This window comes from Paenibacillus sp. 01T443 (assembly GCF_056398325.1).
Genome location: NZ_JBFTPE010000009.1, coordinates 115,344 through 230,686 on the forward strand (window position 1 = coordinate 115,344; position 115,343 = coordinate 230,686).

Sequence of the window (115,343 nt, forward strand, 5' to 3'; positions counted from 1 at the left end):
ATGAGCCAAGCCCGGGTACACCTCGCCCAGGGAGAAGCCGCGAGAGCACTGGCTGCGCTGGGGCGATTGCTCTGTCAGGCGGAGGAAAGGGGCTGGGAGGATGAGCGGCTCAAGGTTATGGTTCTACAAGCGATTGCTCTGCATATGCTGGACGACAAAGACAAGGCTCTGCAAAAGCTGAGTGACGCGTTATCGCTGGCAGAGAAGGGCGGCTTCATCCGAATTTTTATCGACGAAGGTACTCCGATGGCCGGGCTGTTATCCGAAGCAATTGCTCGCGGGATAAAGCCGGATTATGCAAGCAAGCTGCAAGCTGTAATTAAAGCGGAGGAGCAGAAGGACGTAGACTATCCCCATCTTTATTTACCACTTGCACTGGATTCGCAGTCTCTAATCGAACCGCTCAGCCAACGCGAGTTGGAGGTGCTTCGGCTCATTGCCCAGGGACTTTCGAATCTCGAGATTAGTGAGCGGCTTTTCCTCGCCTTAAGTACGGTTAAAGGTCACAATCGGAACATTTTTGACAAACTATTGGTCCAAAGGCGTACCGAAGCCGTTGCTCGCGCACGCGAGTTGAATCTGTTGTAGCTCCTTAAACCATACTTTAGTATCTACATATCAATACTGTATTGCGTCTATATTAAAATGACAAAGCGTAATGCTGATCCTAAAGATCTTAATTTTAATAATGGGCTGGATCAATCGGAGGTATGGTAATGAAAGCAATCTTATGCCCGGAATATGGTTCACCTGATGTGCTTCAGTTCAAAGAAGCTGAAAAACCTGCTCCTAAGGACAATGAAGTTCGGATTAGAGTTTATGCGGCAATCGTAACGCAAGCGGACTGCTCCTTTCGTAAGGCCGATCCCTTTATGATAAGAATAGTGTTTGGCCTTACGAGACCTAAATTTCCTATATTAGGGGTTGAGCTGGCCGGGGAAATTGAAGCAGTCGGCAAGGATATTAAAATATTCAAAGAAGGTGACCAAGTTTTTGGGATGAGCAATGCTAACTTTGGGGCTTATGCCGAATTCAAATGTCTGTCTGAAAGCGCCCCGTTGGCCATAAAATCAGCTGCTATGACTTATGTGGAAGCCGCCGCTATCTGTGATGGGGCGACAACCGCGTTGACGTTCCTTCGGGATACAGCGAATGTTCAGCGCGGGCAGAAAGTACTTATTAATGGCGCTTCTGGAGCGGTAGGTGCGTATGCGGTGCAGCTTGCCAAGTACTATGGGGCAGAAGTTACCGGAGTATGCAGTGCCGTAAATTCAGAATGGGTGAAGACTCTGGGAGCAAGCAAAACAATTGACTATACCAAAGAGGATTTCACCCAAAACGGTGAACGCTATGACGTGATTTTCGATACGGTAGGCAAACGTTCATTTTCACAGTGTAAAGGTTCGTTAACGCAAAAAGGAGTCTATCTTACAACGGTCCCATCGCTGGCCGTTATGGCTCAAATGGCGTGGACTGCTAAAATCGGCAGCAAAAAAGCAGTGTTTGTGGCGGCGGGATTAAAGCAGAATAAAGAGAATCTAATTTTCCTTAGGGAGCTTTTTGAGGCGGGGAAAATAAAGGCGGTTATCGATAGATGTTACCCGTTGGAGCAGACTGCCGAGGCTCACAGGTATGTTGAAATAGGACATAAAAAAGGAAACGTAGTCATCACGATATGATGGAGAGGAGACCTAAGTGAAAGTGATTGTTTATCACGAAAAAGGCCTCCGATATTTTGGCTTCAACTTTTATCGTATTAGGTTTCCGTTGCCAAACCATTATTGTACAAACGAATAGAGCGGGCAATACGGAAGCCAAGGTCATCGATACAAAATGTAGGGTGGCTGCGGCGACGGCACGATGCCCCGCAGCCTCTGGCTTCTTCAGCCCAGCTCCCGCCGCGAAAAATGCGGTAGGAGCCATATACTTTTTCATCATACAGATCAAAGCACCACTCCCACACATTTCCGAGCATGTCATACAACCCCCATGCATTCGGCTCCTTTCTCCCTACCTCATGGATTTTGCCTCCTGAATTTTCATTATACCAAGCAATCCTGTCTATCTCTCCGTACCTATAGCCCGTAGTTCCTGCTTTACATGCATACTGCCATTCGGCTTCTGAAGGAAGGCGATAACCGTCTGCTTCCCAATCGCAAAGGATACTTTCACCATCCATACCTACGGAATAACAAGCTTTCAGTCCAGCCTTTTGTGAAAGCAGATTACAAAAAGAAATGGCATCATTCCAAGAAATATTCACAACCGGCGATTGATCTCCGTCAATAGAAATAGGTGTTTTATTGGTAGTAGCGAAGTATAGATCGTTAGTCACTGGATGCGGGGCGAGAAGGAATGGACTTATATTAGTCTTCCATTTGCTTTTTGTCCTATCGTCTCTTAATTCTATTTCTCCGCCTGGAATTTTTACCATGGGATAAGGTGGTGCGTTGATGGGAGGTTCCCGCCTTTCATGCGAGTTTATTGAGCGCAATGGTACTTGTGCCGGTTTCTTGCTCCCAATATACCCTCAATTTTTTTACAAGTCCAGAAAAATGTGGTAATTATTTGAACGAGCCTTTACAAAAACTACTTTCCTATTTAACAGATAAACGATACTTTTCCTATACCATTAGAGAGGAAGTGACCAATTTGTATTAGCCGGGAGGAAAGTAATGATGAAATTAGTTCTGATGGGAGATTTGCATTATCACGAAATCGATCATTCGATTCCGGGATTGCTGGAGGCACGCACAACATTCTATCACACCTTGCTGGAACGTTTTCTGGATATCAACGCAGATTTGCATATATCGCTTGGAGATCTTACGAATTTGGGATCGTCTTTGGAGCTTCAGGAGGTATACGAGATATTAAGGCATAAGGACAGAACGTTTATTCACGTGCTGGGCAATCATGATCTCTATACGCAGACGAGAAGGGAAGTACTGGAAATTACGGGCCAGCAGCGTTATCACGCCATTGATACTGATACCGCTATGCTGGTCTTCCTGGATACGGCGAAGGAGATGGATTTCGAAGACTGGGGCGGCTGGATCGATGATGAACAACTGAAATGGTTGGAAAGGTTGATTGATGCTTCGGGTTCGAAGCCGCTGCTTGTATTTGGCCATCATCCCGTATATAACACTACGGCAAGATCAGAGACGGAGAAAGGCTCGATTCATCCGAGCATCGATATATGGAGCATTTTGAATCGAAAAAATGGGGTTGGCATCTATTTCAACGGTCACACGCATGTAGATTCCATCGTAACGCAGAATAACTGGACATTCGTACAGCTATCTGCCTGTCTGGATCAGCATGGATTCCGAATTCTTGAATTTCTGGAAGGGGAGATTCGGATCTCGGCCATCGATATCGCAGACAAAGACGTTCAAAAACATGCTTCTATGCTGCATCAGCATATGAAGCACTTCAAACCTAATCCTGACGCCCGGGGAATGGACTTGGATCGGGAAATTATGGTTTCCTTAATGAAGACGGAGCAGCCGCAAAAATAGAAGCGAGGTTATAGAGATGAAGAACGCAGGCAATCATGACGCTTTCTTGAAGGGGCTCGCTACGCATAAAATGATCGCTTCGATTAAAGATCCGAGGCATATCGAAATTGCGCTGGCGTGTCGAAGCCAATTAAGCGGTATTTTTCTACTGACAGGGCATATCGGCACTGTGAAAAGCTACGTCGACTTGTTCAAGGAGCATCAGCTGCCGATTTTCCTGCATCTCGAGAAGATAGGCGGACTTAGCACGGACAACTACGGTCTCGAATACTTGGCGAAGGTCATTAAGCCGTCAGGCATCATTTCGACGAAAACCAATGTGATCAAAACGGCGAAAAGATTGGGCTTAATAACCATTCAACGCTTCTTCCTCGTCGATACGGAGGGTCTGGAGAATATAGCCAAAAGCTTGTGCCAAATCGAGCCGGACATCATCGAGGTCATGCCTGCCCGGATTCCCGACATGATCGGCAAGGTGAAAGCATTTACCTCCCTCCCTATTATTACTGGGGGCTTATTGTACGAGCAAAGCCATGCGGAAGAATGCCTAAAGCACGGGGCAACCGCGATCTCTTCTTCAAAGCCCGAGCTTTGGAGCGGCGCGGAGCCTTTTCCAAGCAAGAAGAAGGTTAAACAAATCATTTAGTCTATCGACAAGAGGACGAATTCATATAATCTTTGCAACTAGATAACATAGTTTTAATAAACATCGTTTATTATTCATTATGAAAAGTAAATAGCAATCGGTTGGAGCAATGGAGAAACCTTATCCGCTGTGGACGCTTATGTCCCCGGCAGGATTAAGGTTTCTTTTTTTGATGCTTTTGCCAGAGAGGCCGGCATCAGCCATTTACGCTTGCAGCCGACCTATTAAAAAAATGGAAAAGGTGGAGTTGGACAATGGTTAAGAGGTTAACAGCACTTTCGCTAGCAATTTTCATGGTAGTCGTACTCGCGGCATGCGGGACAAACGGGACGAATGGGAGCAACGGCAATACAAGCAGCGTTGGAAATGCGGAGAGCACGGATGCCGCAGCAGCCGAAAAAATCGTCATTAAGTACTGGTACGCATTCGGCGACAAAATTGAAGAGGCGAAGCTGCATATGGTCAAAGAGTTCAATGAGTCACAGGATAAAATTGAAGTCATTGCCGAGCATCAAGGCGATTACGAAGATCTTCATGCCAAAGTACAGGCGGCATTCGCAGCGGGTGATGCCCCTGCCGTAACGGACCTCGAAATCGCGTCTACCGGCGTATTCGCTCGCTCCGGCATGCTGGAAGAGCTGACGACTTACGCGGAGAGGGATAAGGATCAGCTTCAGCTTGAAGACTTTAATCCCGGTCTAATGGGCAATGCCTATGTGGACGAGAAGCTGTACGGACTTCCTTTTATGCGCAGCACCCCGATTTTGTACAAAAATGTCACGATGCTGAAAGACGCTGGCCTTGATCCGGCTGGTCCTAAAACATGGGATGAGCTTGAACAGTATTCCCGCGTGTTGAAGGAGAAGGGAAAGGTCGGCATGACGGTGGCGGTCGACATTTGGTTCTATGAAGGCCTAGTTGCCCAAAGCGGCGGACAAATGCTGAGTGAGGACGGCAAATCAGCAGCGTTCAACTCGCCTGAAGGCGTTGCGCCGGTAGAGTTCTGGAAGAAGCTAACCAGTGAAGGGCTTATCAAAATGCCTGTAGGTGATGAAGCGGGAGCGACAGCGGATAAAGATTGGTCAAATCAAGTGTCCGCCTTTAAGTTCGGCTCCACTGCCGGCGTAACCGGAAGCCTCGAAATTGCGAAGGGCAACGGCTTTGAATTGGAAACGGCGTTTATGCCCGCTAACGTCAGCTACGGCGTTCCGACTGGCGGCTGTCAGCTCGTGATGACGTCGAAGAGCAGCGATGAAGAGAAGGAAGCGGCTTGGGAATTTATCAAATGGATGACTTCCAAGGAAAATACGATCTACCAGCATAAGCATGTCGGTTACTTGCCGACCCGTCTGTCCGCTGTGGAGAGCGATGAGCTGAAGGCGCATTTTGAAGAGTATCCGCAGTTTAAGGTAGCCGTTGACCAATTGGAATATGCAAGACCGCGCCCGATGGAGAACGCGTATCCGGAAATAGCAAAAATAATTAAGGAATCGATTCAAAAGGCCATTATTGATCCAAAAACGACTCCGCAGGATGCGTTAAACCAAGCTGCGGAGAAGGCCAACAAGCTGCTAAGTAAGTAAAGCTTTGCAATGCTAGCTAGGGCATAGGGAGAGGGTGTTCATGCCCTCTTCCGCTAATTTTAAATACAGAGAGGTAACATCCTATGTTCAACGAAAAATGGTTGTCTGACATAAAAATCATTATTTTTGATATGGACGGAACGCTCTATCAGGAAGACAAATTTTTGGAACGTTATATCCGTTATTTGCTTGCGGGAACGGAGCACGAAGGAGAAACAGAGGCTGCCATCAGCGCGGGAAGGGACATTTTGACGGGAAAACATCCCTTTCAATTCGGGCATTTCTATCATAAGCAGGATGATTTGGTGCTCGTTCGGAATGAGGATGGCTTCGTTCAAGGCTATACATGGGAAGGGGCTGCGATCGATGAACGCGCACTCTCGTATGGAGCGCTGTCCTCGCAAGCTCATGATCTGATTCCAATTGGTGATCCATGGGGAATTGCGGCAGTTGTCAGTCACAAATACAAGCTTCCCGAAGGGAAACTGCAAACGGCTTTCAAACGGGTTCGCAGCGAGATGATCCTCGCACCTTATCATTTCGAGGTGCACAATGATTTGTTTGAGGCCATGGAGGAGCTTACTGCTACCCATCAAAAAATTCTCATGACGAATACGTATCTGGAATCCGGGATCGAGTTCCTGAATTACATGAAAATCCGTCATTTGTTCGAAGAAGTGCATTGCGGCGCCGAGAAGCCACTGGGCATGGATGACTGTATCACATCTCTGCTTGCTCAGGGGTATCAGGCGCATGAAATTTTGTCGATTGGCGATAACCCTTGGAATGATCTGCACCCGGTCAAGCGGAAGGGCGGCAGAACCTGCTTTATATCCCCTTACCCGAGCAGTGATCCGGAAATCTGGGATTTGCGGCTAACGACGCTCGATGAACTGGCGCAGCTCATGCGTGTGATTCAGCAATCCATTACAAGGAGGTCAATATCGAATGGCGAAGATCGAGCTGAAGCATATCAGTAAGACATTCAAAGATGAAACCGTCATTGAGGATTTGAATTTAACGATCAAAGACGGCTCATTTACAGTTCTCGTTGGACCGTCAGGCTGCGGCAAATCAACGACACTACGCATGGTAGCCGGTCTGGAGAAGCAGTCTGGCGGAGAAATATGGATTGACGACAAATGCGTAAACGATACGCCGCCAGGACTGCGGGACGTGGCGATGGTTTTTCAAAACTATGCCTTGTATCCAACGATGACCGTTCGCGGCAATATTGAATTCGGCCTCAAAAATAGAGGTGTTGCGAGAAGCGAGCGCGAGAAGCTGATACAGGACATTTCGGAGATTGTCGGGTTAACGCCGCATCTGAACAAGAAGCCGCAGCACTTGTCCGGCGGACAGCGTCAGAGGGTTGCCCTCGCCCGGGCGATGGTGAAAAAACCGAAGGTGTTCATTCTCGATGAGCCTCTGTCCAATCTGGACGCCAAGCTGCGCAACCAGATGAGAACGGAACTAATCCAGCTTCATAAACGGCTTGGAACCACTTTTGTCTATGTGACGCATGATCAAGTGGAAGCCATGTCGATGGGGGATGAGATAGTCGTGATGAACAAGGGAGTCATTCAGCAGGCCGACTCCCCGATGAAGCTCTATCATGATCCGGCCAATCGATTTACCGCGGAGTTCATCGGCACCCCAGCCATGAACATGATGAAAAGACCAGATGTACATGGGCTTGATATTCTGACGAATGCCAGCATCGGTTATGTAGGGTTCCGTCCGGAGCAGGCGCTCCTCGGCGAGAACGCGGGTATCGAGGGTTATGTCATAGAAGGTGAAATAATAACTCGCGAGAGTCTGGGCGCCGAGCATATTTACCAGATTCAAGCGCAGGCCGGCATCTTTTTTGTCAAAACGTTCCTTGCTCCCATTGAAACTGCCGAGCATGTGAAGGTTACGGTTCCGCATGAGCATCTCTATTATTTTGGGCCGAGCGGGGAACGGCTTCGCGGCATTCAGGTGAGCACGAGAAGCCTGATTGCTGCTGGAGGGATCTGATATGACCGTATGGGGAAAGCTGCGTCCTTACGGAATGGTTGCGCCGGCTATTATCATTTTTTCGTTATTTTTCATATATCCAATCTTTTACATGATCTATTTAAGTCTATTCGACTGGAATTTTGTCAGCCCGACCAAGACGTTTGTAGGCTTCCAGAACTTTAAGGATCTGCTTGCGGAGCCGGATTTCCGGCAGGTGCTCACCAACACGACAATTTATACGGTATTGACCGTGACGCTGACAACTGGCTTTGCGTTGCTGCTCGCGCTGTGGCTGAACGGAAAAAGCTTATTCCACGGATTCGTACAGGGAGCCATTTTTAGCCCGCATATTATTTCGCTTGTGTCCATCTCGCTGCTGTGGAGCTGGCTAATGGATCCCGAATACGGTCTGCTGAACTGGGTGATCGGCCTCTTTGGCTTTGGCAAGCTGGACTGGTTGTCCCATCCGAGCACGTCATTGATCTCGCTCGTCATGGTGGCCGTATGGAAAGGGCTCGGATACAACGCCCTTGTGTTTATCGCAGGCTTGCAGAGCATTCCCGCCGATATTTACGAAGCTGCGTCCTTGGACCGTTCAAAACCTTGGACGACTTTCACGAAGCTGATTCTGCCGATGCTGTCGCCAACGATCTTTTTCCTCGTGATCATCAACATGATCGGATCGTTTCAAGTTTTCGAGACCATCGCGATCATGACGCAAGGAGGCCCGGTCAACTCGACCAACACGCTGGTGTATTACATCTATGAATACGGCTTCCGGTTTTTCAAGATTGGATATGCTTCCGCTGCCGGCGTCATTCTGCTGGTCATCGTTGGGATATTAACATTGATTTATTTCAAGCTGCTGTCGAATCGCGTTCATTACCGTTAGAGAGGAGTGGAGGTCTTGAAAGCCGTAAACCGTTTAATCGGCAGCAAGCCTGCTTTGGTTGCAGCCGAAGACAAGTTGACTTTCATACGCAGTAAACGAGTGATTTTGTCTAAAGCATTACGGGCCGCGCTGCGTGTATTTAATGTCGTAGGGCTGCTGGCGTTAGTGCTGATCTTCGCCTTGCCTTTTGTTTGGATGCTCTCCACCTCGCTGAAGACGCTGCCGGAGACGATGATTTTTCCGCCTGAATGGATTCCGAATAACCTTGTTTGGCAAAATTACGCCGATGCCTGGAACACAGGGCCATTCCTAAGTTATTTCGTGAACAGCGTTATTATTGCCGTTGGCATACTCATTTTGCAGATGCTGACGATTATTCCGGCTTCTTATGCTTTTGCAAGGTATAAGTTCAAAGGCTCGAGCTTTCTATTTGGCATCGTCATGGTAACGTTGATGATTCCAGCGCAGTTAATTTTTCTACCTGTTTACTTGGAGCTCAGCGCATTCAAGCTGCTTAATACACATCTCGGTCTAATTCTTCCATTTGCTTCGAGCGCGTTTGGCATCTTTCTGCTGAGGCAGGCATTCATGCAAATTTCGGATGAGTTACTTGAAGCGGCAAGACTGGATCAAGCAGCCGAGTGGAAAATCATTGTGCAAATTATGGTGCCGATGGTAAAACCGGTGCTCATCACCTTTGCTTTATTCAGCTTCATTGCCCATTGGAATGACTACTTCTGGCCACTCGTCATGACAACGAACGAAACAGCGAGAACGCTGCCTCTTGGGATCGCAAAGATTAGGGAAGTAGAGGGCGTGACGACATGGAACATTTTGATGGCCGGCAACATGATACTGGTCGCTCCGATTCTGGTCGTGTTTTTCCTATCCCAGCGTCAGATCATTAAGGCATTTGTTTATAACGGCGTTAAATAAAAGATCGGAAGGACTGAGTTGATATGATAACAATTGTTGCTCACCGCGGATGGTCGGGAGAAGCGCCCGAGAATACGATCGCAGCTTTCAAGCTGGCTATGACGGACCCTGATATCCCTATCATTGAGCTCGACGTGCATTTGTCAAAGGACGGAATCCCCGTCGTTATTCATGATCATGTTCTGAATCGGACGACTAGCGGCACCGGTCCCGTCAAAGCGTTTACCTTAGAAGAACTACGTCAATTGGATGCGGGCAGCTGGTTTGCTCAATCGTTCGAAGGAGAGCGGATTCCGACACTGGAGGAGGTGCTTCTGCTTACAAAAGGACGCTGCAAGCTTCATGTGGAGCTGAAGTCGATGGGCGATGAATATGAAGGCATCGAGGAGAAAGTGATTGCGATCATTCAGCGCCATAACATGCAGGAGGAGGTCTCTCTCTCTTCCTTCGATCATGATTCCATGAAGCGGGCGAACGAGATCGATCCTACGATCCGGACGGGACTTATTTTCTTAGGCAAGCCTACGCTTCTGATCGAACAGCTTCGGTACACGGGCGCTGCGAGCGTGTCCATACATTATGCATTTATAACGCCCCTTTTCGTGGAAGAGATGATTCACAATGGCATCGATCTAGGCGTGTGGACGGTCGACGACCCGGACATTCTTACCCGTATCATCGAACAATACCCTGATATGCGCATTACGACCAATCATCCGGACCGCGTGCTTCGAATTGTCAGAGGAGATCGCGTCACTTCCTAAGTCGGCCGGTTCATGGTTAAGGTAAAAGGAGGCGGAGCAATGGCCAGTCGAAGAGCATCCGTGGTTTGGCGTAAGATCGGATTGGTATTGTTCATGTTATGCAGTGCGGCGTTGACGATGTCTGCCGCTGGTTTCCAATCAGCTGAGGGGACGCTCATCATCGCGCATCGCGGAGCTTCCGGTTACGCTCCCGAGAATACGATGGCCGCTTTCGAGCTGGCCGAGCGGCTAGGCGCCGATTTCATTGAATTCGATGTACAGATGAGCAAGGACGGAGAGCTTGTCGTCATTCACGACGTTACGGTGGATAGAACGACGGATTTCATTGGCAATGTGAACAACTATACGCTCAGCGAGCTGCAAGGCATGGATGCAGGGAGCTATTCCCATGCGAATTATGCGGACGAAACCATATTATCGTTTCAAGAAGTGATGAGCCGATTCGCTGGGAAAATTGGCATGTTAATTGAGATTAAAAATCCGACGCTCTATCCTGGCATTGAAGAAAAAGTGGCGGATGTCGTGCGGCGAAACGGGCCTCGGCTAAAAGTTGCTGGATTAACGGATACGGATCGTTTACAGCGTATGATCGAAAACAAAAACAGCTCAGCTATCATTATACAATCCTTCGACCGCGTATCGCTTCGTCGAATCCATTCCCTGCTGCCCGAAATTCCCGTTGCAGTACTGGTTCACAAGGATCAACATCCATTGTCTGGCGATACGTTGGATGAACTCGCTTCATACGCGTCATACATTAACTACAGGCATGATCTGCTTGATGGAGAACTCGTACGTGAAATCCATAAACGCAGCCGTAAGGTGATGGCATGGACCGTACGGAACGAACGGGATATGGAGCGTATGAAGAAGCTGGGCGTGGACGGAATTATTACGGATTTTCCTGGTTAATACCAATAAGAAACCCATAGCATGTGCAGCAGATAAACGCTGTTTAGCCGCTGCATGTTATGGGTTCTTTGGTTGTGACTGGAACATTTTCCAATTTATTAACAATAACTACATATCCCAATAATAATGTTCTGATTTTTCGCTCTTATAATTGGAAATGGAAAATAAACCCTGAAGGAGAGACGTGTAGGTTAGTCCGTGCATGAGGCAGTTATAATCTAAGGGAAAGAGTTGATTGAAGTTGAAATTGAAGGGCAAGGAAAGAAAAACGGCTCAAAAAATCATGTCGATCATGATTGCGGCAGCCGTTATTTTTGCGGGTACTTTTCCTACTCCGTCAACGTTTGCGGAGGATATCGGTTCATTGCAGGGCGACGCTGGACAAGATGCCATTGCAAGCGAGACAGAAAAGCCAGTCATTACCTTTGTACCGAATACAACACCGATCGAGCAGCAAGATTATACCGTTACGGCTTCCGTATACGAGAGCAATGGCGTTCCGAACGTGACCTTGAACTATGAAGGCGAAGACGGCGCATTCGTGCCGGTTTCCCTGACCAGCGGTCCGAATGTGGACGGTACTGCCGTTTATTCGGGTATCATTCCGAAGGCGGCCATGAATGGACGGACAAGCCTTTCCTATTATTTTGAAGCGAGTAATGGCACGTCGACTGTGCGCAGTCCAGAAGTGCCTGCGAGCTTTTACACGTTGAATATTGAACCTTTGGAAGGCAAAGGCCCTTATCTGCTAATTACGGAAATCGTATCGAATGCACGCGCTTCCGGCAAAGATTTGCCGGAAAGCTGGGAATATGTCGAGCTATACAATAACAGCAATCGGCCTATTCCGCTGAATGAGTATAAGATCCAATACGGCTATCCGAACCTGGCTACTGCGCCGGTTCAGCTTGATTTGAAAACAGAAAAGGTGCTGCAGCCAGGGGAAACCGTCGTGCTGTGGAATTGGATTGAAGGTTCTAGCGGAGACCTTGCGAGCTTTAACACCAATTATGGAACCAGCTTGACGGAAGATCAAATCATAAGATTCGGCAATTATAATTTCAAAAACGATTCCGGACGAAGCGTCTCGATTGCTACTGATGCCGGCGAGGTTATTGCTACTGCCCGTTACAATGACAGCGCAGACGGTTCCAGCTTTGTCGAAAGCGGAACTCATGACAATCTGGATCATTCGAGCATCATTTACAAAGCCCATGCGGAAGGCAATACGATGATGGTGAAGATCGGCTCCAAGGTAAAACCGCCAACACCAGGCACACTGCTGGCAGGGCAATTGCCGGAGGCGGGAATGACACTGCCCGAAGATTTCCTGAAGCCGACGGTTGAGCATGAAAGACCGTTCTCTTCCACCGTTGCGGAAGATCTCGTTCTAACAGCCAAGGTGAGGGATGACCAGAAGCTCGAGAGCGTTAAGCTCATGTACAAAAAAGTCGATGCTCCTGAATTTACGGCAATCCCTATGACGTTGTCTGACGTTCAGGATGTATATGAAGCCTTATTGACAAAGGATAAGCTGCTTGGAGCAGGTATGATTCTCTACTACTTCGAAGCAGCTGACGGTGCAAATACGGTTCGTTATCCGGCAAATAATACGTTGAAGTTCCAAGTGACGGATACGCTGCAGCCGGTTGCTTCACCGCTCCTTATAACGGAGGTTCTGCCTGATAATAAAGGCGGTGATGCTTATGAGTACGTGGAAGTGTACAACAATACGAACCGTTCCATACAGCTGAAAGACTATCATATTCGCTATACGAGCCGTTATGGAGATTATGTGGTATGGGATATCCAAACGGACACTGTTATTCCGGCCCAGCAAACCGGTTTGATCTGGGTGCAATCGGCTGCGAGCAAGGACAAGCCAATCACGGATTTCCTTTCCCATCATAAAATCAGCTTCGACAGCTCGCGCGTAGCGGTACTCTTCGCTGACGGCATGTCCAATAGCGAAGAAGGCAGAATTGTTTTGACGACCGACGCGGGGGATGTAGACTCGCAGGCATGGTTCAGCATAGCGGAGGATCAAGCCTTCGATGACGGCACATCGGTCGTATACGAATTTCCGCAGGACGGCGGCAATCGGATGGTCGAGCGCGGCTTTAAGCAAGTATCGACGCCGGGGCAGCTGCTCAGCGGACAAGTTCCTGCCGAAGCGATTCAGCTGGAGGCGGATACGGAACAGCCGGTTATTACGCATACGGCTGCAGAAGGCCCGCAAACCCGGGGCAATCTGTCGCTCGAAACGACGGTAACCGACAATGGGCAAGTGAAGAAAGTGACTCTGTTCTATAAGCGCAGCGATGAAACGGTTTATCGCAGCGTCAATATGTCACGGACGTCAGATCATGTTTACAAATCCGATAGCGTACTTGCGCAGCATTTTCTTAATGCCGAAGCGGTCGATTATTATTTCGAAGCTTCGGACGGATTACAAACCGCAAGCACATTGACAGGAAACGGTGGCCAGCCTTATCAGCTTCACTATGAAGCCTCCGAGGAAGCTCCTCTGCGCATCAATTTGAAAAACGGAGAGTTTGTCAGCGGGAAGAAACTAGTGTCAGGCGCAAGCCAGGATCCAGCGGCTGCGTTGACGTTAGAAATGGACGGCATGCCGTTAAGCACTTCCAAAACGATGCAAAGCGACGCTTATCTGCTCCTCGAAGTAAACGATATGCAAGCATCTTTCAAAAACGGGCTGTATATTAACGGCGAGTTTGCCGCTTTGCTGCCTAACAGCAGTAAATATATTCAAATCGCCGTGCCGCTTACGGCAAACTTATTGCGAACAGGCAGCAATACGATTACATTGACTGCCGGCAATGGAGTAAGCCCGACGGCCCAAGAAGGCAATAACGATGATTTTACGATACAAAGAGTACAGGTCGTCTTGTGGAACGGAGACAAGCGCGCGATTGAATCGGGGCGTATCTTAAATGCCAACGGCTCCTATACGAATGTCGATTTGAACGCACCGCGTACGGCAATCGGGGACGGCAGTGCTAATGATGCGGCTGCCAAGCAGCTGATTGAGTATACGGTAACGCTGCCGGCTGAAGCATTCAACGCCGTGTCCACCGAGCTCGATACCGCTGCTCTGCTTGACGGTGAGCATACGCTGTCGCTGACTTCGAACAGCGGAACGGCTCAATCGAAGATTGTTGTCGATAATACCGCACCTGCCATTGCCAGCCTTTCTCTTGAAGAAGGTAAAGTTTACCGCGATACGATATCGCTGGCGGTCGATGCAGCGGATGTAACGTCAGGCATAGCTTCGATTACCGGAATGCTTGATGGTCAGCAGGTCGCCGTTCCGTCTACGCTGAAAGCAGCGGGCTTGAAAGAAGGAGAGCACGCGTTTCAAGTAACGGTAACGGACAATGCGGGCAACATATCGGAGGCATCGGTTACTTTCTTGATTGAAACCGAAAACCCGGATAAACCAAGCGAACCCGCGCCTGCCGATAACACCTCTGATACAGGAACGAGCCCTAACCTAAGCGTGAAGGTAACAGATCCGAACGGCGACGCTTTAGACGTAACGTTCTACAAGGGCTACCGTTATGATTTCTCGGACACAAGCAATAAGGCTGCGTACTGGAACGCAACGGATCGCGAGCCACCGCTGGAATTGACGCCAGCCGGGGAAACGCCGATGACGTCGAACGAAATCGCGCAGCTCAGCAAGTTGGATGGGGATTATTTTACGAATAACGATCAGGAGAAGTTCCCGTACCAACGCTTTGATTTCACGGTTGCCGGTGAGCTTGCCGCTGACAGCGAGGTCGAAGTCGTATGGCAAGGTCATTCCATGCCGGGAAGGCAAGTCACGCTCTATACGTGGAATTACAATACGGAAGTATGGGAACGCGCCGCTTCAGGCGTTGGCGAGGTCGATTTCGAATTGCGGGCAAAAGTGAACGCCGGCAGCATGGTTAGAAATCAAGTCGTTCACGTACTCGTACAAGATCTGATCCCGTCGGCACAAGAAAAATTCACATTCGCTTGGATCAGCGATACGCAATATTATTCGGACTCTTATCCTTATATTTATAAATCAATGACGCAGTATATCGCGAATCAGAAAGATGTCCGCAATATCGCTTATTCCGTCCATACCGGAGATCTCGTCGATGATTGGGACCGGCCGGACGAATGGAAGACGGCGAGCGACAGCCAGAAAATACTTGAGGATGCCGGCGTACCTTACGGCGTCGTTGCGGGCAATCACGACGTTAACCACGCGGCAGCCGACTATAAGGAGTATTACAAATATTTTGGCAAGGACCGTTATGAGGACCAGCCCTATTATGGGGACAGCCCTAACAATAACCGCGATCATTATGATCTGATTTCCGCCAGCGGACAAGATTTTATTATCATGTATTTTGGCTGGGGGATCGAAGCGGATACGATTAAATGGGCCAATGAAGTATTGGCTAAATATCCTGACCGCCATGCGATCATCGCCACGCATGAATACATCTCTGCGAGCGGCGCGTACTCGGGTGACGGAGAGAAAATATGGACGGAAGTCGTCGCGAATAATCCAAACGTATTCATGGTGCTCTGCGGCCATATTCACGGTGCGGCCTACAATGTCAAGCATGCGCCTGACGGTCGCGTCGTCGTGGAAATGCTCGCCGACTACCAAAGCGGACAGGAAGGCGGCGGCGGATTTATCCGCTTCCTGGAATTTGATGCGGTGAACGAGAAGATCCATGTCTCTACTTATTCGCCATACAAGAATGACGAAAACTACTATGAAGATCCAGGACATGATAACTTTGAACTTCCCTTCGTTCCGATTGCTCCTGACAAGCAGGTAGCTACGGATTATATAGGCTTAAACGTCTATACAAAGGAGCTTATCGGCATACAAAAACAAGTGGGAAGCGGCTCGAGGGCTTCCGTCAACTGGCTTGGATTAGCCAGTGAGCAAACGTACGGCTGGTATGCTGCGGCTGCTGATCCGTTTGGCGGAACAGCTGTATCTGATATTTGGTCCCTTTCAACCGGTAAATTCATCGTAAGCGGTGGAGATGGCGGCGGTAGCGGAGACACGGGCAATAGCAGTTATGGTCCTGATACGCTCGTCGTGAAACCTGCGGCTATTGCCGATCCGGACGGTGACGGTAAAGTAACGGTGACGTTATCAGATAGACAACGTTCCGTATTATTTACCGCTGATGCGCTGCAGCAGCTGACCAAAATCAATATAACGATCAAGAACGGCGGGGACGATATCAGTCTTCCAGGTGCGTATTTTACAGCGTTACTGTCTAAGTCCTCCAAAGGAGACCAACTGCTCGTTTCCATTGAGGCAGCGAAAGCATCAATGGAACAGCAGGGACTACTCGGGAAAGCCGGCTCTGCAGTGGAAGTAACGATAGCGGTCGTGCAGCAAGACGGGAAAACAGCGGCCGTGGAACAGCTTGAAAATAAGGCCGTGCTATCGCTTGAAGCGAATGGCGTACGCAATTCCCGCTTGGCCGCGATTTACCTGATTGGACCGGATGGCTCGCAGCAGCGGATAGAAAGCCGCTTTGAGAATGGTCGTTATATTGCGGAAATTAGTAAACCGGGCAGCTATGCTGTTTTGGAGTTTAACAAGCCGTTCGTCGACCTGGCACAAACCCATTGGGCCTACGATTACATTCAGGAGCTTTCTTTCCATGAGGTTATCAACGGAGTAGATGCTAATCATTATAAACCTGGTTCTGCAACGACAAGGGCAGAATTCGTGAAGCTTATCGCAGGCGTGCTCGACCTGAAGCCAAGCGGAACAGCTGCATCCTTCTCCGACGTGAAGAAGGATATATGGTACGAGGATGTGATAATGGCTGCGGTCGAAGCCGGAATCATTCAAGGAGCAGGCGATGGGAAATTCGATCCAAACCGCCGCATTACCCGTGAAGAGATGGCTGTTATTCTTGTTAATGCGTATCAATATAAGAACGGCAGCAGCACGGTGCCGGGCAATGATGACGCAGCCTTCAAGGACGCCAGTCAAATTAGTGGATGGGCGAAGCAAGCGGTCACTCAAGCGGCTGCACTAGGCATTTTGGAAGGACAAGGCGGCGATTTGTTTGCGCCAGATAAACAAGCCACCCGTGCGGAATGCGCAAAAGTGATATATAAGCTTATGGAAGCAGTGAAATAAAAGAAGTTCAGCAACACCTGCAAGCAAGGAACACAGATCCGCAATGAACCTTCATTCTCTTTGATGGTCTCAGCAGCGGAACTGTGTTCCATTATATTATGAAGCATCCCTTTTCGAGATGGAGGACATGACGCGAATGGAAGTACTTTATGAGAGATTCATACGAAAGCCCGAAATTAAGCTTCCATCAGCATTACTCGCACTTCTTGTCGTTCTGCTATTTACGGGCAATAAGGCCGAAGCGCATGTAAATACGACTGGCTATTCGAACATAACGGTTGACGGAAGCTCCGTCGCATACGAGCTATATCTGGACCCTCAAGAAATTAATCAATGGGTGGACTACCAATCGGATGGCGTATTCATTATTGAACCTAACGCTAAACCCCGCAAAGAAGGGGAGGCCGGCTGGGCAAAGGCCGATATGGACAGGTTGATCGCCGATCATTTAGCTGTAAGCAGCGGAGAGCAGACCGTTCAAGGCAAGATCGGGGAAGTTTTGATCAGAGAGAAGGAAAACAAACCGTCGGCGCTCATTCGCATCGATTATAATTTTGCGCAGCCTGTGGAGAAGCTGGACATTGAATACGGTTTTTTCTTTGAAGATCTCGATCCGCAGCATCAGAATTTCTCGACTATTCATACCGCAAATGGCGATATCGAAACGGTATTTCACCAAAACCACCGTGCTGTCTCTTATGAGCTCGCAGAAGGAGCAGACGCGGGCACAGTAACAACGGAAGTGAAGCTGCCGCGATGGGTCGTGACGCTGTTCGACTACGTTTGGCTCGGCATGGAGCATATTTGGTCAGGGTATGATCATTTGTTGTTTGTGCTTGCGCTAATCCTGCTTAAGCAGCGGCTTCGTAATTATTTCATTATCTTAACGGCGTTCACAGTGGGGCATAGCATTACCATTGCCTTGTCAGCTTTGGAGCTAATCAATCTGCCTTCAAGCATCGTTGAGCCATTAATCGCTCTAAGCATCGCTTATGTGGCGGTGGAGAACATTTGGTTCAAGCGGTTAGAGTGGCGATGGGCGGTAGCTCTGGCCTTTGGGCTCATTCACGGCTTTGGCTTTGCCGAAGTGCTGCGGGGGGCGCTCGGGGACGGATATATTTTACCGTTATTCTCGTTTAATTTGGGCGTTGAGATTGGCCAAGTCGTAGTTCTTGCGGTCATTCTGCCGCTCCTCATCTATGCTGGCCGCTTGCATTGGTACCGCACGGCGGCTTACGGGTTGTCAGGAATAATTACGTTAATCGGCATGTACTGGTTCATCGAGAGAATATGGTTCTAAACTTGGAAACCCCTTCGAGTTTGCGTGCGTGGCGAGCAAGATCCACGACGCTTACCCAAAGGGGTTATTTGCTGCTCTATTATTTAAAATATAAGAAAGTATAAAATTCAATCTTATACGATGCTTATATTTCACCGCGAAACGAGCTTTTGCCGCCAAGGACGGCGTCAGCCGTTTACGCTTACATTGTTTTTTTATAGACGGCCGGCTTATGGACAACTTTAATTGATTTGCTATAGACAAGCAGGATGTACACGATGTCCAGCATAAAGATCATGATATACATAACCGTTAATAAAATGGATTGCGGGTATAACGAATAACAGAGGATGGAGGCAAGCAGGGTGCCTATCATTTTGAAGTAAGCGATAGTTAGGGATTGGCCTTGAAGATCTTTGGTCAGCAGCATTTTGATAAAGAGAATGGACATCAGCAGATTGATGCCGAAGGCTGAATAGATTCCCATTTTGTCATGGAATTCAATCGCCATCGCGTACTGCAGCAGAAAAGCAATGGCAAGTAAGGAAAAGACGGAAGTATAAATGGTCCATTTGGGGTATGAGCCTTTGGAATAATAGAGAAATTGGAGCAAAATGATGCAGTCTAGCAGAAACCATATCAAGGTTACGATTTGCTGAAGCGGATGAAAGGGCATGATAAAGGTGAACAGAAATTCCCAAGTAATGTTGGCGCAAATGGAGACGGCTGGCATTCCGCAGGCATGATCCCTGAACCCTTTATAAATGACGAGAATATAGACGATTGTCCAAAATAAAGCTATTCCAAAAAGCAAAAAATACTCTGATTTTAGCGGCAAGAGGTGCTCCATATGACGGTAATCGCATCCTTTCAAAAGATGTTAGTCCTGCGAGAACATGGGTTTAGCTCGTCTATGTATATGAGCCAAGCTTTCCATGTAGACCATCGGGGCAATGATAAAGCGTGCGTAACCTGAATGTGATGAGTACCGGTGTTTCCTTTGAATTTCCCTATATGATATACTGTTTATGTTATAAACAATTTTCAAAATCGATAGGGACATGCAAACAAACCGGTACAGGTTTAACCATCATGGGGGATTTGAAACGATGCAGAATGACGACCATTTGGATAACGAAGCCATTAATAATTTACCACACGGAGTGAAGCTGAGCTGGGGGATCGTAAAGCAGCAAAAAAGAGGACCAAAAGGCGAGCTGAGCATCAAACAAATTGTTGAGGCAGCCATCGCGATCGCCGACAAGGATGGGCTTTCAGCTGTCTCTATGAATCGAGTTGCCCAGTCTATGGGCTACTCTGCGATGTCCCTCTACAGGTACATTACGAGTAAGGAAGATCTTCTCATTCTCATGCAGGATGCGGTTTGCGATATCCCGATTCCGCCTGACGGGCCTGTTACAGATTGGCGCGAAAGCATGCGGGAATACGTAAGAGCCAGCATTCTTGTTTTTCGGGAACATCCTTGGTTCGGCGATATCCCGATCATGAGCATTCCGACTACCCCTTACAATCTCCAAATCGTCGATTGGGTACTTCGGTCCATGCGTGATCTCCCGTTAAATGATTATGAAAAAATGTCGAATATATTGCTGTTAAGCAGTTATGCAAGATCATCCGGTATGATACAACGGGATTTGGAACGCGCCGTTCAGGCGGGATCCAGTCCTGAAGCCGTAAGCGGATTTGAATATACGGCTGCACTAAAGCAATTAGTCAAGCCGGAACGTTTTCCGGATCTGGCCCCGATCGTCCTCTCTGGTGCGTATACCGGAGAGAATGATAGCGCTAATACGGTAGGTGACGACTTCGATTTCGGTTTGGAACGCATTCTTGACGGCATCGCGCATTACCTCGAGCACAAGAAGTTATTATGATCGAATAGGGTTGGAAGCCTTATACAACAAAAGAAAGAACAGCGGTTCGTTAGAGCCGCTGTTCTTTCTTTTGTTGATTTATGCGATTCCTCATCATGTTTTATCTGCGAGCGGCTTTCTTACGGAATATCAGAACGCACCATACGAGGGAAGCAAGGAGGATGGCGATACACCAGCATGCCGCTAACCATGCGCTATCCAGAATCGGGGCCCCTGTGAGCAGTCCACGAATCGTTTCGATGACCGGAGTGATAGGCTGATTGTTCGCAACGCCTCGCAACCAGACCGGCATAGTGTCTGTCGGGACGAAGGCGCTGGAGATGTAGGGGAGAAAAAGCAAGATGAATCCATATCCGCTCGCTGCAGAGGGATTGCCGCTGGCTAGGCCGATCGTTGCGAATAGCCAAGTGAAGGCAAGGATAAATAGGGTGATTACACCTAATGCTGCAATCCATTCCCATACGTTTGCGGATGGTCGAAATCCAACGAGATAAGCTACGCCAATAACTAATCCGGTTGCTAGGAGGTTGCGGGCAACGCTTGCGATAACATGCCCGGTGATGACGCTCATGCTGTGGATCGGCATGGTCCGGAAACGGTCAATGATGCCGTTCGTCATGTCTTCTGCCACATTCACGGCGGTAAAAGATGAACCGAATCCTGCACATAAAAGAATGATTCCCGGGACCACGTAATTTACATAGTTGCCGACAGGATCGATTGCGCCTCCAAAAACATAGGTAAACAATAACATCAGCATGATAGGAAGCATAATGGCCATGATTAAGGCTTCAGTATTGCGCAAGCTGAGACGAAGGCTTCGACCGATGAAAACCGCATTGGTCGTGACGAAGGATGCGGGCTTACTTGAAGATTGCGGGGTTATCATGACAATGTTCCCTCCACTCGCTCGGTTGTTAATGCCAGAAACACGTCATCCATACTTGTTTTGCGGAGGTATATGCGCGTTTGATCAGGAACCGATTGAGCTAACGCATTAAGTGTTTGCCTGATATCGTGAATGCTGCCTGTAGTAGATATGACTCGGATGACTTCGTCCTTCTCGTCACGCAGCTCCAGCACTTCCCCGCCAATGCGCGATTTCAATTCCTGCGGTGTACCGGTCGCGACGACATGACCTGCGGCGATAACAGATACCATATCAGCTAGCTGATCGGCTTCTTCCAAGTATTGCGTCGTAAGAAAAATGGTAATTCCGCGTTCTTTCAACTTCAGAATGATTTCCCACAACGCGCGACGGCTAGTTGTATCTAGACCTGTTGTTGGTTCATCCAGGAATAGCACTGGACGATCAATTACCAAGCTGATAGCGAGATCTAAACGGCGTCGCATACCGCCCGAATAGGTTTTTACACGCTTATTTGCAGCTGGAGTCAGATCAAAGTGGCGGAGCAGCTCAGCGGTCCGAACACGGGCTTCCGCTGAAGTAAGCCCGGAGAGCCTGCATATCATCCGTAGATTTTCCTCACCGGTGAGCATTTCATCGACAGCTGCGAATTGGCCGGTGAGACTGATGGACCGCTTGACTTCATGCTTGTCGGCAGCAACATCGTAACCGAACACTTTCGCGGTACCTTCATCGGCCTTCACTAGTGTAGTTAGAATGTTAATTAGCGTTGTTTTACCGGCACCATTGGGTCCTAGCAGAGCATAAATCGTGCCGGCAGGAACCGCAAGATCAACACCGTCAAGTACGACTTGATTTCCGAATTTTTTGCGCAAGCCTGTCACTTCAATGGCCAAGTTACTCATATCAACTCTCCTTTTGCTATTCGCAATAATTGCGGATGACATAAATAGTATATTACGTATACAGTATATTATGTATACAGTAATTGAGCAACGGCAAATCTACAAATGAACCCGGAAGGATGAAACAATGAGAATGAACGAAGTGGAGGGTGCAGGGCTGTTAATTGTTCGGTTACAGTTCTATCACTTGGACTTTAGATTCGAAAACATACGCTCCGTCTTTATTAAATATTGCTGGCGTTTCTCCAAACTGCGGTCTTCCATTCCAGTGTAGTTATGCCACTTGAGATTGTGTATTCCCATTTTACGAAAAGTACCGCGAAACAAAATTTTTGTAATCGGATTACCGAATATCCACTTATATACGAAATTAGGCGTACTCATGACGGTCAATAAAGAAACTCCTTTTATTTTTGGAAGCAAGCTGACAAATGGACGCCCAGGCTTGGGCTCATCAAATAAAATTCCTTTAACAAACACCTTATCTATAAAGCCTTTCGTGAGTGCGGGCATCGACTCCCACCATATCGGAAAAATAAAAATAATGTAATCCGCCGAAATGAGCCTCTGCTGATAGTTGGCTGCGAGAGGATCATTCGTCTGCTTCTGCCTCCATGAAGAGAGATCGGAAGCTGATGTAACGGGGTTGAATCCATCCGCGTGCAAATCGATGAGATCAATCGTGTGGCCATTCGCAGCCAGGCCTCGTATGACGGCGGCTAAAAGCGCTGCGGAGTAGCTTCTCCTGTGAGGGATATTTTCGGATGCAGCAGCCCCATAAGGATGATCAAAGACAATAACACAGTTCATAGGTATTCACTTCTCCTTATTTTGATTCTAAGAATCAATATTTATTCCATGAAACAATGCTATAATTTTGTTTCCTTGTTGTCAATATTGTTTCTGAGAATATTTATTTTGGCCCGTTTAGTTGTTATACTGAAATCAATTGCATAAAGGGGGAATTAGCATTGACCCATTCCTTGGAACCGCAGATTAACGTGTCAGATAGCATGGAGAAACAACTGTTAATGAATGAAATGATGTATCAGGTCGCAAATGTACAAAAAAGATTTCAATCCGAAGGTGAAGACGACGAGAGACGCTGGATGATAGCAAAAGCGAAGGATTCTAATCTCGTGAAATTCCTTAAGGAATCCACCGTCATCATGCTTCATGTCATAGATGCGATTGGCGAGCTAGAGCCGGTAAACGGGATTACGATTTCTAAACAATTCGGCATTCCAAGGGGCAGCGTTTCAAAAATCACGCGTAAGCTCGTAGCACAAAAAATGGTGCAAACCGAATATCTTCAAGGCAATAAAAAAGAGGTGTTGTTTCAATTGACACCGCAGGGCCATCAGATTTTTAAATTGCATAAGCAGCTGCATCATCATATCGAGCATAATGTACGGAACTTCCTACGGCGATATGATGTTGAACAGATGCAGTTTCTTGTTCAGTGCTTGAAAGATACGTCAGAAGCATCATGGGTTCAAGAGGAATCCTTCGAAACCGAGACGGCAAAGGCTGATATGAATTCAGGCGTTCCAACGGTTTCTGAGCGAATATCCGAGGAGGCACTAGCGATAAACGAGATCGTAGCGAAGCTTCAGCAATTAGATGCCCGGAATCTAAAGAAAGCGAAGGATTTGATTCAAGTCGCGTTTTTTGATTAAAGAGCTGCTTTGTAAATGCGTCCAAAGTGGAACATGAAAAGTCGGATAGATCGAAGTCTGTCATGTTACTCTAGTCGTGAAGGGAGGTGCGCATTGATCATGCTTGAGTCTATGAATCGTGCGTTAAACTACATTGAAGAGAATCTAGCGGATGAGATGGATTGGAATGAAATAGCGAAAATCGCGCTTTGCTCCGAGTATCATTTTAAAAAAATGTTTTCATTTCTTTCAGGCGTTTCACTTTCGGAATATATTAGGCGCAGACGGTTGACGCTTGCGGCTTTTGACCTTCAAAACAAAGAGGTCAAAATTATTGATATAGCGATCAAATACGGGTATCATTCGCCCGATTCTTTTACAAGAGCTTTCCAGCATTTGCATGGCATAACGCCATCAGAGGCTAGAAATAATGGTCAATCTCTAAAAGCGTATCCTAAAATGACCTTTCAATTAATCATTAAGGGAGGAAATGAAATGAACTTTCGAATTGAGAATAAAGAAGCATTTCGCATTTTAGGTATCAAGAAAAGAGTGCGGATTGTTTTCCATGGGGTCAATCCGGAAATCGCATCGATGTGGGCAAGCTTAGATGATGAAGCGATCCGTATGCTTAAGAGTCTTTCAAATGTTGAGCCCATTGGATTAATCAGCGCATCGACGAACTTCTCGGAGGAACGAATGGAAGAGAAAGGCGAGCTTGATCATTATATTGGGGTGGCAACGACGAAGGAATGTCCGGATGACCTGACGCAGCTTGAAGTGCCGACATTGACTTGGGCTGTATTTGAAGCCATCGGACACTTTCCGGGTACGCTGCAAGAGGTTTGGGGACGCATCTATTCCGAGTGGTTTCCCTCCTCTAATTATGAGCAGATAGATGGCCCTGAAATATTGTGGAACGAATCGAAGGATATCACATCACCAACGTTTAAAAGTGAAATATGGATACCGATTAAGAAAAAGCAGAAATCATTTGAAGATTGAATATAAACGTAAAGAAGCCGCTGCGATACAAGGGATCGAAGCGGCTGTTTCTTGTCCTTATATAGAAAGTTCTTTTCTAGGACTAAATATGTTGTTTCTTAGCAAAATACACACCGCACTTAATATCAACGAAACTAATCCCCCTACTACGATGTATTGTGTACCGATTGCGGATATAAATAATCCACCTACAGCTGTACCAATTGTCGTCTCCGTGTTCATATGCAAAGAATGTAGGATCAATTGCTTCTCTGTCCTGACTAACAATAAAACAATGCCTTGCCATTAGCAAATGGTCTGGAAGGATTTTTACATATCCATAAGCAACCTTCCATTCACCACTTTGAAACTTATCAGCATTTTGAATGAGTACATTAAATACGTTCGCATAGCAACTCTTCATATATCTATAAAGAGAGTTCGATCTTATAACAATTCATTTTGCACACAATTTGATGTTTTTAAACAGCAAAAAGTCGCACCATGACGATGCGACTTTCACTCTATTTATATATTATTTAAGCTGGTATTTGTGCATTATGTTGCCTACTCAATCTTACACTCTTACGATCAATCATTTTGTAAATTGGATTAGTGATTAATTTAATTACATATGAGGTTCCGATGCAAAGAGCAATCAGCCAGATAAAGATCAGTATTGGATGCTTTGGAGCGAATGTTAGTGACGGGAAGATTGTCAAGTAGAAGAACATATGCGTCAACCATATATTTGTAGAATGGTTGCTCACAAAATTCAAAACCTTTGTCACTCTACTACCCTTATTCATCAACAGAAATAGGCATATAAAAATTACTGCATTTATCGGTGCAATGATTGATGACTCAATAATTCCATGAAATACAATTAAAGACATGATACCAACACAGCATATCGTATTCTTAAATCTGATCATATGAAACTTGTTATGGATTTTCGTGTAAAACTTCTCTTTCGCAAATATTGCACCTATCATAAATGAAATTAATGTTGATCCTGATAGGACTGTCAAATTAACTAGATATAGAGCTACAGGATGGTCTCCAAAGTCTATTATCCCTTTATATCTTTGCACATGGCTCAAAAAGTATATTACACCTGTCAACGCTATTATTAGTAGATAATTATACTTTTGAACAATTTTCACTAGAATAGGTGAAACTATCACGAAAATTATGTAGACTTGCACAAACCACCATGCTCCATTGTAGGTGTTCTTTAAACCCAAGAAATCGAGAACTAAGTTTGAAATATCAAATTTAAAAAATTGATCCTTACCGATCAAAAATCCCATAGGTATAAAGATCAAGAAAACCGTCCAATAATTAACGTACAGTTTTAAAATGCGTTTGAGGTTTTTGCCGAATATTGATTCAGTTGATTTTGAGAACGTTACAAAAAATGCATATCCAGTAACAAACATATAAATTGGTCTACACGCATCTCCTAACAATGCGATGTAGTAAGACCAAGAAACACCATTGATTAATGGGGTTGTGTAAAAAAGCCCTCTCGCATCCTTGGTTGCAAATAAATGAAGCAGTACCATAAATAAAATCGCCATGCCTTTGAGAATCTTTGTGTCATTCTTTGAAATTTCCAAACAAGCACCTCGCCCTAGTATATTCTCTATTAAATACAGATTAGTTCGTTATAAAGAACTAGGTCGATTGTATCATATTTTTACTTAAAATAAAAGAAAATACGGCAAAAAGTCGCACCATATAATTCAAGGGGATGCGACTTATTGCTGAGCTGCGGACGTGATCCATTATTGAGTGATATTACCTCCAATACCAGCTAATATTCCCCAAACCAAAGTAATGATAGCCATAGGTACAGTGAATGTCCAAATGAGAATAATACGATGTAAACTGCTCCTAATGTGAAAGGAAAAGTCGCTACAGTTTTGATGGAATTTTTAGTAAGTAAATTCCCTGCCACAATGTTTCCAATAACATTTGCCCCACCGTATACTACTAACATTAAACTAATCGTTTTCCCAGAAATATTAGTTATGGTTTCAAGATACTCAGCAAGGTAGCTTTAAACCCCAAATATTGCTGAATTTATAAATATAACAGCGGCAATGGAAAGCCAAGTTATTGAATTTTTTAATACGCTTAATTGTGATCCGTAAGAAAGTCTTTCCTTAACAGGCATGGATGGTACAAATAGTAATGTAGCAATGAATGTTTAGAAGATGAAAATCCGATGTTGCATTAAAGTGCACTTTAAGGTCTATAATAAGCCCTTCGGATTTGATCACAGTAATCGTAATAAGAATAAGAACAAAATAATAAATAGATTTATGGAGGATACAATGGAAATTCATATAAAAGAAGCAGCAGAAAAGATAGGTTTGCCTACACATACACTCCGATATTATGAACAAGAGGGTCTTCTACCTTTTATAAAAAGAGATGGAAATGGAAATCGTATTTTTAACGAAGCAGATTTATTATGGTTAGAGCTTATTGTTTGTTTACGGAAAACTGATATACCTCTTTCAGAGTTACGTGCGATCGTGGAATTGACAAAAGAAGGAGACAGCACGGCCTCGCAACGCAAACAGATATTTGAAAAACATAAAGAGAAAATGATGGAGAAACAAAGAGACTTGGATAACGCTTTTATAAAAATTGAATCAAAAATAGAATTCTACGATGAATTAGAAAAGAAGTACCACAAAGAAAAGCTTAATTAAGAACTTACTTTTATAAGATTTTTTGTTGTGAAGAATTGTAAAAAGAAATGCGGCTCGCTCTTTCCTTAGTAATAATTTTCGAAAAAAACCTTGCCTTAAAGTCAACATTAAGGATTAAGCTGTTTTTGTAGCTTTTAAATACATTAAAAAATAAGTTGTGAAAGGATTGTGTTATCTTTTATGTGCAATAATCATAAAAACATGACCACGACACGTGTTCTAAGTGTCCCAAGTGCAAAAGCACCATTTGAAAAAACCACGATTGAGCGGAGAGAATTACGGCCACACGATATCTTAATAGATATAAAGTTTAGTGGCATTTGCCACTCTGATATTCACAGTGCATTCGGTGAATGGGGTGGTGGAATCTTCCCAATGGTTCCTGGTCATGAAATTGCCGGAGTCGTAGAAGCAGTAGGAACAGAAGTGACCAAATATGTCGTTGGTGATCGCGTTGGCGTTGGCTGCTTTGTTGACTCCTGCGGAGAATGCGAATATTGCCTCAGCGGTGAGGAGCAGTATTGTACGAGAGGTGTTATCAACACATATAACGGTCTAGACTACGATGGTAATCCAACATACGGTGGATATAGCCAAAAAATCGTTGTAACAGAAGGGTTCGTTGTCCGTATCCCAGACGGTCTGGATATGGATATGGCAAGCCCACTATTATGTGCAGGAATTACCACATTCTCTCCCTTGAAACACTGGAACGCTGGCCCAGGTAAGAAGGTGGCCATTGTGGGAATGGGGGGGCTTGGCCACGTAGCGATCCAATTTGCTCATGCTATGGGTGCTGAAGTAACAGTATTGAGTCGCTCTAATTATAAGAAAGAGGAAGCATTGGAATTTGGCGCAGATCATTATTATGCGACAAGTGATCCTTCTACATTTAAAGAATTAGCAGGTCGTTTTGATCTGATCTTAAACACAGTGTCTGCAAATCTGGATGTTGATGCGTATTTATCACTGCTTCGCATTGATGGGACACTTGTAAATGTTGGCGCACCAGCTGAACCAGATAAGTATCATGTATTTTCATTAATTATGGGTCGTCGCAGCATTGCAGGTTCACTCGTTGGTGGAATTCGTGAAACCCAGGAAATGCTCGATTTTGCAGCTGAACACGGCATTGCCCCTATGATTGAAGTGATCCGCGCAGACCAAGTCGACGAAGCGTATGAGCGTGTGCTTCGCAGTGATGTTCGTTATCGTTTCGTTATTGACATATCGACCTTGTAATCATATTTTCTATCATCTTCGAAGACGTTCTGATGGAAGATGGGTTAGCCAATTCAATTGGTTGACCCATCTTTTTGTTATTTGTATATTTGTCCGGAGAGTTTTCAATCTAGTTTGAATTAATTTATGTTAAGTCCGAATAGTTTTAACCTTTTCTCCTAGGCGAATAAGTTGAACAATAAATAGGATTGCTTTATAATTTGCTAAATGTAGAGGCTTAAAAATAAGTTTCGTTTCGAACAAGAATTCGATCGGAATTTCAATGAGGAGAGGAGTGTTCATATATGAGTACCGCAAATCGTGGAGTTAACATAGGGCCCCCTCGTTTCAAAATTGCCGTGCATTCCGTTGTGTGGTTAGCTAAAAGCGGAAGTATATTATCGAGCAGCATGATAGCCAGCCAAGTGAATTCGCACGCTACCTTCATGCGGAGAGTCATGCAGGCCTTAGCGGCCGAAGGGATCGTTGAGTCTAAGGGCGGCCGCGATGGTGGATATATTTTACGGAAATCTGCAGATCAGATCACCTTAGGCGATATTTACGCAGCAGTCGCCTCGGGAGCGGGAGAGCAAGAATTCGACGTGGACTGCGGAGAGGCCGGCGAACAATTGGATGTGGAGCTGGAAAAAATTCTCTATGAAGCGGAACAGCAAACGATTGATTACCTCCGTAAATATACCATTGCATGCGTAATGGATCGCGTGGATTTTTTCGTGAATTAATTTTTTTGAAAAGAGTCTAGGCAGAAGGTTAGAAACCGATTATAATGTGCTTAATGAAGTTGCAGTTATGCTGCGCTTTTATTTTTGGATTTAAATGTGCTTATCCGAGGCACATTTAATGAAGTGTATCATAGGAAGTCGAATGTCGTCTTAAAAGGGGAGAGGGTATGGCGATATGACTGTTCGTTGCATTTATTTTGTTTTTTTTTATTTTAAATGTGCTTCAGAAAGTTGCATATAAAAAACGAAAAAGGAGATTTTAAAATGAATATTCTTTCAATCGTATTACAAAGTATATTGGCACTTATGTTTCTGATGGCCGGGATCGGTAAAATTTCGGGAGCTAAAATTCAATAAATGGCGTTTACCGCAATGGTTCCGTGTTGTAACTGGTATTGTTGAATTTGTCGGAGCAGCTGCAATGGTTATCGGATTTTGGGAACTGAGCTGGGCAGCTGCCGGAGCGCTTTTGCTCGGTGTTACATCTATCGGCGGAATCATGACCCATGTTCGTGTCAAGGATTCATTTAAGGATACGTTTATGATTGTGCTGCTCGGTGTTTTATCTTTTGCCGTGTTTTTTATCCATTTATCCAAATTATCTGAATTTCCGGGATTTAACTAATAGATAGAGCCTATTAATACTTGGATATTACTTGGATATTCCATCTGAGAAAGGGGCATTCTTATGGACACCATACCATACGAAAATACAGAATTTGAATTCGGAATTTATTCTTTGGGAGAAATCATTCCTCATTCATCGGGGCAAACCATAAGTGCATTCAAACGAATAGAAGAGATAAAAGCCGCTGCTGTTCTTGCTGACGAAGCAGGCTTGGATTTATTCGGAATAGGCGAACATCATCGCCTGGACTTTGTAACTTCTTCTTATGCACTAATTTTGTCAGCAATTGCCGAGGCCACAAAAAAGATTCGTCTTACAAGCTCATTATCGGTAATCAGTACGGCTGATCCGGTGCGGGTATATGAAGATTTTGCAACGCTGGATCTCATTTCTGGAGGACGTGCGGAGCTTATTGCGGGACGAGGCGCTTTCTTGGAATCGTTTGAGCTGTTCGGGGCTGACTTGAGAAATTATGATGAGTTATTTGAGAATAAGCTCGATTTGTTATTGAAACTGAATCAATCCGATCGAATGACCTGGAACGGGAAATTCCGGTCAGAACTAAATGAAGCAGAAATTTCGCCACGTCCTTTTCAAAAATCTCTTCCGATTTGGATTGGCGTAGGGGGGACTCCCGAGAGTGCAGCCAGAGCCGGCAAATTAGGACTTAATATGGCACTTGGCATCCTTGGAGGAGATCCAGCAAGAGTTAAACCGCTGGTCGATATTTATCGGGCTGCCGGACGAGCTGCCGGGCATGATCTATCGAAGCTGAGAGTTTCTGTGACCGGCCATTCCTATATAGCTAAGACGTCTCAGCAAGCCATTGATGATTTCCATCCCCATTATAACCAATACTTTTCCTACTTTCTGAAAGAACGCGGACAACGGTTCAATATATCTCGTTCGGAGTTGGAACGGATGACAGTTCCAAATGACGTGCTGGCGATAGGCAGTCCACAACAGCTCATTGAAAAAATTTTATATCAGCATGAGCTGTTTGGGCACAGCCGCTTCATGGGCCAATTTGACATGGGAGGGCAGTCGTTGTCTAAGGTTGCTGCTGCCATCGAGCTCTTGGCAACAGAGGTTGCGCCTGTAGTGCGAAGAGAAATCAGAAAAAAACAAAACAGCATCCACAAATAACTATCTGAGTGAACGAAGGGCTGGGCTATCGATTATGAATATAACAATTTTTGGTGCCAGCGGCGCGGTTGGCCAGCTCGTAATGAAAGAGGCGCTTGAGAAAGGCGATTTCGTCACCGCTTACGTTCGCAGAGCAGGAAGCTTGAAACTTACAAGTGAAAACTTGAGAATTGTCGTAGGTGAACTGACTGATCAAGCTCTAGTGGAAAAAACATTGCAAACGCGGATGTCGTTATCAGCACTCTCGGACCCGCTCTTGATACATCTCGAAAGTTAAAAGGCACTCCGATAGCTGACGGTCATCAGACCATCATCAGGGCTATGGAAAAAATGCGAATTAATAGGTTTATCACACTAGCGACACCGACGGTACAATCAAAGGATGACCGTAAAAATTTCACGACCGTCGTCCCGGGAATCATGGCAAAAATACTTTTTCCGAATGCTTATCGAGAGATGAAAAAAATAGAACAGCTGATAAAAAATTCGGAATTGAATTGGACCGTTGTCCGGATTATTAATCCGAACGTTAAGCATAAGAATGATACGTATGATGTTTCTCTTGGCGACACAACAGCCAAAATGGCGGTATCACGAGAAAATATTGGTAAGTTTATGTATTTGGTGGCTATGCAAAATTCATATGTAGGTCAAATGCCAATCGTTTTTAATAAGTAAGAAGCATGCTTCATCCTAAACAGAATGAGTTCTGTGAGAAATGGCCCCTTATATAAGAAGCAATTGGAAAATCAGTTCAGGAGAGTGAGGCAGGTATAACCTGCCTCACTGTTTAACTCCATCGCTGTGAAATAGTGGAGCGATCAAGTCAATACGATTCGTCCAAATGCCGCCGGAATAGCCGTCTGGCAGACGTTTGATATCCTCAGGAGTATCAAATCCGCTTGAAAAATCGCTGCCGTCACCGCCCACGACAATGACGGGGGTACCTGCATTTTCCATTCGGTTCAAGAAACGGTCCGGCCATCCCCATAACCAAGGCGCTATTTTCTCAGGGATGTGCAGTTCCGTATTTTTGCACGCTGATGGCATATAACCCGTCCAGCCGGCTCCAATGTAAGGAAGCAAGCAGCTTTTCATCATCGATTTAGACATGGCGCGGATATCAGGCAGATGAACTCTTAATGCGGCAATAGGTTCATCTCCGCCATAAACGTTTAGTTGCTTTAAACGCTCCTTTGGCAATGTGGCAAGATATTCGGCCAGCAGATCGCCTTCCTTCGGGTCATTGCTTTTAATATGAATTAAAAAAGTTTCTTCCGGAAAATATTCAAGAACTTCTCTAATAGATGGCATTAATCCAATCCCAAGCCCGCGAAATGGGTAGGTTTCTCCATTGTCGGCTGTATAACCATAGCCGATATCGATTTTCTTAAGCTCAGCCATCGTGTATTCGATGGTAGATCCCGTCGCATTTGTCCGGCAATCTAGCGTCCAATCGTGAAAGACAGCGAATTGTCCGTCCTTTGTTGGTTTGATATCGAATTCAACGATGTCCGCTCCTGCTTGAAATGCTGCTTCCATTGATGGAATCGTATTTTCCAGGTAAGGATGCTCCGGTTCGTAGATTCGTTCAGCTGTACACGTATCATTTTTGATGCCTTCCATCGTAAAGGTCTGTGCTAGACCGCGATGTGCGAGTAGAAGCGGGGCATCATTGCGCTGTTTTGAAAACAGTGAAGTATTATTCGCATAAATGAAAACAATAAGCAGGGTAACAAAAATTACGAATTTATTTTTCAATATTTTTTTTAACCTAACCATTCTCGATGCCCTCCCATACCACATCAATCTGCTGCCGCAGCACGCCAAGCATTTCTTCTGCATTTAATCTGGATGAGAAGCTAATGAGCGTATTAAAAAACAATCCGACCAGCACGGCTGCGCAAGTGTTCGAATCCCAGCGGCATTTAAGATTACCGCTGATTATTGCTTCCTCGATCATTATGCGGAGCGATTCTTGAAAAAGCGATATGTTCGTTGCTGCATCCTTGGATTCGACGGCGGATCTTATCGTTTCTATTAAAGTTAGGCGCAGCAAGTCAGCATGCTGTAAATAAATATTTAACAGATCGCAAAGTATACGAAGCAGCCGTTCTTTCACCGGGCCTTCCTGATGTCTATCAATAATCTGGCTCAAAAGCTGCATGTATGTATCAGCCAAATAGAGCAGAACATGCTCCTTTTTTTGAAAATAGTTAAAAAACGTTCCTTTTGCAATCCCGCTTTTCATTGCAATTTCCTCGACCGTCACATTTTCATAGCCTTTTACCTTAAACAATCCAATTGCATTGCGGATAATTTCTTCCTTGGTTTTCTTCTTGCGATTTTCTCTTAGCATACGTTACTCCTTCCGAAAAAAATGACCGAAGTCATTTATGACTACGGTCATTTTATAAGAAAAATCCTTTTTTGGCAATTGGACGATTCAAAGAATATACGGTAAAGGGCGCGTATTAGGCCAGCTTTGAACCGAGTGCCTTCACTTTATTCAGCCATTTGGCGCGTAGCTCCGGTGATGAAGGCTTAACCGGGCCGATCTCAGTTACGCGTACAGGAGTGATCCCGCAAAACTGTAAAATGTTGCGTTTCATTACATTGTGGCCGGCACGTCTGTAAATCCATCGGTTATACCAGGACGGAGTATCCATTGTGACAATGAGATGCGCGGATTTTCCTTTTAACAGCTTATCCCACAGGCTGGAATTTTCACGGTATTTGAAGGCGAAACCGGGCAAAAAGACACGGTCAATAAAGCCCTTTAGAATAGCTGGCATCGCGCCCCACCACGTGGGATAGACGAATACAAGATGATCGGCCCAGCTGATTAGCTTTTGGGCTTCGATCAGATCTTTCTCGAGCTCGGTTCTTTGACGGTATCCGTACTTTAGGTTCAGCTCAAAATCGAGTTTGCTTAGATCAATCGTGCGAATTTCGACTCTATTGACGGAAGCGGAAGCCCCTTCCGCATAAGCCTCAGACAAGGCTGTGCAGAAGCTTTGGGAATCGGGATGTCCGTTAATAACGACTATTTTTGATTTCATATCATTGTTCCTCCTCAAATTAAAACGGGCTTATTCTGATGAACGCTGTCCATCATGCTTGTTTTCGATATATGATAGTGGTGCAGGACTACAATTAGCTTAGTATGAAATGAGCGATAAATGAATGATCAACGACGCAGAAATGCTGCTAATTCACGCAAAGGAGGAATAAAGCTTGAAAAGCGACGGGGTCGCGATCTCGATGGTTTATCCGATTATGAAATCCATCGTTCAAAAAGGATATGATACGGAGCAATATTGCCGTTATGCTTCATTTGACGCTAGTATGATGCAGGATGTGGAAGCCCGTATTGCAGGCGAGGAATTGGAGCGGTTAATGATTGCAGCCGCGGAATACACGCAGGATGATTATTTCGGCCTCTATCAAGGGCAAATAACGGAGTTCGTCGATTTGGGCATTCTCGGTTACGTTATGATGCATTCACTTACGATTGGCGAAGCATTAGCGGCATACCAAAGATATAACGTCATTCTTTGCAGCGGATTCAATTTGGATTGGGAAGTGCAAGGAAACGATGTTCTTATCCGCTTGTTCTTACAGTCTCCCGGGCGGATGTCCAGGCATTGCGTGGAAGATATGGCGAGCTCGTTGTATCGTTTAATCGGCAGGCTCAGCAACCGGCGGATCCCCTTAACAGATATACAGTTTGAGCATGCTGCGCCGGCTGATTTAGCTCCCTATTTGACCACGTTTGGAAAAACGCCCCGGTTTGGCGGGGATGAAACGGTTTTGCGCATGGGAAAGGAAGTACTGGATTATTCGGTCATGTATTCCGATGCAAGGCTCTTAAGCGTATTTGAAGCCATTGCGCAGGAAACAAAAGACGAACTGACTCAGGCAAGCTTGTTTTCAGAGCAAATTGTCCAATGGATGAGAAAAAGCATGCCTTCTTTTTTTCCGACGCTGCAGCAAACGGCTGCATTTTTCGGAACGAGCACGAGAACGCTGCAAAATAGATTGAAAGAAGAAAATACGACATATAATGATTTATCCATCCGCGTTCGTAAGGAAATGGCAATGGGATATTTGAAGAAGTGGGAGTATTCGGTGGGTGAGATTGCCTATGTTCTGCATTTTTCAGAGCCGAGTGCCTTTCAAAGTGCCTTCAAAAAATGGACGGGAATAACGCCTGGGCAATATCGGGCGAAAATAATGAACACGAAGTAGGAGAGTGTGAGTCAACCTTGTTTTTTATTTGAGCCTGCCTCTCGCATGAGGCAGGCTATTTGCGATGAAAAAACCAAAAGGATTCCCCTTATCCAACTATTTTCTCCCGTGCGTTCATTCCCAATGAAAGGTCTAAACGCTACAATAAGAAGAGATGATTGTTTCGCAATACCTCTAAGGGGATGTGATGATGATATCAACTAAAATGGAAATCTTGGTTGTCGACGATGAACCCAAGCAGCGGCGCGGTTTGGCTGCTATGGTACGCTCCCTGAGGCCGGACTATAAGGTACATGAGGCGAAAAACGGCAAGGAAGCGCTTGAGCTTGCGGAAAACCGTTCACTGGACATTATATTTACGGATATTCAAATGCCGATTGTGAATGGCATCGAGTTTCTAATGGCGTTAAACCAAAAGGGACATAACGTGCCCAAGGTTGTTTTTGTAAGCGTATTCCATGAATTTGGTTATGCGCAGCAGGCGCTTCGGCTCGGAGCGAAGGACTATTTGGTTAAGCCTGTTATTACCGAGCATTTGGAACCTATCATTTCCGATTTGGAGCGGCAGCTAGAAAAGGAAAGCACGCTACAATTAGAGACGAAGAGTCTTAATGATCAATTGGCTCATACGAAGCCTGTATATATGGAGCATCTGCTGTATAAGTGGATGACGGAGGAATTGCAAGCCGCAGAACGGAACGAGGTAATGCGGCATTTTACAAGCAACGGTCACGGCACAGTGCTGATCCTGGAAACCAAGCCTGACGACCGCACGGCGGATGAGCTCGAGTGGAGGAGCATCTTGAAACGGGCGATATTACAAGCTTATACCCCTTTGGCAGAAACGATGGTCGTGGCGCCCGAGCATGAGAAGGACAGGCTTTATGTGATTGCGGTCTGGAAACAAGGCATCTCGGGAGCGGAATGCCTGGACCAGCTTAGGAGGGCGCTGAGCCAGCTAGAGAACGTATACAATCGGTCCATTAGCGCGGGAATCGGAAAGGAATTTGCATGTATAGAAACGGAGATCCGCGCGTGCTGCGAAAGCGCAAAGCTTGCTTTGCAATATTTGTATTATTTTCCGGAAGGCATGTGGCTCTCTGTCAATGAGCTTCAAAGGATGCTAAGCCAGGACGGAAGCCCATTGGCTGCAACCAAAGATACCGACGCGCTCGAGAAGGCTGTGACGGAAGGCCAGCTTGAGCTCGCTGTATTATCGCTTGCTTCCCTGCTCGATCAAATGGCAGCCGCTTATCCATCGCCTTTCCGGCTGAAATGCAATGCAACGCAGCTGCTGCTCACATGCTTAAAACGCGTGGAGCTTGTCATTGACGATGATCAGTACCGCATTCTGGCTAATCGCATCGATCAAGACATCATCGCAGCCAAATCCTTTCGAGACACGCAGCATACGGCAGCAGGCCTGCTTGCGGATATGATCAAGCAAATGAAAAAAGACAAATCCTCGCGCAGCGAGATGATTATGCAGAAATGCCGAGAGTTCGTGGAAGCGAATTTGCACGAGGATTTGGGGCTGGAGCTGATCGCACAGCGTTATTTCTACAATCCGTCCTATTTTAGTATTTTATTTAAAAATAATTTCGGCCTTTCGTTTACAGATTTCCTAGTGAAAGCACGTATGCAGAAGGCACGCAGCCTGCTGCTGCAAACGGATCTGAAAATCGTAGAAATCGCAAAGCAGGTCGGCTACAAAGATATTAAATATTTCAACAAGGTATTCAAAAAAATGTTCTTATATTCACCAGAAGAATTCCGAAGAATGTTCTCATCCTGATTAAACGAGGCCAAACCGATGCGCATCCTGAGAAAAATGGCGGACATGGCTGCCAACGCAAAATTCCGGATCAAACTGCTTGTCTCTTATTTCGTGCTGGTTAGCTTTATTATTTTGATTCTTGGTTTTGCTTATTACCAGATCAGTGCACGGAATATGCTGTCCAACGTAAGGGAAAGCCTTGGGAATGTCGTCATTAACAATAACCAGCTGCTCGACGAGAAGCTCCAGTATATCCGTGACAAAAGCGAAATGCTTCCGATCGACAATGAATTGTACCGTGTCATTACGGAGGTAGATGCCAGCGATAATGAGTCTTTATTGAAAGCGGATCGGCGAATTACGCAAATCCTGTTCAAATATTTCGGCGGTGACACCGATATGTATGCTTCCTTTATCTTGACGCCTGAATATAACTTTGGAAACACAGCGAGAATGTTCGTGATGCCGCAAGGTTTTTTTGCATCCTCCCTGTATCGTCAAGCGATCTCCGGCAAAGGAGATTTGGTGTGGATTCCAACTTATCGTTTTGCTGAAACCTTAGGCGAAAAGGATATGTCCGAGCTCACCTTTGAGTTTAGCAAGCTGGTATCAGCGGTTAAAGTATTGAATCTTACCTTTCTTGATGAAAAAGGCATTTTCCATTCGCTGCCGCAGACGATGCCAAAGCCAATATTAATGGTCAACTTAACGACCGATTATATCGGGAAACTGTTCGCGGATTACGCGCGGCAAAGCGAGTTTCAGCATTTGTCGTACGGCATTGTCGACGAGAGCGGGAATGTAGTGATTGATTCTGATCCAGAACGGGTCGCAAGTCTTGATGCGCCTTCCTGGCTTGGCGAAGCCATAGCGAAGAAGAATGGCAGCATTCAGAAGGAGATTAACGGCAAGAGCATGGTCATCAGCTTTAGCCGTATGGAAAGCACGGGCTGGATTTCTTATATCGAAATTCCCGTGAAGGATGCGCTGCAGGATTTGAACGCGCTGCGCAGGTATTCTTCTCTATTTCTCGTTGTCATGCTGCTTGTTTCTATCCTTCTCGCCTATGTGATGTCGGTCTACATTACAAAGCCGATCAGCCGGATGAAGAAGGCGATGAAGCTGATGGAACGCGGCAACTTTCATATTCATATCCCGGAGCATGGCCGTGATGAATTTGGACATCTTATCCGAACCTTCAATCATATGAACGGCCGCATTCAGACGTTAATAGAAGAAAATTACGCATCGCGGCTGAGGGAAAAGGAAGCAGAGCTTATGGCGCTCAACCTCCAGCTTAATCCCCATTTTCTCTACAATACGCTCACAACCCTTTACTGGATCGCGGTGGAGAACAATCAGCAGGAGATGAGCTTAATCATCCACAATCTAGCGGATATGCTGCAGACCTCGACAAGGAACAAGAAGGAAACTTGGCCGCTGCGGACGGATCTGGATTGGTTGAACAAATACATCTATATTATGTCGAGCCGGTTTGAGAATCTGTTCCATGTCGAGATGGAAGTAGAAGAGAAGCTGCTGGACATGGAAGTCCCTAAGCTGTTTTTGCAGCCTTTTGTAGAAAATGCGATTATTCACGGATTTGCCGAGAAGGAGCAAGGAGGGGAAATCGTTATTAAAGGCTGGTCTGACGGCAATCATGTGCAATTTTCTATCGTTGATAATGGGAGCGGTATGGATAAGGAGCAGATTGATAGAATAAGATCGGGCAAGGCGCATTCGACAGGCATGCCGAACGTGGAGAAGCGGATCAAGCTTTTATACGGACTCCAATATGGGTTTGATATTTACTCCGCCGAGGGCAGCGGAACGACGATTATACTTCGGATGGGCATGTACCCCGGACAGCAGGACAAGACTGAAGTCCAATGAGCGAGGAGAGAAAGGAGCTAACAGGTGAGAGGAGACAGGCGTGGAATCACGGCGTTATTGATTTTATGTGCCATGCTGCTTGTTGCGGGCTGCCACGAGTCAGGCAGTGCCGTGAATCGAGATGCGGCAAGCGAAGCTGCAGCCATGAAAAATAAAGAAAAAGTCGTCTTGACCTATGCTTCCTGGGGCTCTCCGAACGAGAAGCAGGCCAAGGTGAGAATGATTGAAAAATTTATGGAGAAATATCCATGGATTACGGTCGAATACGTGTATGAGCCGGGCGATTATATAACCAAGCTTACGACGATGTATGCGAGCAACAAAGCGCCTGACGTATTTATGCTCTACAAGCATACCGCGCTGCAATGGGCGGAGCAGGAGAAGCTCTATAACTTGAAGGAATTTCTGGATACCGATACCCAAATCAATGAAGCTTCGCTCATTCCTAACGCCCTTATGTACTGGGAGCAAGGAAAGATAGCAGGTGTCAAGGTTGCTGAGGAGTCGTTCGCCCTCTATTATAATGCCGATCTCTTTAACGAAGCGGGTGTAGCACTGCCGCCTGCAAAAGCGGAGGATGCATGGACGTGGGCTCAATTCCTGGATGCAGCAAAAAAGTTGACCATCGACGGTAGCGGAAATAATGCTTTGAGCCCGGATTTCGATCCCAATCACATTGTCCAGTTCGGTGTACGCTTCAACACCTGGATGTGGCACTTAATGGTGCCTTCCAATAATGCGAGCGTGATCGCGCCTGACGGCAGTAAAATGAATCTGGACGATCCAGCTGTCATTGACGCGGTCCAAAAGCTTGCAGATCTTATCTACGTTCATCATGTCGCGCCATCGCCGATTCAGGAGAAAAATCTGCCGCAGCCGGCACTTGCCGTGCAAAGCAGAAAGGTAGCCATGAATCTCGATGGACAATGGGTTCAGCTTGATCTTGGCGCAGCCGGTGTCAACTACGGTGTTGGCGTATTGCCTAAGCTGAAGACAAGTAAAACGATTCAGTTTGGGGAACCGCTTGTCATGGCCTCAACAACAAAGTACCCGAGGGAAGCCTGGCTGTTCTATAAGTGGCAGCTCGATTCCGAGAATTCCATCGATTTGCATGCCAGCGGCTTGTGGATGCCGCTGCTTAAGGATTATTACACGAAGCCTGAGCTGATTGCGCGCTGGGCGGATGTAAATCCCGGACATCCGAGCGGCTATCAGGATGCCGTAATGCGGCAGACGTTTGAAAATGGCGTTAATTCATATGACTACTATTTAAAAAATAATGAAAATATATCAGCGATTTTGCAGCCGGCGTTCGATCAAGTGTGGTTAGGCAAAAAAAGCGTCAAAGAAGCCTTCGAAAGCGTGTCGGATAAAATTGCCGAAGCCTTTCAGGGCACATATTCCGGCAGCAATCATTAAGTAAAAAAGCCCCGGCGCAGCCGTGGCTTTTTTGATATATAAGAATTTATATGTTTTCACATATAAATGTGCTTATATATCTCCGCGAAACGACTGCTTTGCCACAAAGGACGGCGACAGCCGTTTACGCTTGCTGCGCGCTAAAGTTTATGAGCGGATGACTACCTAATCATCGTCACCGAAATCCAATGATTTTCCGTATTGTTCGCTTTGAAAACGCTTGCTAACATTAAGGCTGTCAAGAGCTGCAGCCGAGACAGCCGGTCTAAACGGTTTAACCGATCTATTTTCTTAACGAATATGTAAGCGATATCAAAGAAGAAAAAGGGAGGCCATGCAAGATGAAAAAAACGTTAAGCCTTGTTCTGACAGCATGTTTATGCACCATCTTAATCGCAGGGTGCAGCAATAACGGCGGCAATCAGGAGTCCCCAAACACAGGTACCGATAAAGGCAGCGCAGGCGGTGCGAAGGTGAAATTAACCGCAATCATCTCGAAACATCCCTTGACGAAGCCGCTGGCAGAGATGGAATGGCTGCAAAAGGCAGAGGATGCCGCAGGCGTGGATATTGAATGGCAGGAAATTACTGCAGACTGGGCTCAGAAGAAAGGCACGATGCTGGCAAGCGGCGATACGCCGGATTTGTTTGTCGGACCTAATGTCATTACGGACGCCGATTTTGCACAGTTCCAAGGTCTGTTCCAGGATCTAACCGAGCTGCTGCCGGAAGCGCCGAATGTACAGCAAATGTTTGATGATAAGCCGGAGACGAAAATTATTGCGACGCAGCCCGATGGTAAAATCTATGGATTGCCTAAATACCAAAGATTTTGGCCGGCGTCCGCAACTAGACAATATATAAACCAAACATGGCTGGATAATTTAGGACTAAGCATGCCGACAACCTGGGACGAATTGTATGACGTGTTAGTCGCGTTCAAGGAGAAAGATGCAAACGGCAACGGTAATCCGAACGATGAGATTCCGATGGACTGGCCGGGCGGTATTGGCGGCTTCTTCAACCCTGCAGTTCTTCTTGGCGGCCTAGGCATTACGTTAACTGACGGAAGCGGACAAGGCTACTTCGTCGAAGACGGAAAAGTAAAAAACTTCTTAACGGATGAACGTTACCAAAAAATGGTTGTTTTCCTGAATAAGCTGTATAAAGCCGGATTGATTAACCCGGAGGTATTTACCCATGATTATACGAAATTCCAGTCTGTTGCACGCGGTGAAGGAGATACGGCGAAGGTAGGCTTTACTTGGGGCTGGGTTGCTTCAGATCGCTTTGGCGAGCAGCTTGCGCCGCAATATACATCAATGTCTCCGCTTAAAGAATCGGCCGGTTTTTCAGGCAAATTATCATGGAGCTATGATTTCTCGACATTGAATTATGGCGTGAATCAAATCGTAATGTCAGCAAAAACAAAAAATAAAGAAGCAGCTATGAGATTTATCAATGAATTGTATAAACAAGAAGTGAGCATGCAGGTTTTATTCGGTTCGTTAGGAACGAATATCAAGGATAATGGCGACGGTACATACAGCGTGCTGCCGCCTGCGGATTCGAAAATGGATCCAGGCACATGGAAATGGACCTCTACATGGGCAGATAATGGACCGATGTATCTTCCGGACTCGTTAAACTTAACGCTAGGCAAAGATATGCAGGAGGTTCTCGTTCAGTCGGAGCCCTTGAAGGATGCTTTAGCAGTCGATGCGGAGAAGGATGTTTTCCCAGGCATGTTCATTAAGTATACGACGGCAGACAATAACACGATGAGTCTCAGCAATACGAATGTGATGAACCTCGCTAATACCAATTTTGCCAAATGGGTAACTAAGGGCGGAATTGAAGCGCAGTGGGACGAGTATGTGAAGCAAAGCAAAAAAGCAGGCTTAGACCAAAACATCGAGATTATGCAAAAATACTATGATGATTATATGAGCAAGAAATAAAAAAGACGTGATGCAGGGAGCTATGCCGCTCTTAATCAGGGTATAGCTTCTTTTTCAAAAAGAAGGGGGAATTTCTTATGCGCTCTTGGTCGATCTTCAGCACCTTCAAACGAGATATTCAATTGTGGTTGATGATATTTCCGGCAATAGCCGTTATTTTCGTATTCAACTATATTCCCATGTACGGCATTCAATTGGCATTTAGGGACTTTGATTTCAGCAAAGGGCTTACCGGAGGAGAATGGCGGGGGTTATTTTATTTCAAGCAATTTATCGAGAGCTTTTTGTTCGTTGATCTCCTGACCAATACGTTCTTTATCAGCTTTACAGCGATCATAATCGGATTTCCCGCACCGATCATTTTAGCGTTAGTACTCAATCAAATTCGCAGGAAAAAAATGAAGCAGCTGATGCAGACGACGGTTTATTTGCCTCACTTTATTTCGATAATCGTACTGGTGGGTATGCTGAATGTCCTGTTGTCGCCGGAAACGGGCATAGTCGGATATTTCATGAAGTCCATCGGTTTTGGGGATATCAATTTGCTTGCTTCAACCTCTACCTTTATTCCGGTCAATATCATTTCTGACATTTGGCAGCATTGCGGATGGAATAGTATCATCTATCTTGCGGCGCTTTCGACTGTGGATCCGCAGCTGTATGATTCGGCCAAAATGGATGGAGCCAGCAGATGGCAAACGATTCGTTACATCGATTTCCCTGCTCTGATCCCGACTATCGTCATTCTGTTCATTCTTAGCATGGGAAATATACTAAGCACAGGCTTTGAGAAAATCTTTTTGATGCAAAATTCATTAAACCTGCCTGTTTCGGAGGTTATCGCTACCTATGTGTACAAGATCGGTATCGTATCCAATCAGTTCAGCTACGCTTCGGCGATCGGTTTGTTTAATACCTTGATTAATTTTGTTTTCTTGTTTGCGATGAATGCCATTTCAAAAAAAGCTTCCAATACGAGTTTATTCTAAATGGCAGTCGAAGGAGGAGTGGTTATGGTCCGTAACCGTGTAAGCGGTAGTGAACTTGTATTTCGAATCGTATTATTCGTGATGTGCGCGCTGATCTTTTTGGCTATTGTTTATCCGCTTTACTTTATTATCATCGCCTCGATCAGCGACTCAACTCTTGTTTCGACCGGAAAAGTGCTGTTCATGCCCAAAAATATCAGCTTTTTCGGATACAATCAAATCTTTCAGGACGAGCGTATATGGAACGGATACCGCAATACGGTTTTTTATACGTTTGCAGGCACGCTGGTCAATTTGTTGATCACCTTACCGGCAGCCTACGTGCTGTCCAGACGTGAATTCCGGGCGAGACGGATTATCATGCTGTTATTTGTTATCACCATGTTTTTTAATGGAGGCCTGATTCCGACTTACTTGCTGATGAAGGACCTTCACTTAACCAATACGGCTTTGATGTTTATCCTGCCGTTTTGCGTGAATGTGTTTTATCTCATTATCGCAAGAACGTTTTTTGAGTCATCTTTGCCGTCCGAATTGTATGAAGCGGCGGCAATCGACGGCTGCTCTCATTTCGGATTTTTCATAAAAATAGCGCTCCCGTTGTCAAAGGCTTTAATTTCAGTCGTTGGACTGTATTATTTAGTCGGCCATTGGAATGATTTCTTTACGGGATTGATTTATATTCGGGACAATAAGCTGCAGCCGCTGCAAATTATTCTAAGAGATATATTATTATCAAACCAGGTTTTTCAAAATGGAGCTGGCTCCGGCGGGAACGCTGGGGGCTACGCGCAAAAGTATGCGGACCAAATCAAATACGGGGTTATCATCGTATCGACTTTACCGATTTTGGTGCTCTATCCTTTCCTGCAAAAATATTTTGAGAAAGGCGTTATGATTGGTTCTGTAAAAGGCTGACAGAAAACGCAGGATGCGGATGATAGATCCGTTATCCTGCGTTTTTTAGGCTTGCATAGATGAATAGCTGGTCCAGATTCAAGTAAGAATATAGGCAGGTGAAGAAACATAAGGAAATGGACAACCTTTTCGGTTAAAAATTTACAATCCGATGACCATCCATTAATACCTGTATGAAAGTCGCCTTGTATGATGAACTCAAACTACCGCTTGAATGGGGAGAGTATATGACATCGGATCAAATTTCACAATTTGAAAAGAAAGTAATTATCCGTAACATCGGACCAGCAGATTTTGCGAAAATTATTGCGCTGCAGCATATTTGTTTTCCGAATATGATTCCTTGGAAGATTGAACAATTGGAAAGTCATATACGTATTTTTCCCGAGGGGCAAATATGCGTAGAGCTGGATGGCGAAATCATCGGCTCCTGTTCAAGCTTAATCGTTAATTTCGATGATTATTTAGAGCAGCATACGTATTCGGAAATTACGGATAAGGGCTATATCCGCAACCACAACCCGCATGGCGGAAGCTTGTACGGCATGGAAGTCATGGTCCATCCAGACTATCGCCGAATGAAAATTGGCAGACGGCTGTATGAGGCCCGCAAGAGGTTGGCAGAAAAGCTGAATCTTAGAGGAATTATCGTCGGGGGACGTATTCCGGGGTATCACAACTATAGCGACAAAATGACGCCTAGAGAATATGCGGAAGAAGTGCTGCAGCAAAATATTTACGATCCTGTACTCACTTTTCAAATGATGAATGGCTTCACGCTAAAGCGAATTATTACGAATTATTTGCCCGATGATGATGACTCGAAAAACTTCGCCGCTTTGCTGGAATGGAACAATATTGACTATAAGCCGAGCAATAGCAAGACACACTATAAGCTGTCATTTCCTGTTCGGATTTGCGTCATTCAATATATGTTGAAAAAAATCGATTCCTTCGAGGAATTCGCGACGCAGTGCGAGCATTACGTTGACGTCTCAGCGGATTATAAATCGGACTTTGCCGTGTTCCCGGAAAATGTGACGATGCAGCTGCTTTCCTTCCTAGAGGAACGCTCGCCGAGTCTTGCCATTCGGAAGCTGACCACGTTCACTGTGCAGTATGTCGAGTTATTTTCCGAATTAGCGGTAAAATATAATGTAAATATTATTGGCGGTTCCCATTTTATCGAAGAAAATAACCGGATCTATAACGTTGGCCATCTATTTCGGCGTGACGGAACCATCGAGCAGCAGTATAAGCTTCATATTTCGCCGAATGAACGCAAGTGGTGGGGGATAAATGGCGGCACGAAGCTGGAAGTATTCGATACGGATTGCGGTAAAATATCGATCCAGCTTAGCAGCGATATTGAATATCCGGAAGTTTCGCGAATTGTGGCAGAGGAGGGCGCTCAAATTATATTTGTCCCTTTCTGCGCAGAGGATCGCCAAGCCTTTCTCCGTATCAAATATTGTGCGCAAGCTAGGGCGATTGAGAATCAGGTGTTTACCGTTACTGCGGGAACGGTAGGCAATCTTACGCATGTGGACAACGTGGATATTCAGTATGCACAGTCAGGTGTATACACGCCTGCCGACTTTTCGTTCCCGCGAGATGGCATAGCAGGAGAATGCAGTGAAAATACTGAAACGGTCATAATGGCAGAGGTGGATATGGAAATCTTGCAGCGTCATCGCAAATCGACGGATGTACTCACCTTCCGTGATCGTCGAACAGATATTTATTCCCTTCAAATTCGATCCTAAATTAGATCTTCAATAAAAAGCGCTCTAACAGCCGGTTGAAGGTATTGGGGGCATCTGCATTTGCGCAGTGCCCCGCCTCTTGCAAAATTACCAAACGAGCTTCTATTTCTCGCTTTTGCAGCTCAACGGCTGCTTCTTTAATGATGGGAAGATCATGTTCGCCCACGATGATCAGAAGGGGATAAGACACTGGCGTATCCTTACGGATAAAGAATGTGTTCATTCCGGCCATTGCGGTAAAGGAGCTTCTGTTAAAATGCTGGGCTCCCCGGGCAAAGCCTTCTCGGCCAGCAGCAGTGAAGCAGGAAACGGAAGTTACATGATTTCTGAACCTTTTCATAGAGAATAGTAGATACAGCATCCATTTTAACCCTTCCGTTTTTTGCCTCTTCAATACCTGCTCATTCGCTTTATGAATGGAATAACCTCCAACGATAATGACCGACTTTACCTGATGCGGACAACGATCTGCAAACGCCTGTGCGACAAGCGAACCCATGGAGACACCGAGCACATGACAGGCATCCAAGTTGTTTTCAGATAAAATTCGGCTTATCGCCTCAGGCATATCTTTTATGGTCATTTTAGATACTCCGATATGATTATTCCGATGGCCGTGACCAGGCAGATCGATTACGATGATTTGATAGTTATTTTTAAAATAAGCAAGCTGGTTTTCGAAAATAGTGTGGTCAGCAAATGCGGGATGAAGCATCAAAAGGGTATCCTTTCCTTCATTTTCAAACATAAAATAAGTCATTTGACCCTTTTGACCTATCAGGCTTGTTTTTCTCTTAAGTATGCTCTCCACCTAGCTCAGCCTCCAGTTCCATTGCGAATTTTTTAAACCAGGTCAACATGCTTTGGTGATAATAGAGTCCTAAATCTAACGTTTTAAGTTGGTAGGCTACGACTGAAGCGACATTCTCAGGGACTTCTTTCTGATTTGCCTCAACAGAGGCAGCACTGAATTCTTGAACTGAGGTTTCCAATTGTGTAACGACTGCTCTTATAATGGCCAGACGCTCTGCTGGTGTCATAAACCCTAAAAAAAACAATCGAGTTGTTACATCTTGCTCGAAACGGCTTGGCGTAATAGAAGAAAGCATCCATTCCATAAAATGTTCTCTTCCTAAGTCGTTCAATGTATAAAGCTTTTTTCTGCGGCCGTTCTCGGTGACTTCTTGAAAGGTTACATGGCCATCATTCTCCAATTTCTTTAATGCTGCTTGTATGCTCCCGAGACTTGCGCTAATAAAGGGAGATATTTTTTGCTGGAGCACGTTTCTGATATCGTATTGCGATAGATTGCGAAGCATGAGCAGCCCTAAAATAACAAACGCCATGGAAATCACTTCCTAATTTTGGTATTAAGCCAATCATAACAAACCTATTAGGTATATGTAAGTGTCGTTTTTATTTAAATTTAAAGGCTGCATGGAGAGCGCTTACCATCGGGGCGGAATGCAGCTATAATTGGGTAATGAAGGAATGAATTACAAGTCATTTGAGCGCCGAAGGGAGACGTTTATGGAAAAGAATCGCAAGCTTATTCCTGTGCAAGAAGGGTCTTGGGAGCTGCTTTTTCAACCGGAGAAAACAGGTGGCTATGTTAATGATCACAGCTTAATCTGTGCTGATGACGGCAGCTGGCATCTTTTTGGAATTACCAGCTTATCGGAAGGAATCGATCCGGAAAACGAACGTTATTTTGTGCATGGCTGGGGAGAAAGGCTGAGTGATTCCTTAAAGCATGAAGCCAAGGTGATTGATCATGGGACAAGGGCATGGGCCCCAGGCGTCATCGCTCATAATGGCCGTTATTTTATGTTGTATGGGCCTTCCCCGACGAAATTGGCTGTATCCGGCGATCTTCATCATTGGATGAACCATGAGGTAGAGCTGGTCGGAGCGCCTCTTGAAGCCTGCCATCGCGATCATATGGTGATGAAGCTGAATGAGGATACATGGCTGATGTATGCAGTTGGCGTAAAAGACGGCCGAGGCTGCGTGTCTGTTTTCGTTTCCAACGATTTTATCCAATGGCGCTTTGTTCAATATGCATTCCTTACCTTGCCTGCTGCTCCGCTGCGCCCGGCTTGGGGAGCAGTGGAATCCCCTTATGTACTCAAGCATGAAGGTTATTATTATCTTTTTATAACATACACCGATTGCAGTCAGGAAAACTATCATGACACGCTCGTATTTCGTTCTGGCAATCCCTATGATTTCGGCAGCTATGATGGCGTGGGAGGCGGAACGGAGCCGATCGCCCGAATGTTCGGGCATGCATCTGAGGTCATCCAAAATCCGGAGGATGGCAACTGGTACATAACGACATGCGGGTGGAGAGGGAGGGGAACGCCCCATGAAGGGGCAGTATCCATTGCGCGCCTTATTTGGGAGGAAGCAGCGGATGAATAGGACAAGCAATAAAGCTAAATCAGCAATGACCGGTGAGCAGCAGGTAGCAGACTTCATGCAAAAGCTTGAGCATCCTCAAAAACAGGAAATAGCAGCGGTCCGAACCATTATCCTAAGCGCAGATCAGCAATTGCATGAGCATATCAAGTGGAATGCGCCAAGCTTTTGCGTGGACAATGAGGATCGAATCACGTTTAACCTGCGAGGTAAAGGATATTTCATGCTCGTTTTTCACTGCGGCGCGAAAGTAAGAGAAAGAAATGGAGAAGGGCCTTACATTGACGATACGTCTGGTTTATTGGAATGGGCGGCCCATGACCGGGCAACCTTGAAGTTTACAAATATGGCGGACGTAGAAGATAAGAGAGATAGGCTGACGGAGATTATCCGGAAGTGGCTCGCAGATGCAAGCTCCGAGTAGCTTAAACAAATGATGAGAGGTGCGAAGCGGTATGCAAAAAATCACGCCATTTTTATGGTTCAATGACAATGCGGAAGAAGCTATGCTTTTTTATATCTCTGTTTTTAAAAACGCAAGCATAAAGAGCGTTACGCGGGGTGGCGAAATCGGTCCAGGAGGGAAGGGCGCTGTTATATCCGGGACATTTGAAATCGAGGGTCAACGATTTATGGCATTGAACGGCGGACCCCATTTCGCCTTCACGCCTGCCATCTCGCTGTTCGTAAGCTGCGAGACGCAGCAAGAGGTAGATGAGCTGTGGGAAAAACTCTCAGCGGGAGGCTCCAAGGAGCGATGCGGCTGGCTTAAGGACAAGTTCGGCTTATCCTGGCAGATCATTCCTACGTTGCTGGGCGAGATGCTTCAAGACAAGGATGCAGAAAAATCAGGCAGAGTCATGCAGGCAATGCTTCAAATGGATAAGATCGATATCGCGCTTCTGACACAAGCCTATGAAGGCTGATATATAGAATTAATAAAAACCATAACTTGACGAATTGACGTCGAGCTATGGTTTTTTATTAGATGTTTATTGTAGATAACTGTTCTTTTATCAACTGTATAAATATTTTTTGGGAAGAGGTTGCAAATTTTTTCTTTTTGGATTGCAGGATTCCAATCGAAATAAACGGATTCTTCAGTAGGATTGGAGTAGCGACAACCCCGCTTGGCAAAGAGACGGAAGAAAGGACAACTCCGACGGAAGGAAACGATCTTACAAAAGAAGGGATGGATGAGATTTGGCTGACCGTATAATAAAAGGGCTTGGAATGGAATGAGGAAAGCTCCTTCTCCAGCCGAATGTGATATAAGCAGCTTGCACCGCCAACGATAAGCGGAAACTCAAACAAATCGTCTAAACTAAGATAGCTTTTTTTCGCAAAAGGATGTTCTTCAGACACAACAAAGGAGATCTGTTCATCATAAAGCGGCTCGAATTGCAGGTCAGTTAAATCGTTTGGGTCCCCGCTTACCGCGAAATCCAAGGTGTTATGAATTAAAGCATGCGAAAGGGCATCGGTATTTCCAACGACAAAATGGCAGTTAATATTCGGTTTTTGTTTGCGAAAGCGGCGAAGAACATCAGGTAGGACGGAGGAAGTTAGAGGCTCGATGACACCGATACGGAGTGTCCCTATCTCTTCTTTTTGCAAGGAGCCCGCTTTCTCTAACACGTAATTCCAATGGCTGATAAGGTCTTCTACTTCTTCTGCGTATATTTTTCCGGAAGCTGTTAGTTCTGCATCCCAGCCCCTTTTGAATAGCTTAATTCCCAATTCCTTCTCCAGCCTTTGGATCTGGTTCGTGACGGTAGACTGAGCGTAATTCAGTCTTTCTGCAGCCTTGGAGAAGGTTCCTTCTTGAATAATGGTACGAAATGTCGTTAATTCCTTCAGGTCCATCTTATTCACTCCATTCGATAAAGTGAAAATTCTTATCAGTTAATTCAATTATACAGATGAAGAATAGAGGTGTAAAATTCAAGTAATCAATCGCAGATCGGAGTGATGATACAGATGCCGTTCATACGAGTATCTTACTTGGAAAATGAATACCAAGAGAACGAGTTGCAAATGATCAGCAAAAGCATAATGAAGGTTTTAATGGAAAACTTCAATGTGCCGGAAAATGATTATTTCCAAGTATTCCATGCTCATAAACCGAGTGAATTTTTTTACAGTAAGGATTATTTAAAGGTAAGGAGGACGGATCAGCTTCTATTTATACAGATCTTTCTTGGAGCAGGTAGGAGCACTGACCAAAAACGGGGCTTCTATAAAGGGTTAGCTGAGCAGCTATATCTGCATTGCGGAATAAATGCTGGGAATGTATTTGTTGTACTCGTTGAAACTGAGCTTGAAGATTGGACATTTGGAAAAGGGCTTGCGCAGATGATTGATGATCATCCTGATGATAAAATCGTGGAAGAAAAAAGAGGCTTGAAGCATAAACGAATCCTCTCAAACGCGCAGGAAACCTACGGAAAGCTTGCTCCTGCATTTGCGACTTATACGGAGAACGTGTTATTCGGAGACCTGTGGAGAAGGAGAAATCTTTCTCTAAGGGAACGAAGTCTCATAACCGTAGCCGCTTTGGTAGCCGGTGAACATAGCAACCAGCTCCCGTTTCATTTGAAGCTCGCGAAGGAAAATGGTATTTCTGAGGAAGAACTAATCGAGGTCATGACGCATCTTGCCTTTTACGCTGGCTGGCCAAAAGCTGCTTCAGCCATTCAAACAGCGGAGGATGTTTTTTAGGGAAAAAAGAATTTAATAAATCCGGTCAACCACGTGTTTTGCACGTGGTTTTCTGTTTTATTGGTCGCATCCCTTTTTTATATTATAATAGCTAGTATCGCTTATTTTTATCAGGGCAATTAAGCATGGCTAAACATCCTTTTATAGATTGGAGCAACAAAATGATATATCGCAGTTTAGATGAATGCATCATTGATTTGGAGAAAAACGGGCATTTGGTTCGTATTCGCGAAGAGGTAGACCCTCACCTTGAAATGGCTGCTATCCATATGAAGGTTTTTGAAGCGGGCGGTCCCGCGTTGTTGTTTGAAAATGTAAAAGGATCAAAATTCCGTGCCGTGTCCAACCTTTTCGGAACGGTTGAACGGAGTAAATTCATTTTTCGTGAGACTTGGGAATCGGTTCAAGATGTCATTGCACTGCGCAATGATCCAATGAAAGCTTTAAAAAATCCGTTTAAACATATCGGAGCGGGACTCGCGGCGAAAAATGCGCTGCCCTTAAAAAAATCAGACGGCATGCCGGCTGCCATGCGGGAAATCAATATAGCCGACCTGCCCCTCATCAAGCATTGGCAAGAGGATGGAGGAGCTTTCGTCACTCTTCCTCAAGTTTATTCTGAGGACCCGGAAAAGCCGGGCATCATGAACTCCAATCTGGGGATGTACCGCGTTCAGCTTAACGGGAACGAATATGAATTAAATAAAGAGGTTGGCATGCACTATCAGATTCATCGCGGCATTGGCATCCATCAGGACAAGGCAAATAAACAAGGGGCTCCCCTAAAGGTGAGCATCTTCATTGGCGGTCCCCCTGCGCACACATTATCGGCTGTTATGCCTTTGCCGGAAGGCATGAGCGAGCTGACCTTTGCTGGTTTGCTTTCAGGCCGGCGCTTCCGCTACAGCTATGTTGACGGTTTCTGCGTAAGCCATGATGCGGATTTTGTAATTACGGGAGAGATTCACCCAGGCGAGACGAAGCCGGAAGGGCCTTTCGGTGATCATCTGGGTTACTACAGTCTCACGCACCCGTTTCCGGTTATGCGAGTGCATAAAGTGTATGCCAAGCAAAACGCAGTTTTTCCGTTTACCGTCGTTGGCAGACCGCCGCAGGAAGATACGGCGTTTGGCGCGCTGATTCATGAGCTGACCGGATCGGCAATCAAACAAGAAATTCCAGGGGTAAAAGAGGTTCATGCCGTTGATGCTGCAGGTGTGCATCCGCTGCTGTTTGCTATTGGAAGTGAACGCTATACGCCTTATCAGGAGATAAAGCAGCCAGCGGAACTACTTACCATTGCCAATCGGATATTAGGAACGGGACAGCTGAGCCTAGCCAAATATTTGTTCATTGCGGCGGAGGATAAGAAACCTATCGATACGCATCAAATCGAGGAGTTTCTAACCTTTATCTTGGAACGCATCAATCTTCGCAGGGATATTCATTTTCAGACCAATACGACCATAGATACCCTTGATTATTCGGGTACGGGATTGAATACCGGAAGCAAGGTTATTTTCGCGGCAGTCGGCGATAAGAAGAGGGAGCTGTGTCATGAGGTTCCGGGCATTTTAAATGAGATTCCAGGGTTTGAGAAAGCTGCATTGGTCATGCCTGGCATTGTGGCCATACAAGGTGCCGCCTTTACGGATTATACGGAAGCGCAGGAGGAAATGAAGGGCTTAAGCAGTTCTATAAGTGAAAAGGGTGAGCTCCCTTCCTGCCCATTCATCATTCTTTGTGATGACAGTGCATTTATGAGCGCGGATTTGAATAATTTTCTCTGGGCCGCATTCACTCGCAGCAATCCTTCACATGATATTTACGGCGTTAACAGCCAATACGAAAACAAGCATTGGGCTTGCGACAACGTCATTATCGATGCCCGGGTTAAACCGCATCAAGCGCCGCCGCTGATTCCGGACCCAGCAGTGGAAGAAAATATCAAACGCTTATTTAGAAATGGAGCCAGCTTAGGCGGGATTTCGATCTCGTAAGCGCGCAAGAGCAAGAAGCGGATCAAGAAGTCATTTGCTATCGAGACAACAAGGGGACACACCTATGCAAAAACTAACGAAAATGCAAACGATACTTCTGATCCTATTTTTAGTCATCGTTTGGGGAGTAAATTGGCCCTTATCCAAAATAGCGCTGTCCTATATGCCGCCTGTCTTATTTTCAGGTGCACGAACGCTCCTAGGAGGCATTCTGCTGCTGCTGATCGCCGTTCCGCGATACAAACGTTTGCAAATCAAGAAGACATGGACGATCTATCTTCTATCCGCAGTAGTTAATGTTATTTTGTATTACGGGCTTCAAACGATCGGTCTAAAATATTTGCCGGCGGGTCTATTCTCCGCTATTGTGTTTCTTCAGCCGGTGCTGGTCGGCATATTCTCGTGGATGTGGCTTGGGGAGTCGATGAACGGGCTTAAAATTACGGGGCTCTTTCTTGGTTTTACCGGCGTCGGAATGATTTGCAGCGGCGCAGGGGGACTCTCAGGCCATATTTCTGTAGTGGGAATTTTGCTTGCGCTAGGTTCGGCGCTTAGCTGGGCTTTAGGAACGATTTACGTGAAAAAAAAGGGTCCAAGCGTGGATCCGATCTGGCTCGTCACGCTCCAATTGATTATTGGCGGTTTGTTTATGACGCTTCTAGGGTCTAGCTTCGAAAGCTGGTCGGAGGTCATTTGGGCACCCATCTTTATTTTTAGCTTAATTTTTATTTCGATATTTGTCATTGCCGTAGGATGGTTGGTTTTTTATAAATTGATGGACTCGGGTGAAGCAAGCAAGGTAGCCTCGTTTACGTTCCTTATACCCTTGATTGCGATCTTGACGGGCACCCTTTTTCTAAACGAACCCTTTACGTTTTCACTGCTCATCGGTCTTGTTTTCATCCTTCTAAGCATTTATTTTGTAAACCGGCAGCCTTCTCGCAGACAGCAAAGAGGCCGGGTATAAGCATGAGAAGCGATAGGTGAAAGCGCGGGACAAACATATGCTTCAGAAATAAAGGCTCTCGGGATCAATGGATCTCGAGAGCTTTTTTTCCTTTTTCCTTTATCGTTGTTCTTCCCCTCTTTTTATTCAAGAAATTTTCTGCGATACTCCCCTGGAGATAAGCTATTTTCACGCTTGAAAATGTTATGAAAAGACGTCGTACTGGTATATCCGACCCGCTCGGCGATCTGTTCAACCGTATCATCCGTCGTCTCGAGCAAATGCATAGCCACATCCAGCCGGATGCGGATGACATATTGAATAGGGCTGAGCTCGGTTTCTTCTTTGAAAAAATGACTTAAGTACGACGGACTCGCCCAAGAAGCCCTTGCAATATGAGCTAATGTAATGGGCTTGTTGTAGTTTTCGGCTATGAATTTTTGGGCTAATGCTGCCGAGTCTGCCCGGTGAGTCCGCTTCTTTTTCTCCGCTTCGGGCAGGTAATGCAAATGCCGGCATAGATACGAGATGAATATCGCAAGCTGCTGGTCAGCAATAAACGCGGACTCGGGAGCGCTGCTATTCGCCTCCCGATAGAGTTCGCGAATGATCCGCGCTGCCTCTGCAGCAAACGAAGGAAGGAAAATGACTGCCGGCCTTGTCCTCTCGAGAATGAAATTTTCGGGAAGCCCGGAAAGCTGAAGCCCTGAAAAACCCAAGCAAAAAAATTCGATAGGCTTGCCCGGCAAGCTCCATTCCTCATGCCATACGCCTTGCTGGAAGAGAACGATAGCATTCTTATCCGCTTCGTAGCCTTTCCCGTCTATGGTATATTTTGCTCCCCCGTCCGCAATAAATAAAAGCTCGGTCAGTTCCGGGTGATGATGTAAGGGATAATGCATGCCGGACTCTGCTGAGTAGGAATAACGGGAAATGAACTTGAGCTTCGGCAGCTCGTTAATAAGCGAACGCTGCATTTCAAGTCTCCTTTCAATAAAAGCAAGAACGAAGAGCCTAATAGCAAGAAATAGAATAAAAATCCATATAACCATAGGATATAGTAGGCTTATGATTTTCACAATATTTAATAAAGGAGACATTAGCCGATGCTCAAATTCCACAAGAGGAAGCTCTCTGATGAACGTTACGAGTCATGCTCCGTATTTGATGTTAACGGAGACGGCATCTTGGACATCGTCAGCGGTGCTTATTGGTATGAGGGACCCGATTTTAAAAATAAACATCGAATCTGCGAAGTCGCGGAGATCGACGGTTACCATGATGACTTCTGCGATTTTCCGATGGATGTTGACGGCGACGGGAATATGGATATCATAACCGCCTCTTATTGGAGCCTAACCGTTCGTTGGCGCAAAAATCCCGGAAGAACGGATACCTTATGGGAAACCGTAGATGCGGGTCCGACAGGGAATGTCGAAACGGTTCGTTTTTATGATATCGACGGCTGCGGCATGCCGGAAATATTTCCGAATGCGGTGGATGAGCCGCAGGCGTTTTTTAAGCTCCTGCGAGATGAATCGGGTAAAGGAACGGGTGTTTTTCAAAAAGTGGTTATTGGCACAGAGCCGGCCGGGCATGGGATGGGCTTTGCCGATATCAACGGGGATGGAAGGATGGATATCGTACTTCGCGGAGGTTGGCTGGAGCAGCCAGATAATCCGTATGCGGGCCCGTGGGCTTTCCATCCAGAATTTGAACTGGGGTCAGCAAGCATACCGATTGTTGGCCATGATGTAAACGGAGATGGGCGATGTGATATCATCTACGGCTCGGCCCATGATTATGGGCTGTTCTGGTTGGAACAACGAATGGCTGATAATGGGCAGCGCGAATGGATAAAGCATGTGATCGATACAAGCGGATCGCAATTTCATGACATGCAGCTCGTTGACTTGGATGGTGACGGCCGATTGGAGCTTGTAACGGGAAAACGGTACCGGGCGCATAATGACGGTGATCCAGGAGCTTTTGACCCTGTAGGGTTGTACTACTATACGATCAAGAACGGCTGCTTTAGCAAACATATTATTGACTTTGGGGAAGCATCGGAAGGGGCTTCGGGAGTCGGCATCTATTTTTGGGTAACGGATTTAAGCGGTAATGGTTATCCGGATATTATCGCGCCGGGCAAGGATGGTTTGTTCCTTTTTGAGAATCAGGGGCCGGGGAGAGATTAACATGAAAAAATTGAAAATTGCTTTTGTAGGAACAGGCGGGATGGGACAGATGGCACATCTCTCCAACTATTCGGTGCTTGGCGATTTATGTGAAGTTACCGCGATCGTGGAGCCCCGTCCGCAGCTGGCCGCTATGATAGCTGCCCGCTACGGAATCGAACAAGTCTATTACGATCACCTGTCATTGCTGGAGAAAGGAGGATTCGATGCGATCGTAGCACCGCAGCAATACCGGAAGCACAGCATCCTTATCCCTGATATACTGCGTGCCGGCATTCCGGTGCTTACGGAGAAGCCGCTGTGCCTGACGGTAGAAGCAGGCGAAGAGCTTGTTCGGTTAGGTGAAGAGCATCAGGTACTGCATATGGTCGGCTATCATAAACGTTCAGACCCCGCAATGGAATATGCCAGAGCCCGCGTTCAAGAGTGGAAGCAATCCGGTGAATTCGGCCAGCTTCGATATATTCGGATTTCGATGCCGCCAGGCGACTGGGTAGCGGGTGCGGACAAACCGCAGATGACCGAAGAGCCATACCCGGACGGCGGGTGGGAGCCCGAATCTTCTATATTTACGGAGCAGCAGAACCGGGAGTATGACAGCTTCGTCAATTATTATATTCATCAAGTCAACGCTATCCGCTTTTTCCTAGGGGAGCCTTACCGCTTGACCTTCGGTGATCGCTCCGGCGTTCTGCTGACCGGTGAAAGCGCAAGCGGCGTATGCGTCGCTCTTGAAATGGCAGCCTATCACACGAGCATAGAGTGGCATGAAACCATTTTAATTGCGTTTGATAAAGGCTATTTAAAGATTGAGCTTCCAGCTCCATTAGCAAGACAGCAAGCCGGGAAAGTGACGATAATGACCGATAACGGGCAAAGTTCGCCCGCTTATACCATCCCAATCCTGCCTAATCAGTCGGCAATGCGAAAGCAAGCCATCAATTTTCTGGCAGCAGTCCAAGGGACGGTTCAACCGCCTTGTACCGCTAAAGAAGCGCTTGAGGATTTGAAAATAGCAAGAGATTATATTCAGTTGATGTCCGCTTATACATCTCATTAATTGAGCAAATGATTCAACTGCACGTGATATCATCATTTTGCTATCTAGCATACTGCCCGATATGATAATATGAAGCTATTATTTCTATTATTTGGAGAGCAGGTGCAGGAGATGGCATCACAAAAGTTAGATAAAACCACCTCTGGCAATACGGGAGCTGCGAAATCTGCGCCTAGCAGCACAACGGCTTCCCTGACTGCTGAAGCTGCACATACAAAACAAGCTGCGGGCATACAGCCGAATGCGTTGCTGCAGCTTCAGAGTAAAATTGGCAATCGCGGCGTCACTCAACTGGTTCGATCTCATACGGGAGCCGGTGCTTCTAATGCGGCGGTTCAAAGAAAATCGAATCGGACGGGAATGCCGGATCAATTGAAATCAGGGGTTGAGAGCCTTTCGGGGCTGGCGATGGATGATGTTAAAGTCCATTACAACTCCGCCAAGCCGTCCGAGGTAAATGCGCTTGCTTATGCGCAAGGATCGGATATCCATCTTGGCCCCGGGCAAGAGAAGCATCTGCCGCATGAGGCATGGCATATTGCCCAGCAGAAGCAAGGCCGCGTGAAGCCGACGGTTCAGATGAAGGGCGCTTCCATTAATGATGACGCAGGATTAGAGCATGAAGCGGACGTTATGGGAGCTAAGGCCATATCCGAGCATAGGGACAAATAAATGCCTGGCAAATGGAGACGCTGGGGTTGGAGCGTTATTCTATTATGCGTGCTTTATGTGCTTTACACGGCGTATTCCATTGCAGCTTTTGCCAAGGTGAACGGGCTTACGAGAACGGACGGGGCCATTGTGCTCGGTGCGGCTGTGATTGAGGATGAGCCTTCACCGGTTTTGACGGAGAGAATGAACCATGCCATTTGGCTGTATGAAAACGGATACGTCAAGAAAATCATCGTAACAGGCGGGATAGGAGAGGGAGACGCTTTATCCGAGGCAGAGGCTTCGAAGCGCTATGCCATGCTGTATGGGGTGAAGGAGGAAGATATCTTTCTCGAGGATAAATCAAAAATTACGGAACAAAATTTGAAAAACGCTTATGCCATTGGCAGGCAGAACCAAATTTCTACGTTTACCATTGTAAGCGATCCGCTCCATATGAAGCGTGCGCTCCGGATGGCTGAAGATCTCGGCATGGATGCGTATTCCTCGCCAACCCAAACATCAGCATACAGAAGCTGGCGTACAAAGCTGCCCTTTCTATTAAGAGAAGTATTTTTCTATATCGGATATCAAGTCAAAGCATAGTCCTGAAGCCGGTAATGCCATTATGAATGGCAGCATTAGAGTCCGTATGTATAGATGGTTTTTTCGGCGCATACATATTACGGGATCTAATGCGATAAGGGAGCATATTCGAATCGCGCAAATCGTGTATTTCGAAGGTGCACTTGCGTCCTACCTGTGAAACCAGATTTTTATTAATAAATAAAGAAGCGCTGCGAGGAGTATTGACTCCTGCAGCGCTTCTTTTTATATATCCGAATCTATTATTTAACGAGGCCCTTATCCTGCTTGAATTTTTCCCATTGTGTTTCGGTTTCCTGTTGAATCTTTTCTTGGCCGGAAGCAATCAGCTTCTCCTTGTATTTCGGAAGCTCTTTGGCAGGATCCACCGAACCGGATTCCAGTGCAACTTGATACTCGTTGTTAACCGCAGTTATGTTAGCGATCTCGGCTTTAATGGACTCTTCGTTTACGCCGAAGCCGCTCGTAGCAGGGACGATAGCGCTGTCATTAAGCGCGATCGTTCTCTCCCATGTATCTGCAGCCTGGCCTGGTTTAAGGAAGGCGTTGAACTGATTGCCGAATACCCAGTCGCCGTTTGGCGCATAACCGGAATCCTTAATCGGTTCGATATTCTTGTCATCTACCTTGTTGTAATGCTTGCCTTCGATACCGTTGCAAATCAGGTTATAAAGGTAACTGTCCGTATTGAGCAGGTTGATCAGCATCAAAGTGCGCTCCGGATTTTTTGAGCCTTTATTGATGACATGCATAGCTCCGGCAATACCTGTAAAGTAGCTGTCGGAGATCGGGGCATATACAACCTCATTGCCGCCGTTAACGGCCATTTCGCCAACTTCTCCGCCTGGCTTGGATGTAAATTCAAGCGAAACGGCTACATTTCCTTTACTCTTCAAATCATTAATGTTCTGGATAATCGGAGCATCCTCGTTAATATAGCCGGCTTGGTACCAACGACGCATATCATCGTAATAGGCTTTTTTCTCATCGAGTATTTGCAGGCCGCTAATATATTTGAGTGAGGCATCGTCCTTCGCATAGCTTAGCGGAAGCCCCTCACCAACTTTGGTCCGATCCGTGAACAAGCCCCATGAATTTTGGGCAAGACCGAGCGGAATAATGTCCGGTTCGCTCTCTTTAAGCGTTTTCAAGAATGGTTCGATATCTTTATACGATTGAATGGTGCTGACATCAAGATTGTATTTATCGATAAAACGCTTCTGAATCGCTAAGCTTTTTGTTTTGGCAGCAACCTGATAGATCGGGAAGCCGTATACCTTTCCGTCGACAGCAAGCATATCCGGCCAAAATTTATCCGGAATATTAGCACGGGCCTCCGGCGCATATTTGCTGATCATATCGTCCGTAATTTCAAGATAAGCGCCTCTGTCGATATAAGGCTGATAGTTGCCCAGCCAGCCCTTCGAGCTCCACGCCAAGTCGAAATCTTCGCCTGCTGCAAGCATGGCGTTCAGCTTAGGCTCGTATTCGTCAAAAGTGAGCGGCTTGAGATCAACCGTTGCATTGATTTTCTCTTTGAGGTATTTGTTGATTTCGTCGTTAACAAGCTGTTGGTCGGGACCTGGATTAGCAGACACCGGATAAATAAAGGTAAGCTTAGCCTCAGGGAGAGCGGGCTCCTCGGAAACCGTGGCTTCCGGTGTTTTCTCGGCCGCATTGCTTGGCTCATTGGAATTTGCCGGAGCATTTCCATTGTTTGAGCAAGCTGCGATCATCGCGAAGCAGAGAATAAGCGCAAAGCATTTGACCACCAAGGATGCTTTTGTTTTTTTCACGTTTGAACCCTCCGTTTATCGTTGTTTTGTTATATGGCACAGTAGTCATTCCTTATCCTTTCAAGGAACCTACTGTAATACCCTTCACGAAATACTTCTGAAAGAAAGGAAATATAATGAGCATTGGACCGCCGGCAAGAATGGCCATCGCCATCCGGACGGATAAGGTCGGAAAGTTCGCATAGGCCAGCTTATCGGCTACCTGAGCAAGCGGAGAATTTGCCAAAAACTCAATTTGCGACAGAATGCGAACGAGCAGCAATTGAAGCGGGATATATTTGTCATTGTCGATGAACAGCAGGGCATAGAACCATTCATTCCAATAGCCAAAAGAGATGAACAGGCCGAGCGTTGCAAGAGCAGGGGTAGACAGCGGCAAAATAATCCGGAAAAAAATTCGGAATTCCTTTGCCCCGTCAACCTTTGCCGATTCAATGATTTCTTTGCCGATTTTGTCCAGGAAACCCTTCATAATCATAATATTGAAGGGGCTAAGCAGCGTCGGGATAATTAAAGCCAGCAGGGAGTTTTTCAAATGCAAGTACTGCGTCATCATGATATAGAACGGAATGAGTCCGCCGTTAAACAGCATGGTGAAGAAAATATAAAAGGTAATCGGCCTGTTGTAGCGGAAGTCCATCCGGGAAATCGGGTAAGCGGTCATGGCCGTCAGCAGTAGCGATAACACCGTGCCGACTATCGTGATGAGAATGGTGACTAGATACCCTTTGATCAATGGATCAGGCTTTTGAAATACGATTCGATAAGCCTCTATACTCCATTCCTGGGGCAGGAACTGATAGCCGTTTTGCACGAGGCTGTTCTCAGAGGTCAACGAAATAATGACGACGAGTACGAACGGAAGGGCGATCATCAGGCACAGTAGGGCAAGAAAGGTGTTGAACAGACCGTTCATAAGGTTAAACCCTTTGGTATTTGGCATAAATCATTCCTCCATTTTTAAAACAGCGCATTATCCTTATCCGTTCTGCGCACAAGATAATTGGCGGATACGACCGTAATTAATCCGACCACGGATTGCAGGAAGCCGACTGCTGCTGCAGAATTAATGTCGCCTAGTTTAGTCAGGGCGCGATATACGTAGGTGTCTATAATATCGGTTGTCGGGAAATTCGGTCCTACGTTGTTGGGTACAAAATAATGCAGGCCGAAGTCGCCGCGGAATATATTGCCCAGTCCCAGAATGAAAAGAATAATTACGAGCGGTTTAAGCAGCGGCAGCGTAATACGCCACATCATCTGGATGCGGGAGGCGCCGTCCAGTCTTGCAGCCTCGTAATAATCGGTACTAATGCCGGTAATCCCTGCATAGTAAACGAGGGTGGAAAAGCCGATTCCCTTCCACAGTGCCACGAGCGGTAAAATGAAAATCCATGGCGTGGTTTCCAAATACCATTTATGAGGCTCGAGGCCGAGCCAGCCTATAATCGTATTCAGGTACCCGCCCTTATGGTCGAGAAAGGCGTTCGTAATGTAGCCGACAAGCACAAATGAGATAAAGTAAGGCAAAAACATCGTGGTTTGATAAATCTTGATAAGCTTTCCGCTCAGCTCATTGAGCAGAAGGGCTAACAGTAGGGCCGCGACGGTTCCTAGAACAATGTAAGAAATGTTGTAGAGCAGGGTGTTGCGGATAATGCGGATGGCATCCTGCGCTTTGAACAAAAACTCAAAGTTGTCGAAACCGATCCATTTGCTGCCGAAGATGCCTTGGTCATACCTGAAATACTTGAAGGCCAGTATCAGCCCGATCATAGGGATGTAGGCGATGACAAATTTAAATAGTATGCCCGGCATGGCGAGCAGCAGAAGCTCCCGGTTTTTTTTCAAATGCTTCCATTCCTTGCTCAGCCATCCCGGCTTGGGCTGCCGGCTCTGGGCCATTAAGCCTCGAGCTTCGGGTTCTGTTTTGGCCACTTGTGATCTCCTCCATCTGAAGCGTTCTTGTTCTGATGCCATCATGCCACGTAAATTGGGCGGCGGGTAGAATAGGTTTTGCGAATTACTGTATTTCACGGGTGTAAAATATTCGATTTTGTGAATTTTCGTAGATACAGCGGCAAAGTTAAAGGCCCTTCGCCCACTGGAAGCAGTGAACGAAGGGCCTTTATACGCAATGTAACAGCTTAAGAGATCGATTTCTTCATGCGGTACTCCTTCGGCGTGCTGCCGACCTTGCCTTTGAATAAGCGGAAAAAATAGCTTTGGTTAGCATATCCGCATCTATCCATGATTTCTGTAATCGTATAGTTGTTCTGCTCCAGAAGCGCCTGGGCATGACACAAGCGAACCTCGTTGATATATTCTGTAATCGACATTTTGTAGTTCTCTTTGAAGAGCTTACCGATATAGGCAGAGGATAGCTTCACGCTCATGGCGATGGATTGCTGGCTAAGATTAATATCGGCAAACTTCTGTTCGATGAGCTCTTTGACCGTCTCCAGCATCATCTCATTCCGCTCCATATTGGCCGGACGCTGTCCCTCGCAGATTTTGGCGCAAAGCGACAGGAGGGAGAGATACATTTCCTCCAGCGTTTCCTTTTCTTGGGCAATCTGATGAATATATTCGAGATCAACGGAAAAGGTGACGATCCGGTTATCATTGATATCACTGGCTGCATTCTTGATCACCCAGGCAAGATTGGACACCGCCCGAATCATGTCGTCATACTGCATGCCGGCGATTAGGGAAAAGGCTTTCTCCAGCTCGTTGCCGGCATTGGTCAGCTGCCCCTTCTTGAGCGCTTCGGTAAGCTTCTTGTCAATAGCGTCAGGCAGCGAAATCTGCTTACTCAGCAGATTTTCCTTAAAATCCTCTGACGTTATGATTGCTTTGCGTCCCTTTACGATCATATACTGGCTCAGTCGCAGCGCCTGCGTATACGCCGTCGATAAATAGGAATATTGGGAAATCACATCGCTAATGCCGCAGGACAGAGAAATACTGTAAAAGCGTTCAATCGTGTCTTGAATTTCTTGAAGCAGTTGCATGACTTGTTGGAAAAGGGCATTCGTATCCTTAGCGCTTCGCGATAAAATAAGCACAACGTGATCGCCTCTGATTTCGACGGCTTCGCAAGGATAATGCCGGCCCATAATTTCTTGCGCAATATTAACGATTGCAAAATTATACAGCTTTTTGGAGGCACCGTTCATACTGTTGTCATAGGCAGCGAAGTTATCGATCTTCATCACGCAGACGAGCAGCTGGTCCTTAACGGAAATATTCAGCTCATGCTTCTCGATCAGATGCTGCATGTCATGATCCGAGAAGAGCTGGCTGTCGGATAAAAACCTTCGAATATAATATTTGCTTACGATATGCTCGGAGCTAATCTCATTAAGCTTCTCTGACAGCTTCATATAGTTATCGCTCATCAGGCGAAGCTCGTCTCTAGAGCCCGATCCGTCTTGTCTTTCATCAGGGAGATGAGGACGGATTCGCTTTAGCATAGCTTCGATCGGATTATAAAGCTTATATGACAGCCCTACCGACAATCCAATCGCGAGCAGCAGGAACAGTCCGGAAAGCAGCAGCGACTGATTGCGTGTCTTGGTCACTTCGCCCATCAGCTGGTCATAAGATTGGATGTAGAGGATGGTCCAAGCACCGAGACCGTCATCCATATACGTAAGCATTTCTTTTTCTCCGGCAAGATTACCTATGAAGAAGCCAGCCGAATCGTTTTCCTCGATTTTGTGAGTCTGGACCAGCTCCTTGATGCGAGCTTGGTCTTGCTCTTTTGTAAAGAATGCGTTTGGATCGGAGGATAAAAGTGTTCCGTCCTGCGTTTGGATGTAGATCTCGCCCTGATCGCGGTCGCTCGCCACATTCATTTTTTTTAAGCTCTCGAATACCCAGTCTGATTTAATGAACAAAATGATCGCGGACTGATTATTTGTAAACGGTTTCAAGGAGTCGGTTACAATAAACGCAAAAGTATCGATTCGGCCGTCATTCTGCTCAAGGCTCATCGGGATGAGCCGGTTGGTAGGCTGCGGCTGATCAGACTCCAGCAGGATGCTTCTAATCCGTTGATCGGTTACCCCATCGTCAAGCAAAAGGCTGCTGCTTGTGCCGTAAAGCTTGGATTGTGATTTGTTATAAACAACCATAGAGTGCAGAAAGGATGAGCTCTCCATAATGTTGGACATCTGGCGATGGCCGCGGATCAAGTCCATTTTGGGCAAATCATCATTAAACATAAGCGGAATAAGGAAATGGTCGCGGTATACGAAGTTCGACAGCCTTGTAATGATATCGTTCATATAGGAAAGATTGTACTGAATTTGCGAGAGCACCTTTAGATTGGATTCTTCTTGAATGCTTTTAACCGATTTTTCAAGAATGTACGTGTTGGATACCGATGATGCAACAAGCACAACCACCATGGCTGCCATGATGGAGAACATGACTCGCTGCAAATATTTTTTGGATTTATAAAATCCGAATACCTTCATCTGATCCAGGCCCCCCGTATCAAGATTCTGTTTACTTCGGACCGATTTTCTCAAATTCGATATCGGTCCAGCCTAACCGATATGCAGGAGACTCGGGGCGCAGACGATAGTCGGCTTCCTCGGGGCGAATGAACTGAGGTTCCCCGATAACCGTTTCTCCGTCGTATTTTCCCTGTGCAAGCGTTCGCCACTGCTCCCAATCGTATTCCTCCCGTCCGAGGGAATCCATTCTGCTGGAGAGAAGAGGCAGACAACCGGCAATTTTGCAGGGCTCACGGTCATTCCAATACAGATTTCGGTCTGAGGCAGTGAACCGCTCATCGCTATAATTAACAAAATAATATAGATACCCTGAATTGTAAACGATATTGCACGCGATATCGATATGTTTGTTTTCCTCGTCAGCCATTTCCTGAGATCCGATTGCGGCGATGGCATCGGGATTAGAAACGAGCAGATTGTTTTGGATCCGGTTGCCGATGCCCTTCGAGAAAATAAGCATCCAGAGCTTGCCTGGTCCCGTACTGTAAAGGCTGCTGATTATGTTATTTGTCACGGTGAAATCATCCGCGGCATCATCCAAATAAATGCCAAACCCAAAGGAGAAATGAATGCCGCTGTCATGCAGGTAGTTGCTGTGAATGATATTGCCTCTTCCCACACCCCAGGCCTCGATCAGTCCACCATCCTGGCTGTCCGTCATGACCCTAGATATATCGTTGTACGCAATGAAGTTGCTCCTGCTGTGAAGGAAGTCCCAATGGTTTTCCCAGGTGACAGGAATGTCGTATAGCTCAGCAGGCATCGCTTTATGCCGAAGTCCCTTCATGGAAATTCCGTATCTTGGCATATTGGCAATGAGATTGTTCGTGATTTTGTTATGGCCGCTCTGATAGAGCAGAATGCCGCAGCCATGTCCGACCAGCTCGCCGCCATCCTCGATTCGGTTGTTCGTAATCGTATGATGGCCGTTTGTAAAGGAAGCTTCGGGGCTTGCGAAAGGACCCGTGCCCGGCGCAAACCCATTTAAGCTGATGCCGATGTAACCGAAGTGGCGGATATCGTTGCCGTCTATTGTAATGTTCTTTGAATAGCGGTCCAGATAAATTCCGCAGCTTCCGGCTTGCGTCAGCTTGCAGGCGGAAATTTGAATGTGTTCGGCATGGTTGATATACACGAGGCCCTCGCGGTGTTCCGCTTGCTCAACGTTATCATCCATCATTCGATATTCGCGAAAAAAATCGGTACATGAAAAAGTCAGTTCTGAGAAGCTTAGGTTTCGCACAGTCTGCTGCGGGCTCTTTCCGTTAATATCGATCAGCCGCTTAACGACGGGAGCGATAATGGTCTGTTCGTTTGGATCCGTTACGCCATCCGGGACATAGTAGTAGAGCCAGTTCGAAGCCGAATCAAGATGGAATTGTCCGGGTGCTTGAAGGAAATCGAGCGAGCCTTGGATATAAAATCGGGATCCGGCTCCAATCGGCCACGTGGATGGACTTTCGAACAGTAATTGTTGACTCTCCGCATTTACGGAGGCGACAGGCTTCGTCTCGGAGAACCAATTCCATTCTCCTTCTCCAGGCCAGACAAATGCTTGAGTTTCCGTATAATCATATTGGTCAGGCAAGTCTTCAGGATGATAACGAATCCCTAGCTTATTCGTCTTCTCATCCTGATGATCATAGGGCTGTTCGGTTTCAAAATATCCGGCAGCCGGCATTCGGGCTTGAAGGACCCGCTTACCGTCCGCATAGAGCGTGTGAAAGTGCAGGAGGACGCTATCCAGCTTGGTACACCAAACCTTACCTTTATATGGCGTCCAGCCTGTTATTATCCTGCCACCTGCGATTACAACTTCTTCGCCGGGGAAGCTGGAGTAATGAATATGGAAGCCATCTCTTCCGGAATCTCTATCGTCGAAATGCAGCGTAGATTCAAGCTCGTAAAGCCCGCCTCGAATATACACCGCAACATCATGGCTCATTCCGTTCTTAATTTGTTCACGCACTTCTTTCTGTGCCCTGCTTAGCGTTAGAAAGGGTTCATCCAAGCTTCCTTGCGCATGATCGCTTCCGCTTGTCGCTACATAATAAACCGTAGTCATCATTAAAGCCCCCCCAGTAAGAACTGTACATTATAGTTATAAAACCGAAGTAGTATCCGTTGCAAGGGCTTTCAAATAAAGTACACTTAATCGTTTTTTTCACAGTAGACTGGCGTCTTATCCCATGATAACTTAACCTTCGATTGATAAAATCCGAGACTGATGGCAGCGGCCGAGCAGCTTGTGAAGTTTACTGTGTTTACTCATTTTCATGGTTGGCTCTCTCAGGAATGAGAGCTATAATTAATTGACTGATTTGAGAAGCTAGGAGATTGCAGAAACGAAGTGGAGGCTAACAAATGACGAGATTGTTTCAAACGAATGAGCTTCGCAAGGTGCAGCCGCTTGACGGCAGCTGGGATTTCACTGCTGTTCAGGATGAGGAGCTAAAGCTGGAGGAGCTCGTTTATTCCTATAAGCTGACGGTCCCAGGCTGCTGGGAAATGCATCCCGATTTTCTGACCTATAGAGGCAGAGGGGCATATAGAAAGCGAGTTACAATCAAGAACAAAACCTCGCTTCGATTCGTGTTCAAAGGAGTCAGCCACACCGCCCGCGTGTTTTTTGACGGTGTGCTATTGGCCGAGCATTACAACGCTTATACGGCATTCGACGCGATTGCTAGAGATGTAGAGCCAGGAGAGCATGAGCTTGTCGTGGTTGCGGATAACAGCTTTGGCGAATTTTCCGCCCTGCATGTACCTAACGATTACTATACATACGGCGGTATTAACCGCTCCGCTGCAATGGAGGAAATTAAGGATCTTTATTTGGAACGAATCGCTTTTACCCCGATTTGGGAAAATGGCAAATGGAAGGCCCATATTAAAGCCATTGTTCGACAACTGCAAGGCGAGAAACAGGATTATCGGATTTGCTTCGAGCTCGGCGGCAAGGAATATGAACTGGGTGAACTTCATGCTGAAGCTGATGGCACAACCAGCCTGAGCGGAACCTTTGCTTTTCCTGAAGCCGAGGCGTGGTCGCCCGAAAAACCTGTTTTGTATGCGCTTAAAGTTTTTTTGTCCGTAGGCGAAACGAAGATCGATGATCTAATCGAACGGGTAGGTTTTCGCGTTGTGACTACTGAAGGGGGCAAAATACAGCTCAACGGCAAGGATATTGTATTTAAAGGTGTCAATCGCCATGAGGACCACCCGATGGTGGGCTCAGCGTTTCCGCTTCAGTTAATGGCGGTTGATGCTGATTTAATATCGAATATGGGCTGCAACTCGGTACGGACAAGCCATTATCCGAATGATGAGCTTTTTCTCGATCTATGTGACGAGCGAGGCATACTGGTTTGGGAGGAAAACCATGCTAGAGGCCTAAGCCTGGAACAGATGCAAAATCCTAATTTCCGCTGGCAGTGCGAGCAGGTAAACCGTGAGATGGTAGAGCAGCATTATAATCATCCATCGATTGTAATATGGGCCATTTTAAATGAATGCGCAAGCCATACCTTGGAAGGCCGGGAGATGTACAAGGAGCAGCTTGAGCAAATTCGCGAGCTTGATGCGAGCCGTCCGCTGACCTTTGCTTCCCATCATAGAGAAAACGAGCTTTGCTTCGACTTGGCGGATATCGTATCCTTTAATTTATACCCAGGGTGGTATGGAGACGAGGACCCGGGAGAGCTTTGCGATTTGGCGCGAGGCTGGGCTGACGCAAGCGGAGGATTAGGCAAACCGATGATTATGAGCGAGTTCGGCGGTGACGGCTATTACGGCCATCGTGATCCAAGCAGAGTCCGCGGCACAGAGGAGCGGCAAGCGGATATCATTGAAGCCAACCTGTCGGCCTATACGAAGAGAGAGTTCATCTCGGGTATGTTCATCTGGCAGTATTGCGATTGCAGAGTGACCGAAGGAACGGACTGGCTTATTACCAGAGCGGGCACGCAGAACAGCAAAGGGATTGTCGACCGTTATCGGAGACCGAAGCTCGCTTATGCGACCGTGCAGAAATATTTCAAATCATAAAGAAAGAGCGAGCTGAGGGATAGGAATCGGTTCTTCTTCATAAATGATATGACAGTAATAAATGGCGTGCTAAGCTTAATTCTGCACGCCATTTTTATTTTGATTTACAATGACGCATTTCGTTTAAAAGAACATAAAGGGTTTTGATCATGCGAATTGAATAATTATCCCAAAACCCTCCAATATTATAATGAAGAAGTCAATTGCTTCCCATAAACTTACAGGCAAAGGTTAGGAAATCGCAGTAACGGTGCACATCTAAATACATGTATGGTATGATATTAATAACAATTAAAACAAGCTAAAAAGTAAAGCTGCCATAATGAAGGAGTTTTTATTTTGAATGATGCGATGATCATGTTGAAGAAAACGAGCCGTACTTTTTATATCCCTATAAGTCGGTTGAAAGCAGGTTTAAAAGAGGCGGTCGCATCCGCTTATTTATGCATGAGAGCGATTGACGAGATTGAGGATCATGAATCGATTTCAGATGATTTAAAAGTGCAGCTATTACTTGGCGTTCATGAAGCTTTTCAGTCCTCAGACGTGGTAGCGGAATCCCAAAAGCTGCTCTCGCCCTATCGTGATGTGCTGGCTGACGTTACGATGCAGATTCATGAATGGGCGCTCCTTTGTCCGCCAACCGTCAATGAAGTCGTTTACCGCCATATCGCCAAAATGTCCAAGCAAATGGCAGATTGGGTCCATGTGAGCTGGAATATTAGAACGGAAGAGGATCTTGATCGCTACACCTATAGTGTCGCTGGCATGGTGGGAGAGATGCTTTCTGAAATCTGGTTTTGGTTCGATGGCACAAAATCGGATCAAGATAAAGCGATTGCTTTTGGCAGAGGCCTTCAAGCCGTAAATATTCTTCGCAATCGCGACGAGGATTTATCGCGAGGCGTGGATTTCTTCCCGGATGGCTGGGGTGCGAAAGAAATGATTAAATACACCCGCCGCAATTTGAAAATAGCGGATTCTTATATCGTAGATTTAAAGGGCGGCCCCGCGTTGGATTTCTGCAAAATCCCTCTCACACTGGCGCATGCAACCGTCAACCTGATCGCGGCTGGCGGCAACAAGCTCACGAGAGATGCGGTTATGAAGCTTGTAAGCAGTATAAATTAATGATCGAATGAAAAAAGCAAGGCTCATGAGCCTTGCTTTTTTTTCGTTTCTTGCTTGGCGCATTATACAGAAGCCTGCATGCCGGTATTTCTTGTCAATGAAGAAGGCAGCAATGAGTAAACATTCTGAAGCATAAGCAGCTTAGGACTTAGTTTGAATTTTGAGCCCGAGAAGGTGCACCGGTCATAATTGAATAGCAGTGATTCGATATGGATGGTGCAGTCTGTAAAGGAGCAGCCGATATAATGAGAGCCGTCGAAGTAAACATCCTCGTTTTTATATGCTTTGTTCATAATGTATTCCATATTTTTTTCCCCCTATGATTAAGTGCAACTCTATTAAATGATATGCAGCTTCTTTATATCTAATGTGTATAACCGCTTTTCCGGTATTTGAAACAATAGATTGATAGCTTTATATCAGGAAAAAATCAGGATTGGACAATTGATTTGCTATCTACTCTGTTCAATGGCGCGAATATGACGGAACGCCGGCAATTAAAAGGCGAAGAACTTTCTGACCCATGCGATACTACATGTTATATAATATAACATATAATCATTGTTTTTTGTTACTTTTTCAAAATTAATGTATTCTCATTGTTTTTTTCATGTTTCATGTCATGTATACTGACACTAATGTTGAAATCTAATCGATATTGACAAATCGATTGTTCCATCTTATTATTAGTTTGAATTCAAACTAATTTAAGGGGTGAGGCTCCGTATGGGCAGAGAATCCTTTATCACCCGTTTTCCTTGGGAGCAAGAGGACAGCAGTACCCTATTGATTAAGCTCGCCTTCATCAACATTCGCCGCGAAATCGAAACCGCTCTTCGTCCGCTTGGCTTGACCCCCCAGCAATCGCAGACGCTTCATTTGCTTGAGATGAAGCCAGGGGCGATGAATGCCGATATGGAGAAGCTTCTTTACATCGACAAGTCGAGTGTAACCAGCATAATCAATGGCATGGTGAAACGCGGATGGGTCGTCCGCCGCGAGCATGATCAAGATGCCAGAATGAAACGTATCTTTTTGACGGAAGAAGGGCTAGAGATGCACAAGCTAACTACCCACGCAGTCCAGCAGGCAAAGGATAAATCGAATCAGCTTCTAACAAAGGATGAAACAGCTACCCTTCATGATTTACTGAAAAAAATTATAAAGGCTTACGAATAGCGAAGGCGCCGGCTGATTTTTTTTTGTCATTTTGTTTGAATTCAAACGATATACTATTTTTAAAAAAGAAAGGATGTTTAGAAAATGGAAGCCGCAGTTGTACAAAACAATGGCGAGAAGCTTATGCCTATTTTAGCATTTACGTTAGTCTTCTCGATTATGAATGCTTCGATGTTTAATGTGGTTATGCCTGTCATCAGCAAGGAGTTTGGCATCACGCCCTCGCAGGTCAGCTGGCTTCTAACGGGTTATATGATCGTTTACGCCGTAGGCTCCGTTACATACGGTAAGCTTGCCGACAAATATCGATTGAAGGATTTATTAACCTTCGGACTAATTTTCTTTGCGCTTGGCTCCGTCGTAGGGCTGACAGCTACTGAGTATTGGATGATTGTGCTTGGACGAATTTTGCAAGCCAGCGGTGCGGCTGTTATTCCCGCCACGGCAATGATTGTTCCTGTTCGTTATTTCACGCCGGAGAAGCGGGGCAGAGCACTCGGTACCGTTGCCGCAGGTCTTGCCCTCGGTACTGCGTTGGCTCCTATTGTAGCAGGTCTAGTCACGACCTTTGCGAGCTGGCGGTTTCTGTTTTTATTATCGCTGATCCCGCTGCTTGCACTGCCGTTCTTTCGGAAATATTTGGATAACCAAAAAGGCAGCACGAAAAAAATCGACTTTTTGGGAGGCATACTGCTAGGCGGAGCAGTCGCATTATCGCTGCTTGCGATTTCACTTGGGGAGTGGCTGCTCGCGCTGGGCGGGGCAGTGCTGCTTATTTTGTTCATTATTCGCATCCGGACAGCAGCTGATCCGTTTATCCATCCAAAGCTATTTAGCAATAAGAAGTATTCCATGGGTTTGTTTATTACCTTTCTCGCAACCGCATTAAGCTTCGGCATGCCTTTCGTAACGCCGCAGTTTCTATCCGGATTGAATCAATTGTCTCCAGCGGTCATTGGTCTAATCATGTTTCCAGCTGCAATTACTTCCGCATTCTTGGGACGCGTGGGAGGCAGGCTGGCGGATGAGAAGGGCAATTCATTTCTAGTGTACACGGCAATTTCACTAAGCTTTGTCTGCTTCGTTTTGCTTTCAATTTTTGTGGGAGCATCGCCATATCTTATCCTGTTTCTGCTAATATTCGGTAATACGGGTCAAACCTTTATGCAAATTGCCATGTCCAATACTATTTCCAGAACGCTCACCAAGGAGCAAATCGGCGTAGGGATGGGATTAATGTCCTTGCTCAATTTTATCTCTGGCGCGATGTCCACAAGCGTTATTGGCAAGCTGCTGGACACAAAGGAAACGTCATTTCATTTGAATCCGGTGGCTGTGTATAACGGAGCCTACGTTTACAGCAATATCTTTATTACTCTAGCTATTCTGGCAGCTGTTATTGTTTGCATTTATTATTTTTCTTTCAGTGCTTTCAGCGGAAAAAGAGGGATGAAGGCAAAGCTCGATGAACGTAAATCCTCGTCTACAACGGCGTAGATGCATAGTAAAAAGCATTCTCAGCCAAGAGGCATAAGGCTGTAATGAGCTAAAAGAATAAACTACACTATGGGCCGTCCTTATGGAAACTAGGGGCGGCTTAAATTCGTTAGCGAGATGGTCTAATATTGAATATCGCTCTTCCCAAATGCAAAAAAAGAACCCTTTGCAGGGTTCTTGGAAGAGATGATTAATGAGTTGAACTCGACGGCATTACACTTTAGAAGTGGAACGGTTGAGCCAATTCTCAAAGCGCGTCGCGGTAATGCGTGCGTTGCTATCGCTTGGAACGAGAGATTGATCATTCACCGCTACTGATCCGAAGTAGGGCGCGTTGTCATCTGTGACCACCTGGCGTTTGTCTTGAGTTGCGCTCAAGAATTGTCGAACGAGTTGGTCGAGAGGAATCAGATCTGGACCAGCCACTTCAGCAATGCCATTCACTGGCTCTTCAAGTGTGAAATCGGCCAACGCGGCTGCAACATCATCCGAAACCATAGGCTGCGTAAGAGCGGAAGGCAAACGGACGGTATCCCCTTCTGTCGCCACATAGGCGATGCTCCCGACGAACTCGAAGAACTGCGTCGCGCGGACGATTGTATAAGGGATCTTTGAAGCCGTGATTAGATCTTCTTGGGCCATCTTCGCACGGAAATAACCACTTTGGAGCAGGCGATCTGTACCAACGACCGATAGCGCAACATGATGTTTCACTCCGGCAGCCGCTTCAGCGGCAAGGAGGTTTCGAGTGGACGTTTCGAAGAACTCCAAGACTGCTTTATCCTCGAATGAAGGAGAGTTCGACACGTCTACGACAACTTGAGCACCGATAAGGGCATCAGCAAGTCCCTCACCAGTAACGGCATTTATGCCAGCAGAAGGCGATGCCGCCAATACCTCATGGCCAAGCTTACGAAGGTTGTTTACAAGTTTTGTTCCAATAAGTCCAGTGCCGCCAATAACTACAATTTTCATGTTTATCCTCCTAGTTTTGTAGCCTATAAATAAGGGCTGATCAATTTTCAAATCTCGCTCAGATAGGCGGGCTTTCTCCCATTCCAATCCGGGCTTGAACATATAACGATGCTCCGATTCATTTCGTGACAAGGGAGCGATATTAAAGAATTGGATGACTGTAGTATCTAAACAATCTTATCTAGCTATACATATTAAAAACGAAGTATGAAATGATATAGATATAAGCAAGGACTTGCGTTTGTCACAAAATCGATCCTCATCTCGTTTAATAAAAGGCCCTTATTCTAAGGAGAATAGAGTGTATAAGAATAAGATTGGAGGTGGAATGATGCAAGAATTGTACAATCAGTATAAAGGGCTGTTGTTTAAGCTCGCCTATCAACTAACGGGATCAGTATCTGATGCGGAGGATGTTGTGCAGGACGTTTTTCTAAAGATTTATGACGTACCGCCTGAGAAGCTGACTGAGCCGAAGGCTTATCTTTGCAAAATGGTCACAAATCGCTGTAGGGATTTACACAAGTCAGCCCGCAAGAAGCGGGAACAATATTATGGTGAATGGCTGCCAGAGCCCTTTCTTAGTTCTGAAGTTGATTCAATGGACTCGGTCATTCAAGACGATCTCTTGTCGTATGCGATGCTTGTGCTGCTAGAAAAGTTATCTCCTACGGAACGGATTGTTTTTGTCCTTCATGAGGCGCTTAGCTTCGAGTATCGCGAGATCGCTGTGCTCATTGAAAAAAGCGAAGTGAATTGCCGGAAACTGCTTAGCCGTGCGAGAACAAAGATGGGAATTGCGTCAGAAGAACTTGTTCATACGGAAACAGCCAACAGCGAGTGGGTTCACGGCTTCATGGCGGCGCTCAAGCAAGGAAACCTGAATCAAATCTTATCTATGCTTGATCAGGACGTTGTCCTTGTATCAGACGGAGGAGGCAAAGTAACTGCCGCAGTCGATCCGATCGAAACACGGGAACTCGTTGCGCAGTTTCTTCTTGGTCCGGTACGCCAGGCTTCTATGAAAGAAGGGGTCCCGGTAATTGAAATTGGCCAAATTAATGGACAACCCGGACTCATACTTCGATCAAGCGAGGGCATTCATACGGTGGCGATGCTTCATATCGAGGGGAATAAGATTCAAAACTTATATGTTGTTCGAAACCCTGATAAGCTGAAGCATGTAGGATAAGCGGCTAAGGGCGATTTTTACTTTAAGATGAGGGATCAAGTTCGTGCCATTGGGCATTGTCAAAACTTGATCCCATTCTTAGGTTCCCAAAAGTGGATTTTATGAAAATTTGTTTAAGTCTATGTGTTTTAATTTATCCGGATTCACGATAATGAATATTCCTTGAACCATCGTTGTTTGGGGCTCCCGATCAAAACTAATGACCCCGATTGGAATGTCTTCTTTTGTGATTAATATCCCTTGTTGTCCATTGATCTTGACTGACTGTGCTTTGGATCCGAGAAATATGGTTAATGCCAATGCATTTAAAATAACGAGTACGAGTTTTTTGCTGTATATTGGACGGATTAAAGTAAATACTTTCCCTCCTCCGTCAACAATTAACACAGCATCTTCAGTAATCAATTCCAAAAGTGATTCAGAGTTTCCACTCGTAAGGGCATACATGAACTGGTTCACCAACCTTGCTTTGTCTTCAAACCCGCTATGGTTCATAATATCTTCGACCCTCCCCATTGTTTAGAAGTTCCCCCAAATATATTTTGTTATGTTAACAATAAAACGCTTGGCGACGTTAATTTGTGACATGTACCAGCATTTACAACTTAGAACGCTCTAGTCTGCTAACAAAAGTATTTCAAAACTATAGATACGTTTTCTGATGTTACGCACTTGACAATATGATTTGCGATAAATTATAGTTAATGTGTAAATGGTTAACCGATTAACTATATAGCAGGAGGTCATGTCGTATTGAAAAATGGAGTCCTTTTGAACAACCGATTCTGTCGGTAAATGTTTTTCTCACGCTTTATAAAACAAATCATCATTTGGTCCAACAATTGGAGGAACAACTAGGAAAGTTTGATCTGACATTGGGGCGGTGGTGTGTACTCGTTGCACTCAAATCCAGCGGCAGAGCGATGGTTCCTTCCGAGTTAAGTGACGACCTTGCTGTTACGAGGGCAAATATAAGCAATTTATTAAATGCTCTGGAGAAGGCTGGCCGCATCCGAAGGAATTTCGACCCAACCAATAGGAGAAGAATTCTAGTCAGTTTAACACCAGAAGGTCATGAGATTATTTTGAATGTGTGGCCTGTATATGAACAAACTATCTTTCAAAATGTAGGTAATAAACTTACTCAGGAAGAACAGAGTCAGTTGAAAGGCCTGTTGAAAAAGTTGTTTTAAGAAATATGACTTTCTGTCCTTTTTACAGGACAGATTTAAGTGATAGTTAATTGATTAACTATTAATTTATTAATTGTTTATGTATGTGCATTGAAGCTGGAAATGGCCGCGGATCTACAAAAAAGCTTTCGAAAGCTAAGCGGCATTAAGCATGAAAATATAATTTAAATTCTAAGGAGACATGAAAATGTTAAAAGACAAGGTTGTAATCATCACAGGTGGAGGCGCCGGTATCGGACTGGCAGCGGCACGGTTATTTGTAGAGAAGGGGGCAAAAGTGCTCATTACCGGCCGTAAAACGGGCCCGTTGGAGGAGATTGCCGCTAGTGACCCGAACATTAAGGCTTTTACGGCGGATGTAAGTGATCCGGAGTCTGCGACCAGAACGGTTGCAGCCGCGATTGAACATTGGGGGCGACTCGATTTAATCGTGAACAATGCTGGAAGTGGCGTCATACAGCCGCTCATCGATGCGAACTTGAAATCAATAAATGATATTTTCGCTGTAAATGTGGCTGGGCCTACAATGCTTGCCGCAGCAGCGATCACACATCTAGAAGAAACAAAAGGTTCGATAATTAACATTTCAAGTACTTATGGCAGTAAAGCAGCGGCCGGCTTATCACTGTATGCAGCGAGCAAGGCTGCTATGGAACATCTGACGCGGTGCTGGGCTCTTGAACTCGCTCCGAAGGGCATTCGCGTGAATGCGATCGCGAGCGGACCTGTCGAAACTGCGTTCCTTCGCGACCGCATGGGACTTTCCGACGAGCAGATCAATGAAGTTAAAGATCATGAGCGTCAGATAATCCCGCTGGGAAGACGTGGTGAGCCGGATGACGTAGCGCGATGGATCGTGAATTTAGCGGATGCGGATTCAGGTTGGATCACGGGTCAAATCATTGGCGTTGACGGTGGACTCGTCATATCTTGATCAAACATATTATGAAGTGAAAAACAAGTCAGAGGTTGCTCTGGCTTGTTTTTTTGCGTTTTTGTCAGTTTTTTGATGATAGCGAAATCAAAGATTTAGCAGTTGTTTTAGTACTAAAGTTATTGTATCATTAGAGAATAGGTAGGCAACCTAACTAAATATTTTAAGTAGTCTGGCTGCCAATTGGCCATAATAAATAAATATTAGGAGTGCAGGGCATATGGAGCATTTGACACAAAAGAAAAAGTTAACCATTATGATTGCTCTGATGGCAGCTATGTTCTTCGCTGCAATCAACCAGACCATCGTAAGTACAGCAATGCCGCGGATTATCGCGATTTTAGGGGGCATTGAGTATTACACCTGGGTAATCACGATTTATATGCTCACTTCTACGATAGCAACTGTACTTGTGGGTAAGTTATCCGATATTTATGGACGGAAACCCTTTCTCTTAGCGGGTATTGTGTTTTTCATTATCGGCGCGTTACTCTGCGGAACTTCAACCACGGTTTTTCAATTGATAACGTACCGCGGCATTCAAGGTTTAGGCGGCGGTATCCTTATGTCGGCTACGGTGACCGCTGTCGGAGATTTGTTCGCTCCGCGTGAGAGAGCCAAATGGACCGGCATCATGATGGCAGTATTTGGTTTCTCAAGCGTTATTGGACCGACACTCGGCGGCTTTTTGGTCGATCATATCGCATGGAAATGGATTTTCTGGATCTTCCTGCCGCTTGGTCTCGTAGCGTTCGGGATGATATGGTCGATGTTTCCGAAAACAGCAAGGAAAACGTCGGAATCGATTGATTACCTTGGCTCTACATTCCTAACGTTGATGTTGATTTCGCTGCTTCTAGGTTTCTCGTGGGCGGGAACCAAATATGAGTGGGGCTCCTCCCAGATTATTGGCCTGTTTGCAGCTTCCATCGTTTTCTTAATTATTTTGCTGCTTGTGGAACGCAAAGCCAAAAGCCCTGTTTTACCGTTATCGCTGTTTAAAAACAGTATCGTAACGATCTCCAATTCAATTGGTTTTCTCATGAATGCCGGGATGATGGGCGCAATGATGTACCTGCCGTTTTTCGTGCAAGGCGTTCTCGGAATTTCGCCTACTAACTCTGGTTTTGTCAATATGCCGATGTCGATCGCGATGATCTTCCTGAGCACCTTGTCGGGCCGTTGGATTTCTAAATCAGGCAAGTACAAACGTTTTGCCATCGCAGGGATGCCGTTTATGGTTGTGGGCATGCTCTTGATGGCCTTTATGAATAATGTTGGAGTCGCGGTCGCGGCGATGATCGTTTTCGGTATCGGGCTTGGGATTTCAATGCCGGTATTCACGCTTACGGTTCAAAACGCTGTTGCTCCGACACAGCTGGGCGTGGCAACCGCAACCGCAACCTTGTTCCGTAACTTAGGCGGCACAATCGGAATTGCGGTGATGGGTACAGTGATGAACTCGACGATGTCTAGCAAGCTGGAGGCTGCCGTGAAAGCAGGCGAGGGTCCGGATTTGTCACAGGTTGATCCTGAAACGGCACAGCAGCTTTCGAGTTTCTTGAATCCGCAAATGCTGCTTGACCAACCTAAGCTTAAGGAGCTGCATGCGACGCTCCCTGAACAAGTTCAGCCTTTGTTTACGCATATTATCGAAATGGTTCGTTCGGTATTAAGCGATTCGCTAACCGTTGTATTTTTATTCGGTATGTCACTATTGGTCGTAGCGTTCGTTCTGGTTCTTTTCTTGAAGGAAATTCCTTTGCGCTCCTCGAATGACATGAAAGCCAAAGTCGAAGCGGAACAAACAGAGCTGATCAAAAAAGAGCCTGCTCTCAATGCTTGAGAGCGGCTCTTATAGAAAGGATTTCACCTGCAGCTGCTGCAGCAGGTGAAATCCTCTTTCTGTATTTATTGTTCTTCTGTATTGTTTGCGGACTTGAGATATTCGAATACTTGACTCAGCATAACGATCAACTGGTCGGATTGTTCTTTGCCCAACTGGTCAATGATCCCTTTGAAAATGGAATGGAAACGATCGATCGCCTTGGTGGCCAGCTGATCGCCTTTATCTGTTAATGTGATTTCGGTTATTCTGCGGTCGGTTTTATCCGCTGTTCTTATCACGTAACCGGCTGCAATAAGGCTGTTGAGCATTTGCGTAACGGTGGGCGACGTGACTTGCAGGATTTTGCTGATCTCCGTTACCGTAGTACCCGTTCCAACTTTGTCATTGCTCTGCTTGATACAAGCGAGCATTCTAATTTCGCTCGCTTTTAGACCGCCCCACATCGTTTTTTTACGCCAGTCCGCTTTTGCGAAACGTTGAAAAACATCTATAAGATCCGTCAGATTAGCGTATTTATCTTCGCTCATTCGATTCACCTCGGTGAATATATTTTATAAATTAATTAGGTAACCAAAGTAATTATAGTAATGATTAACTGCAGAAGTCAATCCTGTACAAGAAAAGAGGTGCAGCATGAACAACGATGTGGAGTGGAAGGTAGTATACCCGATTTTGAAGAGTGTATATAAGAAATTAAGAGAGGAGTGGCATAAAGGCTCCGATTGCAGTTTTTCTATAAACCAAACGAGAATGCTTCAATTTTTGAATCGAAAAAGTCCTATGAAATCAACGGAGTTAGCCGAACTGCTATTTATTACAGCGGGCGGAGTTACGCTTATGGGGGACAAGCTCTTAGAGAGAGGTTTAATTCATCGATTGCGCTGCGATGAGGATAGACGCGTCGTGCTTCTTGCCATTACGGATGACGGGAAAAAATATATCGAATCTTTTGAAGAAAGAGACGAAGCTATTATACAATATATCAGCGAGCGTATTTCCAATGAGGACCTGCAGCATTTAAAACGCATTTTCAAGCTGCTTGATAGCTAGCAGGTCTTCATTCAATTATCAAAGCACACAGGAATCGGAAGGGGATCACAGAAGCATGGCGATGGATCAAATGCATAAGATGAAAGAAATAAAGCAGCAAGTTACACGGTTTTTGATGATGTATAAATTTGCGCTGCAAGAGCTGGAAACGAAAGTTGAAATTTTGAAAGAGGAATTTCAATTGCTGCATGAGTATAATCCCATCGAGCATACAAGCTCACGGTTGAAATCACCAAAGAGCATCATTGAAAAAATGTTTAGAAAGCAAAGCGATCTTACTTTTACCAGCATTCGAGATCATATAAAAGACATCGCCGGCCTGCGAATTAATTGCTCCTTTATTTCCGATATCTACCGGATAAGCGATATGCTGCAAAATCAAAGCGACTTGAAATTGCTGGCTGTCAAGGATTATATCAAGAATCCTAAACCAAACGGCTATCAAAGCCTTCATCTTCTCATTGAGGTACCGGTGTTTATATCAGACAGACGCGAGAATGTTTGCGTAGAGGTGCAAATACGCACGATTGCTATGGATTTTTGGGCTAGTTTAGAGCACAAGATTTATTATAAGTATAAGCATGCGATACCGCCTCACCTCTTACAAGAATTGAAAGAAGCTGCAGATTCTGCGGCAGCACTGGATAAGAAAATGGAACGCTTGCATAACGAAATCGAAGAAATCAAGGAAGAAAGCGAAAATGATTTGGGGGATGAGATGATCCGGCTGCTAATGGGCAATCAAAGAGGCTCGATCCCAACGATGCTGCTTGAACTTTTCGAAGAGGGTCAGCAAAAAAAATAGTCGTGAACCCTTAAACCGCGACATAAAGTGAAAGTAGCGCGATAACGTGCTGCCAAGCTTAATGCGTTGTTGAAGGGTGGTCATGGGCAATGGTCATTTCTAGCTTTCAAGCCTTCGTTGAAGTGTTTGGCTTATCGATATCCATGAGCTTAGTGGGCGGATTAATTGGACATTTTGTCAAAAACGGGATCATCGAATTGCCAAAGCTCGTCATTGAATATGATGAGGACGGGCTTACTCTTTCTTCGAATTGGTTAATCAAGTGGATTCAACGTATCTATTATTTCGCGATCTTCGTCATCGGCTTCCGGGACCACAGCAACGCGAAGAAAAAGATTTTTTTCGATCTCGGTTTTTTGGGCGATTTATTGATTGCCATCGGAACAGGGATTTTGGCTAAGACCGCATTATCTATGGCGAATACGACGGACAACTTCGCAGTTATAAGCAGCTCATTGCTTGCCGGCTATGCAGGCTTATCCTATTTGAAGAGTAAGCAAAACAAAGAATTCGCAGATTTGTTCCCGGAGGAAATGGATGATCCAAATCCGCGAACGCCGCCAAAATAACATGCAAGTTTTTATTTCTTTTGCGTATAATGACCATAGCTGATAAACCAAAAGCTTTGAATCTATTCCAGATCAAAACATGGTAAGGAGGGTGGAGCACGTGGGGAAAATTACGGTCAAAGTGACCCCTGCGGAAATGCAGGAGCTCAAGAAGTTAGCCGAGGTTGTTAAAAACCCTCACCTTCCGATGTCTGACCGCCGGATCGCTAAGACGCAGTACGAGTCGATCATCAACTTTGCGAAGAACAGCAACCGCGGCATCATTTCATCCGTTTAACCGAAGTAAGTACTTTGACAGCTGTTCTCTCGCGGAACGGCTTTTTTGTTGTAAAAAAAACAGCTCGAACGGTCATTGACCGCTCGGCTGCTCTTATTGTTTCCCTTTAGTAAGTTGTATTATGGCAATTCAATCGTAACTTCGCGCTTGCTTGCCGCTGAGCGGAGTACGCCGTCGATAATCGCTTGGTTATACAAAATTTCCGCCCCAGGAATCGGTGCTGGCCGATCATCCGTGATGGCGGCCACAAAGTCTCTTACTTTCTCATCAAATAGATTCAAACCGTGGTCAATAACGGGAATGGTTGATTGGATATGTTGGTTTACGACATCATGGTAAAGCGTCATGCTGCCTACGCTTCCATCCCATACGCCGCTCCAAGGTCCGGTTCCCGCAGGAGTGACCTTGAGACCTGCGTCCGTGCCGAGAAACATGGTGGCTCCGAGCGTATCCATGTGCATAGCCCAGCTCGTTTTGTAATTTAATATGATATCGCCTTCAAGGCGAATCATCGCCACGCCAAAATCCTCGACGTCAAAATTTGCGGCTTCGCGATGGTAAAGCGGATTTGATCCAAAATGGTTCGATGTGTAAGCGGACACGGTGAGCGGCTTAGGGTAACCAAGGGCATTAAGCGCCATATCGAGCGAATAGCAGCCGATATCGGCCATGGCGCCTGCACCGGCCAGCTCCTTGCGGATAAAGGTACCGCCAGGCATGCCGCGACGTCTGCCGCCGCCTGTTTCTACAAAATAAACCTTGCCGAGCTTGCCCGATTGCACGATCTCTTGTATTAATGACATATTAGGGTCATATCTTGGCTGAAAGCCGACCGTAAGCATTTTTCCACTGCGCTCGGCAGCTTCGACCATCTCGATAGACTGCTGCAGGGTGACGGACATCGGTTTCTCCACTAGTACATGCTTGCCTGCGTTCAAAGCGTTTACAGAGGTTTCATGGTGAGCAAAGTTTGGTGTACAGATGCTAACGCCGTCAAGGTCAAGCTCCAGAAGCTTCCTATGGTCTTCGAAAGCTGTCACATTAACAAGCTCCTCTTGGTCGATAAAAGCTTGCGCTTTGCCAGGTATACTGTCAGCCACCGCAACAATCTCTACATGAAGAGGCATTTTCTTATAAGCTGAAGCATGGGCTCTTGCTATGCCGCCGCTTCCTATAATTCCAATTCGGATCGTTCTAGTCATTGCTTTTCCCTCTTTTCGTTGTGTTGCTTTTACTTTAGCACAGCTCAATAGGTCATGAAATGATGAGAAACGGACATGGCCTCTATAAAATCATGACATGACCCCTTCGAATTAGCGAGGCTTCATTTTGTACAAAAAACCGTTCGCGTTTGTCCATTGCCCCTTGTACCGCAATTGTTTTACGATTAACGGGCTGCAAATGATAATGATTTTCATTGAGCGGCTATTATCGTTCGGTACGAGAGGAAGATGAGTATGCTTCGCCGTTTTTTTGCGTATTACAAGCCTTATAAGAAGCTGTTTATTTTAGATTTTACCTGTGCCATTCTGGCTGCATTGCTCGAGCTTGCTTTTCCGCTTGCGGTGAACCGCGTGGTTGATGATTTGCTGCCGAGCGGCAATTGGAAGTGGATCTTGTATGCGTGCATATGCCTATTGGCTATTTACGCCTTCAGTGCCGTCCTGCATTACGTGGTCACCTATTGGGGGCATAAACTCGGCATTAATATTGAATCGGATATGCGCAAGCAGCTGTTCGACCGCGTTCAGAAGCTGAGCTTTCGATTTTTTGATAACAACAAGACTGGCCATCTTGTTTCACGAATGACGAATGATCTGATGGATATCGGTGAAATAGCGCATCATGGACCGGAGGATTTGTTCATCGCATTAATGACGCTTGCCGGCGCATTTGCCATCATGCTTAGCATCAATTGGCAACTTGCGCTCATGACCTTCATTATTATTCCGTTAATGATTTATTTGTCGCTCTATTTCAGCCGCAAGATGTCAGCGGCCTTCAATCGCATGTTCGCTGACATTGCGGACTATAACGCGCGCGTTGAAAACAACGTGAGCGGCATCCGCGTTGTTCAAGCCTTTGCTAACGAAAAGCATGAAATGGCGCGTTTTGCAGAAAATAACGGCCGTTTTCGCTTGACGAAGCTGATCGCGTACCGCGTGATGGCATGGAACTCTTCGATCAGCTTTATCCTGATGCGGATGATCTCGTTGTTCGTGCTCGTATGCGGCACCTGGTTCGTTATTCAAGGTGAAATGAGCTATGGGGAATTTATTGCTTTCGTCATGCTCTCCAATGTGTTTTTAAGTCCGATTCAACAAATTAACTCGGTCATTGAAACGTATCCAAAAGGAATTGCCGGCTTTAAGCGCTACTTGGAATTGCTGGAAACAGATCCGGATATTGCGGATGCGCCGGATGCGGCTGCGGTTCACAGCCTTAAGGGAGACATTCATTTTAACAATGTCACGTTTGGTTATGAGAATAAAGACAACGTGCTGCAAGGACTCGATCTATCGATTCGAGCAGGGGAAACGGTGGCGCTTGTCGGCCCGTCTGGAGCCGGGAAAACTACGCTATGCAGCTTACTGCCGCGTTTTTACGAGGTTGAAGAGGGAACGATTACGATTGACCAAATCGATATCCGAAAAATGACGTTGGAATCGCTGCGCTCGAACATCGGCATCGTGCAGCAGGACGTTTTTCTCTTTGACGGCACCATCAGAGAAAATATCGCTTACGGCAAGCTCGGAGCCTCAGACGAGGATGTGATGGAGGCTGCGCGCCAAGCACAGCTGGAGGAACTGGTTATGTCGCAGCCGGAGGGGCTGGATACACTCATAGGCGAGCGGGGCGTCAAGCTCTCCGGCGGACAAAAGCAGCGGCTTTCCATTGCCCGCATGTTCTTGAAAAACCCGCCGATACTCATCTTGGACGAAGCAACTTCTGCGCTGGATACGGAGACAGAAGCGGCCATTCAGCTTGCACTGGCCGAGCTGTCCCGCGGTCGTACCACGCTTGTGATCGCGCATCGGCTGGCGACAATTAAAAATGCTGACCGCATTGTAGTCGTTGCCGAGCAAGGGATAGCCGAGCAGGGCAACCATGAGGAATTGCTGAGTACCCGGGGAGCGTACAGCCGTCTTCATCATGCGCAATTCGGTGCATAATAAAAAGTCGGAGTCTATGAAGATTGCAGCAGCAGCGCAGGGATCAGAGAAAGCAGCTTATGCCGCGTAGAAGCATCCTCGAAATTCCAAGCCCGCTCATCGAGCACATAGCTAAAGCCGTTTTTGACTGCAGGGAGATTCTTCCATAGCGGACTAGATAGCAGCTCGTCCATTGCAGCGCGCGATTCGGAGCTTTCGGGAAGCATCATAAATACGCGGTCTCCTGCATATTGATGGATCGTTTTGGCGGTAATTTCCTTATAGGGCCTGTCTGACTTTAGAATGTCCTGAACCTTGCCTGCGGGGCGGAAGCCTTCAGGATGATACAGGATTGAGGATAATCCGATATTGCCCATAACAAATAGCCGATTGCCCCGGTGGAACACGAATACGGAAGCCGTTTCAGCGGGACGCAAAATGGATTGAAGCTGCTGCCACATCAGCAGTGTAGTGCTTTTATGATGAAGAAGCCATGCTTGAGCTTCTTTTTTTTTGCCAAACCATTCTCCCAGCATGAGCAGCCTTTCATCCAGTGTGCCTCGCGAATTATAAGTCAAGGTCGGCGCAATTTGCGAAATTTGGGAATACAGCGTCTCATCGGAATGATCGAATATAATTAAGTCAGGCGCCAGCGCAGAAGCCTGTTCCTCATTTATAGGCGTCTCTTTGCAAAACAAATGCCTTCCCGCCAGAGGGATGCCGAGCATATTGAAATCACCGATACTTTCACCGCAATAAAGGACTCGGCTCGGCTGTGAGGGTATTCTGACTTCATGTCCGTTCCAATCCGTTACAAGTATGTTTTGGCGCATGGCAATCGCGTATTGTCTTGGAGAGTAGCCGGTCATCAGGCGAAAACGGCGGCTGAAATAATATTCGTCGGTAAAGCCGACGCGCTCTGCAATTTCCCGGAGCGGATTATCGGTATGAAGAAGCCATTCCTTCGCTCGGTTGATACGAAGCTCGGTCAAATAATCCAGCGGCTTCTTGCTGGTGAGCACCTTGAATATTGACGTAAACTGCCAAGCGGGAACGCTTGCCATTTGGGCGAGCTGCCTGACTGTAATGTTTTCTTTATAATTCGTTTGCATGTATTCGATCGTTTGTTCCACGGTTTGCGTGGAGCCCGTCATCACTTCGAGCTGCAAGTTATGCTCAAGCAGAAATCCGATGAGCTTCTGAAAATGCGCTTGCTGCCGATGAGCTTCAATATCGTCGAGGCTCGTTTTTCCTACATACAGCTGGTTCAGCAAGTCTATCCACTGGGCAAGCGGATAGACGCGAAGCTCATGGCGGTCAGGGAACAGCTGCTCACAGAAACGCAGCGCGTCATCGCCTTCGGAGCGGAAAACGTTAAATGAGACGCGGTAATACTCAATTATGCTGTCGTCCATGCTCTCGAATTGATAATCCGTGGAGGGGGGGATCAGAAACGTACTGTATGAAGAGAAAAGAGAGCTGCGCCGTTCCGAATAGAGCTTGCCGCTGCCGCTTTTGAAAATGAGAAGGATATGGGTGGAGGCAATTTCCTCCGCTAATACATCACCGGCTGAATGGCTCAGCAGTTCCATATCCTTAAAATGGAAAAGTAAAGAGCGAAGCGGTAATGGATTCCTTGTTACTGCTGACATGAATGAAATCTCCTTTCTTAATTGAGAATAATTATCAATTGAATTCATTATAGACAAAAAGAAGAAGCTTTTCAACAAAAGTTGAAGAGCTTCTTTCTTCATGCTGGTCTATCAGGCATTACTTTTTCAAAAGCACCTTAGGAAGCTCATCAATCAGCCATTCCCTTGAAGTCGCGTCGCTGGAAGCATTTTGAATATCAAAGTTGTAAACCTGTCCGCTTTGTACGGCAGGAAGCTTTTGCCAAATCTCGCTTTTGATCAGATCATTGGTTAATTGCTGTGCTTCCGGGTCAACGGGATTTAGAATGAAGATGCGGTCAGCGGCGTACTGCGGCAGCAGCTCGGCTGATATTTCCACAAAGCCTGTTTCTTTATCGATGATATCCTGAATAATTGGCGTTGGTTTGAAGCCGCCTTCTTCATATAAAAATTGCGGAAGTCCGGCGCCCGCCATAATAAATAAGCGGTTACCCGGATACATGGTGAATACGGAGGCCGTCTCGCCTTCCTTTACGCCATTCTCGTGAAGCAGCTTCCACATTTCGGCCATTTTGGCATAGTGGGCCGTTAGCCAATCTTCAGCCTCCTGCTTCTTATTCAATAGGTCGCCTAACGTGCGCATCCGAACTTCCAGTTTATCAAAAGTATTGAAGGTTACGGTTGGAGCAACTTTAGCGATCGACTCATACTGCTGCTCATCCGAATTCGAAAATATGATGAGATCAGGCTGCATTTCCAAAGATTTTTCTACGCTTAACGGAAACCCTACATCCTCGACGTCCGCCAATTGATCCTCAAAAATTGTTCCTTCGATGCTGTTCTTTAAAACTCCGATCGGCTTTACGCCAAGAGCCAGCAAATCTCCTGTCGTTTCGCCGTGATAGATCACGCGCTGCGGCGTTACGGGCACTTCCACCTCATGTTTCGTCCAGTCGGTGAAAACGCGTGTCGTTTCCGCTGTTTGCTCGGAAGCGTCAGGCGTTTCCGCCGCTTCGGCAGCAGGGCTCGCCGTATTTTCCGAATTTGCTGCGTTGCTGCCGCAGCCTAGCAATAATGCCCCCATTAATGCGAATGTTGCCAAGAGTGCGGTAGATTTAGTTCCAGGATACATGTTGTTCTCCTCCGAATGATATTTTTAGATAATGATAATCATTATCGATATATACTAATCGTAATGGATAGAGCTGCTGGACTCAATGGACAAAAGAAAGACACGTTTTTGAGTTTGTCCAAACGCAGTTTATGCTTGCAGCTTTCCATACGGTCTACAAACTTTGAATTTAGAATTTAAGAGATGAAAAGAAAAGAAGGTAACGTTCAAGAAGGCGAAAAATAACCTTTTGAAGCGGTACCTTCTTTATGCACTTTACGCTGCCGTTCCATTAATCAGCTCATAGTCGTTCCATGCGTCTCCACTGTTCTTCCAGCTCCTGCTTGTTTAAGTCGATTCCAATCAATACGAGGTAGCATTCTCCCTGACGGGAGGTTTCCGTCCATGTAAGTTGATTTCCTGCCAGCTGCAGCAGCATAACGGGGGAGTCGGGCTGCAGGCGGATGTAGCCTTTGGCACGAAGGAGCTGGTTTTTATTTTTTTGCAAATATTTCTCGATGGCCCTTCGGCCTGGAAATATACCCTCGGCAAGCGATATGGACAATGTCTGAACGCGTGAGAACGAAGCGGTTTCAATGTCCACGTGCCCGGTGCGGCTGCTATGTAAAGAATCGGAACGGGAACCTGCGGCCGGCGTATGCTTTAAAATCCGGAAGTAGGAAGCGGTCGCCGAGGCGGGTTGGCGTTCCTGCTTCACGATATCTGCAAGCATAAGAGAAGGGTTAACCTGACTATGAGTAGCAGGGATTACAACAGCAGTTGAATTATGTTTGAGAAGCAGCTCGCCGATTTTCTTGCGCTTGGCAGCAGATGCGAGATCTGTTTTGTTCAAAACCAAAATATCGGCGGTTTCCATTTGGCGGCGGAGTGTCCGGATTAATGCTCTGTCTGATTCAAAAAAGCTGTTGTAGTCCAGCACGTTCTCTGCATCGAGCACGGTAACGATTTGTTTTAAGTGAACGGACGCACGGATTTCGGGCTCGGTCAGCACATCTGCGATTTCCTCAGGATTTGCCACGCCGGTCAGCTCGATGAAAATAACATCAGGCCTGCTTAGGCACAAGGTTTGAATGCTGGAAGCGAGCTCACTGCGCTTACTGCAGCAGACACAGCCGTCCAAGAGCTTCTCAACTTTCGTTCCGGAATATTCCTTCAAAATATGACCATCAACATCGAGCTGGCCAAGCTCGTTCATAATCACGCCGGTCTGCAAACCGGCTGCTTCGGATGCTGCTAACAGGCGAAGGAGCAGCGTCGTTTTTCCGCTTCCTAGAAAACCGCTAAGCACGATAACAGGGATTTTCAAATTAAATTCCTCTCCAGTTCCTATAAAATGAACGTTAATTGCTTCGGCAATAAATAAGATATGCAAATTAAACGTAATAATTACGATTATTTTACGATATCCGTGCTTTTACGTAAAGCAAGGAATGTCCGCCTGGAGAGGAGGAATTCATTAGTCGTCATACCCTTTATAAAATGCGCGACAGCTTCCGGTATTCTCGCGGTGAAATACCTTCAAGACGGCGGAAAATCCGGCTGAAGTAGTGAATATCGGAGTAGCCTACGCGGTCGCCGACCGCTTCGACGGACAGGTCCGTTTCGCGCAGCAGCTTCCTTGCCTCGCGATGTCGAATCGACTGCACATACTCGCTTGGCGGCATGCCGCAGGTTTGTTTGAAAAGCTTTGCTGAGTGGTCGACGCTTAAATTCATGTTTTCCGCGATGCTTGTATTCGTCCAGGGGGAAGAAGGCGAAGCTTCAATTCTTTCCATTAGTTCGACAAGCTTTCCTCCATGCATCGAAGCCGGAGAAAGAGCGCGTATTCGCGGGGAACGCAGCAGCTGAGCCAATATGTTCAGCATAAGCGCCTTGCAGACGAGCTCATATCCAAACTGACGCATCGTAAACTCGTGTACGAGCTGCTCCATCAGCTGAACGCATGCGAGCGGGGGCGTATATACCGGATTTTGGGACAAAGCCGGGAGTCCTTCAACATTCGGCTCGTAAGTAAATTTATGAGGCTGGACATCGGATTCGTTTACAACCATATCAGCCTCCGTCTGGATATCTAGCTCATCAAAGAAATCGAAATGAATCCCCAAAAAACGTGCGTCCGAAGCGGAGGTAATTTCATTTTGGTGATAGACCCCCGAGGGTAAGAAAATAAGCTGGCCGGCGTCTAGCTTATAGCGTTGGCCATGCATTCTAGTGGCCGCTGTGCCCTGGCAGACGTACAGCAGCTCGAAATCATACAGTCTTCGCTGCGGCAGCACCCCGGTAGGCATGCTTTGGAATTGTGCGTAGTGAATGCTCGGCGACCATTCTTGGAACCGGGCTTTGCGCTGTTTCGGAAAGTCGGATGCAGTGGTATCCAAGTGAGCGGCTCCTTCCTTGAAATAAAATAAAAGAACGGAATTGTCCAAAAAATCGCTCTTTCCGCTAAATAATTTTGGGATTTAATCATTTAATATATAGGTATTATCACATGTTACTGCTTAAGCTTCAATAGCACGTAATTAGACAAAAAGAGTCTGAATCCAAGGTTTTTCCACAGGAACGTGTAAAGGGCTATTCAGTAAGCTGCCATTGATTTAATCCATTAGTATAGGAGGCAATATCCATGAAAAAAGGAATTAACATCTGGTCGTTTGCAGATAGTTCAACGATCGCGGATTGCATTCGCTTGGCGAAGAAGGCCGGTTTTGACGGCATCGAGCTGTCTTTGAACGAAGCAGGCGAACTCAGCCTGGCGTCATCGGATCAGGAAGTTCGGAGGATAAAAGAGATGCTGGCAGAGGCAGAGCTTGAAATTGCCGGATTGGCGACGGGCTTATATTGGTCATATCCCATGACAAGCGGGAACGAGGCAACGAGAGAGAAAGCCATCGATGTGTGCAAGAAGCAGCTGGAGCTTGCAGCCGCGCTAGGCGTCGATACGATTTTGGTCATTCCCGGCGCGGTTGGCGTTGATTTTATACCTGGCAGCGAGACGGTCGATTATGAGTATGCTTATGACCGGGCGCTTGAAGCGATTGGGAAATTGGTCCCTTATGCGGAGAGCGCAGGCGTATCCATCGGCATCGAGAATGTTTGGAACAAGTTTTTGCTCTCGCCCCTTGAGCTGCGCACATTTATTGATGCGCATGGTTCCAATTATGTGGGCTCGTATTTCGATGTCGGCAATTCGCTGCAGAACGGGTACCCCGAGCACTGGATCCGGATTTTGGGCAGCCGTATCAAGAAGGTTCACTTTAAGGATTACCGCCGCGCTGCGGGCGGCTTACATGGCTTCGTTGATTTATTGGCAGGCGATGTGAATTATCCAGCCGTCATTGCGGCATTGGAGGCCACTGGCTACGACAACTATGTGACGGCAGAGATGATCCCGCCTTACACGCATTATACGGAACAAATCATTTTCAATTCTTCCCAGGCAATGGATGCCATCTTGGGACGCTAGCGCTAGTAAACATTAATTGAAGCGAAGAGGAGATGCTGTCATGCTAAAGGTTGGTATTATCGGTTTTGGTTTTATGGGACGCATGCACTTCGATAATTATGTCCGCCTTGCGGCGGAGGGGGAGCCGGTGCAGTTGGTCGCCATCTGCGATCTTCTGATCGGGGAGCTGAAGGATGGCAAGGCTTCAGGCAATATTGCGACGGAGCAGGAAGTGTACGATCTCACGCCGTACCGCCTGTACGAAAGCATCGAAATGATGCTGGAAAACGAGCAGCTCGATATCGTGAGTATTACGCTGCCTACTTATTTGCATGCGGACTTAACCTGCAAGCTGCTTGAGAGAGGGATACATGTATTGTGCGAGAAGCCTGTGGCGGGCAGCTCCGAGGATGGCTGGCGCATGGCAAACACCGCAAAGAAGACGGGGAAAACCTTGATGATCGGCCAATGCCTGCGTTTCTGGCCGGCTTACGAGTATTTGAAATCCGCGGTCGAGGATGGGCGTTACGGCGCGGTTACGGGCGGTTATTTCTTTAGAGGCTCCGGTGCGCCGAAGGGATGGTTTCTCGATGGCAGCAAAAGCGGAGGATGTTTACTGGATATGCATATTCATGATGCGGATATGATCCACTGGCTGTTTGGCAAACCGGATAAGGTATCGGCAATTGCCCGTAATGTCATACCAGGCAGCGGCTATGATGCGGTATCTACTCATTATATATACCCCGACGGTAAGGTGCTGAACGCGCAAGCGGACTGGACGCTCGAAGGAGACTACGGGTTCTCGATGACTTACCGCGTCAATTTCGAGGGCGGAAACCTCGTTTTTGAAAATGGGCAGCTGAAGGTGAATCCGAAGCATGCACCGGGCTTTATCGCGGAATTACCGGAGGAGATGGGCTATTACCGGCAAATCAACTATTTCGTCGAATCGGTTTATAAGGGGCAGGCTGTATCGATTTGTACGCCGGAGAGCGCGGTCGGCACGCTGGAAATAATAGAAGCAGAACTGCGTTCAGCGGGCAGCGGCGGTTCATTGGTGGAGCTTCTTTAACGTGAACATATACATGAATAGGGATGAGAAGCTGCATATCTTAGCGCAGCTTCTTTTTTTTTGCTCTGCATTGCTATTCAAATACCATAGAGCTGGCGGTAAACGGTAGGCGTCATGCCCTCATGCTCCATAAATCTTTTGTTAAAGTAGCTGACGCTCGGATAGCCGGCATCAGCAGCAATCTGGCCGATATTGGCGTCCTTCCGTTCGAGAAGCCACTGTTTAGCCATCTGAAGACGGCTGCGGGTGATGAAATCCATGGGTGTCATTTCCATCACGTTTCGGAACAATTTGCAAAAATAATAGGGGCTGACGCCGGCTTGCTCGGCCCATTGCTCGAGCACGAAAGGCTGAGCCGCATCCTGCTGCATGAGCGGAAGCAGCTCTATGATGCGGTTACCGGAGCTGCTTGCCTTGCTGCCTGAAATCGGTACGGCCTGCTCGACGAATACGCTCAGTATCGCATAGGTTAATGCTGAAAGCTTAGTCGGTCGCAGCATACGATGCGTTTCCGCCTCGACGAGAAGCTCTTCATGAACCTGCACCCATGCGGCAGGCTGGCGAATCGTCCAAAGCTGGCTTTTATGAAAGCCTCGTTCAATCATATAGTCCTGCAAGCCGCTGCCGTAGAAATGCAACCACCTAATATCCCAAGGGTCATCCTTGCTGCTGTAGTAGTGCTGCCTCTGCAGCGGGAAATAGAGAACGGCCTCGCCTGCCTCGAGCGTATGAACTTTGCCATCCCATTCCACATAGCCTTTGCCGGAAACGACGTAATGTATATTGAAGTTGTTTAACGAGCCTGCTGTCCGAAGGGTGAAATGATCGGGATGATTCCAATAATTTCCGACCGATTCAGGAAAGCAAAAGAAAGGATTGTTTGGCAGCGTAAGCAGATGGCTTTGCCTTTGCATGTCGTTCACCTCGAAGACAATATTGTTGTAATGTATAACAAAATAATATCATTTTATTTTTTGAGAATCTACTTTAAACTAAGGGAAAGCGTTAGATATCCGATTGATTCTTATTTCATCACGATAATTTTTATGCTGCTATGAACGATAGCAGTGACGGTTATCTATGCTTGAAATCACAATATAGTCATAAAATTTCAGTTGAGGTGACGATAGTAATGACGACAAAAAAGCTTAAATGGGGCATCATGGGATGCGCGGGTATCGCGAAGAGAGCCGTTATTCCCGGCCTTCATCTCTCAAACTTAAATGAAGCTGCGGCCATTGCAAGCCGCGACGGGGAGAAGGCGAAAAAGACGGCGGAGGATTTGAACATCCCTGTCGCTTACAGCAGCTACGAAGCATTGCTTGCGGATGATTCCATCGATGTCGTATACATTCCGCTCCCAAACCATTTGCACCGTGAATGGACGATTCGGGCAGCAGAAGCAGGCAAGCACATTTTATGCGAGAAGCCGCTCGCTTTGACCGAGAAAGAAGCGTATGAAATGGCGGAGGCAGCCGCGAAAGCGGGCGTACTGTTGTCGGAGGCCTTTATGTACAGATACCATCCGCGGTATGAAATGATCAAGAAGATTATTGATGAGGGACAAATAGGCGAGGTTCGCGGTATTCGCAGCGCGTTTACCTTTAACAATGCAGGTCATAAGGAAAATGTCAGATATCGCAAAGAGTGGGGCGGCGGTTCGATTTACGATGTAGGCTGTTATCCGATCAATGCCGCGCGTCTGCTGCTTGGCAAGGAGCCTGAAGCGGTGACGGTGCAGGCGCTATTTTCGCCGGAGCATGACGATGTCGATATGATGGCTTCCGGTCTCGTAGAGTTCGAAGGCTCGGTTTCGCTCACATTCGATTGCGGCATGTGGGCTGCATTCCGCAACCCGCTTGAAGTGCTCGGCACGGAAGGGCTGATCGAGGTTCCTTCGGCTTACTTGTCGAACGAGCCTGGTCTCGCTAATTTTTACGTGAGCACGAAAGACGGGCGCAAGGAAATCGAGGTGCCTTTCATGAACACCTATACCGAGCAAGCCGATCATTTGGCGCGGGCCATCAGCGGCGGCCAGCCGCTGCAATTCGGAGCATCGGATGCTTTGAAAAACATGAAAGTCATTGACGCATGTCTGCTATCTGCTCGTGAACGCACACGAATCACGCTATAAATAATCAGATAACCGAGGAGGAAATTCATCATGGAATATATTAAAATCGAGGGCTCACCCAAGCAGGTTTCACGTTTAATGAAAGGCTCAGATTATTTTTATCATGATGCCTACGAGAAAGCGGCAGCAAATTTGGATGCATTTATGGCGATCGGCGGTAACTCGATCGATACCGCCCATATTTACTGCGGCGGCCAAAGCGAGGAAGTAATCGGGCGTTATATGCAGGAGCGGGGCAATAGAGAGCAGATGGTTATTTTGACCAAATGCGCGCATCATGATCAAAACGGTCCGCGTGTGAACAAAGAGGCGATAAGGAAGGATTTGGAAGATAGCCTAGTGCGCCTGCAAACGGATTATATCGACCTTTATGCGCTTCACCGGGATGATACGGCCGTGCCGGCCGGCGATGTCATCGATATTCTGAATGAGCATATTCAGGCCGGAAAGGTCAGAGCGATCGGCGTATCGAACTGGTCATGGCAGCGGATTAAGGAAGCAAATGAATACGCAGCGGATAAAGGGCTCGTTGGATTCTCGTTTAGCAGTCCGAACCTGAGCCTCGCCAAAGCGAATGAGCCGTTCTGGGCAGGCTGCGTATCCGCAGATGAAGAAACATGCGCTTGGCATGAAGAGCAGCAGTTCCCGCTGCTATCTTGGTCCTCGCAGGCAAGAGGCTTCTTTACGGGCAGATTCTCCCCGGAGATTCGCGACAATGCCGATTTGGTCCGTGTATTTTACAGCGATGGAAACTGGGAGCGGTTAGAGCGTGCCAAACAGCTGGCGGCGGAGAAAAATGTAAGCGCCATCCAAATTGCGCTTGCTTATGTGCTTAATCAGCCATTTCCAACCGTCGCGCTAATCGGAGCCCAAACAGCCGACGAGCTCCATTCCTGCGATGCAGGCTCGCTCATTAAGCTGACCAAGGCAGAGATGGAATGGTTGGACCTTGCTGCACAGAAGGTATAACAAGCAATAGCCCATTCGAAAAAGAAAAGAAAAGAAAAGAAAAGACTACTCCTTGGGGGTAGTCTTTTCTTTCTTGTACGTTCTTGGGCTGCTGCCGTAAGCTTTGCGGAATAACGCTGCAAAATGATTGTAATTATTAAAGCCGACATCGAGCGAGGCTTCTGTCGCCGTGCGTCCCATATGCTCCATCAATAACGCCGCTTGCTGGAGCCGCAGGCGATTCAGATGCTCCAGGACGCTTTCGCCCGTCTCCTGCTTAAAGAGATGAGAGAGCCGCGAAAGAGAAAGTCCAACGCTGCGGGCTAAATCCTCAAGGTGAAAGGTCTGATTCATATTCCGTGAAAGATACTGCAAAGCAAGTTCAATTCTCGGATCGAGCCGCTGTTCGAGAAGCCGGGCAGCGAGCAGGATGACCTCGCGCAGCGAGTTTTCGCAAAGCATATGCCAGAAACTGGCTTGCTCCCTTGAATCCGTTAAAATATCGCTAATCGCTTGCTGTACCCGATTTAGCATAGAGCCCTCGGGAATGGCCGCGATAATGATCTCGTCATTGGGCAGGTAGTCGATTTCAGGTAGTTTATGAAAATGCACCCAGTAAAAGTTCCAACGACTCCCCTTTGTTGTCCCATACTCATGCGGAATCCCGGAACGAAGCATCGCAATTTGGCCCTTGCTGCAGAACTTCTCAGCCCCAGGCGTACGCAAATACCCTTCGCCCTCTAACGTAAAGAAGAGAAGCCATTCTTCCATTCCATGAAGCCTTCGAAGTTTGTACGAATCGGATTCCTCGAAATGACCGCTTATAATAGAGGTATAAGATGAAAGTTGATCGGATTTCGGATTGCTGTACCTCGTCATTATAAGGTCCCCCCTGATTTATAAAAATAGCAGAATACCGTTACTTTTTAGCAGTAAGCTTGCTTCCCTAAAAATAACGAAAGTTCTATGATTATGTCAAGAAGAATCCATGTTTCCAAAGGAGCGAAATGCGATGACCAGAGCATTGAATGTCTTGAACGAAGAGCAAATTAATCATTTTCTTAAAGAAGGCTATCTGATAGTGAAAGGACTTTTCTCGAAAGAGGATGTTCGTACGATAGAAGAGAAATTCGAGGAAATCAGCCATCAGGTAATTCCCGGGCTATTTGAGCCTGATATAAATGGGAGCTCGGATGATCCTTTGAAACGTTTTCCGCGTGTGATGCATCCGCATCGATTCGATGACACCGCCAAGCAATATATGCTTCATAAGCCGGTTATGGAGGTATTGTCCGATTTGTACGGTGAGGAGGCGCTTGCAGCTCAAAGCATGTTTTACTACAAGCCGCCAGGCTCGCGCGGCCAAGCGCTGCACCAGGACAATTTTTATTTGCAGGTGGAGCCGGGCAATTGTATTGCGGCATGGACGGCGATCGATGCGGCCACAGAGGAGAATGGCGGACTGCTAATCGTACCAAAAACGAGCGAGCATGAGATTAGCTGCCCGGAGCTTGCGGATTCAACGGAATCCTTTACAACCCATTACGTGAAGCCGCCAAAGGATCAAAAAGCGATGCCGGTTATTATGGATAAAGGCGATGTATTGTTCTTCAACGGGAATCTTATCCACGGCTCTTACAGAAATAAGACGAAGGATCAATTCCGACGCGCCTTTATTTGCCATTATGCTAACGCTTCTGCCACACATATCAGCAATCATTACCGCCCGCTGCATCGTCAGGATGGAACGCTGGTCGATCTGGAAATCAATACTGACGGAGGGCCGTGCGGAGTGGAATTCGATATGGCGTATCCACACTAATGACGGAAACAAGACAGGATAAATTGCTAGTCGAGATGTCTTGGTGGGGAATGAATGGATTAACAGGCACAGCGGGGCATGCGTCAACCATTCAGGAAAAGGTGAAGTTAATTGCGGAAAACGGCTTTGATGGCATAAACGCGTTCATACCCGCTTCGGACGAAAGTACACACTGGAAGGAACTGCTTGAGCAGTACAGCTTGTCCTACAGCGTGAATGCATACCCGTCTTCTATTGAGGATATGGACAAATTTATGGAGAGCGCGGTTGCCTTTGGCAATGTCGGTTATATAAACGCACAGGTGATGAGGCCCTTTCTGATCGGAGATCAGGCGCTGGAGCTGTTGTCCGGCATCGATGCGCTGTCAAGGCAGGCGCGTATTCCGGTTTTTGTCGAGACGCATCGCGGCACCATAACGCAGGATTTGATTCGTACCAAGCAATTTTTAGAGGCGCTTCCAACACTCAGGCTGACGATCGACTATTCGCATTATGTGGTAGCCGGCGAGCTGCATACGATATCTCCCGAAGCAGAGGAAATGCTGCAAGGCTTGCTGCCGAACGCGTACAGTATCCATACGCGTATTTCAAACGGGGAACAGATTCAAATTGATCCCGGCGCAGCGGGAGAGCACCCGATGCTTCCCCATTTTGCAAGATGGTGGGAAAGCGCAATGAAGCACTGGCGTTTGGGAAATAGGCGTCCAGGCGATAAATTTCCTGTTGTAATCGAGCTAGGGCCAGCGCCATACGCGATCACGGTGGATGAGGCAGCTTCCAGGCAAACCGAGGTAAGCGACCGTTGGTCTCAGTCTCTCTATTTGAAGCAATTGGTGAAGCAGCTTTGGCGGCAGGAACGATTATAAGGAAAACCCGACTAGGACAAAGCAAGTCCGGTCGGGTTTTTTTGATATATAAGAATTTATATGTTTTCACATATAAATGTGCTTATATATCTCCGCGAAACGACTGCTTTTGCCACAGAGGACGGCGACAGCCGTTTACGCTTGCATACCGAATATTGGAGAACTACTCATCATCCCCTTCTACCGTTACTTCTAACGCAAGGGATTCTACCTCGCCGCTAAAGCTCCGTCCGCTTGCCTCATAGGTAAAGCTTGCCCACCATTAATTGTCTGCTGCATACATAAATAAAGCTGCTTTCGACACAATAGGCGTGACAACGATGCTGTAAATCATCCGGTGGTTTAATATTGTCCAAGCGCAGGAACTAATTTTGTCCAATTAAACGCTTTCATTTAGAGGTTATAATGAAAAAAACGCTTACAAGGAGTTGGATTTGCGGTTATGAAGCAGAACAGGATACAATGGTTTTCAAGCACGGAAACCATGTCTTGGTTAGAGAAGCCTATTCTTGAATCGGAAATAGAAAATGCCAATCTGACAATTACGGACGAACAATTTCAGCTGCTGGAGGGTTTCGGAGGCTGCTTTAACGAGCTGGGTTATGCGGTGCTCCAGCACTTATCAGAGGATGACCGAAGCCGCGTGATGCACGCGCTTTTCCATCCGGACGGCGAGCATGGCTTTAGTATTTGCCGGCTGCCGATAGGCGCAAGCGATTACGCGTTGGAGTGGTACAGCTTAAATGAAACCGATGGCGATTTGGCCATGGAGCATTTTTCGATAGACCGTGACCGGGAGTATCTGATTCCCTATATTAAAGAAGCTTTGAAGCAAAATCCTGATTTGAAGCTGTTTGCTTCCCCATGGAGTCCGCCAACCTGGATGAAATTTCCGAAATCCTACAATTACGGAACGCTGCGCTGGGAAAAGGATATCTTGGAGGCGTATGCTCTGTATTTTGTTCGATTTGTCGAAGCCTATGCAGCTGAGGGGATTACGATACACCAGGTGCATGTTCAAAACGAGGTAGTGGCGGATCAGAAGTTTCCTTCCTGCGTTTGGACGGGTGAGCAGCTTCGCGAATTTATTCGTGATTACTTGGGCCCCGCCTTCGAGCGGCATAATCTGGATACGGAAATTTGGCTGGGCACAATCAACGCGCCCGAAGCTTGGGATGAATGGCTGAAGAAAAAGGAAACGGATTTCAACGGCTACGCGAATACGGTACTAAGCGATCCGGAAGCCTATAAGTATGTGAAAGGCGTAGGTTACCAATGGGCAGGAAAGCATGCGATTCAGCGGTCAGTTCAGAGCTACCCGGAGCTTCGCTACATGCAAACGGAGAACGAATGCGGCGATGGCGAAAACACATGGTTCTATGCAAGGTATGTGTTCAATCTCTATCAGCATTATTTCACGAACGGTGTTAACGCTTATATTTATTGGAATATGGCGCTTGAGCCGAAAGGAAGAAGCACATGGGGGTGGGAGCAAAATGCCATGCTTACCATCGACAAGGAAACTAGATCCGTAACACAAAATCCGGAGTATTATGTGATGAAGCATTTTTCACATTTCACGACGCCGAATGATAGACGAGCCGGTTTAAAGGGATCGTGGGCAGGCAATGCGATCGCCTTCAAGAAGCCCGACGGCACGCATGTTTTGGTCCTGACGAATCCATTCAAAGAACAAAGAGAACTGCGCCTAGCCGTAGGCGGCAAGGTGAAGCTGTTCCAGCTTGAGCCCGAATCCTTTCATACGATCGTAATCCCGTGCGGATAACGAGTGCATACCGACTAACGCCAGCAAGATAGGGCGTTAGTTTTTTGCGCCATTGGGAGGAAGAATAGAAGGAGGTGGCACGCCGCCATGTTTTCAAAGCTTATGAGGACGTTGTCGGATCCCTTTCGGAGAAGCATCCGCAATAAATTGATTTTTACAATGATCATTTTATCCGTTATACCGATTGTAGCCGTTACCGCTTTGGCAGCTGAGAATAACCGGAAGTCGATGGAAACCGAAGTTATCAGCACGAATTTATCCAATATGAAATGGACGGGTATCTATTTGGGCGAGCAGTTTGCGCAATTAAACAATCTCGTTTACACCGTTCTGATCAGTCCCCATCTCAGCGAATATTTGTCGAGTATAGAGGGCTCGCTTCTATATAATCAGTTTGCCGCGCAAAAAAATATTATGGACACGCTGAGCAATTTATTTTACTCCGCTGGGAACCATGTTATCGGAGTCGAGCTGTTTCTGAAAGAGCCGAGTAAATTGTTTACCATCAGCGCCAACCAATATGATCTTGAGTCGTCGACTGGGATTCCTTCTCCCTACACGGAGCTATTTGAGGAAAACAAGGATTTCATTATACAAACGAAGAGCGGCGATCAGAGCGAATTCCAGCTTATTCGAAGCATTAACCGCTTTGAGAACCGAGAGAAGCTAGGCGGTATCTCGCTGAAAATTCGATGGTCCATGCTGGATCAGACGCTTAATTTAATTGGAAGGGGCGAGGAGCATAAAGTTCTTATCGCCGGCGATGACGGAAGTGTTCTTTATCAACCGTTTGGCGAGAAACCGTCGCAAGAAATCATGGATCAAATCGAGCAAACGAAAGAGGATCAAGGTTACTTCCGATTGCCGGAGGAATATGTCTTCTATAATACGATCGATCCCGTCGGCTTGAAGCTGGTTACGATTATCCCAACGAGTTTTATTAATAAAAGCGCACAATCGACTATGCATTTTGGAATAATTATAGGCGCGATTTCCATCGTCATTTCGACCTTGATCGCGATATTGCTTGCGTGGCGGACATCGAACCCGATCGTAAAGCTTGCAAGATCGATGCAAGGTCTCGGCATTATCAAGGAAACCGAGCTGCCGCAAAGCAATCGCGTGGACGAGATCGGCTTGCTAGAAACGAAGCTGTATAATATGTCCTACCGCATACGAGAGCATATAAAAACGGAATACAGTATTAATTTGGAGAAGAAGACAGCGGAGCTTAAGGCGCTGCAAGCCCAAATCAATCCGCATTTTTTGCAAAATACACTTCAAATGATCGGAAGCATGCTTTTTACCAAAAAACCTGCAGAAAGCTATGAAATTATTCGTTCGTTAAGCGATATGTTCCGTTATGTCATCCGTGACCCCAATGATCTTGCATCCTTAAAAGCGGAAATCGAGCATCTAAACAACTATATGCTTATTCAATCGCAGCGATTTTCATCAAAGCTCAGCTATACGACGGAAATCGACGAGTCGGCAATGGCCTGCTCCATACCGAAGCTGACGCTTCAGCCAATTGTGGAAAACGCGTTTTTTCACGGGCTCGAGAATAAACCGGGCAATTGGGAGCTGAGTGTATCCGTTATATGTGAGCCTGCTGCCGTGCGCATTCGCATTCAGGACAACGGTGTTGGAATCCGCGAGGACAAGCTAGCTGATCTCAAACGGCGGCTGGATCACCAGAACGGGCAAGTATGGACGCACGGCAATCGGATCGGCATTCAAAATGTCGCTTCCCGCATTCGGATGCACTTTGGTTCTGCGTACGGAATTGCGATACAAAGCACGCTCGGAGCGGGGACGACGGTTACGGTTACCATTCCTAATGAATCAGGAGTTGAGCTTCATGATAAAAGTATTGATCGTGGATGATGAGAGCTGGACAAGGGATATTATTAAGGCATTCGGCAATTGGGAGAAGCTTGGCATGGAAATCGTCGGTGAAGCGGAGGATGGACAAGAAGCGCTTCGTAAAACAAAGGAGCTTCAACCCGATATAGTCATTACGGATATGCGGATGCCGGGAACGGACGGTGTCCAGCTGCTTCAGCTGCTTCAAGACCAGTTCCCGCAGATTAAGACGATCGTCATTAGCGGCTACGATGACTTTCAGTACGCGAAGCATGCGCTTCGCTATAAAGCGATGGACTACCTGCTTAAGCCAGTTGATCCCAAGGAGCTGGATTTGGCGCTTTACAATTGCAAAAACATCTTGGAGTCCGAACAAACGGAGCGAGGCGTTTTGGCGCTGGATCTTGATATATCCTATTTGCTTGCTGCCCACAAACAGCTGCTAAAGACTCATTTTAACGAGTTAAATACGGAAGGTGTAACGGCAACGCTTATCCAAATGAAGAATGAGCTTGAGCATAACGGAATTACGAAACCCGCAATGCTGGAACAGGTCGTGCAGGAGCTGCTCCTGCTGCTCAAGGAATTGAAGATTGCCAACTCGCAGGACAGCGAGGGGCTGCACGCTCCATATGGACAAGAAACGGTCGAGTCCTGCGCCAACACGGCTTCGTTTCTTACTCATCATTATGTCACAACAATCGATCAGCTTACGCAGCAGCGTAAGTTCAAAAATAAATTAAATCTGGACGAAGTCCGTCTTTATATGGATAAACACTATACCGAACCGGTAACACTAGACCAACTGGCAAGGGCTTTTTTCGTGAGCAAGGAATATCTGAGCAAAATGTTCAAGCAGGAGTATGGACGTAACGTCACCGATTATATGCTTCATTTGCGGATGGTGAAAGCAAAGGAATGGCTGCTGGACGAGAGCATACCGATCAAAGCGATTGCCGAAATGGCGGGCTACGAGGATATTACTTATTTTTACCGTGTCTTTAAAAAACATTTTGGGGTTGCACCGGGTGAAATGAGGAAGAACGGCGAGGTTTAAAATTGTCCAAGGAAAGAGTCTAATTCTGTCCAATTAAACGCTTTCAAAAATTAGATACAATGAAAGCGTAAACAAAACAAGCTTCTGGGAGGTCAAATTAGATGAAAAAAATGATTAAAGGCTTGCTTATTACCGTGCTTGCTACATCGCTGCTAGCTGGCTGTGGAAACAATGCAAATAATACGGGCAGTACAAATGAAGGGGCAGCAGCCGGCGGAGAAGCAAAGAGTGTCAAGCTCAAAATGTTTATTGCACAGCCAAGGTTTAAGGAGCATTACGATAAATACATTGCAGATTTTGTCGCAAAAGAGAAAGCCGAGAAAAACATCGACGTATCGGTTCAGCTTGAAATGCCGACTGCCGATAACGCCGCGCAAATTTTAAAAACACGTTTGGCATCCAACGATGCCCCGGATATTTTCGCGATTCATGCAATCAATGAGATTCCATCTTACTATAAAGCAGGTTACTTGGAAGACTTGTCCGACCAGCCGTTCGTAGGCAAGCTGCTTGACAGCGTAAAACCATCCGTTACGACGACTGACGGCAAGGTTGTAGCCGTTCCTTTGGAAACTTTGTCGTGGGGATACTTGTACAACAAAAAAATATTTGCTGATAACGGTCTAGTGCCTCCAACAACGCTGACAGAAATGAAAGCGGTTGTAGAAAAGCTGAAAGCGAAAAACATCACGCCATTCGTGCTTTCCTATAAAGAAGCTTGGATTCCTCAACTGCTTCTGCCGCTTGCTGCAGGCGCAATCATCAACACGGAGGATGCTGATTTCATCGAGCGAATGAATAAAGATGAAGGCTCATTCTCGGAAATGAAATCGATGTTTGACATCTTTGATCTAATTAACGCAAACGGAACGGAAAAAGCAACAGAAGTAGGCGGAGATGACGGCGCCGCGGCATTTGCAACAGAAAAAGGCGCAATGTGGCTGCAAGGCCCTTGGTACGCGGAAACGATTCTTAAATCTAACCCGGATCTTGATTTCGGTGTAGCGCCATTGCCAATTAATGATGATCCGAAAGCAACGTTGATCAATCTAAGCGCTTCGACTTCTTTGGCTGTATCCAAAACGACTAAAAACAAAGAAGTTGCTCTTGATTTCATCAACTACGTATTGGATGACACCGCTTCTAACCATTTCTTCCAAGCACTTAAGTTCAATCCAATTGCAACCAACCACACGTACGAGAGCTATCCGTGGGTAAATGACGCAACATCGTATGTTAAAGAAGGAAAATCATACCAAGATCCAGCTATTCCACAATCGGTTAAAGACGAGGTAGGTAAAGGCTTGCAAGCTTACTATGCGGGTCAAATTTCACAAGACGACGTCATTAAAGCGCTAGATAAGGCTTGGAAATCGTTTAATAAAGTAAATAAGTAATCATTGGAACTTAGGATGAAGGGGAGAAAGAAAGCCGTCTTCTCTTCATCCCTTATTTTTAGAGACACATAGGAGAGGGGCGGATACTGTGCCGATCAAGAGCTACAAAAAATACATCTCGTTGTTAACATTCGTCGGACCTGCTTTTATATTATATGCCATCTTCTTGCTTATTCCGACGCTTGGAGGCATGTTCTACAGCTTTACGGATTGGAACGGCTTAAATCAAAATTACAGCTTTATTGGTATCGGAAATTTTATCGAGGCGCTTAAAGAGGATCCGGATTTTGTTGGATCGATCCTGTTTACTTTGAAGTATGTACTGTTTATGGTGGTGCTGCAAAATGTATTTGCTTTGCTGCTAGCCGTCTTTATTGAATCTCGCAAAAAGAGCAAAGGCTTCTTCCGTACTATCTTCTTTATGCCAAACATGATCAGTACAATCATAAGCGCATTCATGTGGACGTTTGTATTTGCGCAGGTGCTGCCTCAGCTGGCAGAGAAGACAGCGCTTACGTTCCTAGACCAAGCATGGATTGGCGATCCGAAAATCAGTTTCTTCTCGATATTGACCGTATCACTTTGGAATGGCGTCGGCTATATGATGATTATCTATTTGGCCGGTTTGCAGGGCGTTCCGCAAAGCTTGAAGGAAGCAGCAGTCATTGATGGCGCAACCGCGTTCCAAACATTCCGCAATGTAACACTTCCGATGATTACGCATGCGATTACGATTTGTTTCTTCCTTACCTTAAACGGTGCTTTTAAAGTGTTCGAGGTCGTGTACGGCTTAACAGGCGGCGGTCCTGGACGGAGCACGCAGGTCATTACGATGAATATTTATGAGGAAGCTTTCTCGAATAACTTTCGGTATGGGTATGCAAGCGCCAAATCGGTCATTCTCTTTATCATTATTCTGGTATTTACATTGATCCAAATTCAAGTCATGAAAAGAAGAGAGGTAGAAGCATGAATCAGAAAAAATCAACCTCAATTCTTATTACGGTTCTGCTGGCTATTGGAGCAGCCATCTCGTTCTTTCCGATTTATTTAGCTGTCATCAATTCATTCAAGACGCAAGGTGAAATGTTCGAATCATTTGTTTCGTTTCCAACGAGCTTTCAGTTCGATAATTACGTGAATGCTTTCCGCCAGCTCAATCTGCTGAACAGCACGCTCAACTCGATTATTATCTCTGTGCTCGGCATTGGGGGAATCATCCTTTGCGCTTCATTGGCCGGCTATAAGCTTTCCCGGACGAGCGGGAAAATCAGCGGCATTATTTTCTTCTTGTTTATTTCATCGATGCTCGTACCTTTTCATTCCATAATGATTCCGTTGACAAGAATGGCCAAAGCCTTGTCTGTTCAGGGCAGTACGTACGGTCTTGCAATTATATACATTGGTCTCGGCGTCAATATGGCCATTTTCCTCTATCACGGCTTCGTAAAATCGATTCCGAGAGAGCTGGAGGAAGCTGCTCAAATCGATGGCTGTAATGAATATCAAACCTTTTTCAAAATCATCTTCCCGCTGCTAGTTCCGATTACGGTAACGATCGCGATTTTGGACTTCCTTTGGATATGGAATGATTTCCTGCTGCCGCTGCTCATGCTGACGGATGTAGACAACTACACGCTGATCTTGTCTACTAACACGCTGTTCGGGGAGTATAATAAGGAATGGTCGCTCATCTTGGCCGCGCTCGTGCTGACGGCAATTCCAGTCATTATCATTTATTCGTTCTTCCAGAAATTTATTATGCACGGCATTGCCGAAGGTGCCGTAAAAGGTTAATCTACGTCAAATCCAGCTGAAGAAGGAGCTCTTACGATGGAAAAATTGTTGTACGGCGTTGCCTATTACGACGAATATATGCCTTATGAGAGATTAGATGAAGATATTCGGATGATGAAAGAAGCAGGCATAAACGTCGTTCGGATTGCTGAATCGACTTGGAGCACGCATGAGCCGCAAAACGGCGTGTTTGACTTCTCTTCCGTCGATAAGGTGCTGGACGCCATGCATAAGGCCGGCATTGCCGTGATAGTCGGAACGCCGACCTATGCCGTACCTGCTTGGATGGTAAAAGAGCATCCAGACGTGCTCGCGATTACCGCCATAGGGCCTGGCAAATATGGTGCGCGTCAAATTATGGACATTACGAACCCGGCCTACCTCTTTTATTCGGAGCGGATTATACGCAAGCTGATTAGCCGCGTGAGCACTCATCCAGCCGTTATTGGTTATCAAACGGATAATGAAACGAAGCATTATGAAACGGCGGGGCCGAATGTCCAGCTGCAATTCGTTAAATATATGCGGGAGAGCTATGGCACGCTTGAGCGCGTGAATCAGCTGTTCGGACTGGATTATTGGAGCAATCGCATCAACAGCTGGGAGGAATTCCCTTCGGTTGTCGGTACGATCAATGGCAGCCTTGGCGCGGAGTTCGCAAAGTTCCAGCGTAAGCTGGTGAATGATTTTCTGGCATGGCAGGTTGCCCTTGTAAATGAATATAAGCAGCCGGGGCAATTCGTCACGCAAAACTTTGATTTTGAATGGCGCGGTTATTCGTTTGGCGTCCAGCCTTCCGTTGATCATTTTGCTGCCTCTGAGCCCTTCGATATTGCAGGCGTTGATATTTATCATCCCTCTCAGGATGATTTAACGGGGATTGAGATTTCATTTGGCGGCGATATGACGCGTTCGCTGAAAAACAGCAACTACTTGGTTCTCGAGACGCAAGCGCAGGCGTTTCCACATTGGACGCCGTATCCTGGTCAATTGCGGCTGCAAGCGTTCAGCCATCTCGCATCCGGGGCGAATATGGTCGCTTATTGGCACTGGCATTCCATCCATAATTCATTTGAAACGTACTGGAAAGGTCTATTAAGTCATGATCTAAAGCCTAATCCGGTTTATAATGAGGCGATGACGGTCGGAGCTGATTTTGCTAGGCTGAGCGAAAAACTCGTTAACTTGAAGAAGCGCAATCAAGTTGCCGTTATGGTAAGCAATGAAGCGTTGTCCGCGATGGAATGGTTTAAACTTCCAGACGGAAAAATCTATAATGACGTCGTTCGCGCCTTGTATGATGAATTGTATAAATTAAATGTCGAGGTTGATTTTATTCAGCCGTCATTTGAGCAGTTGGATAATTATAAGCTGATTATTGTTCCAGCGCTCTACGCGGCACCTACTGAAGATTTGGAGCGGTTAAACGCTTATGTTAGCGGGGGCGGCCATGTCGTCTATACGTTCAAAAGCGGATTTACAGATGAGGTTGTAAAAGTTCGCGATACTGCGCAGCCTGGCATCATTAACGAGGCATGCGGGATCACATACAGCTTGTTCGTGAAGCCAAATCAAGTGGGCCTAAAAGGGAAGCTGATTAAGGATAGCGATGAGCTTGGCTCCGTTGAGATGTGGATGGAGCTCATCACGCCAACGACTGCCGAGGTGCTGGCTTATTATGAGCATGCGCAATGGGGTGAATATGCTGCCATTACGCGAAATAAATATGGTAAAGGAACGGCAACCTATATCGGATGCATGCCAAGCGCAGAAATCGTGAGCAGAGTGCTAAGCGGCGCGGTTCGTGAAGCGGGATTATGGGGCGCGGAGCAGGAGCTTGCATTCCCGGTCATCGTGAAAACGGGTGTCAATGGCAACGGGAATACCATCCGATATTATTTCAACTACTCCGGAAATGCGGCTTCCTTTAACTATAGTCATCCGAGAGGCAAAGAGCTGTTGTCAGATCGAAGCATATCGAGCGGAGAGTCATTGGAGCTGGCTCCTTGGAGTTTTGCAATTATTGAAGAGTAATGAAAGAATAAGGTTGAGGCGAGCATGACTTGCTTCAACCTTTTTTGCGTATGCTAATGCTCAAAAACATACTTTGAAACCATGGTGCTATACTTGACGGAATTAAATTACTTATGTATCATTACTTACTATAAGTAACTTAGGTGCATACAAAGCGTTATGTTTCAGCGCTTGAATAGAATAGTATGAAAGTGGTGTTTGTCATCAAAGAGGATACACATTCAGAAGGCTTACTTCGCACAGAGAAGCAGCCTGGCGATTTTGAATTTGGTATTTATACGTTGGGTGATCTTAGTCCAAGTCCCGTTAACGGACAAATGCCAAATGCGAGAGAACGAATGAAAGAGATTATAGCGGCCGCACGGATCGCCGATGAGGCCGGCATCGATATTTTTGGCGTGGGCGAGCATCACCGATTGGACTTTGTGATTTCATCTCCCCCTGTTGTACTTGCGGCAGTTGCGCAAGCAACAAAAAACATTCGGTTAACAAGCGCAACGACTGTACTTGGCACGTCTGATCCGGTTAGGGTATTTGAGGATTTCTCGACTTTGGATTTGTTGTCGGACGGGAGAGCGGAAATCATTGCGGGCCGCGGAGCGTATGTCGAGTCTTTCCCGTTATTTGGCTTTGAGCTGACTGACTATAAGGCCCTGTTTCTAGAGAAGCTTGGCATGCTGCTAGAATTGAACAAGAACGAGCGGGTAACTTGGGACGGCTATTACCGGACAGCACTGCAAAATGCGGAAATTGCACCACGTCCAGTGCAGCCTATCTTGCCCGTTTGGGTCGGAGTCGGAGGCACTCCGCAAAGCGCGGAGCTGGCCGGAAATTTAGGGGCAGGCATGGCGCTCGCGTTACTAGGCGGCGACCCTGCGCGGTTTAAGCCGCTCGTTGATGTATACCGAAACGCAGGCTTTCAGGCTGGCCACAAGCCGGATGCGCTAAAAGTCGCCATTACAAGTCATGGCTATATCGCGAAGACCGCCGAACAGGCAAAAAACGAATACTATCCCTATTATGCGAATTATGTTAGCCGTTTCATGGGTGGGGATGCCAGAGGCCAGAAGCTCACGCGTGAGCAATTCGAGCTGATGGCAAGCCCGATGAGCGCATTGGCAGTGGGAAGCCCGGAGCAGCTGGTGGAGAAGATATTAGCGCAGCATGAGCTGTTTGGGCATAATCGCTTTATGGCCCAGTTCGATATCGGCGGGATCCCTTACGCTAAGGTAGCAGAATCAATAGAGCTGCTCGCGACAAAGGTAGTACCGATTGTTCGCAGAGAGCTGCGGAAATCAGCGATGCAAACGGTGTAATGCACCGATATTAAATAAAAACAAGACTGGTTACTGCCATCATAATGGCTGCGGCCGGTCTTTTTTGTTTTACGACATCGGACGGCGGCTGGATTCATGGTGTTTATCGTTCGCGAGAATGGAGCGCAGGAACAGTTTGATGAAACGGCATAGCCGATTCGGTCACGGAGATGGTACAATTATATTAAAAATGACAGATAAGGGAGAGGCACATGAAGGCTTCCAAATTAGATGAGTTAAGACAAAGCATTGATCAATTAGATAACGAGATTATTTCCTTGCTCGCGAAAAGGTTTCAATTAACGGAAGAAGTGGGTACTTATAAAGCAACTCACAAGCTTGCTGCGCAAGATCCGGGCCGTGAGTCCAAACAGTTTGATAAAATTACGAATCTTGCAGCGGATCGAGATTTGAATCCCGACTATGCGGCTGTCATATACAGATGCATGATGGATTTAGTCATTGCCAGACATAAAGAAATAGAGTTGTCCCATCAGAAAAATACGCCAATTGGACAAATAGAGGTCTGTTAATCAGCCGTTTACTTCAAGTGGGAAGGGATGATATCGATGATCGTTTACGAGAAGGAAGACGCATTCATCTTGATTGCTCAGCAAGATCATGCCCGAATTTCGGGAGATCTTGTTTCTGCGTGGCAGGACTCGCTGTTCCATAGTGCCGAGCGCAGGGAAGAGCTAAACCTGGCTGCTTATGAGCATGACAGCAGTTGGATAGATTTGGATCGGATTCCGCTTTGGAATGATGCGGTTAACGCTCCTTTTTCATTCCGTGATTTTCCGGGAAATATTCGCTTTATCTTTTACTCTAAGGGACTTGACCGCGTGCAGGAAACGAGTGAATATGCTTCGCTGCTCGGCAGTATTTTGTATACGACGCTTGCTGAACAGTTTAGAAACGAGGATACCGTTACGTTCGTTGAACGTGAATTCGCCCGGCAGAGTGCGATTATAGAGCGTTTGCAGCTTGACGTAAAGCTGCTTCAGCTGCATGCAAAGGCATTGCTGCTTTGTGATGAGTTGTCGTTGTTCGCATGCATGGAGCAGCCAGGAACATTGCGAGAGAATTACGAGTGGTTTGCAAATGGACTATCGTACTGGTTCGATCGCTCGGGGCAAACGCAATTGATTCCCGAGTGGATCGGTGAATCGACGATAGAGCTCGATCCGTTTCCTTTCCGCGGAGCAGTAGAAACCGCCATTTCCTTCAAGGAGGTTCGCAAACCGGATATTACGCGATATGGCATCGCGGAAGCCTATAGGCGAGAGACGCTTCAAGAGCATAAATTATTTTTCCGGCCCAAATCATAAGCGCGCATGGAAATGAGGAGATTCCCTATGGTAGGGGAACTCCTCATTTTTGCATCCTCATTTATTTAATCGGCCCCATTGCCCCTATGGTTAAATCAACCTTAATGCGCAGCTCGGCTTTGGAGAAGGCTTCGCCCCAATCATCCTCCACCTGCATATATTGTTTGTATTGAAAAGCTCTGGCATATACGCCTAGTCCTATGGGATCAATTTTATGCTTTTGTATCTTGCGAACAAGCGCTTCGATTTGCTGCTGCATGAGCTGGGAAGTCAGCTTCTCCAACTTATCCGCGTTTTGCTCTACGTCAAAAGGGAATAGATGCTCCGAGAGTCCCACCTTCGATTTAATGTGAATATCAAAGATGAATTTCTCGTTTTTATAACCGGTTTTGATTTTCGTTTTTATTTTCCCGCAAGTAAAGCTGATCGTATCGGTTGAGAAAGGACCTCGTACAGGCATGTCCGGTATTTGATAAGATAAACTTACTCCAGGGTCCGTTTGCTTCTGCAGGATGCTGAGAAGGATGGATTCCTGCGCCCCTAATGACATCATGTATTTGCCTTTTTGGTTTAGCAACGCTGTCCCTTTAAGCTTGATCTGTTTGTTCACGACCTTAACCTCGGCAAAATAAGGGGTAACCCCTTTATCAAAAAATTGCCGGTGAAGCTCTTGTGCGGTTGTTGCGTAGGTTTCTGATCTTTTGGTTTTGGTATCGATCATCCCGCGTAACAGGATCGGCATTAGCGGCTGATCTGGCGGATTTAAATACATAAGCTCCTTCACAGATCCGTCAACAGCGATGATTCGGTCCATTACCGTATTACGAGCATCACGAAAAAGGATATCAAGCATGGGAAACCAATCTTCATACTTCAGTAACTGCTTGCCAATTAATATGACTTGGTAATTTCTCCCTTGTATGGAGCCGGCGGTTTGGGCGTCCTGTACCGATTTTGAATCGCGCAGCGTATTAGCGATGCCCTCCATTTCTTGGCTTTTTTTCTTTATGTTTTTACTGAATACCGGTGCGGAGGAATAGAAATGAAATTTCTCGTTTTTATCGATATCGATCCCGAGGGCAAGCGGAGTCGAAGCATTTTCTAAATTCAATTGATCTCCGCATGCGGATAACGTGAAACAAACGATGATGAGAACGCAGCAAACGTACTGGATCCGCAGTTTCATAAGGCATTCCTCGGGTGCAGCCGGTTGTAAACCGCGATATAAATAAGCAGCAGGCTGGGGAGTATGTACTCCATGCCAAAACCAAACCATGACAGCCATTTTTCCAGCATATTGCTTTGATTAAAGGTAGGCTGATAGAAAAAGGTGCCGATTGCCAGCATTACGCAAAGCACGCGCAGCGGTGTTCGATGGTCGCTTAATCCGAAAACCAAGCTTATGCAGAAGGTTGTTATGTACATACTGGGTACCCAAACTAACGAAAAAACGAACAAATAAAAGGAAATGAAGGGAACCTCGATGCGTTCGATAAAACGGAATTCGATCGTTTTTAAAATACTGATGATAGGGTCATTATAAAAGCTGCTTTCATTCGGGCTGTAGTATATGAAGCAGATTATCGTAATGAAAAGATACACCGACATCGTGACTGTGTTTGAGAGAAACAGGGCGGATGCGGCTTTTTCTTTATTTTTCAAATAGGGATATAAAATAAAAACTGCTGCCAGACCGAGGCTAGGATACATAGTGGCTTTGACCGCTGAAAGGACGGGCAGCAAACCTTCTTTGAAGAGAGGCAGCAAATTAAGCCAATGGGCGTATTTTAAGGTGAATAAATAAACAAAGGGCAGCCAGCAGGAAATTACAGCTACCAGCTCTGCGTACCTTCCTAAAATACGCGGACCGCCTATCGCGATCTTATAAGCGGGAAACAAGAGCAGAATCATTAAGATATAAGGCTGCGTGTTAGGCAGAAGCCAAATTTTTACAATAAGGATCGCGCGTACTAAACCGTCATACAAGAGCTGGAAAAAATAGACCGCCATCAAAAGAGCAAAGCCCTTACCGATCCATTTTCCCATTATATTGGACAGCGTGTCGATTAACGTCCTGCCGGAACAGCTTCTCATCACCAAAACAATGATATAGCTGCAAAAGAGGTTAATAGCATAGCCTATAGGCAGTGCCATCCATCCATCGCTGCCGGCAGCCTCAGCCAGCATTCTCGGCAAAGATAGAACCGCGACGCTGATCTGCATGCCGGAAATGACAAAAACGAATTGCATGAACGTAATCGTATTTTTTTCCGCGCTTATCATGGTTCTTCCTCCTTAGGCTGGCTTTTGGTTTTACGTATTTCTTGAATAGGCGAAGTACTCTTGGGCCGTTTGTTCAGTAACCATAGCGGTGCCCTTATGAGGGTGTCCTTCCAGTCTGTAAATCTTACCGGTGCAAGCGGGATTCCATATGGCATACCAAGTGATTTAAGCGACAATAAGTGAGCGATCATCGACATCAAGCCGATAATGATTCCGACGAATCCAAACAAGGAAGCAAGAATCATTAACATGAAACGCATTAAGCGGACGGTAGCGACCATATCGTAATTGGGCAAAATGAAGGAAGAAATCGCTGTGAACGCCACTACAATAACCATTACGTTACTGATTAGACCGGCCTGAACGACAGCTTGGCCAAGCACGATACCACCTACAATCCCAACGGTTTGTCCAACGGGAGCCGGGAGTCTGACGCCTGCCTCACGAAGCATTTCCAAGGTGAGCTCCATTATAATTGCCTCTACGAACGGCGGGAACGGCACTTGTCCGCGAGATTCCCCGAGCGTAAGCAGAAGCTTCATTGGAATAATTTCGAAATGAAAGGACACCACGGCGATGTAAAAGGCAGGCAGAAAAGTGGCGGTAATAAAGGCAAACATCCTCAGCAGCCGCAAAAAGGTTGCGATTGACCAGCGGGTGCTGTAATCATCTATGCTTTGAAAATAAGAAAAAAAGCTGACAGGTGCTACGAGAACGCTCGGAGACCTGTCGACGATAACGACGCATCTGCCTTGCAGAATTTGCGAGGCGGCGGAATCCGGCCTTTCGGTCAATACAAACTGTGGGAAGAGGGAATACGGATTATCCTCGATGAGCTCGGACAGCTCGCCTGTATTGATAATGACATCTACGTCGAGCTCCTGAATTCTCTTCTCTAGAGCGAGTACGAGGTCGCTGTTCGCCACATCCGCCAAGTACAAGATCGTGACGGCCGTTCTTCCGCGTTCACCGACAATCAGCCGTTTCATTTTCAGCTCACGATTGGGAATATAGCGTCGAATCAAAGCGATATTTTGTCCGCTTGTTTCAACAAAGCCTTGATGGGCGCCTTTTAAGGAGGCTTCCATTTGCGGATCCTCGATTGCCCGCTGCGGCCAGCCGCCAGTGCCGAGTGAATAGGCATGTTCTCTACCATCTACAAACAATATGCTGCGTCCATGAAGAATCGAAACTTCGAGTTGAGGCCAATTCTTCAACTCTGCCATATGCCCGACGGTCATCATGAGATTATCCCCGGGTTTTCCGCCAGCGGGCTGGAACTGAAGGGGGCGGAGAACATCATTATTAATGACCGAAGTATCGGTGAGCCCCTCCAAATAGACGAGGACTGCTTGCTCACTCGTCTGGCTTATAGTCAATTTCCGGATAACTAAATCAGGAGTATCGGAAAATAAACGCTGCATATGCTCGATATTATCGGTTAACGATGTTCCGATACACGCAGTTTGGTCCGATTGTTCCTTTTCTTGCTGTTCTTTCATGCGGTGTATTCACCTTCCCGCTTTCCCATTCTCATTTGCCTCTTATTTTGCCACGGTTTTCCATGGTTATTCACGGCATAAGAAATACCCCCTTGCACAGAGCAAGGGGGTAAATGATAGATAGTTTAGCAATAAAGCATGCGAATGGTTTTAGATACCTGCTTTGAACAAGGTGTTTATCGAGCCGCCTTCTGTAATGATTTTGATTGCTGTAGCCAGCAGCGGCGACATCGGCAATACGATAAACTTATCGGATCGTTCTTCGCCGATCGCGATTGTGTCCGTAATGACGACCTCGCGAATGTTCGGATGGTCAAGCTTCTCGAGCGCATTGGCGGAGAAAAGCCCGTGCGTTGCGCATATGTAAGAATCATGAGCGCCTTTTTTCTTAAGCGCCTCTACAACGTTCACGATCGTGCTGCCTGTATCGATCAAGTCCTCGATAATGATTGGCGTCATATCCTCAACGTCGCCGATAATATGCGTAATCTCGGATTGGTTATGCGCAGGCCGGTTTTTGATCATGATGGCGAATGGGCAATCGAGAAGTCCTGCAAGTTTCTCGGCCGTTGTTGCACGTCCTGCATCGGGAGATACGACTACCGGGTTCTTAATCTTCTTGGCTCTTAAATATTCTATGATCAAATCAAGCGCTGTTAGATGATCGACCGGAATATCGAAAAAAC

General features: G+C 46.3%; 101 protein-coding genes and 3 pseudogenes (2 of these 104 cut by a window edge). 70 read left to right on the forward strand and 34 right to left on the reverse strand.

Features of this window, described 5'->3' with window-relative positions; genetic code table 11:
- Both AC1DLI_RS18785 and AC1DLI_RS18790 read left to right on the forward strand, forming a co-directional pair.
- Window positions 1-588, forward strand: the 3' end of a protein-coding gene (locus tag AC1DLI_RS18785) for a winged helix-turn-helix domain-containing protein (protein WP_477605235.1). It extends 1,962 nt beyond the left edge of the window; the window shows 588 of its 2,550 coding nt (coding positions 1,963-2,550); its start codon lies off the left edge, out of view; the stop codon is at window positions 586-588.
- Window positions 589-716: 128 nt separating this feature from the next.
- The gene (locus tag AC1DLI_RS18790) at window positions 717-1,679 is read left to right on the forward strand and encodes an NAD(P)-dependent alcohol dehydrogenase (RefSeq protein WP_477605237.1); all 963 of its coding nucleotides are present in this window, start codon (window positions 717-719) and stop codon (window positions 1,677-1,679) included.
- A 77-nt stretch (window positions 1,680-1,756) separates the two neighbouring features.
- On the opposite strand, the gene AC1DLI_RS18795 is transcribed toward AC1DLI_RS18790, so the two are convergent.
- On the reverse strand, window positions 1,757-2,434 hold the full coding sequence (locus tag AC1DLI_RS18795) for a formylglycine-generating enzyme family protein (protein WP_477605239.1): 678 nt from the start codon (window positions 2,432-2,434) through the stop codon (window positions 1,757-1,759).
- Between the two features lie 241 nt (window positions 2,435-2,675).
- On the opposite strand from AC1DLI_RS18795, the gene AC1DLI_RS18800 reads away from it, so the two are divergent.
- From AC1DLI_RS18800 to AC1DLI_RS18850, 11 genes are all read left to right on the forward strand, one after another.
- Window positions 2,676-3,524, forward strand: coding sequence for a metallophosphoesterase family protein (locus AC1DLI_RS18800; RefSeq protein ID WP_477605241.1), 849 nt, complete (start codon window positions 2,676-2,678; stop codon window positions 3,522-3,524).
- Between the two features lie 16 nt (window positions 3,525-3,540).
- Complete coding sequence (locus AC1DLI_RS18805; protein ID WP_477605243.1) at window positions 3,541-4,170, forward strand: glycerol-3-phosphate responsive antiterminator; 630 nt, start codon at window positions 3,541-3,543, stop codon at window positions 4,168-4,170.
- A 254-nt stretch (window positions 4,171-4,424) separates the two neighbouring features.
- Window positions 4,425-5,753, forward strand: coding sequence for an ABC transporter substrate-binding protein (locus AC1DLI_RS18810; protein WP_477605245.1), 1,329 nt, complete (start codon window positions 4,425-4,427; stop codon window positions 5,751-5,753).
- Window positions 5,754-5,836: 83 nt separating this feature from the next.
- Window positions 5,837-6,733 carry an HAD family hydrolase gene (locus AC1DLI_RS18815; RefSeq protein WP_477605247.1) on the forward strand — a complete coding sequence of 299 codons (897 nt, stop codon included), beginning with the start codon at window positions 5,837-5,839 and terminating at the stop codon, window positions 6,731-6,733.
- On the forward strand, window positions 6,702-7,772 hold the full coding sequence (locus AC1DLI_RS18820; protein WP_477605249.1) for an ABC transporter ATP-binding protein: 1,071 nt from the start codon (window positions 6,702-6,704) through the stop codon (window positions 7,770-7,772). The genes AC1DLI_RS18815 and AC1DLI_RS18820 overlap by 32 nt, the downstream gene beginning before the upstream one ends.
- 1 nt (window position 7,773) lies before the next feature.
- Window positions 7,774-8,646, forward strand: a complete 873-nt coding sequence (locus tag AC1DLI_RS18825; RefSeq protein ID WP_477605251.1) for a carbohydrate ABC transporter permease — start codon at window positions 7,774-7,776, stop codon at window positions 8,644-8,646.
- A 105-nt stretch (window positions 8,647-8,751) separates the two neighbouring features.
- Entirely contained in the window at window positions 8,752-9,582 is an 831-nt protein-coding gene (locus AC1DLI_RS18830; RefSeq protein WP_477605509.1) for a carbohydrate ABC transporter permease, read from the forward strand.
- A gap of 23 nt (window positions 9,583-9,605) precedes the next feature.
- A complete protein-coding gene (locus tag AC1DLI_RS18835; protein WP_477605253.1) occupies window positions 9,606-10,346 on the forward strand; it encodes a glycerophosphodiester phosphodiesterase in 741 nt (246 codons plus the stop codon).
- 39 nt (window positions 10,347-10,385) lie between these two features.
- Window positions 10,386-11,258: a glycerophosphodiester phosphodiesterase gene (locus tag AC1DLI_RS18840; RefSeq protein WP_477605255.1), complete on the forward strand. Its 873-nt coding sequence runs from the start codon at window positions 10,386-10,388 to the stop codon at window positions 11,256-11,258.
- Between the two features lie 235 nt (window positions 11,259-11,493).
- Entirely contained in the window at window positions 11,494-17,439 is a 5,946-nt protein-coding gene (locus tag AC1DLI_RS18845; protein WP_477605257.1) for an S-layer homology domain-containing protein, read from the forward strand.
- 136 nt (window positions 17,440-17,575) lie between these two features.
- Complete coding sequence (locus tag AC1DLI_RS18850; protein ID WP_477605259.1) at window positions 17,576-18,739, forward strand: HupE/UreJ family protein; 1,164 nt, start codon at window positions 17,576-17,578, stop codon at window positions 18,737-18,739.
- Window positions 18,740-18,920: 181 nt separating this feature from the next.
- On the opposite strand, the gene AC1DLI_RS18855 is transcribed toward AC1DLI_RS18850, so the two are convergent.
- A complete protein-coding gene (locus AC1DLI_RS18855; protein ID WP_477605261.1) occupies window positions 18,921-19,556 on the reverse strand; it encodes a transmembrane-type terpene cyclase in 636 nt (211 codons plus the stop codon).
- Between the two features lie 271 nt (window positions 19,557-19,827).
- On the opposite strand from AC1DLI_RS18855, the gene AC1DLI_RS18860 reads away from it, so the two are divergent.
- On the forward strand, window positions 19,828-20,613 hold the full coding sequence (locus AC1DLI_RS18860) for a TetR/AcrR family transcriptional regulator (RefSeq protein ID WP_477605263.1): 786 nt from the start codon (window positions 19,828-19,830) through the stop codon (window positions 20,611-20,613).
- A 100-nt stretch (window positions 20,614-20,713) separates the two neighbouring features.
- Here the strand turns inward: AC1DLI_RS18860 and AC1DLI_RS18865 are convergent, their stop codons facing one another.
- The 3 genes from AC1DLI_RS18865 to AC1DLI_RS18875 all read right to left on the reverse strand — a co-directional run bounded on the left by AC1DLI_RS18865 (window position 20,714) and on the right by AC1DLI_RS18875 (window position 23,196).
- Window positions 20,714-21,502, reverse strand: coding sequence for an ABC transporter permease (locus AC1DLI_RS18865; RefSeq protein WP_477605265.1), 789 nt, complete (start codon window positions 21,500-21,502; stop codon window positions 20,714-20,716).
- Complete coding sequence (locus tag AC1DLI_RS18870) at window positions 21,499-22,386, reverse strand: ATP-binding cassette domain-containing protein (protein ID WP_477605267.1); 888 nt, start codon at window positions 22,384-22,386, stop codon at window positions 21,499-21,501. The genes AC1DLI_RS18865 and AC1DLI_RS18870 overlap by 4 nt, the downstream gene beginning before the upstream one ends.
- 183 nt (window positions 22,387-22,569) lie before the next feature.
- Complete coding sequence (locus AC1DLI_RS18875) at window positions 22,570-23,196, reverse strand: NAD(P)H-dependent oxidoreductase (protein ID WP_477605269.1); 627 nt, start codon at window positions 23,194-23,196, stop codon at window positions 22,570-22,572.
- Between the two features lie 161 nt (window positions 23,197-23,357).
- Between AC1DLI_RS18875 and AC1DLI_RS18880 the strand changes: the two genes are divergently transcribed.
- Window positions 23,358-24,065, forward strand: a complete 708-nt coding sequence (locus AC1DLI_RS18880) for a MarR family transcriptional regulator (RefSeq protein ID WP_477605271.1) — start codon at window positions 23,358-23,360, stop codon at window positions 24,063-24,065.
- Between the two features lie 93 nt (window positions 24,066-24,158).
- Window positions 24,159-25,049 (forward strand): AraC family transcriptional regulator, encoded by an 891-nt coding sequence (locus AC1DLI_RS18885; RefSeq protein ID WP_477605273.1) that lies wholly within the window; start codon window positions 24,159-24,161, stop codon window positions 25,047-25,049.
- Window positions 25,050-25,567: 518 nt separating this feature from the next.
- Here AC1DLI_RS18885 and AC1DLI_RS18890 read toward each other — a convergent pair.
- Together AC1DLI_RS18890 and AC1DLI_RS18895 are read right to left on the reverse strand one after the other, a co-directional pair.
- Window positions 25,568-26,650, reverse strand: a complete 1,083-nt coding sequence (locus AC1DLI_RS18890; RefSeq protein ID WP_477605275.1) for an acyltransferase family protein — start codon at window positions 26,648-26,650, stop codon at window positions 25,568-25,570.
- A 171-nt stretch (window positions 26,651-26,821) separates the two neighbouring features.
- A pseudogene (locus tag AC1DLI_RS18895) lies at window positions 26,822-27,240 on the reverse strand (MFS transporter); the annotation flags it as partial.
- A gap of 130 nt (window positions 27,241-27,370) precedes the next feature.
- Between AC1DLI_RS18895 and AC1DLI_RS18900 the strand changes: the two are divergent.
- From AC1DLI_RS18900 to AC1DLI_RS18925, 6 genes and pseudogenes are all read left to right on the forward strand, one after another.
- Entirely contained in the window at window positions 27,371-27,754 is a 384-nt protein-coding gene (locus tag AC1DLI_RS18900) for a MerR family transcriptional regulator (protein ID WP_477605277.1), read from the forward strand.
- 180 nt (window positions 27,755-27,934) lie between these two features.
- Window positions 27,935-28,996, forward strand: coding sequence for an NAD(P)-dependent alcohol dehydrogenase (locus AC1DLI_RS18905; protein ID WP_477605279.1), 1,062 nt, complete (start codon window positions 27,935-27,937; stop codon window positions 28,994-28,996).
- A 284-nt stretch (window positions 28,997-29,280) separates the two neighbouring features.
- Entirely contained in the window at window positions 29,281-29,718 is a 438-nt protein-coding gene (locus tag AC1DLI_RS18910; protein WP_308999194.1) for an RrF2 family transcriptional regulator, read from the forward strand.
- A 394-nt stretch (window positions 29,719-30,112) separates the two neighbouring features.
- Window positions 30,113-30,343 carry a DoxX family protein gene (locus AC1DLI_RS18915; RefSeq protein ID WP_477605511.1) on the forward strand — a complete coding sequence of 77 codons (231 nt, stop codon included), beginning with the start codon at window positions 30,113-30,115 and terminating at the stop codon, window positions 30,341-30,343.
- 63 nt (window positions 30,344-30,406) lie between these two features.
- Window positions 30,407-31,492, forward strand: coding sequence for an LLM class flavin-dependent oxidoreductase (locus tag AC1DLI_RS18920; protein ID WP_477605282.1), 1,086 nt, complete (start codon window positions 30,407-30,409; stop codon window positions 31,490-31,492).
- Between the two features lie 82 nt (window positions 31,493-31,574).
- A pseudogene (locus AC1DLI_RS18925) lies at window positions 31,575-32,170 on the forward strand (NAD(P)H-binding protein).
- A 105-nt stretch (window positions 32,171-32,275) separates the two neighbouring features.
- On the opposite strand, the gene AC1DLI_RS18930 reads toward AC1DLI_RS18925, so the two are convergent.
- The 3 genes from AC1DLI_RS18930 to AC1DLI_RS18940 all read right to left on the reverse strand — a co-directional run bounded on the left by AC1DLI_RS18930 (window position 32,276) and on the right by AC1DLI_RS18940 (window position 34,554).
- On the reverse strand, window positions 32,276-33,274 hold the full coding sequence (locus AC1DLI_RS18930) for a glycerophosphodiester phosphodiesterase family protein (RefSeq protein ID WP_477605284.1): 999 nt from the start codon (window positions 33,272-33,274) through the stop codon (window positions 32,276-32,278).
- Window positions 33,267-33,851 (reverse strand): TetR/AcrR family transcriptional regulator, encoded by a 585-nt coding sequence (locus AC1DLI_RS18935; protein WP_477605286.1) that lies wholly within the window; start codon window positions 33,849-33,851, stop codon window positions 33,267-33,269. Before AC1DLI_RS18935 ends, AC1DLI_RS18930 begins: the two co-directional genes overlap by 8 nt.
- A 115-nt stretch (window positions 33,852-33,966) precedes the next feature.
- Window positions 33,967-34,554 (reverse strand): NAD(P)H-dependent oxidoreductase, encoded by a 588-nt coding sequence (locus AC1DLI_RS18940; RefSeq protein ID WP_477605288.1) that lies wholly within the window; start codon window positions 34,552-34,554, stop codon window positions 33,967-33,969.
- A 202-nt stretch (window positions 34,555-34,756) separates the two neighbouring features.
- Between AC1DLI_RS18940 and AC1DLI_RS18945 the strand changes: the two genes are divergently transcribed.
- The 8 genes from AC1DLI_RS18945 (at window position 34,757) to AC1DLI_RS18980 (ending at window position 46,466) form a co-directional block, all read left to right on the forward strand.
- Window positions 34,757-35,743, forward strand: coding sequence for an AraC family transcriptional regulator (locus tag AC1DLI_RS18945; protein WP_477605513.1), 987 nt, complete (start codon window positions 34,757-34,759; stop codon window positions 35,741-35,743).
- A gap of 190 nt (window positions 35,744-35,933) precedes the next feature.
- Complete coding sequence (locus AC1DLI_RS18950; RefSeq protein ID WP_477605290.1) at window positions 35,934-37,538, forward strand: response regulator transcription factor; 1,605 nt, start codon at window positions 35,934-35,936, stop codon at window positions 37,536-37,538.
- Window positions 37,539-37,556: 18 nt separating this feature from the next.
- Entirely contained in the window at window positions 37,557-39,413 is a 1,857-nt protein-coding gene (locus AC1DLI_RS18955; protein ID WP_477605292.1) for a sensor histidine kinase, read from the forward strand.
- A 24-nt stretch (window positions 39,414-39,437) separates the two neighbouring features.
- The gene (locus AC1DLI_RS18960) at window positions 39,438-40,832 is read left to right on the forward strand and encodes an ABC transporter substrate-binding protein (RefSeq protein WP_477605294.1); all 1,395 of its coding nucleotides are present in this window, start codon (window positions 39,438-39,440) and stop codon (window positions 40,830-40,832) included.
- Between the two features lie 341 nt (window positions 40,833-41,173).
- Window positions 41,174-42,793, forward strand: a complete 1,620-nt coding sequence (locus AC1DLI_RS18965; protein ID WP_477605296.1) for an ABC transporter substrate-binding protein — start codon at window positions 41,174-41,176, stop codon at window positions 42,791-42,793.
- Between the two features lie 77 nt (window positions 42,794-42,870).
- The gene (locus AC1DLI_RS18970; protein WP_477605298.1) at window positions 42,871-43,782 is read left to right on the forward strand and encodes an ABC transporter permease; all 912 of its coding nucleotides are present in this window, start codon (window positions 42,871-42,873) and stop codon (window positions 43,780-43,782) included.
- Window positions 43,783-43,806: 24 nt separating this feature from the next.
- On the forward strand, window positions 43,807-44,700 hold the full coding sequence (locus tag AC1DLI_RS18975) for a carbohydrate ABC transporter permease (RefSeq protein ID WP_477605300.1): 894 nt from the start codon (window positions 43,807-43,809) through the stop codon (window positions 44,698-44,700).
- Window positions 44,701-44,927: 227 nt separating this feature from the next.
- On the forward strand, window positions 44,928-46,466 hold the full coding sequence (locus AC1DLI_RS18980) for a GNAT family N-acetyltransferase (RefSeq protein WP_477605302.1): 1,539 nt from the start codon (window positions 44,928-44,930) through the stop codon (window positions 46,464-46,466).
- 1 nt (window position 46,467) lies between these two features.
- On the opposite strand, the gene AC1DLI_RS18985 is transcribed toward AC1DLI_RS18980, so the two are convergent.
- Entirely contained in the window at window positions 46,468-47,277 is an 810-nt protein-coding gene (locus AC1DLI_RS18985; protein ID WP_477605304.1) for an alpha/beta fold hydrolase, read from the reverse strand.
- The gene (locus AC1DLI_RS18990) at window positions 47,261-47,812 is read right to left on the reverse strand and encodes a PadR family transcriptional regulator (protein WP_477605306.1); all 552 of its coding nucleotides are present in this window, start codon (window positions 47,810-47,812) and stop codon (window positions 47,261-47,263) included. The genes AC1DLI_RS18985 and AC1DLI_RS18990 overlap by 17 nt, the downstream gene beginning before the upstream one ends.
- Window positions 47,813-47,996: 184 nt before the next feature.
- On the opposite strand from AC1DLI_RS18990, the gene AC1DLI_RS18995 reads away from it, so the two are divergent.
- Genes AC1DLI_RS18995 through AC1DLI_RS19005 form a run of 3 tightly spaced genes read left to right on the forward strand, consistent with a single transcriptional unit; the run spans window position 47,997 to window position 49,813 of the window.
- Window positions 47,997-48,890 carry a hypothetical protein gene (locus AC1DLI_RS18995; RefSeq protein ID WP_477605308.1) on the forward strand — a complete coding sequence of 298 codons (894 nt, stop codon included), beginning with the start codon at window positions 47,997-47,999 and terminating at the stop codon, window positions 48,888-48,890.
- Window positions 48,883-49,311 carry a DUF1801 domain-containing protein gene (locus AC1DLI_RS19000; RefSeq protein WP_477605310.1) on the forward strand — a complete coding sequence of 143 codons (429 nt, stop codon included), beginning with the start codon at window positions 48,883-48,885 and terminating at the stop codon, window positions 49,309-49,311. Before AC1DLI_RS18995 ends, AC1DLI_RS19000 begins: the two co-directional genes overlap by 8 nt.
- A gap of 31 nt (window positions 49,312-49,342) precedes the next feature.
- A complete protein-coding gene (locus tag AC1DLI_RS19005; protein WP_477605312.1) occupies window positions 49,343-49,813 on the forward strand; it encodes a VOC family protein in 471 nt (156 codons plus the stop codon).
- Window positions 49,814-49,871: 58 nt separating this feature from the next.
- Here AC1DLI_RS19005 and AC1DLI_RS19010 read toward each other — a convergent pair whose 3' ends face one another.
- Window positions 49,872-50,753 carry a LysR family transcriptional regulator gene (locus AC1DLI_RS19010; protein WP_477605314.1) on the reverse strand — a complete coding sequence of 294 codons (882 nt, stop codon included), beginning with the start codon at window positions 50,751-50,753 and terminating at the stop codon, window positions 49,872-49,874.
- A 201-nt stretch (window positions 50,754-50,954) separates the two neighbouring features.
- Between AC1DLI_RS19010 and AC1DLI_RS19015 the strand changes: the two are divergent.
- The 4 genes and pseudogenes from AC1DLI_RS19015 to AC1DLI_RS19030 form a co-directional block, all read left to right on the forward strand.
- A pseudogene (locus AC1DLI_RS19015) lies at window positions 50,955-51,215 on the forward strand (tautomerase family protein); the annotation flags it as partial.
- A 75-nt stretch (window positions 51,216-51,290) separates the two neighbouring features.
- Window positions 51,291-51,608: a carboxymuconolactone decarboxylase family protein gene (locus AC1DLI_RS19020; protein ID WP_477605515.1), complete on the forward strand. Its 318-nt coding sequence runs from the start codon at window positions 51,291-51,293 to the stop codon at window positions 51,606-51,608.
- Window positions 51,609-51,769: 161 nt separating this feature from the next.
- Window positions 51,770-53,608: a UbiD family decarboxylase gene (locus tag AC1DLI_RS19025; protein ID WP_477605316.1), complete on the forward strand. Its 1,839-nt coding sequence runs from the start codon at window positions 51,770-51,772 to the stop codon at window positions 53,606-53,608.
- 64 nt (window positions 53,609-53,672) lie between these two features.
- A complete protein-coding gene (locus AC1DLI_RS19030; RefSeq protein WP_477605318.1) occupies window positions 53,673-54,575 on the forward strand; it encodes a DMT family transporter in 903 nt (300 codons plus the stop codon).
- Between the two features lie 122 nt (window positions 54,576-54,697).
- Here the strand turns inward: AC1DLI_RS19030 and AC1DLI_RS19035 are convergent, their stop codons facing one another.
- The gene (locus tag AC1DLI_RS19035) at window positions 54,698-55,531 is read right to left on the reverse strand and encodes a helix-turn-helix domain-containing protein (RefSeq protein ID WP_477605320.1); all 834 of its coding nucleotides are present in this window, start codon (window positions 55,529-55,531) and stop codon (window positions 54,698-54,700) included.
- A gap of 129 nt (window positions 55,532-55,660) precedes the next feature.
- Here AC1DLI_RS19035 and AC1DLI_RS19040 point away from each other — a divergent pair, with 129 nt between their 5' ends.
- The 4 genes from AC1DLI_RS19040 (at window position 55,661) to AC1DLI_RS19055 (ending at window position 59,069) form a co-directional block, all read left to right on the forward strand.
- Window positions 55,661-56,752, forward strand: a complete 1,092-nt coding sequence (locus AC1DLI_RS19040) for an FG-GAP repeat domain-containing protein (RefSeq protein WP_477605322.1) — start codon at window positions 55,661-55,663, stop codon at window positions 56,750-56,752.
- 1 nt (window position 56,753) lies between these two features.
- Entirely contained in the window at window positions 56,754-57,812 is a 1,059-nt protein-coding gene (locus AC1DLI_RS19045; protein WP_477605324.1) for a Gfo/Idh/MocA family protein, read from the forward strand.
- A gap of 111 nt (window positions 57,813-57,923) precedes the next feature.
- On the forward strand, window positions 57,924-58,484 hold the full coding sequence (locus AC1DLI_RS19050) for an eCIS core domain-containing protein (protein WP_477605326.1): 561 nt from the start codon (window positions 57,924-57,926) through the stop codon (window positions 58,482-58,484).
- Window positions 58,485-59,069, forward strand: coding sequence for a YdcF family protein (locus tag AC1DLI_RS19055; protein ID WP_477605328.1), 585 nt, complete (start codon window positions 58,485-58,487; stop codon window positions 59,067-59,069).
- 242 nt (window positions 59,070-59,311) lie between these two features.
- On the opposite strand, the gene AC1DLI_RS19060 is transcribed toward AC1DLI_RS19055, so the two are convergent.
- The 5 genes from AC1DLI_RS19060 to AC1DLI_RS19080 form a co-directional block, all read right to left on the reverse strand.
- Window positions 59,312-60,865 (reverse strand): ABC transporter substrate-binding protein, encoded by a 1,554-nt coding sequence (locus tag AC1DLI_RS19060; RefSeq protein ID WP_477605330.1) that lies wholly within the window; start codon window positions 60,863-60,865, stop codon window positions 59,312-59,314.
- Window positions 60,866-60,917: 52 nt separating this feature from the next.
- A complete protein-coding gene (locus AC1DLI_RS19065) occupies window positions 60,918-61,808 on the reverse strand; it encodes a carbohydrate ABC transporter permease (protein WP_477605332.1) in 891 nt (296 codons plus the stop codon).
- A 17-nt stretch (window positions 61,809-61,825) separates the two neighbouring features.
- Complete coding sequence (locus AC1DLI_RS19070) at window positions 61,826-62,803, reverse strand: ABC transporter permease (RefSeq protein WP_477605334.1); 978 nt, start codon at window positions 62,801-62,803, stop codon at window positions 61,826-61,828.
- 209 nt (window positions 62,804-63,012) lie between these two features.
- Entirely contained in the window at window positions 63,013-65,349 is a 2,337-nt protein-coding gene (locus tag AC1DLI_RS19075) for a helix-turn-helix domain-containing protein (RefSeq protein WP_477605336.1), read from the reverse strand.
- Between the two features lie 31 nt (window positions 65,350-65,380).
- On the reverse strand, window positions 65,381-67,459 hold the full coding sequence (locus AC1DLI_RS19080; RefSeq protein ID WP_477605338.1) for a right-handed parallel beta-helix repeat-containing protein: 2,079 nt from the start codon (window positions 67,457-67,459) through the stop codon (window positions 65,381-65,383).
- Window positions 67,460-67,755: 296 nt separating this feature from the next.
- On the opposite strand from AC1DLI_RS19080, the gene AC1DLI_RS19085 reads away from it, so the two are divergent.
- Together AC1DLI_RS19085 and AC1DLI_RS19090 are read left to right on the forward strand one after the other, a co-directional pair.
- Window positions 67,756-69,438 (forward strand): glycoside hydrolase family 2 protein, encoded by a 1,683-nt coding sequence (locus AC1DLI_RS19085; protein WP_477605340.1) that lies wholly within the window; start codon window positions 67,756-67,758, stop codon window positions 69,436-69,438.
- Between the two features lie 351 nt (window positions 69,439-69,789).
- A complete protein-coding gene (locus AC1DLI_RS19090; protein ID WP_477605517.1) occupies window positions 69,790-70,569 on the forward strand; it encodes a squalene/phytoene synthase family protein in 780 nt (259 codons plus the stop codon).
- Between the two features lie 62 nt (window positions 70,570-70,631).
- Here the strand turns inward: AC1DLI_RS19090 and AC1DLI_RS19095 are convergent, their stop codons facing one another.
- A complete protein-coding gene (locus tag AC1DLI_RS19095; RefSeq protein WP_477605342.1) occupies window positions 70,632-70,874 on the reverse strand; it encodes a hypothetical protein in 243 nt (80 codons plus the stop codon).
- Window positions 70,875-71,295: 421 nt separating this feature from the next.
- On the opposite strand from AC1DLI_RS19095, the gene AC1DLI_RS19100 reads away from it, so the two are divergent.
- A complete protein-coding gene (locus tag AC1DLI_RS19100; protein ID WP_477605344.1) occupies window positions 71,296-71,748 on the forward strand; it encodes a MarR family winged helix-turn-helix transcriptional regulator in 453 nt (150 codons plus the stop codon).
- Window positions 71,749-71,832: 84 nt separating this feature from the next.
- Complete coding sequence (locus AC1DLI_RS19105; RefSeq protein ID WP_477605346.1) at window positions 71,833-73,245, forward strand: MFS transporter; 1,413 nt, start codon at window positions 71,833-71,835, stop codon at window positions 73,243-73,245.
- Window positions 73,246-73,458: 213 nt separating this feature from the next.
- On the opposite strand, the gene AC1DLI_RS19110 is transcribed toward AC1DLI_RS19105, so the two are convergent.
- Window positions 73,459-74,352, reverse strand: a complete 894-nt coding sequence (locus AC1DLI_RS19110; RefSeq protein ID WP_477605348.1) for an SDR family oxidoreductase — start codon at window positions 74,350-74,352, stop codon at window positions 73,459-73,461.
- A gap of 199 nt (window positions 74,353-74,551) precedes the next feature.
- Here AC1DLI_RS19110 and sigJ point away from each other — a divergent pair, with 199 nt between their 5' ends.
- Window positions 74,552-75,412: an RNA polymerase sigma factor SigJ gene (gene sigJ / locus AC1DLI_RS19115; protein ID WP_477605519.1), complete on the forward strand. Its 861-nt coding sequence runs from the start codon at window positions 74,552-74,554 to the stop codon at window positions 75,410-75,412.
- 99 nt (window positions 75,413-75,511) lie between these two features.
- Here the strand turns inward: sigJ and AC1DLI_RS19120 are convergent, their stop codons facing one another.
- Window positions 75,512-75,928, reverse strand: a complete 417-nt coding sequence (locus AC1DLI_RS19120; protein WP_477605350.1) for a sigma-70 family RNA polymerase sigma factor family protein — start codon at window positions 75,926-75,928, stop codon at window positions 75,512-75,514.
- 359 nt (window positions 75,929-76,287) lie between these two features.
- Between AC1DLI_RS19120 and AC1DLI_RS19125 the strand changes: the two genes are divergently transcribed.
- The 3 genes from AC1DLI_RS19125 (at window position 76,288) to AC1DLI_RS19135 (ending at window position 79,385) form a co-directional block, all read left to right on the forward strand.
- Entirely contained in the window at window positions 76,288-76,605 is a 318-nt protein-coding gene (locus AC1DLI_RS19125) for a MarR family winged helix-turn-helix transcriptional regulator (RefSeq protein WP_477605521.1), read from the forward strand.
- Window positions 76,606-76,792: 187 nt separating this feature from the next.
- Window positions 76,793-77,539 (forward strand): SDR family NAD(P)-dependent oxidoreductase, encoded by a 747-nt coding sequence (locus AC1DLI_RS19130; RefSeq protein ID WP_477605352.1) that lies wholly within the window; start codon window positions 76,793-76,795, stop codon window positions 77,537-77,539.
- A 220-nt stretch (window positions 77,540-77,759) separates the two neighbouring features.
- Complete coding sequence (locus AC1DLI_RS19135; protein ID WP_477605354.1) at window positions 77,760-79,385, forward strand: MDR family MFS transporter; 1,626 nt, start codon at window positions 77,760-77,762, stop codon at window positions 79,383-79,385.
- Between the two features lie 65 nt (window positions 79,386-79,450).
- Here the strand turns inward: AC1DLI_RS19135 and AC1DLI_RS19140 are convergent, their stop codons facing one another.
- Complete coding sequence (locus AC1DLI_RS19140) at window positions 79,451-79,915, reverse strand: MarR family winged helix-turn-helix transcriptional regulator (protein ID WP_477605356.1); 465 nt, start codon at window positions 79,913-79,915, stop codon at window positions 79,451-79,453.
- Window positions 79,916-80,021: 106 nt separating this feature from the next.
- Here AC1DLI_RS19140 and AC1DLI_RS19145 point away from each other — a divergent pair, with 106 nt between their 5' ends.
- The 4 genes from AC1DLI_RS19145 (at window position 80,022) to AC1DLI_RS19160 (ending at window position 82,089) form a co-directional block, all read left to right on the forward strand.
- The gene (locus AC1DLI_RS19145; protein WP_308999164.1) at window positions 80,022-80,438 is read left to right on the forward strand and encodes a MarR family winged helix-turn-helix transcriptional regulator; all 417 of its coding nucleotides are present in this window, start codon (window positions 80,022-80,024) and stop codon (window positions 80,436-80,438) included.
- 55 nt (window positions 80,439-80,493) lie between these two features.
- The gene (locus AC1DLI_RS19150; RefSeq protein ID WP_477605359.1) at window positions 80,494-81,243 is read left to right on the forward strand and encodes a GTP pyrophosphokinase; all 750 of its coding nucleotides are present in this window, start codon (window positions 80,494-80,496) and stop codon (window positions 81,241-81,243) included.
- Between the two features lie 89 nt (window positions 81,244-81,332).
- A complete protein-coding gene (locus AC1DLI_RS19155; protein WP_308999162.1) occupies window positions 81,333-81,812 on the forward strand; it encodes a hypothetical protein in 480 nt (159 codons plus the stop codon).
- A 100-nt stretch (window positions 81,813-81,912) separates the two neighbouring features.
- Window positions 81,913-82,089 (forward strand): hypothetical protein, encoded by a 177-nt coding sequence (locus AC1DLI_RS19160; protein ID WP_477605361.1) that lies wholly within the window; start codon window positions 81,913-81,915, stop codon window positions 82,087-82,089.
- 119 nt (window positions 82,090-82,208) lie between these two features.
- Here AC1DLI_RS19160 and AC1DLI_RS19165 read toward each other — a convergent pair whose 3' ends face one another.
- Window positions 82,209-83,291, reverse strand: coding sequence for a Gfo/Idh/MocA family protein (locus AC1DLI_RS19165; protein ID WP_477605363.1), 1,083 nt, complete (start codon window positions 83,289-83,291; stop codon window positions 82,209-82,211).
- 255 nt (window positions 83,292-83,546) lie between these two features.
- On the opposite strand from AC1DLI_RS19165, the gene AC1DLI_RS19170 reads away from it, so the two are divergent.
- Window positions 83,547-85,262: an ABC transporter ATP-binding protein gene (locus tag AC1DLI_RS19170; protein WP_477605364.1), complete on the forward strand. Its 1,716-nt coding sequence runs from the start codon at window positions 83,547-83,549 to the stop codon at window positions 85,260-85,262.
- A 14-nt stretch (window positions 85,263-85,276) separates the two neighbouring features.
- On the opposite strand, the gene AC1DLI_RS19175 is transcribed toward AC1DLI_RS19170, so the two are convergent.
- From AC1DLI_RS19175 to AC1DLI_RS19190, 4 genes are all read right to left on the reverse strand, one after another.
- Window positions 85,277-86,893, reverse strand: coding sequence for an ABC transporter substrate-binding protein (locus tag AC1DLI_RS19175; RefSeq protein WP_477605366.1), 1,617 nt, complete (start codon window positions 86,891-86,893; stop codon window positions 85,277-85,279).
- A 118-nt stretch (window positions 86,894-87,011) separates the two neighbouring features.
- Window positions 87,012-88,004: an ABC transporter substrate-binding protein gene (locus AC1DLI_RS19180; RefSeq protein WP_477605368.1), complete on the reverse strand. Its 993-nt coding sequence runs from the start codon at window positions 88,002-88,004 to the stop codon at window positions 87,012-87,014.
- Window positions 88,005-88,284: 280 nt separating this feature from the next.
- Window positions 88,285-89,310 carry a CobW family GTP-binding protein gene (locus tag AC1DLI_RS19185; protein ID WP_477605370.1) on the reverse strand — a complete coding sequence of 342 codons (1,026 nt, stop codon included), beginning with the start codon at window positions 89,308-89,310 and terminating at the stop codon, window positions 88,285-88,287.
- A gap of 166 nt (window positions 89,311-89,476) precedes the next feature.
- Entirely contained in the window at window positions 89,477-90,382 is a 906-nt protein-coding gene (locus AC1DLI_RS19190; RefSeq protein ID WP_477605372.1) for a helix-turn-helix domain-containing protein, read from the reverse strand.
- Window positions 90,383-90,627: 245 nt separating this feature from the next.
- Between AC1DLI_RS19190 and AC1DLI_RS19195 the strand changes: the two genes are divergently transcribed.
- Window positions 90,628-91,467, forward strand: a complete 840-nt coding sequence (locus AC1DLI_RS19195; protein ID WP_477605374.1) for a sugar phosphate isomerase/epimerase family protein — start codon at window positions 90,628-90,630, stop codon at window positions 91,465-91,467.
- A gap of 40 nt (window positions 91,468-91,507) precedes the next feature.
- Window positions 91,508-92,521, forward strand: coding sequence for a Gfo/Idh/MocA family protein (locus AC1DLI_RS19200; protein ID WP_477605376.1), 1,014 nt, complete (start codon window positions 91,508-91,510; stop codon window positions 92,519-92,521).
- Between the two features lie 77 nt (window positions 92,522-92,598).
- Here the strand turns inward: AC1DLI_RS19200 and AC1DLI_RS19205 are convergent, their stop codons facing one another.
- Window positions 92,599-93,435 carry a helix-turn-helix transcriptional regulator gene (locus AC1DLI_RS19205; protein ID WP_477605378.1) on the reverse strand — a complete coding sequence of 279 codons (837 nt, stop codon included), beginning with the start codon at window positions 93,433-93,435 and terminating at the stop codon, window positions 92,599-92,601.
- A gap of 218 nt (window positions 93,436-93,653) precedes the next feature.
- On the opposite strand from AC1DLI_RS19205, the gene AC1DLI_RS19210 reads away from it, so the two are divergent.
- Entirely contained in the window at window positions 93,654-94,655 is a 1,002-nt protein-coding gene (locus tag AC1DLI_RS19210) for a Gfo/Idh/MocA family protein (protein WP_477605380.1), read from the forward strand.
- Window positions 94,656-94,685: 30 nt separating this feature from the next.
- Window positions 94,686-95,624 (forward strand): aldo/keto reductase, encoded by a 939-nt coding sequence (locus tag AC1DLI_RS19215; RefSeq protein ID WP_477605382.1) that lies wholly within the window; start codon window positions 94,686-94,688, stop codon window positions 95,622-95,624.
- 45 nt (window positions 95,625-95,669) lie between these two features.
- Here AC1DLI_RS19215 and AC1DLI_RS19220 read toward each other — a convergent pair whose 3' ends face one another.
- Window positions 95,670-96,482, reverse strand: a complete 813-nt coding sequence (locus AC1DLI_RS19220; RefSeq protein ID WP_477605384.1) for a helix-turn-helix domain-containing protein — start codon at window positions 96,480-96,482, stop codon at window positions 95,670-95,672.
- A gap of 133 nt (window positions 96,483-96,615) precedes the next feature.
- Here AC1DLI_RS19220 and AC1DLI_RS19225 point away from each other — a divergent pair, with 133 nt between their 5' ends.
- The 12 genes from AC1DLI_RS19225 to AC1DLI_RS19280 all read left to right on the forward strand — a co-directional run bounded on the left by AC1DLI_RS19225 (window position 96,616) and on the right by AC1DLI_RS19280 (window position 110,872).
- Window positions 96,616-97,425 carry a phytanoyl-CoA dioxygenase family protein gene (locus tag AC1DLI_RS19225; RefSeq protein ID WP_477605386.1) on the forward strand — a complete coding sequence of 270 codons (810 nt, stop codon included), beginning with the start codon at window positions 96,616-96,618 and terminating at the stop codon, window positions 97,423-97,425.
- Window positions 97,425-98,291 carry a sugar phosphate isomerase/epimerase family protein gene (locus AC1DLI_RS19230; protein ID WP_477605388.1) on the forward strand — a complete coding sequence of 289 codons (867 nt, stop codon included), beginning with the start codon at window positions 97,425-97,427 and terminating at the stop codon, window positions 98,289-98,291. The genes AC1DLI_RS19225 and AC1DLI_RS19230 overlap by 1 nt, the downstream gene beginning before the upstream one ends.
- Window positions 98,292-98,733: 442 nt before the next feature.
- The gene (locus AC1DLI_RS19235; RefSeq protein ID WP_477605390.1) at window positions 98,734-100,077 is read left to right on the forward strand and encodes a glycoside hydrolase family 30 protein; all 1,344 of its coding nucleotides are present in this window, start codon (window positions 98,734-98,736) and stop codon (window positions 100,075-100,077) included.
- An 87-nt stretch (window positions 100,078-100,164) separates the two neighbouring features.
- The gene (locus AC1DLI_RS19240; protein WP_477605392.1) at window positions 100,165-101,964 is read left to right on the forward strand and encodes a sensor histidine kinase; all 1,800 of its coding nucleotides are present in this window, start codon (window positions 100,165-100,167) and stop codon (window positions 101,962-101,964) included.
- Complete coding sequence (locus AC1DLI_RS19245; RefSeq protein WP_477605394.1) at window positions 101,939-103,000, forward strand: response regulator transcription factor; 1,062 nt, start codon at window positions 101,939-101,941, stop codon at window positions 102,998-103,000. Before AC1DLI_RS19240 ends, AC1DLI_RS19245 begins: the two co-directional genes overlap by 26 nt.
- Window positions 103,001-103,101: 101 nt before the next feature.
- Window positions 103,102-104,397, forward strand: a complete 1,296-nt coding sequence (locus AC1DLI_RS19250) for an ABC transporter substrate-binding protein (protein WP_477605396.1) — start codon at window positions 103,102-103,104, stop codon at window positions 104,395-104,397.
- A gap of 88 nt (window positions 104,398-104,485) precedes the next feature.
- A complete protein-coding gene (locus AC1DLI_RS19255; protein ID WP_308998179.1) occupies window positions 104,486-105,370 on the forward strand; it encodes a carbohydrate ABC transporter permease in 885 nt (294 codons plus the stop codon).
- Entirely contained in the window at window positions 105,367-106,194 is an 828-nt protein-coding gene (locus AC1DLI_RS19260; protein ID WP_308998180.1) for a carbohydrate ABC transporter permease, read from the forward strand. The genes AC1DLI_RS19255 and AC1DLI_RS19260 overlap by 4 nt, the downstream gene beginning before the upstream one ends.
- A 36-nt stretch (window positions 106,195-106,230) precedes the next feature.
- Window positions 106,231-108,228 carry a beta-galactosidase gene (locus tag AC1DLI_RS19265; RefSeq protein WP_477605399.1) on the forward strand — a complete coding sequence of 666 codons (1,998 nt, stop codon included), beginning with the start codon at window positions 106,231-106,233 and terminating at the stop codon, window positions 108,226-108,228.
- 185 nt (window positions 108,229-108,413) lie between these two features.
- Window positions 108,414-109,544, forward strand: a complete 1,131-nt coding sequence (locus AC1DLI_RS19270) for an LLM class flavin-dependent oxidoreductase (protein WP_477605400.1) — start codon at window positions 108,414-108,416, stop codon at window positions 109,542-109,544.
- A 212-nt stretch (window positions 109,545-109,756) separates the two neighbouring features.
- Window positions 109,757-110,077 carry a chorismate mutase gene (locus AC1DLI_RS19275; protein ID WP_477605402.1) on the forward strand — a complete coding sequence of 107 codons (321 nt, stop codon included), beginning with the start codon at window positions 109,757-109,759 and terminating at the stop codon, window positions 110,075-110,077.
- A 27-nt stretch (window positions 110,078-110,104) separates the two neighbouring features.
- Window positions 110,105-110,872, forward strand: coding sequence for a DUF3891 family protein (locus tag AC1DLI_RS19280; RefSeq protein ID WP_477605404.1), 768 nt, complete (start codon window positions 110,105-110,107; stop codon window positions 110,870-110,872).
- Window positions 110,873-110,933: 61 nt separating this feature from the next.
- On the opposite strand, the gene AC1DLI_RS19285 is transcribed toward AC1DLI_RS19280, so the two are convergent.
- From AC1DLI_RS19285 to AC1DLI_RS19300, 4 genes are all read right to left on the reverse strand, one after another.
- The gene (locus AC1DLI_RS19285) at window positions 110,934-112,058 is read right to left on the reverse strand and encodes a Ger(x)C family spore germination protein (protein ID WP_477605406.1); all 1,125 of its coding nucleotides are present in this window, start codon (window positions 112,056-112,058) and stop codon (window positions 110,934-110,936) included.
- On the reverse strand, window positions 112,055-113,155 hold the full coding sequence (locus AC1DLI_RS19290; RefSeq protein WP_477605408.1) for a GerAB/ArcD/ProY family transporter: 1,101 nt from the start codon (window positions 113,153-113,155) through the stop codon (window positions 112,055-112,057). Before AC1DLI_RS19290 ends, AC1DLI_RS19285 begins: the two co-directional genes overlap by 4 nt.
- Window positions 113,152-114,657 carry a spore germination protein gene (locus AC1DLI_RS19295; RefSeq protein WP_477605410.1) on the reverse strand — a complete coding sequence of 502 codons (1,506 nt, stop codon included), beginning with the start codon at window positions 114,655-114,657 and terminating at the stop codon, window positions 113,152-113,154. Before AC1DLI_RS19295 ends, AC1DLI_RS19290 begins: the two co-directional genes overlap by 4 nt.
- A 150-nt stretch (window positions 114,658-114,807) precedes the next feature.
- A protein-coding gene (locus tag AC1DLI_RS19300; RefSeq protein WP_477605412.1) for a ribose-phosphate diphosphokinase crosses the window boundary here: on the reverse strand, window positions 114,808-115,343 show its 3' portion. Its footprint extends 406 nt past the window's final position; 536 of the gene's 942 nt are visible here — the last part of the coding sequence; its start codon lies off the right edge, out of view; its stop codon occupies window positions 114,808-114,810.

Bases quoted from the DNA above. Each gene is read 5' to 3' on its own strand.
- AC1DLI_RS18790 (WP_477605237.1), top strand. From the start codon at position 717: ATGAAAGCAATCTTATGCCCGGAATATGGTTCACCTGATGTGCTTCAG.
- AC1DLI_RS18795 (WP_477605239.1), bottom strand. From the start codon at position 2,434: ATGGTAAAAATTCCAGGCGGAGAAATAGAATTAAGAGACGATAGGACA.
- AC1DLI_RS18800 (WP_477605241.1), top strand. From the start codon at position 2,676: ATGATGAAATTAGTTCTGATGGGAGATTTGCATTATCACGAAATCGAT.
- AC1DLI_RS18805 (WP_477605243.1), top strand. From the start codon at position 3,541: ATGAAGAACGCAGGCAATCATGACGCTTTCTTGAAGGGGCTCGCTACG.
- AC1DLI_RS18810 (WP_477605245.1), top strand. From the start codon at position 4,425: ATGGTTAAGAGGTTAACAGCACTTTCGCTAGCAATTTTCATGGTAGTC.
- AC1DLI_RS18815 (WP_477605247.1), top strand. From the start codon at position 5,837: ATGTTCAACGAAAAATGGTTGTCTGACATAAAAATCATTATTTTTGAT.
- AC1DLI_RS18820 (WP_477605249.1), top strand. From the start codon at position 6,702: ATGGCGAAGATCGAGCTGAAGCATATCAGTAAGACATTCAAAGATGAA.
- AC1DLI_RS18825 (WP_477605251.1), top strand. From the start codon at position 7,774: ATGACCGTATGGGGAAAGCTGCGTCCTTACGGAATGGTTGCGCCGGCT.
- AC1DLI_RS18835 (WP_477605253.1), top strand. From the start codon at position 9,606: ATGATAACAATTGTTGCTCACCGCGGATGGTCGGGAGAAGCGCCCGAG.
- AC1DLI_RS18840 (WP_477605255.1), top strand. From the start codon at position 10,386: ATGGCCAGTCGAAGAGCATCCGTGGTTTGGCGTAAGATCGGATTGGTA.
- AC1DLI_RS18850 (WP_477605259.1), top strand. From the start codon at position 17,576: ATGGAAGTACTTTATGAGAGATTCATACGAAAGCCCGAAATTAAGCTT.
- AC1DLI_RS18860 (WP_477605263.1), top strand. From the start codon at position 19,828: ATGCAGAATGACGACCATTTGGATAACGAAGCCATTAATAATTTACCA.
- AC1DLI_RS18865 (WP_477605265.1), bottom strand. From the start codon at position 21,502: ATGATAACCCCGCAATCTTCAAGTAAGCCCGCATCCTTCGTCACGACC.
- AC1DLI_RS18870 (WP_477605267.1), bottom strand. From the start codon at position 22,386: ATGAGTAACTTGGCCATTGAAGTGACAGGCTTGCGCAAAAAATTCGGA.
- AC1DLI_RS18875 (WP_477605269.1), bottom strand. From the start codon at position 23,196: ATGAACTGTGTTATTGTCTTTGATCATCCTTATGGGGCTGCTGCATCC.
- AC1DLI_RS18900 (WP_477605277.1), top strand. From the start codon at position 27,371: ATGGAAATTCATATAAAAGAAGCAGCAGAAAAGATAGGTTTGCCTACA.
- AC1DLI_RS18905 (WP_477605279.1), top strand. From the start codon at position 27,935: ATGTGCAATAATCATAAAAACATGACCACGACACGTGTTCTAAGTGTC.
- AC1DLI_RS18910 (WP_308999194.1), top strand. From the start codon at position 29,281: ATGAGTACCGCAAATCGTGGAGTTAACATAGGGCCCCCTCGTTTCAAA.
- AC1DLI_RS18920 (WP_477605282.1), top strand. From the start codon at position 30,407: ATGGACACCATACCATACGAAAATACAGAATTTGAATTCGGAATTTAT.
- AC1DLI_RS18930 (WP_477605284.1), bottom strand. From the start codon at position 33,274: ATGGTTAGGTTAAAAAAAATATTGAAAAATAAATTCGTAATTTTTGTT.
- AC1DLI_RS18935 (WP_477605286.1), bottom strand. From the start codon at position 33,851: ATGCTAAGAGAAAATCGCAAGAAGAAAACCAAGGAAGAAATTATCCGC.
- AC1DLI_RS18940 (WP_477605288.1), bottom strand. From the start codon at position 34,554: ATGAAATCAAAAATAGTCGTTATTAACGGACATCCCGATTCCCAAAGC.
- AC1DLI_RS18945 (WP_477605513.1), top strand. From the start codon at position 34,757: ATGGTTTATCCGATTATGAAATCCATCGTTCAAAAAGGATATGATACG.
- AC1DLI_RS18950 (WP_477605290.1), top strand. From the start codon at position 35,934: ATGATATCAACTAAAATGGAAATCTTGGTTGTCGACGATGAACCCAAG.
- AC1DLI_RS18955 (WP_477605292.1), top strand. From the start codon at position 37,557: ATGCGCATCCTGAGAAAAATGGCGGACATGGCTGCCAACGCAAAATTC.
- AC1DLI_RS18965 (WP_477605296.1), top strand. From the start codon at position 41,174: ATGAAAAAAACGTTAAGCCTTGTTCTGACAGCATGTTTATGCACCATC.
- AC1DLI_RS18970 (WP_477605298.1), top strand. From the start codon at position 42,871: ATGCGCTCTTGGTCGATCTTCAGCACCTTCAAACGAGATATTCAATTG.
- AC1DLI_RS18975 (WP_477605300.1), top strand. From the start codon at position 43,807: ATGGTCCGTAACCGTGTAAGCGGTAGTGAACTTGTATTTCGAATCGTA.
- AC1DLI_RS18980 (WP_477605302.1), top strand. From the start codon at position 44,928: ATGACATCGGATCAAATTTCACAATTTGAAAAGAAAGTAATTATCCGT.
- AC1DLI_RS18990 (WP_477605306.1), bottom strand. From the start codon at position 47,812: ATGGCGTTTGTTATTTTAGGGCTGCTCATGCTTCGCAATCTATCGCAA.
- AC1DLI_RS18995 (WP_477605308.1), top strand. From the start codon at position 47,997: ATGGAAAAGAATCGCAAGCTTATTCCTGTGCAAGAAGGGTCTTGGGAG.
- AC1DLI_RS19000 (WP_477605310.1), top strand. From the start codon at position 48,883: ATGAATAGGACAAGCAATAAAGCTAAATCAGCAATGACCGGTGAGCAG.
- AC1DLI_RS19005 (WP_477605312.1), top strand. From the start codon at position 49,343: ATGCAAAAAATCACGCCATTTTTATGGTTCAATGACAATGCGGAAGAA.
- AC1DLI_RS19010 (WP_477605314.1), bottom strand. From the start codon at position 50,753: ATGGACCTGAAGGAATTAACGACATTTCGTACCATTATTCAAGAAGGA.
- AC1DLI_RS19025 (WP_477605316.1), top strand. From the start codon at position 51,770: ATGATATATCGCAGTTTAGATGAATGCATCATTGATTTGGAGAAAAAC.
- AC1DLI_RS19030 (WP_477605318.1), top strand. From the start codon at position 53,673: ATGCAAAAACTAACGAAAATGCAAACGATACTTCTGATCCTATTTTTA.
- AC1DLI_RS19035 (WP_477605320.1), bottom strand. From the start codon at position 55,531: ATGCAGCGTTCGCTTATTAACGAGCTGCCGAAGCTCAAGTTCATTTCC.
- AC1DLI_RS19040 (WP_477605322.1), top strand. From the start codon at position 55,661: ATGCTCAAATTCCACAAGAGGAAGCTCTCTGATGAACGTTACGAGTCA.
- AC1DLI_RS19045 (WP_477605324.1), top strand. From the start codon at position 56,754: ATGAAAAAATTGAAAATTGCTTTTGTAGGAACAGGCGGGATGGGACAG.
- AC1DLI_RS19050 (WP_477605326.1), top strand. From the start codon at position 57,924: ATGGCATCACAAAAGTTAGATAAAACCACCTCTGGCAATACGGGAGCT.
- AC1DLI_RS19055 (WP_477605328.1), top strand. From the start codon at position 58,485: ATGCCTGGCAAATGGAGACGCTGGGGTTGGAGCGTTATTCTATTATGC.
- AC1DLI_RS19065 (WP_477605332.1), bottom strand. From the start codon at position 61,808: ATGCCAAATACCAAAGGGTTTAACCTTATGAACGGTCTGTTCAACACC.
- AC1DLI_RS19075 (WP_477605336.1), bottom strand. From the start codon at position 65,349: ATGAAGGTATTCGGATTTTATAAATCCAAAAAATATTTGCAGCGAGTC.
- AC1DLI_RS19080 (WP_477605338.1), bottom strand. From the start codon at position 67,459: ATGATGACTACGGTTTATTATGTAGCGACAAGCGGAAGCGATCATGCG.
- AC1DLI_RS19085 (WP_477605340.1), top strand. From the start codon at position 67,756: ATGACGAGATTGTTTCAAACGAATGAGCTTCGCAAGGTGCAGCCGCTT.
- AC1DLI_RS19090 (WP_477605517.1), top strand. From the start codon at position 69,790: ATGATCATGTTGAAGAAAACGAGCCGTACTTTTTATATCCCTATAAGT.
- AC1DLI_RS19095 (WP_477605342.1), bottom strand. From the start codon at position 70,874: ATGGAATACATTATGAACAAAGCATATAAAAACGAGGATGTTTACTTC.
- AC1DLI_RS19100 (WP_477605344.1), top strand. From the start codon at position 71,296: ATGGGCAGAGAATCCTTTATCACCCGTTTTCCTTGGGAGCAAGAGGAC.
- AC1DLI_RS19105 (WP_477605346.1), top strand. From the start codon at position 71,833: ATGGAAGCCGCAGTTGTACAAAACAATGGCGAGAAGCTTATGCCTATT.
- sigJ (WP_477605519.1), top strand. From the start codon at position 74,552: ATGCAAGAATTGTACAATCAGTATAAAGGGCTGTTGTTTAAGCTCGCC.
- AC1DLI_RS19120 (WP_477605350.1), bottom strand. From the start codon at position 75,928: ATGGGGAGGGTCGAAGATATTATGAACCATAGCGGGTTTGAAGACAAA.
- AC1DLI_RS19130 (WP_477605352.1), top strand. From the start codon at position 76,793: ATGTTAAAAGACAAGGTTGTAATCATCACAGGTGGAGGCGCCGGTATC.
- AC1DLI_RS19135 (WP_477605354.1), top strand. From the start codon at position 77,760: ATGGAGCATTTGACACAAAAGAAAAAGTTAACCATTATGATTGCTCTG.
- AC1DLI_RS19140 (WP_477605356.1), bottom strand. From the start codon at position 79,915: ATGAGCGAAGATAAATACGCTAATCTGACGGATCTTATAGATGTTTTT.
- AC1DLI_RS19145 (WP_308999164.1), top strand. From the start codon at position 80,022: ATGAACAACGATGTGGAGTGGAAGGTAGTATACCCGATTTTGAAGAGT.
- AC1DLI_RS19150 (WP_477605359.1), top strand. From the start codon at position 80,494: ATGGCGATGGATCAAATGCATAAGATGAAAGAAATAAAGCAGCAAGTT.
- AC1DLI_RS19155 (WP_308999162.1), top strand. From the start codon at position 81,333: ATGGTCATTTCTAGCTTTCAAGCCTTCGTTGAAGTGTTTGGCTTATCG.
- AC1DLI_RS19165 (WP_477605363.1), bottom strand. From the start codon at position 83,291: ATGACTAGAACGATCCGAATTGGAATTATAGGAAGCGGCGGCATAGCA.
- AC1DLI_RS19170 (WP_477605364.1), top strand. From the start codon at position 83,547: ATGCTTCGCCGTTTTTTTGCGTATTACAAGCCTTATAAGAAGCTGTTT.
- AC1DLI_RS19175 (WP_477605366.1), bottom strand. From the start codon at position 86,893: ATGTCAGCAGTAACAAGGAATCCATTACCGCTTCGCTCTTTACTTTTC.
- AC1DLI_RS19180 (WP_477605368.1), bottom strand. From the start codon at position 88,004: ATGTATCCTGGAACTAAATCTACCGCACTCTTGGCAACATTCGCATTA.
- AC1DLI_RS19195 (WP_477605374.1), top strand. From the start codon at position 90,628: ATGAAAAAAGGAATTAACATCTGGTCGTTTGCAGATAGTTCAACGATC.
- AC1DLI_RS19200 (WP_477605376.1), top strand. From the start codon at position 91,508: ATGCTAAAGGTTGGTATTATCGGTTTTGGTTTTATGGGACGCATGCAC.
- AC1DLI_RS19205 (WP_477605378.1), bottom strand. From the start codon at position 93,435: ATGCAAAGGCAAAGCCATCTGCTTACGCTGCCAAACAATCCTTTCTTT.
- AC1DLI_RS19210 (WP_477605380.1), top strand. From the start codon at position 93,654: ATGACGACAAAAAAGCTTAAATGGGGCATCATGGGATGCGCGGGTATC.
- AC1DLI_RS19215 (WP_477605382.1), top strand. From the start codon at position 94,686: ATGGAATATATTAAAATCGAGGGCTCACCCAAGCAGGTTTCACGTTTA.
- AC1DLI_RS19220 (WP_477605384.1), bottom strand. From the start codon at position 96,482: ATGACGAGGTACAGCAATCCGAAATCCGATCAACTTTCATCTTATACC.
- AC1DLI_RS19225 (WP_477605386.1), top strand. From the start codon at position 96,616: ATGACCAGAGCATTGAATGTCTTGAACGAAGAGCAAATTAATCATTTT.
- AC1DLI_RS19230 (WP_477605388.1), top strand. From the start codon at position 97,425: ATGACGGAAACAAGACAGGATAAATTGCTAGTCGAGATGTCTTGGTGG.
- AC1DLI_RS19235 (WP_477605390.1), top strand. From the start codon at position 98,734: ATGAAGCAGAACAGGATACAATGGTTTTCAAGCACGGAAACCATGTCT.
- AC1DLI_RS19240 (WP_477605392.1), top strand. From the start codon at position 100,165: ATGTTTTCAAAGCTTATGAGGACGTTGTCGGATCCCTTTCGGAGAAGC.
- AC1DLI_RS19245 (WP_477605394.1), top strand. From the start codon at position 101,939: ATGATAAAAGTATTGATCGTGGATGATGAGAGCTGGACAAGGGATATT.
- AC1DLI_RS19250 (WP_477605396.1), top strand. From the start codon at position 103,102: ATGAAAAAAATGATTAAAGGCTTGCTTATTACCGTGCTTGCTACATCG.
- AC1DLI_RS19260 (WP_308998180.1), top strand. From the start codon at position 105,367: ATGAATCAGAAAAAATCAACCTCAATTCTTATTACGGTTCTGCTGGCT.
- AC1DLI_RS19265 (WP_477605399.1), top strand. From the start codon at position 106,231: ATGGAAAAATTGTTGTACGGCGTTGCCTATTACGACGAATATATGCCT.
- AC1DLI_RS19270 (WP_477605400.1), top strand. From the start codon at position 108,414: ATGAAAGTGGTGTTTGTCATCAAAGAGGATACACATTCAGAAGGCTTA.
- AC1DLI_RS19275 (WP_477605402.1), top strand. From the start codon at position 109,757: ATGAAGGCTTCCAAATTAGATGAGTTAAGACAAAGCATTGATCAATTA.
- AC1DLI_RS19280 (WP_477605404.1), top strand. From the start codon at position 110,105: ATGATATCGATGATCGTTTACGAGAAGGAAGACGCATTCATCTTGATT.
- AC1DLI_RS19285 (WP_477605406.1), bottom strand. From the start codon at position 112,058: ATGAAACTGCGGATCCAGTACGTTTGCTGCGTTCTCATCATCGTTTGT.
- AC1DLI_RS19290 (WP_477605408.1), bottom strand. From the start codon at position 113,155: ATGATAAGCGCGGAAAAAAATACGATTACGTTCATGCAATTCGTTTTT.
- AC1DLI_RS19295 (WP_477605410.1), bottom strand. From the start codon at position 114,657: ATGAAAGAACAGCAAGAAAAGGAACAATCGGACCAAACTGCGTGTATC.